This window comes from Cytobacillus spartinae, from assembly GCF_042865285.1.
GTDB lineage: Bacteria > Bacillota > Bacilli > Bacillales > Cytobacillaceae > Robertmurraya_A > Robertmurraya_A spartinae.
In genome coordinates this window covers 288,358-403,700 of the sequence record NZ_JBIACK010000001.1, presented here as the reverse complement: position 1 = coordinate 403,700, position 115,343 = coordinate 288,358, and the positions used below count along the sequence as shown (strand labels likewise).

Below are 115,343 nucleotides of genomic sequence, written 5' to 3'. Positions count from 1 at the left end.
ACATCTAGCGAAAAATAAAACACCGAAAAAGATTGTTTTCCTAGAATCTCTTCCTCGAAATGGGGTTGGAAAAATCTTAAAAACACATCTTCGAAAAACAGTAGCTGACCTTTTCTCCACAACAAGTAAAGAAGAATAAACAAGTGGGTTACAAGTTACCTTTTCAATAAGGTAACTTTTTTAAACTTTATATTTCCTATTAAGCCATTATGGGTGAAATAACAACCGTTATAAGGTAATGTATTTATAACTAACTACATTACGATGAAAAAGGAGTATTTTATATGACACATATTTACTTAGACTATAATGCTAGTACACCGATTGCACCTGAAGTAAAACAAGCAATGATGCCATTCTTGGAAAATCATTATGGGAATCCTTCAGCTCTACACTTTGCATCAACTACTGCAAAAAGAGCAGTCGAAGAGGCTAGACTTCAAGTAGCTAGCTTAATTCATTGCAGTCCCTCAGAAATTATATTTACAAGCGGAGGGAGCGAATCTAATAACCATGTCCTTAAAAGTACTTTCTATCGCTTAAGAGAAAAAGGAAACCATATTATTACGACAGCTGTAGAACATCCTGCCATTTTAAATGTATGCAAATATCTGGAGTCTATTGGAGCAAACATCACTTACGTTGGTGTTGATTCGTTTGGACGGGTCAATCCTAAAGAGATTGAAGAAGCAATCACTTCGAAAACGATATTGATTTCTGTTATGCATGCAAATAACGAGGTAGGAACCTTACAGCCACTTAAAGAGATTGGAAAAATAGCTAAAAAACATGATATTCTTTTTCACACTGATGCGGCTCAATCAGTTGGTAAGCTAGCGCTTGATGTAAAAGATTTAAACGTTGATTTTTTAACCATCGCAGGTCATAAACTATATGCTCCAAAAGGAGTGGGGGCTTTATATATTAGAGATGGTATTAAAATTGAACCTCTCATCCACGGAGCAGGCCACGAAGATGGTAGAAGAGCAGGAACGGAAAATGTATTGTTAGTGGTAGGATTAGGAAAAGCGTGCGAGCTTGCAGCTGAAAATATTACATATAATGAAAAGATTAAGGATTTACGTGATTATTTTTGGACAGAACTCAAACAGTATTTCGGTGAGAACGTTTCGTTAAACGGGCATGAAAGAGAGCGTTTAACGAATACATTAAATATTAATTTTGAAAATAGAATTGGCCAAGACATCCTATCGGCTATCCCACAAATAGCTGCGTCGACTGGTTCTGCATGCCATTCGGGAATTGTCCATTTATCTCCAGTCTTAAAAGCAATGGGGATAACGGAAGACATTGGCAAAGGAGCTGTCAGATTCAGTTTAGGAAAATACACAACTAAGGAAGAGATAGATGAATCAATTCGTCTAATTAAAAAGGTATTAAATAGGAATGGTAGTTTCAAGTCCTAACCATCCCAAAAGTTGAAGATTGGTACTAATAAAATTGAATGGAGGTGGTACCCATACCAACCTTATCAATTCCCACGTCTAGTATAAAAGAAGAGCCTATCCAAGAACGTAAAATCTTGCTTCTCTGGAGCTTTACTGTATGGTTGGTCGTGATGAACACGACAATGTTCAATGTGGCACTGCCAACCATTCTTGCAGAACTTTCTTTAACATCCGTTACAGCATCATGGATTGTTTCAGGATATTCGATTGTTTTTGCCATTTCGACGTTGGCTTTTAGCCGATTGTCTGATTATATCCCTATTGCAAGACTACTTTTAACTGGACTTATGATTCTCGGAATAGCGTCGATTGTTGGTTTTTTTTCTAATTCATTTTATTTGTTGTTATCTGCACGGATTCTTCAGGCTGTAGGAGCTGGAGCTGTTCCAGGGCTAGCGATGGTTTTGGCAGGTCGTTATATTCCTCTTTCAAGAAGAGGAAAAGCTATGGCACTTATCGCTTCTGCTGCTTCACTTGGTTTTGGAATAGGACCAGTGATTGGTGGAGCGATTACTCAGTATTTAGGATGGAACTATTTATTCACGGTTACAGGATTCGTCCTATTTTCAACACCATTTTTCAAAAAACTTTTACCACAAGAAGAAATCAAAAATATTAACTTCGACCTTTTGGGGCTCATCCTCACTGCATGTAGTGTAACGAGTCTCTTGCTTTTTCTTTCAACATTTAGTTTTACCATGTTATTTTCAAGTGTGCTCATCATAGCCGTTACTTGGTTGCATATTCATAAAAGGGAGCAACCTTTTTTACAACCTCAATTACTTAAGAATTCACAATATATAAAGCTCCTTTTTATCGGAATGACAGCGTTCATTACACACTTTTCCGCTTTGTTTTTAATGCCTATTATTCTTACAGATGTTTACCAGAAGGAACCTGCTGAAGTAGGTTTAATCATTTTTCCTGGTGCAATTTTATCCGCAATTACAGCACCTTACATTGGCTCTCAAATTGATCGTCTCGGAAATGGTCGTGTCATCATTACGGCTCAATTATTCCTTTTCATTTCCACACTTGCCTTTGCCTTCTTATCAACTTTGTCTACATACTTTATCTTGTTCACTTATATGTTTATGAGCATAGGTTTTTCTGCACTTACCTCAAGTATATCAAATGAGGTTACAAGGATACTGCCAAAGGACGATATTGGATCTGGAATGGGAATGGCTCAGTTAACCCAATTTTTCGGAGGAGCTTTTGGTGTTACCATTACTGGGCTAGGACTAAACATTCAGGAAGGCCTAACTTTGCCTATAGTCTATAAAAATATTTATTTCGGACTTACATTACTTATCGGTCTAACGATTTTTGTATTTTATTTCTACTATCGCAAAACCGTACGTATAAATAAAAATAGCGATGCTTTCTAAAAAGAAAATGTTTCATTCAATAACAGAAATAACTCTATATCATATTGATATAAAAATGATATCAATTGCTATCATTTTTATATCTTCAAAAGCCCCCCCTAGAATAGTAGGTTAGTAGCTTTGAAGGAGGCTTTGAAGGCGTAAAAAGGAAGAGTTCTCCATTCCAAAGATTACAGCAATGGTAACTGGTACAACATCTTTTATTTTACTTTGAACGTAAAACCATAACAGTAGCTATGATTTATTTATTCATATATGTAGGTTTAATACAATGAGGAGGTATTTACAATGACCAATAAAAGACACTCCGAGGAAACCTTGCTAAGCCAAGATGAGAAGTATGTTTGGCACTCTATGCGTCCATTTAGTCCGAACTCAACGATTGTTGCTTCAAAAGCAAACGGGTCATGGGTAACAGACGCTAATGGCAGTCGGTATTTAGATGCTATGGCAGGATTATGGTGTGTAAATGTTGGTTATGGAAGAAAGGAGTTAGCTGAAGCTGCTTATCACCAGCTACTAGAAATGCCTTATTTCCCTTTAACCCAAACTCATGAACCAGCTATCAAGCTTGCAGAGAAATTAAATGAATGGCTTAATGATGAATACGTTATCTTTTTCTCCAATAGTGGTTCAGAAGCAAATGAAACATCCTTTAAAATTGCTCGTCAGTACCATGAGCAAAAAGGGGAACACCATCGTTTTAAAATTATTTCAAGGTACAGGGGCTACCATGGAAACACGACGGGATCACTAGCTGCTACAGGTCAAGCCCAACGTAAATATAAATATGAACCACTAGCTCACGGATTTATTCACGTTTCACCTCCGGACTCCTACCGTGACGACATCCATGTTTCTGATCCAAGTGAGCTTTCCTCTGTAAAAGAAGTAGACCGCGTCATGACATGGGAGCTAAGTGAAACCATTGCAGCGATGATTATGGAACCTATTATCTCAGGTGGAGGAATTCTAGTTCCTCATGATGGGTATATGCAAGCGGTCAAAGACGTTTGTGAAAAACATGGAGCTCTTCTAATTGTGGACGAAGTGATTTGTGGATTTGGCCGACTAGGAAAACCATTCGGATTCATGAATTATGGGGTTAAGCCAGACATCATCACGATGGCAAAAGGGATAACTAGCGGTTACTTACCACTAGCTGCAACAGCCGTTCGCAAAGAAATCTATGAAGCCTTTAAAGGTGAAGGTGAATACGACTATTTACGACATATTAACACATTTGGCGGAAGTCCAGCAGCCTGTGCTCTAGCATTAAAGAATCTTGAACTAATGGAAAAGGAAAATTTATTTGATCGATCCAGAGATTTAGGGGACCGAGTCCTAAATAAACTAACTACCTTATTGCAAAACCATCCCTATGTAGGAGATGTTAGAGGGAAAGGGTTGTTAATAGGGATTGAACTGGTAAAAGATCAGGCTAGTAAAGAACCATTGGAACCAAGCTTAGTAAATCAAGTGGTTGTACATTGTAAGGATAAAGGAGTACTAATTGGCAAAAATGGAGCTACAGTCGCGGGCTTCAATAATGTTTTAGCCCTGTCTCCACCATTAAATATAGAGGTAGAAGACTTAGACTTTGTTGTTCATACACTTGTTGATTCGTTAAATAATTTAGTGAAGTAAAGTGTTTGATGAGATTCCTTAAGGGGAATCTCTTTTTTGTTATATTTTCATAAAAAATGTGTTTAATTTTAAAACTGATGACACATACTTTCATAGAGTTTTTCAGGACCCTATATGACATTTATCATGTGTCATGTATGACACGTATGTCTACCGCGTTTCTAACCTCTCCTATATGATTAAATTACCAAAAGAAGAAGGGAAGCAACCATTATGAACAAAGAAAAACAAAGAAATTTGCGAAAACAAGTTTCACCTTATGAAAAGTCCAACACAATGGCTAGCATATGGCAACTTATAAATACCCTTGTACCATTTATTGTCTTATGGATTTTAGCTTATCAAAGTCTCTCGGTTTCATATCTACTGTCACTACCGTTTTCAATTTTGGCGGCAGGGTTTTTAGTTCGTACGTTCATTATTTTTCATGATTGCTGCCACTTTTCTTTCTTTAAGAACCGTACGGCAAACAAAATTCTTGGTACGATCACTGGAATTATTACATTGTTCCCATACAACCAATGGCAACATGATCACTCTGTTCATCACGCAACTAGCTCTAACTTAGACAAGCGAGGAACAGGGGATATCTGGATGCTTACAGTAGAAGAGTACTTAGCAGCATCTACCGCTACAAAAATTAAATACCGTTTATATCGAAATCCGTTTGTTATGTTTGTTCTAGGTCCAATCTACATGTTTTTAATTGTTAATCGATTTAACAGAAAAGAAGCTAGGTTAAATGAGCGTTTAAATACGTACTTTACGAATTTCGCTATTGTAGGATTAGTGATTTTATTAGGTACAACTCTTGGATGGCAATCGTTTCTACTAGTACAAGGGACAATCTTCATGATTTCTGGTTCAGCAGGAATCTGGTTATTCTATGTACAACACACATTTGAAGACTCATACTTTGAAGAAGACGAACATTGGGAGTATGTGAAGGCAGCAGTGGAGGGAAGTTCATTCTATAAACTTCCAAAGCTTTTACAATGGTTAACAGGTAATATTGGTTATCACCATGTACACCATTTAAGCCCTAGGGTTCCGAACTATAAATTAGAGGAAGCACATAAAAACACAGAACCATTACAAAATGTTCCGACGATCACGCTGAAGACAAGTATAGAATCCATTAAGTTCAGACTATGGGACGAGGAACAAAAAAACTTTATTGGATTTAAAGATCTTAAACGAATCTCTGCAGAACAGGTAAAAAAGAGAACAACCTTAACAGAAGTATAAAAATAGGGATTGCTTTACTAAACAAACCATTCTTTTCTTTGACAAGAAAGTAAGTCGTTCCATGCAATTGGAGCGGCTTTTTTTGAAGACTTTTAGGAGATATAAATTTTTTAACTTTTACGTACTGTGTTAAGATAACATGGAAGACATTAGAAGAGAGCTATAAAAAAGAGGTTTAATCATGCAGAAAAAAGAAAAGTTACTACAACGTTTTTCCGGTATTTCTCCATATATGTGGAGTGTTTTTAGTATATTGCCATTTTATTTTATATTTCAATCGTCTTCCACAATTGAAATTATAATAGGGATTATCCTTACAATCTTTTTTTTCATAGCTTTTCGATTTGCGTTTATATCAAAGAAATGGCCAGTATATTTGTGGACGTGTGTTCTAATAAGCATTTCAATTACAATGACGATCCTTTTTCAATTTGTCTATTTTGCCTTTTACATTGCTTACTACAATGGGAATATCCAAAATCGAATTGCTTTTTTGACCTTATATATTATCCATTTAGTCGCAACAACCATTTCAATTAATTATAATATCGTCCTACAAAAGGAATTATTTTTAGAGCAATTACCTTTTATCATTATTATCTGGATTAGTGTCATTCTTTTACCATTCAACCTCTATAATAAAAAGAAACAAGGACAACTCGAGGAACAGTTAGAGGATGCCAATAAGAGGATTGCTGATTTGGTCAAACAAGAAGAAAGACAGAGAATTGCCCGAGATTTACACGACACGTTAGGACAAAAGCTATCATTAATCGGACTTAAAAGTGACCTAGCACGTAAATTAGTATATAAAGACCCTGAGCAAGCCAAAAGTGAGTTAGAGGATGTTCAGCAAACGGCTAGAACAGCTTTGAAAGAAGTTCGAAAAATGGTCTCACAGATGCGTGGAATACGACTCAAAGAAGAAATTGTTCTAGTGAACCAGCTTTTAAATGCGGCACAAATTGAATTTATATATGACAAAGATTTAAAAGTTAAAAATGTATCTCTTTTTCTCGAAAATATATTAAGTATGTGCGTTAAGGAAGCTGTAACAAATGTTGTTAAACATAGTAAAGCCACCACTTGTCAATTAGATATAAACCAAACCCAAAATGAGATTTGCATCACCTTACAAGATAATGGTATTGGTATCGTAAAAGAAAAAGATTTTGGAAGAGGAAGCGGCCTTTTAGGGATTAAGGAACGTTTGGAATTTGTGAATGGTAGTCTTGAAATCCTATCAAACCATGGCACTACGATTGAAATAAGAGTTCCAAATGGTGTAAGTCAATCAGAGAAGGAGGAATTGCAGTGATCAAAATCGTGATTGCCGAGGATCAACGAATGATGTTAGGTGCTCTAGGGTCACTCCTTAGCTTAGAAGAAGATATGGAGGTAGTAGGCAAAGCTTCGAATGGAGAAGAAGCTATTTCTCTCGTGCAAAAATTTAACCCAGATATTCTTATCATGGACATTGAAATGCCTCTAAAGACAGGTTTGGAAGCCGCTGAAGAGCTTAGAGGCTTTGGGTGTAAGATTATTATTTTAACGACTTTTGCTCGTACAGGCTACTTCCAAAGAGCATTAAAAGCTGGGGTGAGAGGGTATTTGTTAAAGGATAGTCCAAGCGAAGAATTAGCAAGTTCTATTCGCAGTGTGATGGAAGGGCAACGGATTTTTGCACCAGAGTTGATGGACGATATGTTCGCTGATGAAAATCCTCTTACAGACCGGGAAAAAGAAGTTCTTGAGCTTGTAGCGGATGGTAAAAACACGAAGGAAATTGCTGAAGAGTTAAGTATTAAGACTGGCACTGTTCGAAACTATATATCAACTATTTTGGATAAACTAGAAGTTACAAATCGGATTGAAGCTATCACCCAATCTAAAGAAAAAGGTTGGTTCAAATGAAGGTCATTTCTTCCTAAATATGATGTAGAAAGCTGACAGCATTTGAACCGCTAAGCATAAGAAAATCCCCTTATCAATTCTGATTAAGGGGATTTTCTTAGATTGCTAGGTTTTAAGGCACTATCGTTACTGGACAAGGAGCGTCATGCAAAACACTGTAACTTACACTACCGAGGAATTTTGCTTTAACAGCGCCTAGACCTCTTGAACCCATGATAATACTTAGGGCGTTGATTTCCTTAGCCACTTTACAAATTTCGTCACTAGGAACTCCAATAACAATTTTTTGTTCTACTTGAATATTTTCTTCTTTTACAACTTCTAAAGACTTTTCAACCGCTTCTCTTCCAAGCTGTTGTTGGTAGTCATGAACAGCTTCTTCACTGAAAAAACGTTTAACGTTTGGGGTATTAAAATGAGGTTGTACATTTAATATCATAATAGATCCACTTAGTTCTTTAGCTAAAGTTAATGCGTGGTTTAAAGCTCTTTTAGCTTCCTCTGAACCATCTACTGGTACTAATAGGACTGGTGATTGTGCCATGTTAAATCTTCCTTTCACATTGGTTACCTTCATTATACAAACTATACCCTTGCATGTCTGTATATAACATGGAAAATACCGTACAGTTTTTACATTATGTAACAAAATATCCATAATTAACATAGTAACAGTAGAAACTTAATATCAAGTTTACGTAATTCCTTGGAATAATTTATGTTTATTCAGAGTGAACTTTGAGATAATAATAAAGGCGATTCTTAGAATGAATGTAGCATTGAGAGGGGACTGTATATGGAAAAGATTGAAGTTGGAGAAATATTTACGATTAGCGATGAAAACAATGAAGAACAAGAGGTTGAAGTATTAGCAGCACTTAACCTTGATGGAACAGATTACGTGGCTGTCAGCTTTGTCGATGATTTACAAGAAGACACAGAAGAGGACATTGATATCTTTTTCCTAAAGGTGGACGAGGATGGTGATTTCTCGGCGATTGAAACCGATGAGGAATTTGACAAAGTTTCAGCTGCATTTGATGAAATGATGGACGAAGAAGAATAAGAAAAGCGCAAGCGGCTTGCTCAGCGGCGTATAAACTGGAGGCCCATCTAATCTAGCTGTGGCTCCTTGACCCTCGAGTCATAAGTTGTACTGCTATGTGGCAAACACCGCCACTCCGCAGTCTATCTTATGCTTGTCGGGGCAGAGCAGTCGCCTCACTTTTTATGCATGAGATAAAGGAAACACGGAGAGCGAAAGCGTTCGATGTTGACTTATCGTAAGGAAGGAAAAATCATATGATTTTTCCCAGATGGGGTGAAGTTTACTAGGCGCTAGGTGCTGGAGCTAGACACCAACCTAACTTGAAAAACCAAAATAAAAAAGGAGGGGGTTATGTGAAACTCCTCCTTTTGCATTAGTTATGATGAACGACCATAAGAAGCCTTTTGTTTTAAGAGGCTTTTTTCTTTGTACATGGCTTGGTCGGCTAGATGAATCATTTCATCAATCGAAACTTCTTGGCCAGGTCCAAACTGATATAAACCGTGGCTTATTGTAATAGGATAGTTGTTGCTGCTATTTAAGGACAGGCTTTCAATAATGGTTTCCCAAATGTCATCAACACAAGCCAATGTTTTATTTCTAAATAGAATAATAAATTCGTCTCCGCCATATCGGAAGAAGATGTCTTCTTGGATGTTTTCCTTAACTTTATTACAAACTGTTTTGATTAATTGATCCCCTTCAGCATGTCCATATTGATCATTTACTACTTTAAGATTATTGATATCGATGAAACAGAGGATGAACTCTTCACCTGTATTTCTAGCTTTTTCAATTTCTTCTTCAAGCAAAGAAATACCACTTCGACGGTTAAGGATACCTGTTAACGCATCAATCGATGCATGTTCAGTCAACTCAGCCTCCATCTTCTTGAAGGCAGTAATATCAGTTACTCCAGCTAATAGGCATTTTTCATTCGCGTATTCAATCAACTCATAGTTTATAATTACCCATCTATACTCACCATTTGATATCCTTTGTTCTACAATATGATTCTTTACTTTACCCGTTTCTAGCAACTCGTTGACGATAGTCAGCCGATCATCAGGAGTCCTATAAAAATCCTTTGCTTTTTTATAAGTTAACTCTTTAAGTGAGACATTATAAAATTCCAACGCACTTTTATTTACTTTTATGATTTCACCTGTATTTAATCTTGTTAAAATTAACGGAAAAGGATTTATTTCAAACAACTTTCTGAAATTCTCTTCTTTCTCTTTAACCATTAAGTCGTTATAGAAATCTCTCTTTCTGTACGAATAAAATGCTACCGAAATAAAAAAGGAAATAATGACTGTACTTGTTGAATTGATTTGCTTTGTTACAAGACTAAATTCATCTCTAGAAAAAAAGGATAAACCAATTAAAAACAAACTATGATTAGTTATATAAATAGCAAGTAGATGTAGGGGATTAATGGGAAACAAGACCGCAATAGCTATGATGATGATGATGTAAGCATCTATATTCCCAGTAAGCTGCTGACTATTAAGTGACGCCCCAACTCCCATTAGGGCAAACATCATTATGTATAAGTTAACGAGAATAGTTGGTTTATTGGTCTTAAATAAGTCTCTATTATGCTTAATTCGACGATATAAAAACAAGTAGATCAATGCGACCATTAATGTAGCAAGATGTAAAAATATTAGGATATATCGATAAGATATATTATCCACATTTTTTAACATGATAATGTCAACATATAAATAAAAGATGTATAGAATACTTAAAGTGATGGACACAATATTAAGCCTATTAAGTAAATATCGATTATGTGGCTCTCTAAACTCTCGGATATTCGTTCCTTTATTGGTATCGATAAAACCCTTGAGAGTAGAAAGGAAATGTTTAAGACTCTCTTTAATGAATTTCAAGAACGGTCAACCCTTCTAATGCTGTTTTGAAGTATTTTATCACAAAACCATTAAACTAGTAATAAATTCCCATAACATACATTTAAATCACTAGATTAAAATGTGTCCAAATTGTGAACATTACTATTTCTATATATGAACCATAAACAAAACGATGCGAAAAATAGCATCGTTTTGTTGTTTTATTTTAACTTAGACTTCTTTTTCTCATTCTGATTCGATAAAACACTAAATATAACATCGGAACGATGATGAGCGTTAATATTACTGAAAATAAGATCCCTGATATGATCGTAATCGCTAATGGAGTAAAGAGTGTATCACCACTAAAGGCTACAGGTATGAGCGCTACAATAGAAGTTAAAGCCGTCAACACAATGGGCCTTAATCTAGTTCGACCAGATTCTATCACAGCTTCCGTCAATTCCATCCCGTCTTTTAGCGCTTGTTCAATAAAATCAATTAGTACCACAGAATTTCTTACAACGATTCCTGTCAATGATACCATCCCCATAACAGCTAAGAAGCTAATTGGCGTCTGAGTCACAAATAATCCTAAAATCGCTCCAGCAATCGCTAAGTAAACAGCCACTAGAACTAGGAAAGGTAGGGACAGGGAGTTAAATTGGAAAGCAATTAGTAAATACACTAAGAAAATCACGATGATGAACAAAACGGTAATTTCTGCAAAGAAATCATTTTGCGCTTGGTTCTCTCCGCCAAGGGATATTTGATAATTCGCTATTAAATCCGCTTTTTCTTCATCAACAATTTCTTGAACCTTTTCTTTAAAATTCTCCGTTTCTTGTGGAAAAGCTCTAATTGTAATCGCTCGTTCTCCGTTTATATGTGGGGTACGCTGTATTTCTTCTGATTCCTGAACAGATACTAGCTCATCTAAAGTCACAAGTGTTGGAGGGCCCTGATTACTAGAACTAGTTGCAGGAATAACTAACTTTGTTAAATCCACTTCATTGTTTTTTCCATCTAAAACAAGGCTCATGTCTCGACGAATGACTCCATTGTCAAACGCCTTAAGAGGAATTCCTTCTGTTGCTAGACGAAGTTGTTCACTAATTTGGTTAACGGTAATTCCATATTGTTCAAGATTTTCCCGATTCGGAACATACTTAAGAGTAGGCTCAAGATCACCAACGTTATCAACAACAAGATTCGTACCAACTTCCTTTATTTTTTCTTTTAAACGATCACGGATTTCCAACAATTGATCCATTTCTACACCAGTAATAGTGACCGTTACTGGGGCTCCTGTCGGTGGACCCTGTTGGATCGTTTCCATAAAAATCTCAGCTTGAGGAAATTCATTTCTTAAATTGTCTTGCCATTCATCAATTAACCCTTGCGCAGTTTGATTCTCTCTGTCAACATGAGCAACTAGCTGACCTGTATTTTTACCTGTTACATTTAAAGAACTATTAAACAAGTTTGGTAGACCAGTACCGGCGAACATACTTGTTTTTGTTACATCAGGATCTTCTAAAAGCAACTGCTCCATTCTTTGAAGAGTTTCTACAGTACTATCTAAAGTCGTTCCAATTGGTAATGTGACATCTATGGTCACTTCTTCACGATCAGCTGCTGGAAAAAACTCAAAAGGAGTAAAGACGATAAGTGCAAAAATTCCTGTTGTAATGAGTAAACCCAATGTACTGACAAGGATCGGGCGCTTTGAAGCTTTCTTTAATAACCCATCTGCATAAATGTCTGCTAATTTGTTTAAGGGCTTCCCTAATAAACCTGGCGCATCAGACATTTTTTTACTCGTTTTACTGTAAAGCATATAGCGAATCATCGGGACAAAAAATAATGCAACTAATGTTGAAGCAATGATAGTCGTGATTAACACGGTAGGTAATGCTCGTATAAAAGCTCCATTCCCACCAGATAAGAAGATAAGAGGTAAGAAGGTAAACACAATCGCTAATGATGACGTTACGATAGAAACCCAAATTTCCTTCGTCCCGTTAACTGCTCCGGCTAGAGCATTGTCGCCTAGCTTATATCTTCTTTGAATATTATCATTTACAACAATGGAGTCATCCACAAGAATCCCTAGGGCAATAATAGCACCTATAACTGAAATTTGATTTAAGTCCACTTCAGCAAACGGAAGGGGGATAAGCCCCATCAACATGGATATTGGAACTGCCAACGCCACTACAAATGCTCCTGACAGTGATAGCCCAAGTGCCGTAGTAAAAATAACCGCAATAACGGAAATTGCTAAGGATAAGAATAATCCGTCAAAAATGGTGGTAACTAATTTAGCTTGAGAATAGTAGGACTTCAGTTCGACCGAAGAAGGAAGGGTTTCACTTAACTCTTCGACTTTCTCACTTACTCGATTATCAACAGTTGGAATATCCTGACCGGGCTCAACAAAAGCAGTAAAAGAAATAGAAGGTACTCCCTCATAAGTAATGATATCCGTTACGTCTTTTGGAACAACCTCTACTTTACCAACATCTTTTAACCATACAGATTCCCCTTGAGGCGATTGACCAACATAGAGATTGTTCATTTCCTCCATGGATACGAAATGCTCTACGGTTAATTGAACAACTTTGTTGTTTTGCTGTTGCTTCCCTAAAGGTATTGGATAATACTCATCATTTATGGCTTGTATAACGTCTGGAATAATAATTCCATTGCTTTGCATGGAGTCGGAATCCAAAGTAATCAGAATCTCTTCTTCAGGAAGACCTTTGACCGCAACTCCTGATACTCCTTGCAGAGATTCTACTTCTTCTTTCCAACGAGCCATATCTTCCTGCAATGTAAGAAGGTTTTCACGGTCAGTGCTTACCAAGTGATATGAAACAATCGGAAGCTTAACAGTAGACTCATTAACTTCGGGTTCAAAGGCTCCTTCTGGAAAACCACTCGCAGCGTCAGAGACAGCTTGGCGAATATCACTGAAGACTTTCCCTTTGTCTTCATTTTCTGAAATTTCCACAATAATGGTTGAAAAGCCTGAAGCGGAGGAAGAATTTATCTCTTCAACACCATCAATTGACCTTATTTTTGTCTCAATCGGATTGGTAATCATGCGTTCGACTGTATCGACCGTAGCACCAGGATAAACAGTGTTTATCGTACCAATATTAACAGTTGTTTCAGGTATTTCTCTTTGCGGTAACTGAAAAAATGTAAACACTCCAACAATGACAAAAAGGACAACGAAAATCATAAACAATTTGGCACGTTGCAAAATCCATGTAAGCACAATGGTTCCTCCTCAAATAGACGATCAAGTTTTTCAACATGTATAAATTATATATTTGTGCAATAAACATTATACAAAACATATACATATAATTCTATAAATATGATTTAAATCTTTTTTGTTTACTTACATCATTAAATATTTCCATTTAGAACAGTCCTTGTAAAAGTTAGAATCATTGTCTCCTTTTGCCAACTTACTATAAGGCCCCATTCACAGAAGGAATATAAATTCTCAATATCCTTTTATGTAAGATATGTTAACTTCCATATACGTCTGAAGTCTTAGAACAAATTAAAACCCAGGTTCATTATAACCATTTATATATCTTGTTAGAATTTAAAAAAGTCTATTTTAACGAGATGGTAGGGGTTTGGATGAGAAAAATATATATTCTATTAACAGATACCGGGACACTTTTTACTAAAGCTATTAAGTGTTTTACAAGATGTCCACTAAACCATGCATCAATAGCTTTTGATGAAACTCTAGAAGACTTATACAGCTTTGGGCGTAAGAATGAGAGAAATCCATTTATTGGTGGTTTTGTAAGAGAGAATATACATTCAAACCTATTTAGAAATGCAAAATGTGCCATCTATAGCTGTTCAGTATCAGATTTAGAATACTCTCATATTATGAGGGAGATTCGAACAATTGAACAAAATCAACAAAACTATAAATATAATTTAATTGGACTTTTTGGTGTGATGGTTAATAAGGAAATTAATAGAAAACATGCTTTCTTCTGTACACTGTTTGTCGCATCTATCTTAATTCGCAGTGGTGTTAATATCATTGAGAAGCCGGCATGTTTAGTAAAACCAAATGATATTATACAAGCAAAACAGCTTAAACTAGAGTTTGAAGGGGTATTAGATACCTATCCTAAAGTAAAAATCCGGATGGAAAAGCCCCATACAAGAGTAGGGGAGACAGTAAGAACAGCCTTTCGTAAGGTTCGAGCCTATATATAAAAAAAGCTAAATGAACAGATGTCCGTTTAGCTTTTCTTAATTTTAGATGGGTTATTAATTTTGTAAAGGGGAGGGATTTCTACTAAAAACTCTTCTTCCACATCTTTTCCTTTTGGTAATTTCTTTTTAACAATCTTTCCATCGAATTCAAGATTTTCTCCAATGGCTAGTTCTAATTTCTTCAAAGTTTTAGAATGAGAGCACCAAGCGAGATCAACGTCCACTGGAGTGTCCTCATGAATTTTGACATTCTCTAGGACAACCACTTCGTCATTTTCCTCGTTAAAATTGTTCCAGCTCAAAGCAAACTGTTTAACAGATGCTGTAAAATGCACCTTATCTGTAGGTAGCTCCAGTTTTGGTGGAGTTTCCTTTTTTTCTTTTGCTTTTGTAGGCTTTTTCTCCACTGTTGGAGTTTGAGTTTCTTTAGAAGAAGAAACCTCCTGTTGGTCCTGATCACTAGCTGGAGGAGATTGAACCTCAGTAGAGACAACCTTCCCAAAACTATTCGATTGCATTTCCTTTAAGTAGGCAGGATGGATACAACTTAGATTTCCATCTTCAAACTCAATGACAATTGTATTAAATTCTGTTGAAGTACCATAGACCTCATACCCTTTAATGGTTACTGCATACTTAAATCCTTTTTCTTTATACCAGAATTGATTTTTTGCAGATAAACCCCACTCTTTAATTTTTTCTGTATAATGATTTTCATCAACAAACTTCTCAAAATCTCCCTTAGGATGGAGATAGGTAACTATATGTAAAGTTGCTTCCATACGTAGCACATCCTTTCATGACTATTGTACAACAATATGGATGAGAACTAAAATTTCTTAGCTGCACCATTCAATGTAATACGTATAAATAAAACGGAAAAAGATGGCACTTTTTTATATTCATCGGAATAGTTTTTCAAAAAGTCTATCATCACGGAAGCCTAGTTTTAATTAAATGGATTGGCAGTCGAGACATTGAAACAACACGAGCTTGAGGAAGTAAATATAAAGAGGATACAGAGGGGTAAGCTTTATTTACTAAAAGGGTGCAAGAGGGTCATTCCCAGATTCGTTTTGTGAACGACGTAGGGGAATAACCCATTTATTTTGCATAGTATTTTTGCGTGTAATAGGGATGTGACTCTGTATTAAAGGCTACTCCTACTGCTAAGTATTCAAATTCAGGATGAATGACGTTTTTACGATGACCAAGGGAATTCATTAGGCCTTCATGCGCGAAGATGCTACTAAACTGCCCGTATGCTAGATTTTCTCCAGCTAGCATGTATGATACCCCATCCGCCTTCATACGGTCGAAGGGGGTTTGTCCCTGAAGATTAGTATGGTCAAAATAACCATTCTCAGCCATGTCTAAGCTATGCTTCCTGGCCGTTTCTCGAACACGATTATCCCAAATAAGAATAGGGAGATCATGATTGACCCTTGTTGCATTTACTAAGTCAAACAATTGAAGCTCAAAACCTTCTTTTAACTTGTCATTCCCGTCCGTGTACATAGAGTCCTTTGAATTCTCTATATCATCCGTGATAATTTGAACGGCAGTAACCGTATTATTCTCGTGCTTATCATAAAAAATAGTTACATAGTTGCCGTCTATTTTGTAAATATCATAATCATCTTTTTCATCTAGCAGATAGTAAAAGAACCCCTTTTGCATTTGCTTAAGTGGCTCACCGAGAGCTTCGCGAACAGCTTGCTTCGAGGAATTTAGTTTTATTCCATTTGAAGAAGCAATCAAATCTTGATTCGTATATAAACCAACAACTTGTTGATTTTCATCATAAATGACCTTTACAAAATTATGATAGTTTTCATGATACGTATGCCAGTCTGTACCGTATTCATTTAGCCCAATGCGTTTAGGAGAGCCTAGGAGTAATTCTACATTTTTCTTTTTCTCACCAATTTTCGTATTGTAAATCGTGAACGCTTGATCAGTAGGAGTTTCAAGAACGGGAACGTCTATCGAGTTTTGTTCTGGATAAGTTTGTTCTTTTTTATATTCATCCACTTTTTCATCAAGTTCTTCTACAATGTCCACGATCACGGCTTGGAAAAAATCCAAGCCATTGGATAAACTTTCACTCTCTAGGAAAGAATCCAGATGAACCTTTGCTTTTTCAATAGAAGACTGCATGTCGGTAGGAACTACTTGGTCCCCATAAGAGGTCCATAAAAAGTTCAGAAAAAATAAAAACACTACAAAGAGTAAAAGTCGTCTCAAAACGTTCTCACCACTTTCTAGACATGATTTTTATCCAGTCTTACCTATTTCATACGATTTGAAAAGGAATTGGTTCTAAAAATGAAAATATTTTTGGTTTTTGCCCATTGATATTTGCTATTTGAAAGCTGAACCATCAATATTAGTATAACAGACAAAGATTAAGTACAAGAAAGCAGGGATTTAATTTGCTAGATTTTTTATCACTTGGTATTTCTGAAACCACTTCAAATAAATTAAGACAGCAAGGACTATCAACTCCAACACCCATTCAGAAACAGGCTATTCCTATGATTTTAGATCAAAAAGACGTTATAGCCCAAGCTCAGACAGGAACAGGAAAAACACTAGCCTTTGTATTACCAATTCTAGAAAAAATACGTCTGAATGATTCGAATGTCCAAGCTCTAATTGTCACTCCAACCAGGGAATTAGCACTACAGATTACAGATGAAATTGAAAAACTAATTTTAGAAGTAGAAGGGGTTGACGTTCTAGCTGTTTACGGTGGTCAAGATGTAGAAAAGCAACTAAAAAAGCTTCGCAGGAACGTCCAAATCGTCGTAGGGACTCCAGGACGACTATTAGACCACATTCGTAGGAAAACGATTGATTTGTCACAGTTACGCTTTCTTGTGTTAGATGAAGCTGATCAAATGCTCCATATAGGTTTCTTAGATGAAGTAGAAGACATCATTAGGCAAACTCCAAAAAGTCGCCAAACGATGCTATTTTCAGCAACTATCCCAGCTGAAGTAAAAAAGTTAGCAAGAAAGCATATGAGGAATGCAGAATATATACAAGTGGAAAAAACACAAGGACCCGCTCAAACGGTGGAGCAAATTGGCATACATACTGTAGATCGTGCAAAGCAGTCCACACTTATTCAACTAATTGAAGCACATCGACCGTTTTTAGCGATTATTTTCTGTAGGACAAAGAGAAGAGTGAGCAAACTATACGGAGCTTTAAAAAGTAACGGGTTCAAGTGTGATGAACTACATGGAGATTTGTCTCAGACAAAAAGAGAACAAGTCATGAAACGCTTCAGGGACGCTGACATCCAGTTACTTGTGGCTACAGATGTTGCTGCCCGTGGATTAGATGTAGAAGGGGTTACTCACGTGTACAACTACGATATTCCGGAGGACTCTGAATCTTACGTTCATCGTATAGGAAGAACTGGTAGGGCAGGAACGACAGGAATGGCAGTTACTCTTTATACATCAGAGGACCGGCCAGAGCTTGATAAAATTGAAAAAGAGCTTAATGTACGGATTGATAAACAGAACCTTGGAAATGCTCAAAAAGCTTTAGGAATTACAAAAGAAAAAGAAGGGATGTCTGAGGCTAAACCTAAGAGGACTAACTTCAAAGGTCGAAAGTCCAAAATATCAAGCGGCTCAAACAGCCGTAGTACGAAACGTACGGATGAGTCTAAAACGACAAGAACTGGGAAGTTTAATGAGTCAAAGAATAAGACTTGGACCGGTAGAAAAGACTCTGATGACAAATCAAAATCTCGAAATCGCAGAGAATCTATGACTACAAGGACGAGCAACGCGCTAGAGAAAGGGAAAGTTGCTAGTACTAAAAGCGCTGGGAGAAAAACAAATAAAGGACGCTAAAAAATGAGTCTTTAAACGCTCGTTTTAGTAAGGTTGAAAACTAACCCACCTCAGGAGCTTTGTATGATACAATTTTAGTAAAAGCTTCGGGATGTGAAATAATGCTCATATTTATTTGCGTACTTCTATTAGTCTTTTCTTTTGATCTGACAAAAATCAGGAAACAGAACCAAACGCTGATTGAACAGAATGATAAGATGATTTCACTTTTGGAAGATATAAAAAATAAGTAGGAAGACGAGTACGGAATTGGTTCTTTGCGGGAGTCCTTCAAATTTAATGATTTAACATCTAGCTCCGAACTAGTTCGGAGCTTTTTACATTCAATATTCAGCCTAAGTTACTTTTACATCTACATGTGCAACCGGTTTTGGAACAGAATCGGGATTTTTCACCTTAATGGATAATAACAATCCGATTATGAGAAATACCGTAGAAAAAAGGAAGGCGCTTTTAAAACCACCGAAATCTTCAATTAACCAACCGGCAATAGTAGGGCCGATGAATTGTCCAATCGCAAAATAAAAGGTTACATAGCTGAAAGCAATAGGCATTTCACTTGGTTTGACATGGTCCATACTCGAAGCTTGAATGAGTGTAAATAAACCGGTAATCGTACAGCTTATAAGAATAGTATGTAAAGAGAAACCGAGAAGGGTTGGATAAACAACAGGAACAACCATTGAAAAAGCAGTAATACTAAGTGTTAGCATTAGTGACTTTTTTCGCCCCAATACATCTGAGATTGATCCCCAAATTGGACCACTAAAAATAGACAATATTCCATTTAGAGCCATTAAAATACCAGCTGCCTTTGTATCAAGTCCAGCCTCAACCATGAAGCTCATAATAAAAATAACTTGAATAATATAAGTGATCCCAATTATGCCATATATAGCACCGACAATCATAACTTTTGGATTCTTATAGACCTCACTAGCTGATGTTTTCTGTTTTGTTGAACTAGAAGATACATTCGTTGGAGGATTTTTTGTAAAAAGAAACGTTACGATTCCTGCAATTAAACTTACAATGGCAAACAATCCCCATGAGATTCTCCAGCCACTATCACTGAAAACGCTTTCTAAAGAAGGGACCACCATCCCAGTTAGAAGCATTCCGATCCCCACGCCACTTGTTGTAATTCCGATAACAGTTCCTTTGTGGGCGGGGAACCACGCAACTAGTAATGAAATTAAAGGAGTGTATGAAAAAGACGTTCCTATACCTAACAGAAGCATAAATAGAAAGGTAACCGGATAGGATGGGGTAAAAGCTAGACCAATTAGACCTAAAGTAACGAGTGTTATACCAAGTAGGATTGTTCTTTTCCCACCCCATTTAGCAGCTAGCAACCCGGCAAACATAACCGTGCATAAATAACCTAGAGAAGAAGTTGTTCCTAAATAACCAGCCTGTTTATAGGAAATCTCTAGTCCTTCCATCATGAATGGAAGAATAACCCCATAAGACAGTCTTGCAAAAGCTAAAATTACGATCGTTGTTAACATCCCCACAAGCGAATATAACCACATTTTTTTTCGTAGATTTCGATCCATCACACCACTCCTTTACAAAAGAACCATAATACGGAATAATCGAACTTTTCTAATAATTTACTTTATCTAGATTGAAAAATCAATCCTTACAGCGGAAGAAGCAAGAGTTATTACTCTATAGTTATGAATAGGAGATTGGAAAAATTAATGGTTGGAAGGAGGAAATTAGCGGAGAAGTGAAAAGGACAACTTTTACTAAAGTAAAAATTGCCCTTAAATATTACCATTCCTTTGGCTGGTAGTTTAGATCTTCAAAAAGCTGTTTCTTTTCTTTTTTAGATAAATCTCTCCACTGGCCAGGAGGGAGGTTCCCAAGATGGATATTCATAATCCGTATTCGCTGAAGCCTAACGACACGGTAACCTAACGCTGAACTCATTCGGCGAATTTGCCGATTTAGCCCTTGAGTTAGTATAATTTTAAAGACATATTTTGATAACTGTTCAACCTCACAAGGTAGAGTGACAGTGTCCAAAATTTCTACTCCTGAAGACATTCCCTTGACAAACTCTGACGTGATTGGCTTGTCTACTGTTACTATGTACTCTTTTTCATGCTTATTCTCCGCACGTAGGATCTCATTCACAATATCTCCATCGTTGGTAAGGAGAATTAAACCCTCAGAATCTTTATCAAGTCGCCCAATATTAAATATTCGAAGAGGATGATTCACCAAGTCGATGATATTTCCCTTAATATGTCTCTCGGTTGTGCTAGTAATTCCCACTGGTTTATTCAATGCAATGTATACATAATTGCTAGCCATTCTAATTTGTTCACCATTTACACGGACATCGTCCCCAGGTTGTACTTGACTCCCCATCTCTGCTGGCTTACCGTTAATCGTTACTTTCCCTTCACTTACTAATTTATCTGCACCTCGTCTAGATGTTTTTCCAGACTCACTAATAAACTTATTAATTCGCATATATAACCACACCCTTATAGTGGAAGACTGTTTTAATAGAATACCGAATAAACGGCTTGTTTTCAAGATGATTCATATCGGGATCGTTTTATCCTTAACTTCAAGAGAGATTTTTGAGCTTATTTAAGAGTAATTTTCTATCTTAAAACTGTATTTATTTAATAAAAAAAGGAGAGCTTTTATGAGTATTGCTACTTACTCAAAATACGATACATATAAACAGATGATAAACAGTCTACCTTATCCATTTAAAGATGAGGACTTGATATCTGAGCGCTTTTTACTTGAAAAAGATGTGAAAAAGAAGCTTGAAATCTACTATGCACCATTTGAATATGTAAACAAGGAAGCAAAGGTATTAATTGTCGGGATTACTCCTGGATTGCATCAAATGAAACGATCATACTCTACTGTATTAAGTGTAAGGGAGCAAGGCTTAACGGACGAAGAAACTCTTCATGAGGTGAAGAAGAACTCCAGTTTCGAGGGGTCAATGAGAAAAAACCTGATTCAGATGTTAGATGCACTAGGGTTAAACAGTTACTTAGGTTTGTCGTCAACGATTGAACTGTTTGGGCCTGCAAGCTATCTCGTGCAAACAACTTCTGTATTACCCTATCCAGTCTTTTACAATGGGAAAAATTATAATGGCTCCACTCCAAATATATTAAAAACAGAATTGTTAAAAAAACAGATTGATACTTATACAGCAAAAGAGATTGGCAAATTACCCGATCCGCTTATCATTCCACTCGGGGTCAATGTCTCAACTGTATTCGACTACCTTGTAAGTCAACAAATCGTAAAAAAAGAAAGTATTGTAAAAGGATTTCCACATCCATCAGGCGGTAACGGCCATCGTCATAGACAATTTGCAGAGAATAAAGAATTGATGAAGATGCAGTTAAAGGAGTACTTTTCATGCCAACATGGACTCTAGATGGTAAATCGCGTTGTATAGATAATTTCTTTTTACAAAAAATAAAAAAGGAATTATTTTGGAAAATGGGGTGGATAGATGAAAGCTGTAACATATCAAGGACCAAATAACGTAGCAGTTAAGGAAGTCCCCGATGCGAAGCTAGAGAAGAAAGATGATATTATTGTAAAAATAACTTCTACAGCGATTTGTGGATCAGATTTACATTTATATCAAGGGAACATGCCCCTTCCGGAAGGGTATATTATCGGTCATGAGCCTATGGGAATTGTCGAAGAGGTCGGACCTGAAGTAACGAAAGTGAAAAAAGGGGATCGTGTTGTCATCCCATTCAATGTATCTTGCGGTGATTGTTTTTACTGTCAGCATGATATGGAGAGTCAATGTGATAACTCGAACCCACATTATGATTCAGGGGGCTATTTTGGCTATACAGAAAAGTTTGGGGACCATCCAGGTGGCCAGGCAGAATATCTAAAAGTGCCTTTCGGAAACTTTACTCCTTTTGTTGTACCAGAGTCCAGTGAGTTAGAAGACGAGGCATTACTCTTCCTAAGCGATGTTATCCCTACTGCATACTGGAGCGTAGATTACGCTGGAGTTAAAAAAGGAGATACCGTTATCGTACTTGGGTGCGGTCCTGTTGGATTAATGGCACAAAAATTCGCCTGGATGAAGGGTGCGAAGCGAGTAATTGCGGTTGACCATGTGGAATATCGTATGAATCATGCAAAGAACTCAAACAAAGTTGAAGTATTTGATTTTACAAAATATGACGATATGGGTGAGTATTTGAAAGAAATTACAAATGGCGGTGCTGATGTCGTTATTGATTGTGTAGGGATGGACGGTAAAAAGTCTCCATTAGAATTTATTGAGCAAAAACTAAAGCTTCAAGGTGGAACGCTTGGACCGATTCAGATTGCTACGAAAGCTGTAAGAAAATTTGGAACCGTACAGATTACCGGGGTGTATGGGGCTAATTACAACAACTTCCCGCTAGGGGCCTTTTTTGCGAGAAATATCAACTTAAAAATGGGTCAAGCTCCGGTCATTCACTATATGCCTGATTTGTATAAAAAGATTGAGAACAAGGAATTCGATCCAACTGATATCATCACACACAAGATTCCGCTCGATGAAGCAAGCCATGGGTATGAAATTTTTAATGGTCATAATGATGATTGTATCAAGGTTATTTTAAAACCATAGATCGTTTTGGAATAAGCACCGTAATTTCGGTGCTTATTTTTTGAATGATAGCCGTGCTTTATATTTGACCGTGTCCATTTGGAAAAACTACAATGATAAAATACACTGATCATTGGAGGGAAAATATGATTGTTGTCAAACTATATGATAAAGATGCCCATGTTTTACATATCGGTACGTTTAACGAGATAAAAGTAGCCGAAGAGAAAGCTAAGAAAGGATTAAAGTATAGTCATGTTGCGGTCGTATATGATGGTGACGTCCCGCTTAAGCTTTTTGATAACGGTCAATATACAGAAGGATTCCCGTTAGGAGTCGGAAGCTATTAGAAATCGTTATTCGTATTACGTTGTTTTAAAAACAAGGCTGGTTTCGCATATTTCGTTGTTATTTATATTGTGAATCTATACGGACTATACTTCGCCCGTGGCCACTCTAAAATATAGAGAAAGCAGCGCCAAAATACGTATAACATAAAGCGCCTAATAAAAAATGGAGGAAAGAGGGATTAGGATGGATTTAAGTATTTTAGACCAATCGCCGATTCCTTCGGGGCAAACAGCACAAGCTGCCCTTCAGGCATCCATGAAACTAGCTCAGTCCGGAGAAAAATTTGGCTATACACGCTACTGGATTGCAGAACACCATGATTTAGAGGGATTAGCGTGTTCGGCACCTGAAGTAATGTTAGGTTACATAGGGGCGAATACGAACACCATTCGCTTAGGCTGTGGAGCAGTTCTACTTCCACACTATAAGCCTTATAAAGTAGCAGAAACCTATAATATGCTTGCAACATTATTTCCGAATCGAATTGATATCGGGATTGGGAGAGCACCTGGCGGATCCGCAGAAGCTACTATGGCATTATCCGACAACTTTTTAGATGGGGTACGAAAAATGCCCGAGAAGGTAAACGAACTTATTCAATTTTTACATAGTGATTTCCCTAATGACCACATGTTCTCAAAAGTGAAAGCAAAGCCTTTACCGTCAATTGTACCTGAACCTTGGATTTTAGGTACGAGCAAAAAAAGTGCATTAATGGCTGCCGAACACGGTACTTCCTATGCTTTTGGACTGTTTATGAGTGATCAGGATGGGGTTGAAATCCTTGATTTATATAAAACCCATTTTAGGAAGGGGGTTACTAAGGAACCAAAGACCATATTGACAGTATCTGTCCTTTGTGGAGAGACGACTGAAAAAGCTGACGATCTTGCCTGGAGTAGCTATTTGTGGAGGCTACAAAACGCTAGAGGCGAGGCAAAAGGAATCCCTTCTATAGAAATTGCAAGGACATATCCTTACACCCCTTCTGAAAAAGAGGGTTTTAAGGATATATACAAGAAAATGATTATAGGAACACCTAAAGAAGTAAGCAGTCAATTAATAGATTTAAAGAAAAAATACGGTGTAGACGAAATTATGATAGTTACCATTACACATCAATTCGAGGATCGAGAGAAGTCGTATGAACTAATAGCACGTGAATTTGATTTGATTAGTAAAGGAGGTTTTTAAATGCACTTTCACCGTTCACCCCATGTGTATGTAGAAAAAGTGGTGATAAAAGTACTTGATCTAGAACGCTCTCTATCATTTTATAAAAATGTAATTGGTTTTAAAGTACTCCAACAATCTGCGAATAAAGTTTCACTAACTGCTGATGGAGAAAATGCTTTATTAGTAATTGAGCAACCCGAGGAAATACACGGAAAACAACCAAGAACGACAGGACTTTATCATTTCGCGCTTTTATTACCAAGTAGATCCGATTTAGCAAATATGCTACAGCATTTTATTCAATTACAGTACCCTTTACAAGGGGCTTCTGATCATCTTGTAAGCGAAGCTATCTATTTAGCGGACCCTGATGGCAATGGAATTGAGGTATACGTTGATCGTCCATCTTCAACCTGGAATTGGCAAAACGGGAACGTAGAGATGGCAACTAAGCCAATAGATATTGAAGGTTTACTTGCTGAAGGAAGCGGTTCATGGAGCAAACTTCCGACAGATACATTAATGGGTCACATCCATTTACACGTTTCAAACCTTAAAGAAACAGAGGATTTTTATTGCAAAGGACTCGGATTTGATATTGTCGCTCGTTACGGTAGTCAGGCACTTTTTATTTCGACTGGGGGATACCATCATCATATTGGTTTAAACACTTGGAATGGAATTGGTGCTCCCGCTCCAGATGAAAATAGTGTAGGATTAAAATATTTTACTTTATTATTTTCAAGTGAAGAATCTAGAGAGAAAATAGTCAATCAATTACAAGGAATTGGAGTATCAATTTCTGAAGAAAACAACAGGTATGTAGTGCATGACCCATCAGGAAATAGCATTCATTTGGTTATATAGTATTTTAGAGTGAATAAAAGGAGAGATTAACTATGATGATTATTCATGCGTTTATTTATGTAAATCCTGAACACCGTGAGCTTTTTATTGAAAAATCAAAACATATTATTGAACACTCTCAGGCAGAGGAAGGTAATATTAGCTACGAGCTTTTTGAGCAAAGCTCTGAGCCAAATACGTTTGTGATGTTAGAAGAATGGAAGGATCTAGCAGCAATCGAGTTCCATAATGAAACACCACACTTTAAAAAATTTATACAAGAAACTGGAGGAATGTTCTCACAACCTCCTAAAGTAAAACGATTTGAGGTTATTCAAAATAGTTAGGGCTTTGTTACACCTGCGATTGCCGCAGGTGTTTTTTTGTCAAGTATTTGACAAAAAATAACAACTAATTTTACCCAACACAACTCTATGGTATGAGAAGATAAACCAGAAAAATTTAAAATGAAACAATTGAAATCTTTAGTTAGCACTTTTTTAAATCTCTTATGGTAAAATTATGTATGTATAAATTTATTTTTGGAATACTACTTTTAAAATGATTGAAAAGGAGTATTCCTAATGTCTATTGAACAAGGAATGAAGTATCAAATTTCTAATGATTTTAAAAGCCGTTTTAATTCTGCCGAGTCACTGACCGTCATTCGCCAGGTAGGCAATACGATACAGTTCAATTTAGAGAATGGTAAAGGATATGGTTCAATGCCGGTTGATCACTTAAACTATTTGCTAAAGAAATCGAAATTAACGATTAACCGTGCCAACCGTGTCTTTATTAACCAAGGAGACGAAGAACAGATCGGGTAAAACAAACACTCACGTCCAAAAACTAGTCTGTCGCAGTATGCACGGACTTCTTTTTTTTTATTAATTACAAGGCATGGTGAAATATATACTAATAACTTGTATCCTGGCATAACCATGCGAAAAGCATTGGAAAAACTGTAAACTACCAGTACTAAGTTAATGTCGTATATAAAGGGGGATTAGAGATGTACCATACAACAGAAAAAGGTTTATTCAGAATTGATTGTGGGGATATTTATCTTCAAGAGTTTTCAATTGAGGATGTAGATTCGATTTTTAGAATTTCCAATGAGCCAGAAGTGTTTGAATTTTTACCAGACTGGAAATCCAGCAAGGAACAGAGACTTGAATGGGTAACTAATTATGAAATTCCAGCCAACAAAGCTTTTCTACATGCTGCCGCAGATTCCTCAAACATAGATAATCATACTCTGAAGCTAGGAGTATTTATTAAAGAATCGGACGAATTTATTGGTTGGTGCTGTACCGGTATCAAGGACGAGCTACCAGCTCCTAATAGAGAATTGATGTACGCTATTTCAAGTCGTCATCAAAAGAAAGGTTACGCTACGAAAGCATCTAAAGGGTTAATCGATTACTTGTTTACCTATACAAATTTAGATACTATAAACGCAATCGCACTAACGAACAATATTTCGTCGAACAAAGTGATTAAGAAATGTGGATTTCAACTTGAAGGTCAAGTAACAATTGATCAAAAGCACTTTAATCACTATCTTTTGAGAAAGATAGAATGGTTGAAAAGTAATCCAGTTTAATAGACATGCTTAGCATACGAATACCCGTAGAAATTCGTATGCTATTTTTTATTAATAAACACTTTCGTACTCCGCTTTAAATCTATTGTTTATTAACACTTCATCAAAATACCTTCTCAAATTTATACACCAGGGTGAATTTATTTTGCAACTGTATCAGAAACGGTACCAATTGTGTTAATCATCGAAACGAATCGTACTTTTTCATACTCCTCCGATACCCAAATATGTTTAGTGATTTTAAAGATTTCACCTTCGATTTCTAGAAAATATACAGACTTAGTTGTTTCATCATCCTTTACGGTTGCTTGTTGAAGTAGCTTGCCAGTAAATAAGTCGTCTTCTAATTGTTCAACAACTTCCTGATTAGGATATTCAGCAGCAAGCTCCTCTTTTGTACGATTAAACGTCTCCTCTAAATCACTTTTATTAATGCCTTCAATAGTCATTGTACTTGTAGGAATTTCAACAGTAGTGATGACATCCTTACCATCGTTTGCTTGGTCACCCTCAACTGTATTTGGAAGGTATATATAATAATCACTCTGACCAAACCAAAGCTCCGCATTGGCCTTTTCCACACTGTGTCCAAAATTATACTCAAGCTCAATGGCGGAAGCCAATTTAGGTGCTGAACCACCTTGTACCTGTTCACCTTCTTCACCAACACTCATCCCGCCATTAGTTTGTTCTCCGTTTTTCGGATTATTGTCAATAGTGGTACCACATCCTACTAGCATGCTACTTAAAGCCCCTAAAATTAAAAACTGCTTTAAAAAACTCATCATGGAAATGCCTCCAGTATTTTCAAAATTCACTTCTAACTTGTTAGTCGAGGGTTGGTATAAAAAGGTTTCATAGACATTTAAAAATAGTTAAAGATTGTATTTAAAGCTGAGAATTTTATGGTTTATTTCTCGATTTACGGATCGTCATAAACCTGACAAGACATTCTTGAATACATAATAATTAAAACGCCTAACCTGTTTTAATCCTATCTAGGCTAGTTTTAAAAATATAAACAGGAGCTGAACCTTAATGAGCTATGGATACATTCCTAACGACATGATTCAAAAAGAACTTCGTTGGGAATACGTGAACTATGCCCTTTACAAGCATTTAAGAGAGCTAAACGTACAAAGTCGATTAGACCATAGAATAGGCGAATTAGAAAACGAACAAGAAGAACAGTTAAATCTAATCCAATATGTATGTACCCTGCATAGGTCCTTACCGAGAAATACACCAAGCCACTATTACCCTCCAAAGCACATTCCGGACATTATCAACGAACTACTTAAACGCGAAAATGAGTTATTACAGGAATATAAAAGTTACAGAAACTACTTTTTATCAAATAACCCTTATTACAGTGCTTTCTTTGATAGATTAGCTGCTAATAAGAGTAAGCAAATTGAGCAACTAGTTGAATTAGAACCTTGTTTTCCAAATAGCCATGATGTAAGGCAAGATTTTTTCCTTCAAGAAGGCTATCGCATGGAGAAGGTAATCAGTGAATTAACATTTCCAACGGTGATCACATTTGATGATGAAAAAAATATGTATGTAGTTGAAGCAGGGTATGCCTATGGTGCGGAACCTGGAGAGGGACGGATATTTAAAGTGAGTAGGAACGGAGACATAAATGAGGTAGCTGGTGGGTTTGCAGGACCCGTTACAGGTTTAACATGGTATAAGGGCGATTTATACGTTGCAGAAGGGGGATTTGATAGAAAAGCTGAACCTGGCTGTGGAAGAATTATAAAGGTTTCTCCTAGTGGGGAAAAACAAGTTATTATATCTAACCTTCGAACGTGTGGGGACCATTTTACTGGGGATGTAAAAGTAGGACCTGATGAGAAACTTTACTTCACAGTAGGTACTGCTACAAATTCTGGAGTGGTAGGAAAAGACAATATGTCTTGGGTCAAGCGAAACCCACAATTTCATGACCAACCAGCAAGAGACTATATCCTAGTTGGGAAAAACTTTGTAACGGAAAACCCTCTTACAGAAAAAGATGATGTTGTCGAAACAGGTGCATTTAAACCTTTCGGAGTCCCTAGTAGAGAAGGAGAAACGATAAAAGGGGACCTTTATGCTAATGGAGTAATCTATCGAAGTAACCTAGATGGAAGTAATCTAGAAATCTATGCTGACGGGTTTAGAAATCCATTTGGACTTGTTTTCTCTCCTTTTACTAACAAAATGTATGTAACGGATAATGGAGCCGATGTAAGGGGGAGTCGCCCCATTAACAAAGATTGGGACAATTTCTGGGAGGTCCAACAGGGAGGCTGGTACGGATGGCCAGATTTCTTTAGTGGTCTTCCAGCAACAAATCCCCGTTTTCATAAAGAAGGGGAGCCTAAACCTAGCTTTTTAATAAAAAATCACCCAAAGCTTGCTAGTCAGCCTATCGTCCGTTTCGAACCTCATTCCTCATCAAACAAGTTCTCCTTTTCAACAAATGATAGATTTGGTTATTTTGGGGAAGCTTTTGTTGCTCAACTTGGAGGAATGGACGGAAAAAGCGGATTAAAAGTGGTACGGGTAAACTTAGATACTGGCCAAATTAGAGAATTCTATGCTAATAAGAAGGGGTTGGATATTGAAGGAGCGCCTAAAAGGCCAGTTGCTGCAATGTTTAATCCGGAAGGTGATGAGCTATACATTGTAGACTTTGGATTAATGGGACCTAGAGAAAAAAGCGAAGGTACTGGGTCTGTGTGGAGAATTGTTAGAGAAAGACAAGATTAAAAACGAAATCCCTTGTTAGACAAGGGATTTTTTCATAGCTTGGTATTCTTGTAATTCTTTTTCAATGATTAGAAGGCGAGCTTCCTGTTTTTCAATGGAACGACCAAAAGATTCTAGCTTCTCCATGTCATCCTGCAGTCGTCTATATTCTAATTGTAGTTCCATGATTTGAAACTCTATTTCTTTTCGATTCATTCTATCTACCACTTCCTTAAGAAATACGTATAGTTTTAGTGTAACGCTGAATCCTAACATTTACAAAGAAAAATTAGCGTTTAAGGGAGTAACAATATGGTATTTCTTTTCTTATGCTTACTGACAGCTGGATTGCTTATTAATTTTGTCCAAAAATACATTCTTCGAATAAAAGAACCTAACATTGATGAACTTTGGAGAGAGTTAGAAAGTGAAGAGTGGTTTATTGAATTTATAAAGAATCCAAAGATAAAGGATTATGTAGAACAATCTAAAGACAGTGGTTTGTTGAGCGATCCTTATTATGTTAGAAAGATTCTTGATCATGAGGGACATCGAGAAGGATTTCTGAATCATGTGGTTGCAAAGTTAAAATAAGTTTTAAGTAAAGGGTGTATTGATTTATAATGGTAAAAAACTTAAAGGAGCGTTGTTATATGGAAAGGTTGAGTGAACAGTTAATTCAAGACTATTTAAAGAAAATAGATGGCTGGAAGATCTCTGATGTAAAGTGGTTAGAAAAGAAGTATCGTTTTCAGGATTATTTGAATGGAATTGAATTTGTGCAAGCCGTAGCAAACCTTTCAGAAGAAGTGAATCACCACCCTTTTATTAGTATCGATTATAAGGTTGTAACATTAAGATTGTCTTCCTGGCAAGCTAAAGGTTTAACAAAATTAGACTTTGATTTAACCGGGAAATATGATGAAATGTACGAACATATAAAAAAATAATTTACTCAGTCATCGAGTGAGATTTATTCACACTCTATGTGAACCACTTGTAAATAATACTTTCCCAAAAAACTCCACTCATGCCCATTCCGCATTTAGGATATTGACATATACTATATCGAAATCAACATTAGGAGGCTTGATATAATGTCACATGCAGGCGGATATGGCGGAGGTTTCGCGTTAATCGTTGTACTATTTATCTTGTTGATCATTGTAGGAGCATCTTGGGGCTACGGCTTCGGATACTAAACGTAATTTCAGATTTTTAAAGGGCCATTCCAGCTATGCTGGAATGGTTTTACTTTCCTTCTTATAGGTATAATAAAGGCTATTGCCCATACAAGTTTTGATTACTTGAATAGCATATAGCGATGATAAAGAACCTAGAGGGAGGTAACGATGAATGTCTAAAAAAGGCAATGACAAAGTGATTCATGTTGATAAATTAATTATTAATGCAAATGAAGTTGAAATCATTAGAGAGCGTAAAGAAGATGATTATCCTAGGAGAGATCCCTGGGGATTTTTCTGGGGTAGAAGAGATAGAGAGTTATTTGAGGATGAGTCACCTGACAGAAAGCGTTAACCCGCTTTTTCTAGAAAAAGAAGAACTATCGATGTACTTTAAGGAGCGACTGAACCGCTTCTTTTTTATTTTCTTTTGCTTGATAAAGAAAACAGCGAATCTTTTAAGGGCTTAATGATTCTAGTTTTACATAAAAATAAAGGGAAGTCTCCCTAGCCAGACTTCCCTTTAAACTCATATCAAGATTACTTAGAATCCGAATCCACCAAATCCAAATCCTGGACGGCCGAAACCAAATCCAAATCCTGGGCGACCGAAACCATAACCAAAGCCCGGGCGACCAAAGCCATAACCGAATCCTGGACGACCGAAACCATAGCCAAAGCCCGGACGACCAAAACCATAACCAAAGCCCGGACGGCCAAACCCATAGCCAAATCCTGGTGTTGCAGCTGCACCTGCACCAGCTAGAAGTAGAAACGGAAGAACTCTCTCATCTTGTTGTCGATAATCAAATGTAGGAACTCCATAAGGATGCACTCGACAAACCTCCTTGTTTTCTTTTTCTCTATACTGTATGACTCCACATTTGTCCTTGCTTTTAAAACAGTAGCAATTGTTAAAAATGGACGATTACCCATAAATAACTTCGCTAGAAGTTTTTTTAAAAAAAAACTAATACAGGAATATACGTTCGCAAAAATATGTCATAACCCTGCTTGTTCCACCATATGATTTAATATCTTATGGTAAATGAGGCGATCACGATGATAACAAAAGAGATGTTGGTTCAGTACGATGAGTTAAACCGAAAGAAAAAAGAGATTGAGAACCAACTAGATGATTTAAAGAAGGTATTTAATGCTTTTTTTGACATCTCTGTTGGGAAGGATGAAAAAGGGGAGATAGAAGTAGATGAATACAAGCTACAGAGACAAATTAGAACAACTGAAAAATTTGAAGTTGAACTAACAGTTCAAAGGCTAGAAGAGTTAAAGATGATGGACCTCATCTTGAAAAAACCAGATGAGGTGAAGATTAAGTCGGCTCTAAATCTAGGGTTATTAAAGGAACAGGATTTAGAGGGTTGCATTAAAGTGAGCTCATCTAAAGCGTTTTATGTGAGGAAATTGGCAGAAAACGCAAAATAATATGCTATGATTGAGCCTGTGAGAGGCTCTTTTTCTGTTAGACTGGCAATTAATTGACACCCGAAACATTTGTTCGTATAATATAAATAAATAGAAAAAATTTATATAAGATATAGCTCTCAAAAGGTAGGGGGATTGGTTTATGCCTCGAAATCCGGGAATAACAGACGAAGACATTATAAAAATGTATAAAAGTGGGATTCCTTTTAAAGAGATGGTTCCAATCATTGGTCTCTCTGATCGCGCTATCCGTAATGTCATGTATAAAAACGGTATAGATATGAACCGTGAGCAATTCTCCGGACAACCACGAAAGCATAAGGTTAATGAAAATTTCTTCAAAACCTGGACACACGAAATGGCCTGGGTTTTAGGACTCTTTGTTACAGATGGTACTGTAAACAGTAAGATTCATAGTATTTCCTTCACTCAAAAAGATGAAAGTATTTTACGTTTAATCGCTGAATATATGGACGCTGATTACATACTAGCTCCAATTACCCCAACAAGATTAACCCCCACACTTATAATTAATTCAAAAGAAATAAAGAAAGATCTAGAACAGTTAGGAATCACAGCAAATAAATCCTTAAACATACCGTTTCCGGATGTACCAGAAGAGTTTTTACCTTCATTTGTAAGAGGTGTTATTGATGGAGATGGCTGGGTTCAGAAAAATGGATATGTTATGAATGTGACTACAGGAAGTTTATTTTTTGCTGAAGGGCTATTATCTGTATTCCAATCTTGGAACCTACAATCTGAAATTACCAAAGATATAGAAAACGGTAGAAATACTATATACAGAGTAAAAGTTAAAGGCAAGGTCGACCTACCTAAACTTGCTAAAATTATTTATAATGGTGTTACAGATAAAAGTTTTATTCCGTATAAGAAAAACCGTATGATTAAGCATTTAAAATAGGAGTGGCTTATATGTGGAAACTAGTAAATGGAAAATTAATTCAAACAACAGATACCTCCAGAGTCAAATTTAGAACAAACATAAGTAAATCTTTATTAGATCAACTAGAAAATTTGGCATACGAAAATGATACTCATGTAAATTATTTATTAGAAAGTGGTTTACAAGAGGTTTTGTCTCAGGGTGTTATTACTTTTAACAAGAAAACACGACCTAAAGATCGAGTTCAATACAAAACTACTTATGATAAGGAACTGCTGGAACAAGTTAAAGAGTTTGCAAATAATCATCAATTATTTATTAACGATGTCATTGAGTATAGTGCTAACTATATAAATATGGACTCTATAAAAAATAGTGACTATAAACACAGGGTAGAGTAATCTATCTTTATAATAAAACAACGCCCCGAACATAATATATATTATAGGAAGTTGTAAATTCAAATATTAATTCAGTCTCAATAACTAAGTATACCTAAGATATTGAGACAAAATATGAATATCTCTAATTAACAAGTTTAAAAAACGTCCACAAATTTTATTACGAACTATGTTTTGACTACCACATTGATCAGCGATCAGTTTTTTAAAGCTCAGTGGATTACGACGTCACTAGGCGATTAATAATGAAAACCTCCATAATACCTGTTGCTAATCATCCTGACTTCCAGATAACTTGCAATCTGTAAGCCGCTATGTGAAACTACACGTTTCACCCTCTTCTATTCTGCAAACAATTTTTAGTTTACATAATATCTTTATGGTTAATATCCTGCTTCTACTAAATAAATCGACACCCCATTACCAACATCCAAATATTAACTAGACATTTCTTTTCCTCTTATCTTTCTTAATAGCCATATTACCACTCCCACCCTATAAACATCCCTGTGTCACAAGGCAGTTTCAAGTAGCACTTGTTCGGCAGTAAAATTCGGCAGTAAAATACGGAGCAACCTTTTAAACGATTCTACTATCGCTTCCCCTTGGTCATAAGTTTGATCTGTTGACATCTAGAAGTGCACCAGCATCATTGGATCTTTTAAAAGATATAATTTCCTTGGTGTAAAGTTACTGGGTTAGACTAAGATTGCAAAAGAGTTCGGAAATCATGCTCCGAACTCCCCTTAATCTTTGTTATGCTATTTAGTTTACATAATAATTTTATAGTAAATTGTTTGTATGAACCTAAGTTTCTAATTCCTTTATCCTTTGAAAATTGGATTATCTCTTACATCCAACCAAGAATCCGTCTTCTCTAATGTTCCTGCCATTTGAAACAATAGATCCTCTCGTCCCCTAGCAGCAATAAATTGAACTCCGACAGGCAATCCATCCTTTGTTTTATGAAGTGGAACACTCATTGCAGGCTGCCCCGTCAAATTAGCTAATTGTGTAAAAGGAGTTCTTTTTAAACTATTCTCAATCAGCTGATCAACCATTCCACTTTTCTTTAGCACATTGGTTAATTTTAATTTACTCACCGTACTAATCAATATTTTCTCAGCAGAGCTAATATCAAGCTCTCCAATTCTCGAAGGAGGATAGGCTGTTGTTGGGGTCACATAAAAATCATAGTCTAGGTGGAATTCTTCCATGGCAAATGCCGCTTTATCCCATTCTCTTAAACTCAACACAAATTCTGCTGCATTTGTTACTTTTCCTAATAAACCTAACAACCAAGTGGTTGGCTCCACATCGCTAGGTTTTAATTTTCGACCAATACATTCTTCTGCTGAAGTTAAAGCAGCAGCTACTTCTCCAAAATACAAGTTCATATAACTAGAAGCAATTTTTCTTCCGTCTACTGGTGCTTCTTTTTCTTCGACTTCATGTCCCATAGATTCAAGTAATTTTACAGTCTTCATAACGGCATCTCTACACTCTTTGTGAACTTCAGTACCGATAGGAGAAGCTACAGAATAGGCAATTTTCAATGGTTTCCGGAAAGGTCTTTGAGCACATTCTAAATAGTCCTCATCAATGGGTGGCGCGCGGAATGCAGCCCCGCTCTCATGTCCTTTTAGAAGGTTCAACATAAAAGCACTGTCTCGTACACTTCTTGTTAAAACATGGTCAGCTGACGCTCCCTGCCAATGCCTTCCTAGCGTTTTACCGACAGGATTTCTACCTCTAGAAGGTTTCATCCCAAATAATCCGCAAAATGCTGCTGGTATCCGGATGGATCCGCCACCGTCGTTTGCTCCCGCAATTGGGACCATGCCAGACGCAACAGCTGCGGCTGCACCTCCACTAGAACCTCCAGGAGTATAATCTAAGTTCCAAGGATTTCTTGTAGGCCCATAATAAACGGGTTCTGTGATCCCCATTAATGCAAACTCTGGAACATTGGTTTGTCCTAAAATAACGGTCCCTGTTTTACGGATTCTCTTAACTAGTTCTGAATCTTCCTTTGCTTTGAATTGAGACAAAACTTTAGATCCCGAAGTTAGTGGCTCATCCTTGATTTCCTGTGTAATATTCTTTAATAGGATAGGAACACCTGCAAATCCACCTATTGGACTTTTTTCTATCGATGTCTTTGCTTGATCATACATCTTGTGAATTACTGCATTTAAAGCAGGATTACACTCTTCAATTTTTACGATTGCTGCATCTACAATTTCCTTCGGAGATATCTCTTTCTTTCTAACTAGCTCTGCTAACCCCATCCCATCGTAATCGGTATAATTAAAACCTGACAAATGCCCCACCTCACCCATTTTTTTCTATATTATACCTATGCAAACCCTTCTAGTAGAAGAATCTTTTCCTAGAATGACATGAATAAAAGACAACACAAAAACACAGGTAGTGAACCTGTGCTTAAGTAACCGATTCCTGAAGGGCTTCATTTAAAAACTGTCGTGGTGTACCATAATATAAAAGTTGGTTATATTGAGGGAAATTTGACTCAAACTGAATGTAGATTGGAGAGTCTAAAAGCCATGGGTAATTTTGATAAAAAGCTCGATCGCCATATATCATAGCAGTTAAAGCTAGCTTTAACTCACGCTGGAAAATCATAAACCGAATTTTAGAATATTGCTCATCAAATTCTCCTCCGCTAACGTAGACCTTCCCCTTTAAAATATATTGGCCCATACGTGGAATCCATTCAGCGAGAACTTCATCTCGAAATTTTGGTTTAATTGCACTCATATCAAAACAATAACCAACCGTTAAAAAGAGTTCCCCAGTTTCATCTGAATGCGTTAACGTATATTTCCGTTCATCCACCGGTTTAAAAGGAGTAACTGGTGGTAAGAACGTCACACTTAGTTTAGATGGATTGAACTTACTCATTGTAAGCATCTCCCCCCAAATGAAGAAATAATTTGCTTACGTTATTTTATGTTTTCCATCCCAAAGTGTGACAAATGCCTAGTCTTCCTTTTCCTTCTTAGGAGAGTCTATTTTCTTTACCTTTGTCTCTAACAATTCCCACTTTCCATTTTCCATTATCCACTTAGATTCCACAAAAGCTATTGAATCTGCATTATAAGCACCAGATATTCTCTGAACCCCTTCTAAGCCAAGTCTTTGATTTTGAACACGTACGGGAGTTAAAGTCCCATAAGGAAGAACCATGAGCTCAGAAGGCTCACTTAGACTTCCATTTATATATAATCCTAATCGTTCATAATCTTTCGCTCGATCCTTAAGGTCAAAAGTATAAGATTTATTAATCTCCGTAATCGTAATTTTTCCTTTATAGTCATTGAGAAACTCACTCTGAATTATGAGTGGTTCAGGTACTGTCAAATCGGTCAATGTATAATCCTTTAACGTATAAAGGTAAAAATTAGAAAGTCCCCCGCTTCCACCTGTAGGAACAGAAATAAACATATCATTTATTCCGTCATTGTTTAAATCCTTATATTGAATAGAAGGTTCGTACCCACCATCTAAATTAATTTTATATTCCTTTCCGTTTGAAGCAACGATACTAATATAAATTTCCTTAAGAAATTCTGCTTTATCTTCAACAGGAATTCCTTTTATGTAGATGGTTTCCTTCTTGTCATCTCCTGTAAGGTCTACCAAATCTTTCGAGATAATTTCCGTTTTATTGGCCTCTTCAACAGCATAAACTCCTGTAATGGCTGACAATGACATGAAAAAGAAAGCCGAAAAGGCAAAAATCAATTCTTTTTTCATAAAAATCCTCCCTATGTCTAGGTCGTTATGATTTCTATTCTGTCCAATTTTGGAAAAATCATGTAGAGGAGAATACAATTTCTATAAGATATTTTGCTAGATAAAAACACTCAACCTGGTAAGTTGAGTGTTTTGTCATTCATTATTTCGGCATCTTTAATTGTTGTCCAATCCATAACGCCTTTGTAACATCTAACTGGTTTAAATCAACAATTGCTTGAATCGTTGTACGGTTATTTTGTGCAATTTTCCATAGTGTGTCACCTGATTGTACGGTATAGATTACATACGACTCAACAGGTTGTTTCGTAGGAATCGTTAACTTTTGCCCAATATAGAGAAAATCAGTTGTATTCAATTGGTTTGCCTGTAAAAGATCTTGTACGGTAACACCATATTTTTGGGCAATCTTCCAAAGTGTATCACCTGATTGAACCGTATGAATGGTTTCAGTTGTAACCGGTGGCTGGATCACGACTGTAGAAGAAGGAATCTTTATAGTTTGTCCAATATATAATGGCTTCGTTACGTCAAGATTGTTTTCTTTTACGATAGAATCAATCCTCACATTGTACTTTTGAGCAATTTTCCAAAGTGTATCACCTGCTTGTACTGTATGCACGTTGCTTTCAGCATCTTGTGGTGCTTCAACCTTTTCGGACACTTTAATGACTTGACCAATGAATAATGGTTGATTAATATCTAATGAATTTAGTTTAACTAAACCACTAACCGTTACCCCATACTTTTGAGCAATCTTCCACAACGTGTCACCACTTGCCACTGTATGGTTCACATAATTAGTAAGTACATCTTGCGGGGGAAGAACTTCTTCCACTAGCTCAACATCTCCAACTTTTACTTTCGCAGGTACAGTATTTTTTACTAGCACTTGATAATACCCATTTTCTGGTTTATCAGAGACTAATTGAAACACTTCACCTTTTGTTGCTTTATAGCCCTGATCCATTGGATATACAGACATTTGAGTTTGCTCTGCAATTACTCGTACCTCTTTGATTGGCTGTAGAGGTTTTACTGAGTGACTATCTGTAACCATTACTGGATTTTCTATTAAAAGGTAGCCGGTTGCTCCGTTCGCTTCAGTTGCCATCACTTTGATGTAATAGTTCCCATTTAAAGCTTTACCACCCATCCAATCAGTTGCATTCCAACTAAAAGTGTGAGTGCCGGGTTGTACATTCTGGAAGCTGATGACATGATTCATATGGCTTCCTGCTTCTGTAGCTATATAAACTGTTAAATTGATAGGTTCCGCTACTACTACTTTCCCTGAAACTTGGTCTTGTGTACCATCATGATTTGGTGAAACCGTGTTAGAGTCGAATGAAGCGGACGTAATCATCTCCTTCATTCTCCATTCAGGAATGGAACTTTCTCCATTCTTGACGGTAATTTTACCTAGTCTATGAATCTCTTGAGAAGTAGGCGGATAGTTATAACTTAATTCTATTGTTTTAAAAGCAATATTATATTCACCATCTGGAACGATAACACCTTTATCATTTCTACCATTCCACTCAAACGTGTGAATTCCAGGTGCAAGTTTTACTTTCCCTGTTTGAAAAATATCATGATCATCTTTTTGAATAGATATTTGAACTTCTGCATGACGGCTTAACTCATAACTCACAGTTGTCAAAGGTTCATTCACACTATATTTAGGTGAGATTTCAGCACCTGATGTATTTGTAATTGAAACAAGCTGCTTTGGATTTGTCTCATTTACAACTGTGATTTGACCAATTGGATACCCTTGAGCCGAATTGTAAGCTTGATCGGTTAAATACGATTTTATCCTGTAAGTTCCAGCAGGAAGTGGTACTCTCTTCGTATCATTCCAGGGGACCCAATGCACTACGTGTGTTGTCTTGTAATCCATCGTAGAAAGATTAATCTTAACTGACAGGCCATTACCTTCAGCTATTAAATAACCTCTAGTAGGCTCATTTGTTTCAATCGTAAATGTTGTATAACCAGGTACAGCATTTCCCTGATACGCTATAGTATTAGAAGAAATCGCTTGCTTTATAACTTCAGGTGGCAGTTCGTCAGCCGCTAGAACGTCTTGGTTATATGATAATCCAATAAAAATTATAGCAATCAATACTAACAACTTTTTTGTCATGTATGCACCCGCTCTCAAAATATAATAAACACAAGACTTATCATAAGTTTTAAGCAGGTTTCCGGCAATCTGTAAATACTGGGAGAATTATTTGCATTAACGTATACAAAAAACCCTGCAGTTTATGCAGGGTTTTGAAACAAATTAACGTTCAGTAGGCTTTTCGACAGACGCTTCGACTACCCAAATTGCTTGCGCTTTTCCACTTTCTGTTTCATCAATTAGGAAGGAACCATTTGAATAACGATCATTATGTCGTAAATCAGAAGAAAGGATGCTTTCCGTCTGACCCTTTTCAGAGATTACAAACACTTGGTCACCATCTTTTACTAATACAGATCCGATAACACGGTGAGGATTTGATTTTAACTCTCTTAGCATCACAACTCCACGCTTCGCACGAGAGGTTAGTTCAAATTCATCCATTTTCATCTTCTTAATCGCACCACGTTGCGTCACAATGACAAGATCCTGTTTTTTCGGGTTCTCTACCACATTCCCACTTGATACATAGTCTTGATCTTTAAGATTTATTCCTTTTACCCCAGCAGCTCTTGCACCTACGATACTAACCTCTTCCTCATGGAATCTCAGTCCATACCCTAAATAGGTCGTTAAAATGATCTCTTGCTGGCCCGTTGTTAGATGAACATTCACAACGGTATCGTCATCTTTTAGATTAATACCTACGAGCGGCTTAGAATACCTTTGAGCTTTATATTGTTTCAACTCGGTTTTCTTAACCATACCGTTTCTGGTAACAAACAACAGGAATGCATCTTGTTCAAAATCTTTAACTGGAATTACTTTTACAATGGATTCATCTCGCTCAATCGGTACAATGTTCGCAATATGCTGACCTAGATCTTTCCAACGGATGTCCGGAAGTTCGTGGACAGGACAATATAAGTAATTCCCTTTATTAGTAAATAAGAGCAGCACATCCGTCGTATTCATATCAAGTTGGGCTAGCAGTCGATCAGAATCCTTCATACCGAAGTCTTGACCACTTGATGCAGCATAGGATCTTGGGCTTGTTCTCTTCACATAGCCTTCCTTCGTAACAGTTACAATAACATCCTCACTAGCGATTAAAACCTCTAAATTAATCTTGATTTCTTCAATTTCAGCTTCTATCACCGTTCGACGGCTATCTGCAAAGCGCTTCTTAACATCTCTTAGCTCTTTTTTAATAACGGAATATAACTTACTCTCACTCTCTAAAATAGAAGTCAGTTCTTCTACTTTCTTAGCAAGTTCTTCTGCTTCTGCTTGTAAAGCAGTAATGTCTGTATTCGTTAAGCGGTATAGCTGTAATGACACAATTGCTTCAGCTTGTGGTTCAGTGAACTGAAATATTGCAATCAAATTGTCTTTTGCATCACGTTTATCTTTCGAAGCACGAATCGTTGCAATGACCTCATCGAGAATGGATAAAGCCTTCATCAAACCTTCTACGATGTGTTGACGATCCTTCGCTTTTTGTAGATCAAATTGAGATCTTCTCGTTACAACCTCTTTTTGATGCTCAATATAGGCATCTAATAGTTCTCTAATTCCTAATAACATAGGACGTCTATTGCGAATAGCTACCATATTAAAATTGTAAGGAATTTGTAGGTCACTATTTTTATAAAGGTAGTTAAGGACACCTTCCGCATCTGCATCTTTTTTAAGTTCAATGACAATACGAAGTCCGGTACGGTCTGTCTCATCACGCACCTCAGATATTCCCTCTACCTTACGATCAAGCCTAAACTCATCCATTTTTTTAACAAGATTCGCTTTATTCACTTCAAATGGAATCTCAGTAATGACAATTTGTTGCTTGCCTCCACGAACGGTTTCAATCTCTGTTTTTCCACGGATAATAATCTTCCCTTTACCCGTTTCATAAGCTTTTTTAATCCCTTCTACACCTTGGATCGTACCACCAGTTGGGAAATCAGGACCTTTAATTATCGTCATAATATCATCAACAGTACAATCTGGCTTATCCATTCGATAGATGACTCCATCAATGACTTCACTAAGGTGATGTGGAGGAATATCCGTTGCATATCCCGCAGATATCCCGGTTGAACCATTGACAAGTAGATTAGGGAACATGGCTGGTAAAACAGTTGGTTCATTGGACGTATCGTCGAAGTTAGGAACAAACTCAACAGTGCGTTTTTCAATGTCACGAAGCAATTCCATCGAGATTGCTGAAAGCCTTGCTTCAGTATAACGCATAGCAGCAGGGGGATCACCGTCAATACTTCCGTTGTTACCATGCATTTCAACGAGCATGTTTCGAACCTTCCAGTCTTGACTCATACGGACCATCGCATCATACACAGATGTATCGCCATGTGGATGGTAGTTACCGATTACATTTCCGACTGTTTTAGCTGACTTCCTAAATCCTTTATCCTGCGTATTTCCTTCTACATGCATCGCATATAAAATACGTCTTTGAACAGGCTTTAGCCCATCACGTGCATCAGGTAATGCACGGTCTTGAATAATATATTTACTATATCTTCCAAAGCGATCGCCAAGAACATCCTCTAGCGGCAAATCGCGAAATTTTTCCACAGAACTCATTACTCAGCTACCTCCTCAGCAACAGAAATATTTTCATTTTCCAAAATACTTCCGTCCTCTTCCAAGCCGAAGGCAACATTAGTTTCAATCCACTTACGTCGTGGTTCAACCTTATCACCCATTAACGTGGTAACACGTCGCTCAGCTCGAGCAGCATCATCAATTTTTACGCGGATGAGCGTCCTTGTTTCAGGATTCATCGTTGTGTCCCATAATTGATCAGCATTCATCTCTCCAAGTCCTTTATAGCGCTGAATCATATAACCCTTACCAATCTTTTTAATGGCCCCTTGCAGTTCATCATCGCTCCATGCATACTCAATGACTTCCTTCTTACCAGTCCCTTTACTCACTTTGTAAAGTGGAGGAAGAGCAATGTATACTTTTCCTGCTTCTATTAACGGCTTCATATATCGGTAAAAGAATGTTAAAAGTAGCACCTGAATATGAGCGCCATCAGTATCCGCATCGGTCATGATTACAACTTTATCATAATTAATATCATCCACATTAAAATCGGCACCTATACCAGCTCCGATTGCATGGATGATCGTATTGATTTCCTCATTTTTAAAAATATCAGCAAGCTTAGCTTTTTCCGTATTGATTACTTTCCCACGAAGCGGCAAAATCGCTTGGAATCGACGGTCTCTTCCCTGTTTAGCCGAACCACCTGCAGAGTCACCCTCAACGAGATACAGTTCATTTTTTTCAGGATTTCGCGATTGAGCAGGCGTTAACTTTCCAGAAAGAACGGCTTCAGAACGTTTACGCTTCTTCCCACTTCTTGCCTCTTCACGTGCTTTTCTCGCAGCTTCTCTAGCTTGATAGGCTTTAATCGCCTTTTTAATGAGCAAAGTACTGATATCTGGATTTTCCTCAAAAAAGTAAGATAAGTGCTCAGAAACAACAGAATCAACAGCAGAGCGGGCTTCACTTGTACCCAATTTCCCTTTTGTTTGTCCTTCAAATTGAAGTAGTTCTTCTGGAACTCTTACAGAGATGATGGCGGAGAAGCCTTCACGAATATCGGCACCATCTAGATTTTTGTCTTTTTCTTTCAAGAGGCTAATTTTTCGAGCATATTCGTTAAAAGCACGAGTCATAGCCGTTTTGGCACCGGCTTCGTGTGTTCCACCATCTTTGGTTCGAACGTTATTAACGAATGAGAGTACATTTTCTGAATACCCATCGTTAAATTGGAACGCAAAATCAACTTCAATTTCACTGTTTGTGCCTTCAAAGCTAACGACTGGGTGAAGTACGTCTTTTTCCTCATTTAAATATTCTACAAAAGCTTGAATCCCATTCTCATAATGAAAAACTTCATGAAAATCATTACGGTCATCGATAATTTCAATCTTCATTCCTTTTAAAAGGAAGGCAGATTCCCTTAAACGTTCACACAATGTTTCATAATTGTATGTTGTTGTCGAAAAAATGGTCTTATCAGGCTTAAAGTGAATGGTTGTTCCAGATTGATTTGTTTTTCCAACCTTCTCTAGCGATGTAACAGGCGTCCCACCATTTTCAAAGCGCTGCTCATATACAAACCCATCTCTTTTAATTTTAACGACGAGCCACTCAGACAAGGCATTAACAACGGAAGCACCAACCCCGTGCAATCCACCACTAGTTTTATACCCACCTTGGCCAAACTTCCCACCAGCATGAAGTACCGTTAAGATAACTTCTGGTGTCGGCTTGCCCATTTTATGCATACCAGTAGGCATACCACGGCCTTTATCTTGAACACTAATCGAATTGTCTTTATGTATTTTTACGATAATATGATCTCCGTAACCAGCTAACGCTTCATCAACGGAGTTATCGACGATTTCATAAACAAGGTGATGAAGACCTCTTGAATCTGTACTCCCTATGTACATTCCCGGGCGTTTTCTAACAGCTTCTAAGCCCTCTAGTACTTGTATGGCATCATCATTGTAATCAAATGCTTGTTGATTTTTTGCCACGAACATACCCCTTTCATTTGTTGCAAAAACTGTCTGTCTTTTGTATGTATCTTGTCGAACATCCGTATATGTATTCGTCAAACGATAGAATAATCCTTTAAAAAGCTAGGAAATTATCACTTTCAGAACAAATGTTCTTTGTAGACATTTTACCATAAAATATTTATAATCGGACCCTATTAGCCAAATAATCTTTAAGCTTCTTTGCTGTATCCGTCAGTGACATATTATCATATATCAGCGACCCGAGCCTTTAAATATTAAAACATGTCTATCCCTAATTGTATATATTTACTTAGATTTGGCAAATAGGTATTTTTATAAATGACTTGTTATAACCGGGTTGAAATTCCTCCCTTAAAAGAACGTTGCTGTTTTACAGTTATATAAAGAAACACACTTATCGTACCAATAAGTGTGTTGTCATCCTTTATTTTGTTAGTGCATGTTCGACCTTTATACAACGGTCCATGATTACTGTGTATCCTTTTTCCTTGAGGAAATCGTATGCTTCTTCATTGACAAGGCCTAATTGAGCCCAGTAAATATCTGCGTCGATTTCATCAAATTCCTTCGCTACATCGAATAAGTACTCTGAGCGGCGGAATACATTTACAATATCAACATGGCCTTCGATTTCCTTTAAACTTTTTACTGATTTTACCCCTAAAATTTCTCCATCATAGGTTGGATTAACAGGGATGATTTCATATCCTGCATCCTGCATTGCTTTTGAAACCATATGAGACGTACGCTCTGGATTATCACTTAAACCTACAACAGCAATTCTTTTAGCCTTTTTTAGAATAACGCCAATTTCATCACGGCTCGGAATTTCAACAGCCATTTCCAACACTCCCTATTCTTGTTAAATTTATCCTTACTACAATTGTACCGTTATGTATCAGAACTTCCTACTATCTTGCTCTATTATTATTTTTCTAATAAATTTTATGGATCAATTTAATGTTTTAAAAGCTTATCAGCTATTTGGTTGAAATTTGAATTTGGGTATATAGTAGGATAAACTATTCGTAATAGACATAGGGAGGTGGACCTATTTTTGAAGAGACTACAAGCTAGCAATTATATCGATCATGTAATGAGAATAAATAATATTCAAAAAGAAGATTTAAATGTTGCTCCCATTGTCTTTATTACGTGGTATGAGCAAATTACTGCAGCTCTTGTCAAAAAACTTAACGCCAAGCAACCTCGATACTCGCTTTTAGGGAAGAATTTTTATACAGGTTCCTTTAATGGGGTGGCATGTTCGGTCGCAAAAGTCCCAATCGGGGCACCAGGAACAGTCATGGCCATGGAGGAACTAATTGCTTCAGGAGCAAGGACCTTTATTGGAATTGGATTTGCTGGCAGCCTTCAAAAAGATGTGACCATCGGGAGTTTATTTCTTCCTACATCTTGTTTGTCTGAAGATGGGACATCCAAACACTTTATTAAAAGTGGTCAATTAAATCGTCCTAATCAAGTTATTTTTGAGCAATTATTAAAAGAAGCAAAGGATATGAAGATAGGGATTTATTCTGGACAGCATTGGTCTACAGATATTTTCTATCATCATAACCCTAAGACAATTGATACATATATGAGGGATGGGATTATAGGGATGGACTTAGAAACAGCCGCCATGTTTGCCTTAGGATCCTATCATGATGTTCATGTAGCAAACCTATTGATTATTAGTGACGAGCTTATTGATAAACTAAGACCCGTATTAAATGAAGGGGCATTCCAAAAATCCATGAGTGATGCAGTGAGTATTGCTTTAAGAGCTGTTAGTTCAATTAAGAAATTCCAGTCCGTATAAAAGAAAAAAGAGCCTGCCGGCTCTTTTTATTTTTTAGTAACCTGTTTCTTATTAAGATTTAAAGCTGTCCAAGCTGTTTCATCCGCAAAAAACCTTGACCAACTAGCAACTCCAGCTAATTCATACTTAGATGCTAAGTCCGCCCTTTTTGCTAGTGATAGCTCATCCTCGAGCCACACTTTATAGGTCGTTTTCTCGCTTTCTACGTAAAGTTCAGCATAATTTTGACCAGTTGTAGCATCATAAACAGGTGTAAGCTTGTTCTCTGTTAACCATTGTTTGATTTTATCCATCGAAAGAGCTTTAGAAGATACCTCCCCAGTATCTTTTTGTTCCCACAATCTTGTATACAAAGGGACACCTAATATAAGCTTTTCTTTCGGAACAATTTCAAGCATTTTCTGTAGATTCTCTTCTACCCACGGTAGACTCGCCACACTTCCTGCAACCGGAGAGGATCCCCAATGCTCGTCATAAGCCATAACAGCTAAATAATCAACAATCTTAGCTAATTTTTCTCTTTCATAGAAAACTGACCAGTTTCCACTACCTGATATAAACGTAATATCCATAGAAACAATAAGTCCTGCTTCATGAAAATACGGGGTTGCTTCCCGAACAAATTGCGTGACCAATGGTCCGTCTTCTGGGTTCACATTTTCGATATCTATGTTGATTCCATCCAACTTATACATTTGGCTGTAATGTAAAAGCTGTCGAATCATATTTTGCCTTGTTTCAAAATCTTTGAATGCTTCATGTGTTAGAGCTGGATCAAAAGCGTTCGAAAATAATCCCCAAACCTGATAACCATGTTGTTTGGCCCAATTTGAATAGTCTAGCGAACCTAAGTTGCTAATCGTACCTTGTCCGTCAGCTAACTCAAACCAGGTTGGTGATACCACATTTACCCCATCCATAACTGGTATTTTGGATGTATCAGGGTTTTTCGAATAAACCGCTTCCCATGTTAATTGGATAGGGCCATCAATTTTAGGTAAAGTAACCTCTTTTGTCTCTCGCTTTACAACAATCGTTTCTGATTTATCTTTAGTAACGAAATCTTTATTTACATAACCAGCGGTCCCGTCATTCTTTCTTACATAAACGTACTCCCCTGATTCAGACTCAATATAGACCTGCTCATTATTTGTTAACTGAGCGGTATATGGTGCCTTTAAATCTCCATCCGTTCTTAATCTAAGTTTCTCTTCATGAACATCCTCAGAAGTAACTTTTCCACTTACGACTTCTTCCCCGTCTTTCTGAATCCAAACAGATCCTGTGTCAGGTAGAATCTGATATTGAACTGGATACATCGGTAATACCGAATTAAGATCGATATAAAACTCACCGTTTTCATCCTTTAATGGTGTTAATTGCAGTTGCACGGGCTTTTCATTTATATAATAGGTTAGTGATTCACTTGGCATTTGGACCACTTTATCTTTCGTTGTAATAATAATAGATTTTGATTTTTCATCAAATGCAATGTTTTCATCTATATATTGCTGCATGAAGGACAATGGCACATAGATACTTTCCCCTTCGACAATCGCATTGCCTTCTTGCTTCCCGTTAAATAATATTGGATTTTCACCTTCGAAATACGTTTCTTTCTCCTTTGATGCAAAGGGATATAAGAGTAATAGAATACTAGAAACAATTAGTAAAATGGCAAATAAAAGCCCACTTATAATCCAATATTTCGACAAGGTTTTCTTTTGGTGATATTCTACTCTAGCCACAATCTTCTCCTCCTTAAAACCCATCGTACCGAAAACTCCTGTAAAACAAAAGAGCTTTTATTCATTTGGAAATGATTTTTTACAGTAAAAACCCCCCTAAAGTAATAAACGAATTCTGTCGAAAAAAAGTTTCATACATCATTAAATTCACAGCTATTCACAAATATGGATAGATTTAAATAAATAACTACTGACTATGCTTTAAAGGCTACGCATTTTATACTTGTTACAAGGAACCCTTTTCTCAGCCATTGTATTTCCTTTTAACAGATCATGGGATTTTTACAATTAGGCGAAACAACGTAGCAGCAAAATCCATACTAGAGTAACATACATCTATGAAAAAACTGCTTGTTAAAAAATGTTTTTTTGCGAAGTATAATAGATAAGAAACGTTTTGAAACAACTCTATTCCCATACCGTTAAAAATAGACTTAACTCGGGTTTAATTAATTTTTTACCTCATATTAGGACCAGATGGTAATTTCTACATGGTATTTTTAAAAATCCATGTTACAATAAAAAGACGTAATACAAGTGTGAAGGAGATCATTCATGTTTGAAATTGGAATTATTATCATACTAGCTTATTTGCTTGGGTCTATCCCTTCAGGTTTAATTATTGGCAAAACGTTCTATGGAGTGGATATCCGTGAACATGGGAGTGGAAATCTTGGTGGTACTAACACTTTTAGAACTTTAGGAGTCAAGGCCGGTTTAATTGTTAGCATAGCTGATATCCTAAAAGGCACACTAGCAACTGCACTTCCATTAGGATTTTTATTTGACTCTGAATTACACCCTTTGATTGCTGGTGTTTTCGCAGTTATTGGCCATATGTATCCGATCTTTGCTTCTTTTAGAGGTGGAAAAGCTGTTGCAACTTCTGGTGGTGTGTTGTTGATGTATGAACCACTTATGTTCCTAGTCATGTTAATTATTTTCTTTATTTGCTTATACATAACGAAATATGTCTCCTTATCGTCCATTTTGGGAGGGATAGCAGCTTTTATCTACGCCCTTATTGATGGAGATGTCCCACTCATTATCGTTGTTTCTATTCTAGTTATATTTGTAATATATCGACATCGAGCAAATATTAAGCGTATTCTAAATAAGACTGAGCCAAAAATTAAATGGCTGTAATAACCTATCCATTGCGATAGGTTTATTTTTTTGTCCTTATCACATTGTCACATAATTTTCCCATTACGACAATGCTTCCCTAAAGATTGTGTAGGATAAGTAACACCCCCCTCGTTCTTCAAAAAGAAATTTAATGTTCTTTATTGAAAACTTTTGTAGCTTTTTGTATGATTAAGATACATAGATTCTACATAACGAACAATCCTTAAAAATTTTGCTAATAATTGAACATAGATATACATAATCCGATATGATTCGCCATAGAATGAACTATCAAAAGCCAACTAAAAAAACGATAAGGTGGTAAAAGATGAGTATTCATATATATAAAAAGCTTCCATTCCCGTATTTCTGCCTCAACCAAGATCTTCACATTGATCATTCTTCTGTGGAAGAAGCCCATAGCTTTTCATTTACTAGATTCCTAAGCTCTAGTTCATTCGATGAATTTAAGTCCTTTCTCTTAAATCTGGAATGTGAGTCTTCTAGATTATTTGAGTTAAAACTAAACGGGATAAACAGTATTCCTTATGAGATTTACAAAGTAATTGAAAAAGACCAAATTCACCTTTTTTGTATACCGGTTAATATTAAGCCGATTAAAGATCCGACAAATCAGCCTGAAAAATTCAATAAAATTAAAAATTATTGTTCATCAGAAGAGGTCATGAACCTTGCAACAAACATTGCACATGAGGTTAAGAATTCTCTAACTTCTGTAAAAGGTTTTATTCAACTCTCAAAGCCCTATCTTTCTGAAATTCACAAAGATCAATATACAGATGTCGCATTAGAGGAAATTGACCGGGCAAATGAAATTCTATATCAACTACTAGACCTATCAAAGCCATACAAAACCAGAAAGAAAAAAACCTCCCTAAATAAAATGGTTAAGGATGTTTCTCTTCTTTATGAGAGTGAAGCTACTTTAAAAATGGTGTCATTGAAAACACAGTTAACGAATAAGAATCCATATATAATGGTAGACGAGAAACAATTAAAGCAGGTCTTAATTAATCTAGTAAAAAACGCGGTGGAGTCAATTACTGGGGGTCATGGAGAAGTTACCCTCAGTACAGAGGTCACAAATGATTGTGCCACTATCTTTGTTAGAGATAATGGTTGTGGAATCAGGACGGAAAACATTCATCAATTATTTAATCCATATTTTACGACGAAACCTACAGGGACGGGGGTCGGATTGGCTATATGCAAAAAATTAATTGATGCAAATGGTGGTGTAATAAGCGTTGAAAGCTTTGATTGTAATGGGACGACCTTTAAAATACAAATACCCATTTTAAATAATCAAATCTTATATGCTTAAACGCTACCTATAAGATGACAATCTTCAATGAATTGTCAAAAAATAAACATAATTCAAATAGGTTTTAGGATAAACTATAAGTGAGAATATAAAAAGCTACTGGGGAGCTGGTACAAATGAAAGTTCAACCAAATGATAACTACATCTTTACAACAACCGTGTCTGACCATGGCAATCATGATGAATTTGTCATTCAACTCTATAAGTACTTATCTGATTCCGAATTAGAAAACTCCCCATCTAGGACCATCAGTAATTTTGATGAATTAATTTCTTTTTTTGAAGAACTTGATGTTGACAAATTAGAAGCATAATTAGTAATTTACAAGACGGGCCTTATCATAAAGGGACCGTTTTTCTTTTTCCTAACATGCTATATTCTTAATAGCACATACTTCCCCTTCCCAAATGGATCGATGATATAATCAAGCTTCGTATGGTCAAAGTAAACCTGGTCCTTTTTATGAATCAACACTTGAATTTCTTCGAATTCATAAACTTCATCATCTTCTAATGGCTTCTCTTCCAGAGAAAGCTTTAATTGCGGACCACCTCAGCCAATTCCCATTGTTAATCGTATGTATAGCTCTTCATCTTCTACCCGAAGCTCCCTTTGCTTTATATCCAATAGCGTTTCATAAGCTTTGCCTGTTACTTTAAACAAATTCATACCTCCTTGCCGTAGCAGAATCAGACAAATTATAACAAATTTATCATTATTCATAAAAATTTCCGCTCATAACCATCTAAATATATTATAGTTATCTTATATCGTTATTGTTAAGGAGATACATATGCAAAAGAAAAGATTATTCTTTTTCGGCGTTTTACTTAGTGTTGTATTACTAGCTTTATCTATTTCGTTACTGTTGCAAATGTACAAAGAAGCGGAAGCTAGCAAAGAACCTGTTGAGCAAACACCACATTCCGAAAGAACTTTTTCCTTACAAATAAAAACCTTTGAATCGACCATTACATTAGGAGCCATTGGAGACATCCTAATCCATGACTGGGTCTATAATGATGCTAAAACGAATCATGGATATGATTTTAAACCGATGTTTAAACATGTAAAAGACATGCTGGAACAGCCAGATATTCTTCTTGCAAACCAAGAGACCATTTTAGGAGGAGACGAAATCGGGATCTCAAGCTATCCTATGTTTAACAGTCCCCAAGAAGTAGGAGATGCACTCGTTGATGCCGGAGTAGATATTGTGTCAACCGCTAATAACCACTCCCTAGATAAAGGTGAAAAAGGATTACTCACATCTCTAAGTTATATGGATAAGATTGGACTCCCTTATGTAGGGACTTACACTAGTCCTGAAGAACAACAGACATTAACCATTCTTAGCAATAATGGGATTAATATCGCTTATTTGTCCTACACTTACGGGACTAACGGAATTCCTGTCCCTCAAGGGAAAGATCACCTAGTGAATTTAATTAATCAAGAAAAGATGAAAGATGAAATACATAGAGCAAAAGAAAAAGCGGATGTCATAGTAATGAGCCTACATTGGGGGAATGAGTATCAACTATTCCCTACAGATGGACAGAAAGAACTTGGACACTTTCTTATTAATGAGGGTGTAGATATTCTTTTCGGTCATCACCCCCATGTTCTACAACCAATGGAATGGGTAAAAACAGCAGATGGGAGAGAAAGCTTAATTGTCTATTCTTTAGGTAATTTCCTATCCGGACAAATGTGGGATTATAAAGATATTGGCGGTATGGCAACGATCGAAGTCACGAAAACCATTAATGAAGATGGTCGAAAGGTCAAATTAGCTAATCCTGAGTTCTATCCTACATATGTCTCTAACCAAAATCTTCAAAACTATCGCGTAGTACCGTTACAAGACGCGGAACCATACGGATTAAAAAATGCTGTCGCAAAATATGACGAGATCATGTCTCACATGACGAAGGAGCTTCAATAATGGGGCTTCTTTTCTTTTTAATCTTGTTTGTCTGTGAACCGATTGACTCATCTCACTGAAAATCTCTTTCTTAGAAATAGGTAAATTGTAATATAAAATTCAAATTTGGCAAATTTTACGGCCTCTCCCTTCCTTTATAATATTTGTAAGATACATAAGGTTTTTTATTGGGGTCAAGGGGGAATGGTTTTCATGTCTTTAAAAGCAAAGTTAATCGCAGGTGTATTATCAACCATGATACTCATCATTGGTGTATGTTCATTTTTCACCCTATATTCTGTTAACATCTTTTCAGACAATGCAGAAAAGCTAACGTCAGGTCTTTCAGCCGATGTTTCAAGAGATGTAAGTGGGTTTTCTGAGCATTACGCAGGGACCTTAACGTTTCACGAAACAGAAAATGTTAAAGACGCCATAACCAATATTATTAATCGAGCAAAAAGTGACCTAATCACAATCTCAACTTTCGAAGAAATTTACTCAGCAGATGAGCAAGCACTTCATACACTTTTTCAGAAGTTTTCAGAACAAAACGACATCATTCAGTACATATACTTAGGTACTGAGAATAAAACATTCTCCATTTATCCTGAGGTTGAAGGGTTGCCATCTGACTATGATCCGACATCCCGTCCATGGTATGGACCTGCTAAAACACTACAAAAAGGTGAAATTTTTGTAACGGATGCTTACTTAGATGGTACTGGTAAAGAGTATATGGTCACGGTAAGTGCACCTATTTTTCTGAATAACAAGTTTTATGGTGTACTAGGCCTGGATATTTCTTTAGAGAAGTTAACCACTCAAATTGCTAACTCAAAGGTAGGAAATACTGGATACGTCATTTTAACAGATAAAGAAGGAGCTCTACTGGCTTACAAAGACAAAAAATTAGTGACCGACCATGCTAATATCTCTTCCCTTCCCATCTTTAAAGAAAAGAAAGGCGATACCATCTACTTAGATATTGACCAAGTTACCTATATAAGTGGAAAAGATGAAGTAACGGGCTGGCAAATTTTTTCAGTCATTTCGCAAGAAGAGGTAAAATCCTTTTCTTCAACGATTTCACAAAATATGAGTAAGAGAATTTCTGAAGCAGAATCCAGTCTAGAAAGTATACTTACAAAAACGTTTACTACACAATTTGTTGTTATTTTATTATTATTAGCTATTTCCATTGTCATAAGTATCCTATTTGCTAGATACTTTATTAACCCGATCAAAAAGCTATCGACATTTTTGCAAAGTGTTGCTAGCGGAGATTTACGGAAAAAAATGGAGACTAAATCAAAGGATGAAATTGGACTTTTATTCTCATCTGTTAATCATATGGTAGATAGTTTAAAAGATATGGCTCAAAAAATGGCTCACTTGATTCAAGAGGTCGAAAAAGACTCAAACATTTTAAATGAGCAAGCTCATGTTTCATCTAATGTTACAGAAACTGTTGTTACTGCGATGACAGAAGTATCAAGAGGGTCAGAACAATTAGCTGCCGATATGGTAAACATCTCATCAAATGTTGAAGCAAATAACCAAGCAGTTTCCTCAATGGCTAACAATATTGTAAAAATTGTCGAGCATGCTAAGAACACGAAAACAGCTACTTCAGATGGAAAAATAGCTATGGAAAATATGAATAAAAAGATTCATACCATTGTAAGTCAGTCTGAAGAATCAACTCTTATCATGAAAGAGTTAGATCGAAAACTTCAAGCAATAACGGATATTACAACCTTAATTCATGATATAGCTGAACAGACTAATCTTTTGTCATTAAATGCATCCATTGAAGCAGCACGCGCTGGGGAACAAGGCAGAGGTTTTGCTGTTGTAGCACAAGAGGTCAAAAAATTGGCCGAACAGAGTAGTCATTCAGTTAGTGAAATTGCCATTCTGATATCAGAAATCCAAAATGATTCGGAGAAAGCTCTAATAAACATTGATCAAGGTAGAAAATCCGCTGTGGAAGGCGCAAACATGACAAAAAATACAGAAGCTAGCTTCAATAATATCATTAGCTTTATTGATGATTTAACAAAAGACATTGACGCTATCGCTAATGCTAGTGAACGATTATCCTCTAGTAGCCAATCTATTTCTAGTTCGGTTGATAGTGTCGTATCTATTTCAGAGCAAACCTCCGCTGGTGTGCAAGAAGTAACAAGTACAACTGAAGAACAACGTCAGGCCGTAAATGAAGTTCAAGCTATATCAGAAAACCTGAAAGCTCAAACGATAGAACTAAGAAAATCTATTAACCATTTTAAAATCTAAATCCCTCCCCCTTCCAACTTCGGAAGGGGGAATTTCTCTCTTATATCTAAAAATACTGTATGAGTTACCGTTTAATAGATTGTTTGTAAATGTTAGTGATAAACTAGGTATGTAGGGAGGTGTTTTAACGTTGTGAGCTCAAATGAACTTACAGGGACTGGAGTATTACTAGCCTTTCTCTTTATTGTTATCCAGTTCTTATTTCAAGTTAAACTTTTCTCATATGGCTTTATCATTCTATTGCTATTAATCATTCCCATTCCTTTTTTTAAAGAAGAAAAACGCCTATTTATTTGGACGATGTTTGCGTTTTTTGTTGGCGAGTTATTCTATTTTTACGGTGATCGGTTGCTATTAGAACTTCCCTATAGCAAAGCAACCATTTTAATTCTTAGTAGGTTTCTCTTACTGATTCCAATCATCCTAATAAGCTATGTTGTATATAAATTTCATCAGCGTGTTTTTAGTTTTTGGGCTAAACCAAATTGGGGTGCTTTGATTGAAGTTCCTTTTCGTGCTACCCTAAGAACTATTTTTATCATAGGGCTAATCGTAGTCCTCTTTACTTTAGCCCCTTTTATGATAAATCATTTAATTGAGATTCAACTAACGGTTCTTGTAAGGATTTTTATTTTTGCAATCATTAGCGCAAGTTTGGAAGAAGTATTATGGAGAGGGACTCTACTAACGAGGGTGTCTAAATTAGTTGGAAATGTTCCAGGATTAGTTTTTACAAGTATAGCCTATGGATTATCCTATATTAAGTTTGGGATTTCGCCTGTAGCTTGTGGAGGGATCGTCCTTATAGGACTTATTTTCGGGGCCATTACCGTAAAGTCGGGTAGCCTTCTACCTGCCATTCTATGGCATTTTGTACTATTAACGTTACTCCTGTTATCTGGAATGATCCCCTTATTGACCATATAAAAAGCATACTAATGTAACATGGGAATTCACATGATGGAAAAAGACTCCCTTATCTGATGGAAAGGGAGTCTAATGATGTCCGCCAAATAATAAGCTTTGTAGAAAAATCATTCCTACAGCAAGAAAGGCTAGAACGGCTAAAAAAGGTACAAATATTCCTTTATTTTTGTTGTAAATTAACACAGCCAAGAAATAGATAATGCCCATAATACCTATAAAGAGTCCTGCATCTACCTGTTTATAAGTCTCTTCAAGCTGAAGTGGTACTAAAAGTGCCATACCTCCAAATAAAAAAGCTCCAATGATATTAAATAACTTTGCCTCAGACATTTTATCATCCTCCTACTTTTATACTAAAACGCAATTTTCTATCACTTTCGTTTCATATTCAATAATATCTCCAACTTGATTATATGTAAAAGCATGCTCGACAGGTTGGTCTTTTGAAAAAATAGCATCTAGAAAATATGAGATATTAGATACAACCTCTTTTGAACTTTTAACCCATTCAATATCTTTCCAATTTAATACACCTTCATCACAATCAACCATTTCACCTTCGTCATATTCAGCAGAAAAAACGTACATTCCACCTTCATTATTCCAACTTACAATTCCCCGATAGTTCATGTTCTTAACCTTTAGGCCGGTCTCTTCATCTACTTCCCTCAAGCAAGATTCGAGTGGGGTCTCAGCTTTTTCTAGTTTACCACCAACTCCGTTCCATTTATAAATATTTGGCTCTTTATACCGATAGAGCATTAATATTTCATCAGCGGAAGGTGTTTTCTTTCGAATAAAGCAGATCGTATATTTTATGTTCATTTCTTTACCCCCTATTTAAAAAGTGCAAGCGGCTATAATTTAAAGATTTTTACAAAGAAGCACTATCCCCTAGTACTGATAACTCTACGGGACTAGTTTCAGGAAGTAATAATCAGAACGTTCGCCTTATCCATTTAATTCTATTATAATAACAGTACGCCACATACAGGAAGGGGATTAAACATGAATATCCAAATTAGCACCGAGGCTGTTAATTGGTATAAGAGCGAGATGTCATTAAAAAGGGGTGACTATGTTCGTTTTTTTGCCCGTTATGGTGGATGTAGTACTGTTCAACAAGGGTTTTCATTAGGCGTGTCCAATGAGGAACCTCATGATGTAGGAGTGCAAACGACAGTAGATGATATCCATTTTTTTATTGAAGAAAAAGACCTATGGTACTTCGACAACCACAATCTTAAAATTGACTATAATTCAGATTTGGGTGAGCCCCAGTTTTTTTACCAGTAGGAAAGCAGACATAAGCAAGTCTGCTTTTTTAATTTCTCCTATGATCATTTTAATCTGTACGGAATACCTTCTGTTTCAAGGATCTCCCTTTCTCTTTCTCCAATAAGGTCAAAGTGAGGGTATCCGTCTTTACGAGAGTGAATCCACTCAGCCTTAAGACCGTACTGTTCTCCCCATCTCTTTAACTTTTCAAGGTCATTACAACCGACTTTGGTGACCGTTTTATAGGAAGGAAATCGATCATCTAACCAATAATGAGTCAAAAAAGCAATCTCTCCCCCGTCTATTTTTTCTTTCCATTCTTTCAGCTGCATACGATTGATTCCAAAGGCCAAGGGACTCCCTCCTTTATTGTAGGCTGTTTTCGTATAGATTGTCGATATTCGTATATGGTCTCCAACACGGGATCAATACTGTTTCGTGGAATCTTTTCTGCCAAAAATAAAGAAAAACAGACCATAAAAACCGTCTAAAAAGTATATTTTAGTAGCAACAAAGTTCACGAAAAGACCTTATTTTATGTTTAAACACGTTTCTTATGGGTCTCATAAGCCTCATGCCACTCAGGATATTTCCGCTTAATCGATATCGGTCGGAACGAATCCTTTTTTACACACACATGCCTTGACTCAGCTAAAACAGAAACTTCACCATCCTGAGTCAGAATTTCATAGCCGTATGTTACTTTTAAGCCATCATACTCCTCAATCCAAGTATTCACTATTGCTATCTCCCCATAACGGACTGGTTTTTTATAAGAAGCTTGAATATCAATAACGGGAGAAATAATGCCTTCTTTTTCTAATTCAGCGTAATTAAAACCTAATTCAGATATTAGATGTGTTCTCCCAAGCTCCATCCAAACAAGGTAGTTCGCGTGATAGACCACTCCCATTTGATCCGTTTCAGCATAGCGAACCTCAATTTCTTTCGTAGCAATTAGCATCTTTATTCCCCTTTTCTCATCTTCGTTATTGCTTTTCCTACATCCAATTCAGTAATATAACTAACTTGGTTGATTAGGTCTTCTTTATCTAGTTCCAACAACCTTAAAGATTGTGACTGAATAGCCTCATCCATCAAATTCGTAGCAAATCTCCCATTGCCTTTTCTATCTATTTGGCTCAATACGCCTTTTAAAAATACCCTTGCTTCATTCGTTAATGTGTACTTATATGTCGAAGCATAAGACTGCATGATTTCTATAAGTTCGTCTACCGAATAATCCTGAAACTGAAAAAACTTTTTGAATCGAGATTTTAACCCAGGATTGCTTTCAAGTAAAGTTTCCATTTCATTTGGATAACCGGCTAAAATAACAACCAAATTCTCATTCCGTTTGGTCATTTCGTCTACCAACGTATCAATAACTTCTTTTCCGAAATCACCGGATGTTTGACTCAACAATGAATAGGCTTCGTCTATAAATAGAACCCCACCTAAAGCTTCTTGAATTTTCTTCTTCGTTTTGATGGCAGTTTGACCAACATAACCTGCTACGAAATCAGCTCGACTCGTTACAATTAAGTGACCTCTTTTTAAAATCCCACACTCTTTCAGAAGCTCGGCATAGATTTTCGCAACAGTCGTTTTTCCAGTCCCTGGGTTACCTGTAAAAACTGAGTGAAGCTGTAGTGGTAAAACTGGGAGGCCTTGTTCTCTACGTATTTGTTGCATTTTTACAAAGGACACCAGTGTCTTTACTTCCGTTTTAACTGAGTCTAACCCAATTAGGCTTTCTAGTCGTTCACTAGGCGGTACTTTAACCTTCTTTTCTTTTTGTAAAAAGTCAGTTTCATCTAGTATGGTGTATTCTAGAATGTTTTCGGTTTCTTTCTTACTTGCTCCTTTTTTAAAAATAGCATCTAGAACAATATTCCGAACGCTTCTTGCATTTCCGAAGGTTTCGTCTACTCTTTCTTTTTCTAAACGCTTCTCTAACTCTGTCTTGGCACCATCTGTCAAGATATAATCATTGTCCTTTGCCAGCCTTTCGCCGATAAGAACAAGCTCTCTATTAGAGTAATCGTCGAGATGGATATAATTAGAGGTTGGAAATCGACTTCTTAATCCTGGATTAACATCTAAAAATTGTCTCATTTCTTCAGGATATCCTGCCAGAATTACGGCGAACTTTCCGCCGTATTCACTTCCTGTCATAAGTGAAACTAATGTATCTACAGCAGCTTGTCCGTAATCGTTTCCTGTTTGACCCTCACGTCTTAAGCTATAGGCCTCATCTATAAACAAAACTCCACCTAAAGCTTTCTCAACTACTGCTCTAACGTTTTCCTCGGTTTGACCAACAAAAGCTCCTACCAACTGGGATCGGTCTGCCTCGATTACTTCTTCACGAGGCAGTACTCCTAACTCGTAATAAACCTTTGCAAGAAGTCTAGCTAGCGTCGTCTTCCCAGTCCCAGGATTGCCGGTTAATATCATATGTAGACTTAACGCATCTTTTGTTTGCAGTCCTAGTTCTTTACGTTCCTTCTGATATTTTAAAAATTGATAAAAATCATTCACTCTTTCTTTTACCTTTTCAAGCCCGATCATCTCATCCAAAACCTCTAATGAAGTCTTAGAATCTTTTTGTCCTTCTTCTTCTCTAAAATACTGTTCCCACTCTTTCTTTAAATGTTCAATACTCTCGATATGCTTCCTCATATCATGGTAATGAGTAGACGTATAGAAAACGCCAGAAATGGACTGTTCATACTCTTTAGCAGATTTAAGTACTCCGCCTGTTTCCTCCATGACTTTTACTAATAGAGAAATTAATCCATCGTAAACAGAAAGAAGGGCTTCATTCTTAAATGTCTTTGCTGTCCTATAACCATTCTCTAATTCCTCGAGCCCTACTTCACTATCCGATAAGAACTTGTTACAGTTTTCAATGATTTGATCAGCAATTTTCTTTTTAGCAGGTCGATTATCGGTTTCACGAATGGTTGGGAAAATCAATATATCTAAGAGACCTTGTTGTCTTTTCCATTCATACTGAGCAAGAAATTCAAATGCTTTGTTATTAGAAGGGTCCAACCTTTTAGCTTTTTCAAGCCAAGCAATAACGAGAGCATCCTTATCCCCTGTTTTTCGAATTCTCGATAACGCAGCAATCGTTAATAATCGTGATAGAGTCACTCCATGTTGTTTTTCATCCATTAACTTAATTTGTTTCAGAAGCTCTGTATCATCTTTAATGAAACCAACCTCGGTTAACTCGTCACTCCATTGTTTGAGCCGCTGATCGATATTTTTTATATGTACATTCTTTTGCTGCAATTTTCATCACTTCTTCTATGTAAAGTTTTTTCCATTATTATATTAACATATTTCTGAAAACCAATAAAAAAGAGTGCTTACGATGAGGCTTTTAGAATGGTTTATTGCCCGCTTATCCATTAAGCTGTTATTAAAAATGACCTGATCATGATGACCAGGTCTTAATGATTATTGGTTACGCTGATTGCGATATTCATCCTTGATTTCAGAACGGAATGCATCAATACTATCTCGTCGACGCTCGTTTTTTGCTTTAATGTTTGCACGTTCATCCTCACTAGCAAATTCCATTGTTGCTTCAGCCTCTTCCATATTTTCAATGGTATTTACCACCATTTCCTGAAGCTTTTCTACATTATCACTTCTATCATCAGGTTTAGGTTTATTGTTCATCGTCTTTTCCTCCTTAATGTAAATGATACAAAGTTAGTTTGTCAGTTTATTGATAAATTATAAAAGGTAAATTTAATCGATTTTTGATTTTGTTTATCATAACTTTATTATGTAAATTAATATCTTTCTATTCACCCAAGAGTCCGTCCAACTAATCATTAAATGATTTCCATTTCTCAATTACTCTTTATTAGATGATAAAAAAAAGAGACTCAAGATATCGATTTATAAACGGTTTCAATTTTATCAATCTATAACAATCTTTCTTTTAATTATAATTATTATAAAAAAGTATTGATTTTATATTAATAAGTGTTATTCTATAAATAATAAAGATGTTAAACGGTAAAAAGAAAACAACTGACTCTGTTCGGGTTAAATTTTTGAAATAAAGTGAGGTTGAATAAAAATGCTTACACAAAAACATGTTTGTCCAAAATGTCAGAGTGTAATTAAAACACTTAAACACAGTGTATTATGCGATTGTGGTGTCAAAATAAAAACAGTTAAAATCTAACTTATCAAGCGGTTCCTCTAACATAAAAAGACCCACCTAAAAAATTAGGCAAGTCTCATCTATAATATTATTCACCTTTAGTTTGAATCACTTGGGGATGCTGACCAGATTGGTCCTGCATTTTCTTTCCTTTGTTTCCTCCAAACCCACGTGATTGAGTTCCGAGGTGATTAGGAACAAAATGCTCACTGTTTCTTTTCGGTTTGCTTTTACTCATAGTAGTATCCCTCCTCTTATATAAGTATCACCTAAGAGTAAGAGAACCATGAGTGGCAAAGATTACTTAATTACTCAGCCTTACCTAATCGTTTTTCCTCGATTCGCTCTTCGATCTTTTCTAGAGCAGCTTGATCCTTTAATAGTTGACGTTTATTTTCTGAAACTAACTCAGCAAATGAACGTTTTCTTGGTTTTCTCATGGTACCTCACCTGCCTTATCACTATTGTAACAGTCATTATGTCCATAAACTGACTTAATTATTACAACTTTTTGAAAATTTAAGATTGTCATAACATATAAAATGTTTTTTACCCATTTTGTGTGAACATGAAACAACACTTTTTTGAATAAAAGGCTGTAAGAGTGGTTGTGAATTCCGCTCTAATCAATTCAAATGACAACAAAAAAAACCTTAGAATTATCTCTAAGGTTTCTTACATATCCTCTGTGTATTCACGCATTTTTTCAATTGGCATAGCACCTAAGTACTTGCTTCTAATAATGCCCTTTTCATCTATAAAGTAGGTAGTAGGTATGGTTAAGATTTGATAGGCTCCACCGACTTTGTCTTCTTTATCTAACAAGATCGGAAAATTAATTTTCATTTCTTCTGCAAAACCAGCGACATCATATTGTGGATCGATGTTAACAGCAAGAATTACTACCTCATCTCCTACTTCTGTATAGAACTTTTGCATATCCGGCATTTCTGCTTTACAAGGTGGACACCAAGTTGCCCAGAAATTTAACATCACTTTTTTTCCTTCATAATCTGAAAGCTTCACGGTCTCACCAGACAAATTTTCTAATTCAAAGTCTGGAGCCTTTAGGCCAACAGCTAACCCTGGGAGGTTATCTGGCTTTTGCTCTTTTTCCATGGCTTGGACCATAGCAACTGTCATCAAGGCGATTAATGTAACTGCTGCAATTACTTTCTTAATCATGTTGTACCTCCTAGAGCTTCTATATAATACAAGTATTTTACCCTAAAGAATTAGAATAAATAAAGTTCTTATAGCTAAAAATGCAATTAGAAATGTGACAATACTGTAGCCAAGTGCATGAACTACTTTTTTAGAAAGCCAATTTCTTTTTTTATATGTCCATCCTAAATACAGGACACATGCTATACCTGCTATTATATACCCTTTCATACCACCCGTAAAATAAAGAATTCCAAGTGGATTTTCAATGATAATACTCGGTCTTATAAGGATAATACTAAATTTATAAACGATAAAATAAAGAAATGCACTATTGATTAAAGTATCGAGGAACGATTTTTGAAATTCACCTTCATGTTTTAACTGCTTTTTAATCACAAGATAAGAAATAATTCCCGCAGCTACTAAAATAATCCATTCATACTTTATCATTAAAGATCCTATTTGAAATATACCCATTAAAATAAATTCTCCTTGGTATGAGTCTTTACATCCCAATCATACCCTACCTAGTATAAATGTACAAATAAAAAAGCAAGCTAATAAGCCTGCCAAATTTTTAGATAAATAATTTAGGTAATTCTTCTTGGTAATTCCCCTTAATAATTCCCTTTTCAGTGATGATTGCTGTAATTAACTCATGTGGTGTCACATCAAAAGCAGGATTAAACACTTTAACACCCTCTGGTGCAGTTTGTTTACCTAGTCCCTCTGTAATTTCCTCCATACCTCTTTCTTCAATAGGAATGTCATGCCCTGTTTTAGTATCTAGATCAACCGTTGGTGTTGGCGCGGCCACATAGAATGGAATATTATGAGCTTTAGCAAGCAGCGCTACCCCATATGTTCCAATTTTATTAGCAACATCTCCATTTGCAGCTACACGATCACATCCGACGATCACCGCTTGGATCAATCCCTTATGCATCACCATCGCAGCCATACTATCTGTAATTAACGTGACATCAATTCCCGCTTGCATTAATTCCCAAGTAGTCAATCTGGCACCTTGAAGCAATGGTCTTGTTTCGTCAGCGTATACTTTGATATCCCAACCTTTTTCCTTTGCCAAATAAATTGGTGCTAAAGCTGTTCCGTATTTCGCCGTTGCGATTCCCCCAGCGTTACAGTGAGTTAACACGGTCATCCCATCATGGAATAAAGTTAACGCATGCTCTCCAATGGAACGACATACTTCTTCATCTTCTTGCCTAATTAAGTGTGCCTCTTCTTCTAGTGCTGCTTTTATTTCAGCTACAGGCTTCTCACGCTCTAATTTCGCTCTCTCATCCATTCGTTTTAACGCCCAAAACAAGTTAACAGCTGTTGGACGTGACGTTTCTAAATAAGTTAAATTTTCTTTAAGTACGCCATAGAAAGAATCAAAGTTTTCCTCTGGTGCATTTTTTAATCCAAGTAATAAGCCATATGCTGCAGCAATCCCAATTGCCGGAGCTCCTCTAACCTTCAGTTGTTTAATCGCATCCCAAGCATCTTCAATTTCTGTTATCTCTAAAAACTCTGTAATGGTCGGCAGCTTTGTCTGATCTAATATATATAAAGTTCCTTCTTTAAACGTGACAGATTGCAAAAATGTATGTTCCAAATTAATATTCTCCTCTCAAGTCCATCCTGTTGTTTGTCCAATTTTCAAAAAACTCTATTCCTATTTTAACAATATTTTTCTTTGTCGCAACAAATAAATATTTTATCACGTATCTTTTTTGATGGAAAATACGTTGATTGATTAAATACAATGAAAATATACGTTAATTGGAGGGGCTAGATTATGAAGGTTTTAATCATTGGGGGAAGTAGATTCCTAGGTAAAACATTTGTTGATGAGGCACTAAAACAAAATCATGAAGTGACAGTTTTTAATCGGGGGAACCATAACAGTTCCCTAAGTAAGGATGTTGAAATCATTGTCGGAGATCGAAACAACGATCTTCATCTGTTAGAAAATAGAAATTGGGATGCTGTTCTAGACACTTGTGGCCAGACCCCTATTTCAGTAAGAAAATCAACCCAACTTTTAAAGAATCACATTGAACAATATACATTTATATCGAGCATATCCGTTTATGAAGATTGGGTGCCCCTTGATATTAAGGAAGATTACAAAGTGCAAACCATGTCAGTTCAAGAAGCTGATAAAATCACCCAAGATCCAGATGCAGATATTCGCCCATATTACGGTGCTTTTAAAAGGCTTTGTGAGATGGAAGCAGAAAAGAATCTAGATGGTAAAGTCCTTAATATCCGAGCAGGTCTACTAGTTGGCGCACATGATTACACAGATCGACTGCCCTACTGGGTTCATCGGGTTGCTAAAGGTGGAAAGATACTAGCTCCGGGAAATCCTAACCGCAGAGTACAATTCATTGATAATAGAGATATGTCACGGTGGATATTAAAAATGATGAATGAACGTGGAACAGGTACTTACAATACAACTGGGCCAGACTATCCTTTAACAATGGAACAGTTTCTTTTAACCTGCAAAAAAGTTACTGGAAGCAATGCGGAATTTGAATGGGTGGATGAAAAGTTTTTATTAGACAACCATGTAGCGCCTTGGACCGAGATGACATTATGGATTCCAGAAGAGTATCCATTAAGCGAAGGGGAAAAACCTTGGAAAGGGGCTACTTCAATCAACATAGACAAGGCTTTAAGTGAAGGTCTTACATTTAGACCTTTGGAGGAAACGATCCAAGAAATTCATGATTGGCTTCAAACCAGAAATGATAATAGCTTGCAGGCAGGAATGAAAGAGGATCGTGAAACTGAAATTTTATCAAAGTGGAACCTTACAAGGAATAAGTAAATGCAAAAACACCATGCAGAAATCCGCATGGTGTTTTACTATTTAATATTAAGCTTTTAACTTTTCACGAAGTACCATTGGCAAGATACCGCCGTGACGATAGTAATCGATTTCGATTTCAGAATCAAAACGGATTACTGCTTTGAATTCTTTCTTGTTACCAGCTTCATCAGTAGCTGTAACTTTAATTAAATCACGTGGTCTTACGTTTTCATCCACTTGAACGTCGATTGTTTCCTTACCAGTTAAACCTAGAGTTTCTGCGCTTTCTCCATCTTTAAATTGAAGAGGAAGAACACCCATTAATGCTAAGTTGGAACGGTGGATACGCTCGAAGCTTTCAGCGATAACCATTTTAATACCTAAAAGGTTCGTACCTTTTGCAGCCCAGTCACGTGAAGATCCCATTCCGTAATCTTTACCAGCTAATACAACTAAGCCAGTACCTTCTTCTTTATACTTCATGCAAGCATCATAGATAGAAGTTACTTCACCAGTTGGCCAGTGAGTAGTATAACCACCCTCTGTACCTGGTGCGATTTGGTTACGGATACGGATGTTAGCGAATGTTCCACGCATCATAACTTCGTGGTTACCACGGCGAGATCCGTAAGAGTTGAAGTCGCGAACTTCTACACCGTTTTCGCGTAGGTATTTACCAGCAGGTGTATCTTTACCAATTGCTCCAGCAGGAGAAATGTGGTCAGTTGTTACTGAATCACCAAACTTACCTACTACACGTAGACCAGAAAGAGGTTTAACTTCTTCTGGGTCAGGCTTTAAGCCTTCGAAGAACGGTGGGTTTTGGATATAAGTAGATGTATCATCAAAAGTATAAAGTGCATCATTGCTAGTTTTGATTTCGTTCCAACGAGCATTATCACTAAATACATTCTCATACTCTTTACGGAAAAGTTCAGGTGTAACAGTTCTGTGTACTACTTCATTAACTTCTTCAGTTGTTGGCCAGATGTCTTTGAAGAATACATCGTTACCATCTTTATCTTTTCCAATTGCATCTTTTTGAAGATCGATATCAACTGTTCCAGCTAAAGAATATGCAACTACTAGTGGTGGTGAAGCTAGGTAGTTTGCTTTTACTAGCGGATGGATACGTCCTTCAAAGTTACGGTTACCAGAAAGAACAGAAGTCACTAAAAGATCGCTGTCAGCGATTGCTTTTTCGATTTCGTCCTTTAATGGACCTGAGTTACCGATACATGTAGTACATCCGTAACCTACTAGGTTATAACCAATTTGCTCTAGGTAAGGAAGTAATCCAGAATCACGTAAGTACCCTGTAACTACCTTTGAACCAGGAGCTAATGAAGTTTTTACATACTTAGGAACTTCCATACCAAGTTCAACTGCTTTTTTAGCAACTAAACCTGCACCCACTAGAACGTAAGGGTTAGAAGTATTTGTACAGCTTGTAATTGCAGCAATAGCAATTGCACCTGTTTTCATAGTAGTTGAATCACCATTATGGAAATTCACAGTTACTTCTTTTTCAATTTCAGAAGCTTCCAGACCGAAACCTTGGTTACCTTGTGGTGCAGTAAGAGCTTGATTGAATTCTTTCTTCATTTGAGAAAGTGGGATCAAGTCTTGAGGACGCTTAGGACCAGAAAGGTTTGCTTCAATTTCACCTAGATTAATCTCAACTACATTTGTATATACTGGATTTAATTCAGGATCGAAGAATAATCCATTTTCCTTACAATATGTTTCAACAATTTTGATTTGTTCTTCAGTACGACCAGTTAGACGCATGTAGTTTAATGCTTCATCATCTACTGGGAAGAAACCACAAGTAGCACCGTATTCAGGAGCCATGTTCGCAATTGTAGCACGGTCTGCTAATGGTAGTTCAACCACTCCAGGTCCGAAGAACTCAACGAATTTACCAACAACCCCTTGGCTACGAAGAACTTGCGTTACTTTTAAAGCTAAGTCAGTTGCTGTAGTACCGTTTGGAAGTTCACCTGTAAGTTTAACCCCTACTACCTCTGGAACTGGGAAGTATGAAGGCTGTCCAAGCATACCAGCTTCTGCTTCAATACCACCAACACCCCATCCAAGTACACCGATACCGTTAATCATGGTTGTATGAGAGTCAGTACCAACAAGTGTATCAGGGAATGTTTCGAATTCACCTTCACTATTCTCAAGTGCGTGAACAACATTTGCTAAGAACTCAAGGTTAACTTGGTGAACGATACCTGTTGCAGGTGGTACTGCACGGTAGTTATCAAACGCTTTTTGAGCCCAGCTTAAGAACTGGTAACGCTCTTGGTTACGTTCAAATTCAAGTTCCATGTTCGCTTCTAAAGCGTTTGGAGTTCCGTATTGGTCAACCTGAACAGAGTGGTCAATTACAAGATCCACTGGCTTTTCAGGATTGATTTTATCAGGGTCTCCACCCATGTCAGCCATTGCTTTACGTAAAGAAGCAAGGTCTACAACAGCAGGTACACCTGTAAAGTCTTGAAGGATAACACGTGAAGGTTTGAATGGTACGTCTACATCTTTAACCTCATTAGTTCCCCATTTTGCTAAGTTTTCAACATGCTCTTTTGTAATTACACGTCCATCATATTGACGAAGGACAGATTCTAGTAGAACCTTGATTGAGTATGGAAGATTAGAAACATTTCCAATTCCAGCGCTCTCAAGAGCTCCTAGATGATAATAGTTGTACTTTTTCCCGTCTAATTCAAATGATTTACGGGAATTAAAAACGTCATGATTTGACATATGTATTACCCCCCTATTCGTAATAATCATATACCATAGTTAGTTTTTTTGTCGAAAAGTTTGAATTTTTCCCTCATCCCAACTTTTCTTACATTTCCTATATTAATACAACCTTGTATATAAGTAAATAACAAGAAAGTTATTGTTCTTGATAAGTTTTTCTTATTGTTTTAACTGTATTTATTATAAAAAAGCTTGAAACGTTGATTTAAGCAGCCTTTGCTAAAAGGATGCAAAATTGATAGCACCAATAAATATTATGTTAAAAAAGCAATACAAATATTTTGTATTAGTTTTACGGCTGAGGAAAAAATAACAACCGGAGGTGATAAAGTGGCAAAACGCAAAGCGAACCACATCATTGAAGGTATGAATGCAGCAAGCGCACAGGGAAAAGGTGCTGGATATAATGAAGAATTTTCTAACGAGCCATTAACAGAGGCCCAAAAACAGAATAATAAAAAGCGCAAGAAGAATCAATAGTTATGATTAAAACAGGGAGCTTATCTTAGTTCCCTTTTTAGTGTTGTTTTGAGTAAAGGTTTCATTAATGTTAAGTGTTAATGCAAAAATTCCTCTTAAGATTTATGAAATTGGTACTAAAACAGGAGATTAACACAAAAATTTTTGAAAATCGAGAAAATTAGGTACTAATCTACGTGCTTAGGACAAAAAATTCCCTGATATAGTAAATTCTAGGCACTAATCTAGGTGCTTTAGACAATATTTTTTAAGATATCGAAAAAAAGTAGCTAATAGGGGTGGGTTCCACCCTAAATCAGCACGCAACGTAAAACACTAAAAGGCTGACTCAAAAGTTTTATCGAGTCAGCCTTCGTGTTATTCTGTTTGATTTACTTCCGCCACTATGGAACTGAGATCTGCTTGAAATTGCTCTAATTGTCCTCTTTGATGTTCAGAAGCAACTTCCAACGCTTTTTCAATTTGCTGATATGCCTCATTTACTTCATTTTTTAAATGCTTTAATTGATGGCCATAGCTTGCGCTGTCTCTCACAATATCATGGTACAATTCTTGGGCTTCCGTATAACCTTGCTGAGCAGCTTGAAACGCTTGCTGCTTATCTTTAGAATAAGGCATTGTCCTACACTCCTTTAATAGTATTTACGTTAAATTGTGCAGTCCTTAAAGAAAATATTCGGTATAAAAACATGATGAGACTGCATCCTATTGGTAGGAGGGATGCACAATGACAAATAAAAATGATGGAAAAGATATGCGTAAAAATGCACCAAAGGGCGATAATCCTGGTCAACCTGCTCCTTTAAGCGGTTCAAAAAAGGTTAAAAATCGTAATCATACGAGACAAAAACACAACCAAGGGCATGATCTATAAAATAAACAAGCTGTTGATCTTAATCCAGATCAACAGCTTGTTGTTTAAATCCTACTAAGTGCTTCCAATACCAATTTCTCTTCATTCCGGGTTACGCATCTCAAATCAAGTAAAATTTCCTCTTTACGGATTCGTACAATAATCCCCGGTTCGTTTTCTGTTCGCAAAATTCCAGCTACTTTTTCAGTTGGAAAATCCTTGTGTTTCAGAACGACCACATAAGTTGGAAGTTCGACATCAGGCATCGTCCCTCCACCGACTTGACTAATATCCTCTTGGACGGAAGTGGAATATCGATCAGAAACTTGTAGAAGTTCCCGTACAAAAACTTCACTTCGCTCTTTAATCTCTTCTTTAGAGGAAAGTAGATCCCTTACCGTTGGAATATTTTTAATGCTTTCCTCACCCTTCACATAATCCAGCAATGTTCCTTCTAAGGCTGCTAATGTCATCTTATCTACCCGAACAACTCGAGCAAGCTGATTTTTTTTCAATAGATCAATAAGCTCTTTTTTACCCGCAATAATACCAGCTTGTGGTCCACCTAGTAATTTGTCCCCGCTAAAGGAAACAATATCTACACCCATGTTTAAAACTTGACCGACAACAGGTTCATCGCCTATGCCATGTCGACTAAAATCATATAAAGCTCCACTTCCTAAGTCCTCATAAACAATCACATGTTCATGGCGCTTGGCTAGTCCAACCAATTCTTCTGTCTCAACCGATTTGGTAAAACCAATCACCTTGAAATTACTTGTATGAACTTTCATGAGCATAGCCGTTTCTTCTGAAATCGCACGCTCATAATCGTATAGATGTGTTTTATTCGTTGTTCCCACTTCTTTTAACGTGGCCCCGCTTTCCTCCATAATCGAAGAAATTCTAAAAGAACCACCAATCTCAACGAGCTGGCCTCGGGAAACAATCACTTCTTTATCGTGAGCTAAGGCTCTTAGAATCAGGTAAACAGCAGCCGCATTATTATTAACGACCATCGCTGCTTCTGCACCTGTAATGTGTTTAATTAGCGATTCCACATGTGTATGTCTAGAGCCTCTTTCACCTTCCTCAAGCTTGTACTCAAGGTTGGAGTAGTATTGGGCAATTTCCATTACATGTTTCATAGCATTGTCGCTTATTCGGGCTCGTCCTAGGTTGGTATGCAAAATGGTGCCTGTTGCATTAATAACAGGTTTTAACGTGTAATTGTAACGCTTTTTCAGTTCACTTTTTACCTTATCAAAAAAAGCAACTAAGAAATCCCCGTCACCAGGTTTGGGCCCGTCCCATTTTTCATTTAAGATAAGTTCTCTTATCCCATCAAGAGAGTCTTTAACCGTTTTCGTCAATTCAATATGATCAATCCCGTACTGTTCCAGCAATTCTGCGAATTTTGGGGCCTTTTGAATTTCGTGTACGGGAGGAAGAAATCTTACTAAATGTTTCATATAAACCCTCCATGGTTCATTCTGCCCGTTTATTATAACATTCTCACCATTAAATTCCGAATGAATAGAATGAATAAAAAAGGCAGGAAGTCTGTTTTAGCCACCTGTCTTTCACCATGACAAAGGAGGAAGTGAATTTGTCTGGTAATCAAGAGAAGCCTTCTTTTAATATGAAAGATATGGAGAAGTGGCTGGAAAACTATTTTCTGGATCCTTTGACCAATTACTTAGATGAAACCACTTTTCGTGTTGATATTTTCGAGACAGAAAAAGAGTATATTTTAGAGGCACTGTTGACGGATTTTAAGCCCGAAGATGTTACTGTTTTCTTAAAAGATTGTGAGATACAAATCAAAGCGAAGCCATCCATAAATGCTCATTCGGAAACTGCTTATCTTGCAAGGTCTATACAACTTCCATTTATAGTAACGGATAAACATGTACATGCCACGTTTATAGAAGGCATTTTAGAGGTATTTATATCGAAGGAAAAACCAGGGTTCGGGAACAATCAGTTCGTTACGATTTCATAGTTGATAAACAGGTACCCATAAAGGTGGCTACCTGTTTTTTTGTCTAAGTGAGGGGTTTTCTACTATAGTTCCACCTATAAATTAGCTATATTTCCCCTCTGTAAGATCTATTTGCGTTCCTCCGAAATATTTGCAAAATCAAGCTAAACATTTGCGCTTCTGAAGATATATTTGCCGCAAACCCCACATTATTCGCAATACAAATCTGCAATTAAGAGAAATCCATACAAAATTTAAACCCCCATTCACAATAAGGAAAAGGGGGTTGCAAAAGGGCGATTACGCCTGCATTTTTTCAATTACTTCTTGACCTTTAGGAAACACGCCTGTGTCAAGCTTCGAGTAAAGCTTTTCACCGTTTACAGTCACTTCAAAAGCTCCACCTGATGATGGGACAAGCTCCATTTTAGTGATGTCTGAACGGAAATGATTAAATAGTTCTTCCGCGAAACTCGCGGCTTTTGGTGCGTAGTTTCACATCATGCAGAATTCGACTTTTACCTCAAACTTCATTAAACTTCCTCCTAGATGAAATATTTCCGATTTTTCACAAAAAATTCACATTTTGTGATTACTGTCATTTTAGTACAATCTTTATTCTTCCGCAAATCTTCTGCTTTAAAACTCTACCAGTAAAACTTATACAGAAAACAAAAATGACCGAGCTCGCTGCACAGTCATTTTAAAGGGTATTAAATTTTCACACTCAATTTTTCTAACATATCTACAGTCATCTTCTCTAAGTCATATTCTGCTTTAAAGCCCCACTCTTCTTTTGCCGCGGATGCATCAATAGAGTCTGGCCAGCTATCTGCAATTCCTTGTCGTACTGGGTCCACATCATAAGACATTTCGAATGATGGAATATGCTTGCGAATCTCAGCAGCAATTTGCTCTGGTTCAAAGCTCATCGCTGTTACGTTGAATGAGTTCCGATGTTTTAACTTAGATGCATCTGCTTCCATTAAATCAACAATAGCATCTAACGCATCAGGCATATACATCATGTCCATATACGTGCCTTTATTAATATATGAAGTATATCTTTTGTTTTTAATTGCCTCATAGTATATTTCTACTGCATAGTCAGTTGTTCCGCCACCAGGAGGAGTTACATACGAGATTAAACCAGGGAAACGAAGCCCTCTCGTGTCAACACCGAATTTGTGATAATAGTAGTCAGAAAGCAACTCCCCTGCTACTTTGTTTACACCATACATCGTCGTAGGGCGATGAATCGTGTCCTGTGGTGTATTTGCCTTAGGAGTTGATGGACCAAATGCGCCAATGGAGCTTGGTGTGAAGAACTGACTATTAAGCTCTCTAGCTACTTCTAATGCATTCATAAGTCCACCCATATTCAAGTTCCAAGCGAATACCGGATTTGCTTCTGCAGTGGCTGATAAAAGTGCAGCCATATGAATAATGGTATCAGCATTATATTTTTTAGCCGTTTCTAACATGGCTTTCCCATCCGTTACATCGACGATTTCAAATGGGCCTGAATTTGCTGCTTCAGAGTCGTTTTTTCTAATATCCGTTGCAACTACATGATCGCTTCCATATATATTTCTTAACTTGACGGTTAACTCTGATCCGATTTGTCCTAATGCACCGGTAATTAATATACGTTTCATCATAATCCCCCAAAATGATTTATCAAACGAAAGAACCGGCAGTGCCGATTCATTCAAAAATTACTGAATGATCCCCATCTCTTTGCCTACTTTTTCGTAGATCCTAATTGCATTGTCTAACATCTCTTGCGTATGTGCTGCGGAAGGCATATTACGTACTCGTCCTGTTCCACGCGGTACTGTCGGGAAGACAATCGATTTTGCATAGACGCCCTCTTCGTTCAAGCGCTTACTGAACTCTTGAGTTTTCTTTTCATCCCCAATTATACAAGGAGTAATTGGTGTCTCACTATCACCAATATCAAACCCTAGATTGGATAAGCCCTTTTTCAAGTAGTTAGCATTCTCCCATAGACGCTCGTTTAGTTCTGTGCTCTCCATTAAGATTTCAATAGCTCTTATACTAGCCGCTACATCAGCCGGAGTTAGGGAAGTTGAGAATAGGAACGGGCGGCTTCTAACCTTTAACCAGTCTATCAACTGTTGTTTCCCTGCAACATATCCTCCAACAACACCAATCGCTTTTGAAAGAGTCCCAATTTGGAAATCCACTTTGTCTGATAACCCGAAATGTTTTACCGTACCTGCTCCCTTACCAAGAACACCAGATCCATGCGCATCATCCACATATGTAATCAGGTCAAATTCTTCGGCAATTTCAACAATCTCAGGAAGCTTTGCAACATCGCCATCCATTGAGAACACACCATCAGTGATCACCATGATTTTATTGTATAAACCAGATTCTTTCGCTTCTTTCGCTTTTGCACGTAAATCTTCCATATCAGAATGGTTAAAACGGATGATTTTAGCTCTTGATAATCTACATCCATCAATAATTGATGCATGGTTCAATTCATCCGAAAGAATGGCATCATTTTTATCCATAACAGCTGAAATTGCTGCCATATTACAGTTGAAACCTGATTGGTAAGCAATTGCTGCTTCAGTATGCTTAAATTCTGCAAGTTTTTCTTCTAATTTAACGTGTAATTCAAGCGTTCCATTAATGGTACGCACAGCTCCAGCACCAACACCAAAACGATTAAGTGCTTCTGTAGCAGCATCCTTTAAACGTTGGTCAGTCGCTAACCCAAGGTAGTTGTTTGAAGAAAGGTTGACCAACTCTCTTCCATTTATCGTTATCATTGGACCATTAGGGCTTTCAAGAGGATCAATAACGTTATATAATCCTTTCCCCTTTAAGTCCTCTAAATTTTCTTGTAAAAATGAATCTAATACTTTACTTGACATCGTAAAATTCCCCCTATTAATCGGAATATTGTCATTAATACATACACATATGTACTTTTCAAAAGGACATATAAAACTAATATAAACACTTATTAAATAAGACTTTACCTTCTATTACTTTATCACATTTTTATCTATTGTACATATCTAGAGGACAGACTTTACAAAAAAAATTATCCACTTACATAATATTCCCTTAATATAAGAATGTTATTTGTTTTCAGTTAAATAGGTTGATTCTAATATACACAATGCTTTTAGATCGATAAAAAAAGAGTCCAGTAAGTTGTATCAACTGAACCCCAATCTATCCAAACCACGCCTCACTCAATTCTCTAATGCCATCACCAATCTCTTCAACACTCAATCCACCAAATCCGAGCATGATGAATGACGCGGGGTTCCTTCCTTCATCCAACCAAAACTTCCTTGTGGGATACACTTTAATCCCTTTTTCTCGTGCTTTCTGGATAAAATCTTCGTCCTTAGAGTCCTTTACATCTAGTAAAATATGAAGCCCTGCTCTCTGTCCAATAATCTCGACTCTGCCTCCCATCCACTTTTCCAATTCTGACAACAGAGCTTTGTGCTTGTCGTGATATATTTTTCTCATTCTCCTAATATGGCGGTCAAAGTCACCATTTTTCATGAATAAGTAGACAGCTTTTTGAATGATCGGCGAAACAGATTGACTATAGGATTGGAATCTATCTCGATAAAGAGAAACGAGAGCTGGTGGTAAAACCATATAGCTCAACCTAGCTGCTGGTAAAAACGATTTCGAAAACGTACCTAAATAAATGACCTTTTCTCCTGTATCTAGTGATTTGAGGGAAGTGATCGGTTGACCAATGTAACGGAACTCCCCATCATAGTCATCTTCTATTATGTAACTATCCGTCTCGTAAGCCCAATTTAAAAGCCTCATTCTCTTTTGTATGCTCATGACCATTCCTAATGGAAATTGATGGGAAGGAGTTACATAAGCAAGTTCGGCACCACTTTTTGAAAGCTCGTCCACGTCTAGTCCATCTTTTTCAATAGAAATAGGCTTAACGATACAGTTTTCAAGACTAAAAATGGATCGAACCCCATCATAGCCTGGATTCTCCATTGCAACACTTTTTCCTTGTAGCTGAAGCAATTGAGAGATTAGTATAATCGCTTGCTGTGTACCTGCCGTTAATACTATTTGTTCTGGGCTACACGCAACTCCTCTCCCGTGGTATAAATACTGACTAATTTCAGACCTTAACTCGTATTCCCCTTCTTTTTCACCATATAAAAATAAACTCTTGTTACTTTCATCCATTGCCTCATTCATATATCGTTTCCAAACTTTATACGGAAACTTCTCTAATTCAATATCTCCGTATTGAAAATCGTATTTTATGTGCTCCTTTTCTATTATCATAGGATGAATTATGGGCGGAATTTTTACCGATTCCACTTCTTCAAGCTCCAACACAATCATCCCGCTTTTCGGGACACTTTCAATATATCCTTCAGCTAATAGTTGTTGATAGGCCGTTTCAACTGTATTTTTACTAACCTTCAGATGAAGGGATAGCTGCCGGATCGAAGGTAACTTCTTTCCAGCAGAAATTCTTCCATTCTCAATCTCTGTCTTTATATAAAAATAAAGCTGAGCATATAACGGATCCCTAAGCTCACTATTTAAAATAGGCGTTAACTCCATATTGATCTCCATCTGACCCCAAAAAACTTTTAGTTTCTGTCACTTTCTATAAGGTCACTTTATTTTTAAAATAATCTTACCATAGTGATTTGAGGAGATGTGAGAAAATGTATACAATGAGACAGCAAAAATTAGAATGTACGAACGAGGAGAAAATAAATGAATTCTTAACAACAGCGAAAACAGGCTTTCTTGGTCTTGTTGATGGAAAACACCCATATGTGGTTCCGTTAAATTTTGTTTACTACCAAGGTTCAATCTATGTACACGGAGCGTCGGAAGGTCGAAAAATCGATATTCTGCAAGATAATAGAAATGCGTGTTTTACCGTTAGTGAAGACTTTGGAACAATGGTTCACCCTGTACCTGCACATACAGATACTGCTTTTATGAGTGTTATGGTGTTTGGAAGTGTTGAATTCGTTGAAGATTTAGAAGAAGCAACTGGTGCCATGCAAGCGATGCTCAACAAATACGTTCCGGGCTATTATAACAATCCACTGGCAGCTTCCCATGTTGAAAAGTACCGTTCTTCTTTAGGAAGTAAGACAGCCGTTATTAAAATCACCCCAGATAAACTGACTGCGAAGGAAAATGCATTAAACGATAAGATGAATTTCAAACCAGGTAGAAATGTTATAGAAGACCTTTAATGAGAAAGGGAGTCCAAACCTAACTGGACTCCTCTCTATGATTATTTACTCTTTCCAAAACTCACCCTATAATCTACATACCTATACAATCTATAAGCAATCGGCCTAAAACCTTGCTTCGGCCAAAACGTCGAAGATAACAAGTTGGTCATACGATAGTCTGTTATACAGTAGTCATATCCCTCTGATTTCGCTTCCTTTAGTCCATGTTTCACCAGGATAGATCCTATACCGTGACCTCTTGCCTCCTCTACAGTTGCCCCAACTCCCAGTTCGATCGTTTTTTCAGGAGTAATCATATTAGTATCTGAAGGCTTAGAAGGCCAAAATGCTTGAAATCCCAGGATTTTCGCATTATCTTCAGCCACCCACACTTTTACCATTTCTTCTGTAAGGAGTTCTGCATACCCGTCCTTAAGCTGTCGAATTTCTTCAGGCATATACGGAGCCCATACGGGTGAACCCGCTTGATATGTCATAATTGTTGGCGCTAATTCTCTAATAGCCATTTCGTCGCTTTCCTCAGCTAAACGAATTGTTATATTCTTATCAGCGTGTACTTCTGTCAGCTCTGGAATTTCCAAGAGGGCATGTACTTGTTGGTGTCCGAACCCTAGGCGGAACCACGCATCGATGACATCTAAGTCCCCTGCTGGAACAAGACTATAATGGTGAAAATATCCTTCTCTTACCCAATCGTCACCTAGTCTAGCATACATGTTCCGAGCTACTTCTGAACGTACTCCTTCTCTCAACGCATGCCCGCCATACTCAATCCAAGTATGACGCCCTCTAGTGTGATCCATTTTTCTAAGCCCCATTAAAAACCCTTGAAGTTTCCCATTCTCAAAAGCACCAATCCCAGTAGCACGCTCGTTCTTGCACATTTCTTCTATTATTTTTACGCAAGCCTCCTTATGTTCAAACCGTTCAGGCAACAATTCTAATGCTAACCTATTTTTTTGTGTCTCCCCGATAAAAGTTCTGACATTTCTTCTATATGACTTGATGTAACTTCTATGTATTCCATGGCCAAAAGCCTCCTAATTTATCTGAAGCAATATATTCAACCTATCTAGGACTTTTCCTTCTCGTATCGTGGAATTTACCTTCAAAAATATCTAGTCTAACGGAAAAGAATCAATTACTAGACTTAGAACATGGAAGAGTGGTCTCAAAAAGTAAACCATTAGATACAAAAAATCCCTACTTTTTAACGTAGGGAAATTCTTTGTGCTAAAACCTTTTCGACCTCTTCTATCACTGTCTTGTTCAACGTTTTCCTAACTGCCTTCAAGTTCAATTCTAGCTGTCTGACACTTGAAATCCCCATAATCGCACTAGCAACATTCTTTTTCCTTAATACCCAAAGAATAGCCAACTCACTTAAGGAAAAATCATATTGATTAGCAATTTCATCTAAATTTTTCACCACGTCCATATTTTCCTTTGTATATAATTGATGAAAAAACTTATTTACTCCCTGCTGGTTTGCACGACTATTTTCTGAGGTACCGTTGTTGTATTTCCCTGTTAAAATCCCTTGAGCAAGCGGGCTGAACACTACTTGAGATACACCAAGCTTTTCTGAGGCAGGGATCATTTCTTTTTCAATACCTCTTTTTAACAAGCTATATTCACACTGACTGACAATAATTCGATCCAATAGTTTTTGGTCAGCAATCCGAATCGCTTCATTTATCTGTTCAGCGCTCCAGTTACTAACCCCAGCGTACAAAACCGTTCCTTGCCTAATTAAATCATCTATTGCTCTAAGCGTTTCTTCAATAGGTGTATTCTTATCAAAGCTATGGCAATAAAAAACATCTATATAATCTGTATCTAATCTCTTTAGGCTCTTATGTGCTTGCTCAATAATGTGCTTACGAGAAAGCCCTTTATCATTTGGTCCATCTCCAACCCGAAAATACGCCTTTGTTCCGATAACCGTCGATAATCTCGGGATAGACTTCAAAGCCCTACCTAAGATTTCTTCTGCTAATCCACCTTGATATACATTGGCAGTATCAAAGAAGTTAATGCCATTTTCAAAGGCTTTTTGGATAATCGAGATAGACTCTTTTTCGGTTAATTTTTCGCCAAAGGTAAGATACGTACCAAGTCCGAGTTCACTCACCTTTAGCCCTGACCTTCCTAATCCCCTGTAATTCATTTCATACACCCTCTCTTATACTGTTTTTCGATAGTAAAGTATTGGATAACATTTTTGCATCTAAATAAAAATACTGCGACTGTGTGTTACAGAGGATTGACGGTGCACCGATGTAGCTATTAATCCACCAATGACAAATCATATTAAAAAACCACCTCTAGGAGGCGGCTTCTTAGGCAACTTTTTTAAGCATTTTCTTTATATAGTTCGGTCTAATTTTATTCGTATTCTTCTTATTAAAGTGAATCAAGTATACAAGTTGTAATAACAAAACCGGTAAAAAGGTGCGTTTGTAAACTAAATATCTCGGTTCCCAAAGAGGAGAAAATTTATTTTTGTATTCAAACAAACCTTTAAAATTATAGAACGTATTTCCATAGTGGAATGTGAAGCGTGCTATTTTCTCCAATTTAGTTGATGACTGCTCTGAGCCCATATGAGACAACGGAGCCATCCCCATACTACACCAATCATACCCATGTTCTTTACACCAACTAAAAATCGAGATAAAGAGCATGTCCATTGTTCCGTTAGGACTATCCTGCATATATCTCATTAAGTCTATGGTAATGGTCTTATCTTCCTTTTGATCATCACAAGCTAAAGTTGCAAACGCTATAGGCTGATCCGTTTCATTCACCAAAATTGCCAACGGAAATCTTGAAATGTATTGCTCACAAAAATAACCAACGGAGAAACCCTTTTCTTTTCGTTCTCCTAACCATGAATCAGATATCGTTCTAATTTGATTTATAAACTCGTCTGTATATGGAGGTTCAACAATTTTGAATTTATATCCACTTTTTTCAAATTTATTTTTGCTCGTACGAAGCTTCCCAACCTTTTTTCCAACTAATGTAAAATCGTGCAGGTTAATCCTCGCTTCTTCCCCGAGTTTAAACAGCTCGTAACCTGCTTCTTTATAGGCTGATAAAAACTTTTTTGAGGCCTGATAGAAAACTGGTTGCAGAAAATTCAGATTTGCATATTCCACAAATTCCAAAATCGCTTTTTTTACATGATTTTCTTTGCCGACCGGATCACCTAATACAATCAATTTATTGCCAACTTTTTGATAGATAATTAATGAGTCCTTATCCTTGGTCCAGAACACTCTTTTATCATTAATAAAAGTTAAATGAGAAACATGATTTCCACCATTTATTTTCAAAAACGCATTTACTTCGTCCAAATCTACTTGCTGGGACTCCACATTATTTTTATTTTTCAAGAAGAAGAAATATATAAATGCTATCAATAAAATAACAGTACTAATAATTAGTATCATGAAGCCCTCCTTGCTTAGGATTTGTCCTCCAAATCAATACGATAGCACAAAAGTTTAGATAGTGCGAGGGGGTTTTAATAAAAAATTTTTACACTTTTTAGCTAATCATTTACCTTAAAATCTACATTCATAAAAACTTCCAATTCATTGTATTTTTTTCAACCTTTAACAAACAATACCACTGAACATGGCTATTATTTCGAAGTATTTTCTTGGAAGTGAATTTTTTATTATTCCAATTTCAAGAAGATTTGTATCTAGGTTTTCATCTAAAGAAACTTGGAACAATTCTACGAAAAGCCGGGTCAAAAAAAGGAATTGGAGGAAGAATTAAATGAGGAAGATAGCAGTTATATTTATAAGTTTTTTACTTTTGTCTAACCTATTTGTTTCTAACGTGTTAGCAGCCATTACGGAGGCGGAAGTTTATACCGTTCTTACCGAAAAAGGAATGGATCGTGAAACTTTACAGGATATGCTTGACTACTATGAATATTCACTAGAAGATTTCGAATCAACAGAAGACTTAAGTATGTTTATCGGAACTCCTATTACGCCAGAAAGTATACAACAACTTTTAACTGATTACGGGATGACAAGAGAAGAGTTAGACGCACTTCTAGCAGAGTACGGATCATCTGTTGAAGAGGAATGGTCCATCGAAGATATTGAAATTGCACTTGATTTTTACCAAGGTCACGAAAGTGAAATGGCTAGTCTAGAGGAATTTCTAGATGCTGTCGGACTAACGGAAGATGAAATCCATACACTTTTTGCCCATTTCGAAGCACTAGATCAGTTATCCCTTGAACAACAAATGGAGAATATCGGGACAAGATTAGAAGCACTAATGATGTTAGATCCTGAAGCTGAACTAACAGATGAGCAAAAACAGGAGATTATTTCAGTTTGGGAAGACATGATTGCAATTTTAAACGTAAGTCCGACTTTTTATCTTGTAGATGCTGGTGGTACAAGAAACCCAATTACATTTGGGGAATTAGCTATGATGGAAGAATTCGATGGGAATGGTCTATTGATTGAACTTTACACATTAAGTGGTGACTTGCTTTTAGATATGCAAGTTTCTGCAGAAATGTTATCTGGAGACTTTGCCATCAATGCTGGAGAAAAGTTAACTGACGTTGGAGACATTGCTGGAGAATTAACCATTTTGAAACATGAACGCATGCCCGATACTGCATCAACCTATGGTCTAAACATATTACTTGGATTATTTATTGTATTTGTTGGAATCTCCTTATTAGTTATTAGAAACAAATCCGTGAAACAGGTGGAATAATGAAAGCGGATTTTTCAAGAGTTATATCCCTTACTTTAATCACATTTGGGCTTTTAATAGTCGGATGGAACTCGATTTCATTTCTACAAGGGTATTTATCTGTAGAAAATATAGAGTATACGAAAGCGGACGTTGAAAGAGTTAGCCAGCCACAGATGAAGGGTAAAGAGCTAAAGAAGAAAGAATTGACACTATATCCTAACAAACCTTTGGAAGGGGAAAAACTTGGAGAGCTTACCATACCTAAATTGAATCGAGTCTTCCCTATTTATGAAGGTACCTCTGCTGAAGTATTAAAAAAGGGGGTAGGACATTTTTCAAAAAGTGTCCTACCTGGTGAAAGTAATAATTCGATTTTATCAGGACATCGAGATACTGTTTTTCGAGGGTTAGGAGAACTAAAGATTCATGACCCTCTTGTTGTTACAACGGATTTCGGGGAATTTCTTTACAAAATAAGAAGAATTAAAATCGTTGATGCAGAAGATCGTACCGTAATGACCCCAAAACCAAAGGGGACGCTTACCGTTACGACTTGCTACCCTTTTTATTTTATTGGGGATGCTCCGCAAAGATATGTAATCACAGCTGACTTGATCTCATCAAAACGGAACTAGCTTTGTGTTAGGCACTTTCCTGAATGGAAGGTGCTTTTTTTGGTTTTAAAGGCCAAACAACAAGCTGGGAGGTATCTGAATATCGTTGGAATCGACCCATATTTTCATGCTTTTATATTAATTTTGATCTTTCTTGTATTCCGAATGGGTTCCTCTTCTAATTTATTTACAACGGGCTCTGGTTTCTTTTTATCAGTAGGTTTTGTTTCTTCAATATCAGATGTACATAAAGGACATCTGATTGCTCGAACTGGGATATTTGAAAAACACACGGGGCATTCCTTTGAAGACATGGAAACAGCTGGTGCCTTTTTGATCCTATTGACTTGTAGAATCGCAAAATACGTCGCGAACGCCACGATGGCAAAATGAATAATCGAATCGATAAATAAACCATAATTAATGGTTACAGCACCAGCCTCTTTTGCATCAGCGAGGGTTTTATAATGACCTCCAGATAAATTTATATATAAATTAGAGAAATTCACATGCCCTAATACTAATCCAATTGGTGGCATAATAATGTCTGATACAAATGAATCTACTATTTTTACGAAGGCTGTCCCTACAATAACCCCAATGGCCATATCTACAACCGTGCCACGCACAGCAAACTCTTTGAAATTCTTAAAAAACTGGATACTCCATCACCTCTTTACAACTCTATCTCTATGAACCATTCTATGAATTAGAGTGATAGAAAATGATAGTTTTTTGCAATGAGGCTTAGGGTGACGCCTTTCTAGGCAGCTTTACTAAAAATTACAAGCACGGGGATTTAAATTTTGAGAAAGAGGATTTATAGACCAATAAAAGTGCAGGATCGTTATTTATATTTTGGAAAGAGGAAATTATAAAACACTCGAAGTGCATTTCGTTATTTATATTCCGGGGAAGAGAAATTATAGAGCATCCAATGCAGGATACTGTTATTTATATTTTAGAAAAAAGAAATTATAGAGCACTCAAAGTGCAATATTTCCAGATTACTGGTACTTATAGCCCCAAAAAATCAAAAGAAGCCCACAAAAAGTGAGCTTCTCCTAAATCTTACTCTTCAATTACACGTACTTCTTTCATTTTGTCGCCTTGTTGAATGTCATCTACATATTCCATTCCTTCGACAACTTTACCGAAGACAGTGTGAACACCATTTAAATGTGGTTGTGGCTCATATACGATGAAGAATTGAGATCCACCAGTATCTTTACCAGCATGTGCCATAGACAGTGATCCACGCTCGTGCTTGTGTGGGTTTCCTGCAGTTTCACATTTGATTGAGTATCCTGGGCCACCAGTTCCTGTACCGTGTGGGCAACCACCTTGTGCTACGAAACCAGGAATGACACGGTGGAAGTTTAATCCGTTATAGAAACCTTCTTTGATTAGTTTTTCAAAGTTTTCTACTGTTCCAGGTGCTTCATTTTGGAATAATTCAACTTTAACTTGTCCGCCTTTTTCTAAATCAATAACAGCGTATTTGCTCATATGTATGAACCCCTTTCAAAATCAATATGAAGAACTTACCACTAGATTATACAGAACGCTCACCTCATACACAAGCCAACAGCAATCTACATATAAAAAATCCTGTTTTCCTGAAAAAAAGAGGCCAACTCCAAAGAAGTTAACCCCTAATTCCATTGTTTCAAAGTGTGCAACACTTTTTCTTTTAAACGTACAAAAACAGTCTTTTCTCCCTTCGCATTCTTCTGCTTATGCCATTCATACAAGCTTGCTACCGTAATTAATATGGAACCAGCAATAACAAGATACCCCCACCAAGGAAGATTTCCCCAGTACGGTCTTGTTTGTAACATAACATTTAATAAAAGTACCCCTGTTCCAACAAAGAAGTACGCTTTTATCCGTAAGAAGACACCAACAAGTAACGAGATTAATGATAAAGACCCCAGAATAACAGCATCATAGATTGTGGAACTTTCCAATCCATCTTGAACCAACAATAGTGCCACAACCACTAGCACACCCCACTGTAGTCGACTCGTTATAAAGGAGTATTTTTTCCTTAAACAAATTTGCAAATAGATTACTAACCCGATCAATGGCAATACATATAATTCCCTTTCAAATAATACCGGGATTTGAATATCTTCTAACAGCGTATAGTATGGTTGTAATAAGTATCCCCCTGATAAAAATGCTGGAATCCAACTCCATTCAGAAGGTATTCTTCTTCTTTGCATGATCAATCCGAAAGAAATCATCACCCCCGGGAGGACTTTTGTTACCAAATCGTCACCAGTGAATAAATAGGATATGGCAAAGAAAAAGAAGGACATCACGGTATATGCATCAACATACTTAAAGGCGAGTTTCTCATTTGAAACGATAAATGTTTTATATAGTATTTTTCCGATGATAAGTAGAAGTACACCAATAAACGACAGTATTAAAACTTTATAGATATCCGTAAATGTTTGCTCACTCACATACTGGTAGGTTCCGTTAAATACAAACACTAGTGGAATGATGCTTAAAAAATCCCACTTAATACGATGTACGAAAACCAGTAATCCAACTGCATAAAAGACCGTGGTTATAAAAACAAACGTAGTAAACGGATAGATTGACACAACAGAAAACAGTCCTATGATCGTAAAGGGTACTAAGTAATACGCCGTTCTCTTTTTATATGCACCATCTACTATGAACCAATATACAACAATAAGAATACTTGTAATGAAGTAAGCAAATTCTCCTCTAAATAAATCTTGTCTTTCAACAAACGTTACTATCGTGAGAAAAAGTGACGTAAATGAGCTATATAAAAATACTTTTAGCTTCCACTCCGCACTTGAAGATAGAGTGCTAATTGTATAAAGCACAAATGCCATCATAAAACTCCAAATTGCCTCTTCACCGTAAAATAATGAAGTTATAGCCAAGCTAATAGGCAAATAAACATGACCTAAATAAGCATATGCTTGCAATAAATTTTCGTCTTTTTTTCGGAATACTAGCGATACGATTAACAAAAGTATAGCGGCCCCGACAAATTGTATATATTTATAGAAACCAAATTCGCCTATCAATTTATATAGCGAATATAAGGCCGTCATATAAGCAATAAGAGTCATCCCGCTCATCAAATAGGCAAAAAAACTGAACTTAACGGAACGATAGAGTACATAATACATTCCGACAGCTCCTACAACAATCAGTGTTCGAAATAAATCACTGATTGGGAAGAAGAACGCAAAAATAATACTAAATGTATAGAGAATATGCGAAAGATAAAAGCTGTTCTTTTTCAAATTGACTGACTTAAACAAGAAATGACTTACTAAAACGACAATGCTTCCTAAAACAAAGTTTGTCGCTATCCCCAGCTCTTCTCGGTAAAAAGTAGAATTCACCCTCACTTCTTCCCCTAACGCCACTAGCGCAAGTCCAAGTGAAATTGGGATCAACCAAGGTGTAGCTTCTTTGAATAACACTCGTTTTTCTACCTTAGAGGTTACAAATAACCCTACGCATACTAACAGAAACATAATAGTTAGGCTCCACCATTCCTCGCTAATAACTCCTGTTGAAATCATTAGGTACATAATGATTAACCCAACATCTCTAGAACTTTGTTGAACGACCTTTATATATGGCCACTTTATAATCGCTCCTAGCAGAACAAACAACACGAACCCGATTAGGTATACCGGTAGAATCATTGACTCAAAGCCAACTCTACTATCTAACAATCGAACCACTTCAAATAGAGCTGAAGCTATGAAAATGGGTGATAAATATTGAAAAAGATAATTCTTAGTTGCCTTGCTCAGGTACAGAAAATTCCCTGCAATCACAAAGTAAGCAACTAGCAATAAAAACGATGGCTCACTCATCCTTATGATGAAGCTTTCCACCGTAATAAAAAGAAATGCAAAGCCTGATATGATGGCACTCGTCCATCTAAAGATGCTTTCCCATGGATATCGGTTATCAAGTGCTTTAGGAAATGCTAAAAACATGATTCCTACAAGGGCATAAACAACCTCACTATACTGCTCCAATATTGAGAATTCCACCAATTGATAGATTCCATAGACAATCATGGCGCTAAAAACGAAATGAAACTCTTTACGCCCCGTTACATACACCATGGAAATATAGATTATCCCTGTTAATACAAGGTTAAATCCGTAGAAAAGATTCTCTTCATAAAAGAAAAGCATAAGTAGCGTAGACAGAACTAGATTACATTGTGCGAACACAAGTAGCTCTTTACAAAAAAGTTTTAAATTTTCTTTTTGCTTGTTCAAATGATATCCACCTATTAACAATGCGTTGAATATCATTATTCCGAGATAAAAACCGTCCACACTAACATTTAAAGCCAATAATAGGAAACCTGTTCCTACCGTTAAACTAATATAAGTAAACCATACGAATAACCGTGATGTTAATTTATGAGAAATATAAATATATACAGGCAAAAGTAAGTAACTGCTTAAACTAGAAAATATATGTCGTCCATCGCCTTCAAAAGATAAATACTCCCCTACCAATTGAAACCATCCAACCGATAGTAGAAAAATAGGTAAAAATAAACTCCCTAATACCGTAAAAGCAAAAGCAGTTTTATCAATTTTCACAACTTTTCTAGAGATAGCTGCTATCCCGTAAAATAATAGAGCAACTAACCCAATGGAACCCGCTTTCATCCAATTGCTCATATTCTCCCAATTACTGGTCGCAACAAATAATCCACCTATTAAAAGCAGAATAACACCCAAATTTAAAAGCCAAGTAATATTTCTTTCTCTAATCTGCTCTGGTGATCGTTTTTTCTTCTCTTTTACTTTTCTTACTTGTTTAGGCTGTATGACTACCTTCTCTACTTCTACAGATTGAGAAATCTTTTCTTCTCTTCGCGCTAAATTTTCATAAAATCGCTCATGTGCATTGAGGACATTTTCATGCATATAAGGAGAAATATACTCCCCCTCTTTAAGTAAGCTTAGTTCCTCTTTAAAAATCTTCTTTCTCTGCTCTCTTGAAAAAGGCTGCATCATGATCCCTCCTCTATGTATATGTATATGATCCATTTATTCTTTTAGTGTAATTTTACACCATTATTTTAAAATTTCAACATCTGTAACAAATTTTTTCTCAAAAGTTGTTTTTAGTATTAGGCTGTTTTCGATTAAATTGTTATTATTCGTATATAATCTCCAGCACGGATTCTACGCTACCTCGTGGCATCTTTTCTTCCTAAAATAAAGAAAAAAGCACCATGATCAGTTTAAAAGCAGTTTAAAGTACAAAGTTTACGAAAAGAGCCTAGTATTTAGAAGGAAAATGTTGATTATTAGGGAATATTATCAATTAGTATGATAAGGAGGTAAAAGATGATGGACCAAAAAATAGTAAATTACTTAAATGAACATAAAGATTTACACTTAGAGGAATTGTTTGAATTTCTCGCGATTCCTAGTATTAGCGCGATACCAGACCATAAAGAAGATGTAAAAAAGGCTGCTAATTGGACTGCTGAAGCACTACATAAGATCGGCTTAGAAAATGTGAATGTATACTCAACTAAAGGTCACCCTGTTGTCTATGGTGAATGGATGAAGGCTGAAGGAAAGCCTACGGTCTTAATCTATGGACATTATGATGTACAACCTGTAGATCCCCTTGAACTTTGGGATTCCCCTCCCTTTGAAGCAGAAATTCGGGACGAGAAAATTTTTGCTAGAGGAGCAAGTGACGATAAAGGTCAAACATTTATGCACATAAAAGCCATTGAAGCAATCCTTAAAACCACTGGCACACTCCCATTAAATGTGAAATTCTGCATTGAAGGAGAAGAAGAAATCGGAAGCCCTAATCTTCCATCATTTGTTGAGGAAAACAAAGAGCTTTTATCCTCTGATGTGATTGTAATCTCAGACACCAGTATGCTAGAAAGAGGAAAGCCTGCTATTTGTTACGGACTCAGAGGTTTATGCGGCTTACAAATTGATGTAAAGGGGCCGAATAGTGATCTTCATTCTGGTCTATATGGCGGTGCTGTTCAAAACCCTATTCATGCTCTCGTTGAGATTGTTAACTCATTCCATAATAGCCAAGGAGAAATAACAGTAGAAGGTTTTTACGATCGTGTCGAGGAAATAACCAACAATGAAAGAGAAGCTTTTAAAGCAGTACTAGATGATGAAAACCTATTGAAACAGTTAGGTTTAAATGAACTTTATGGAGAAAAAGATTTTAACACGATCGAAAGATTATTTGTTAGACCGACATTAGAAGTAAACGGTATTTATGGTGGTTTTCAAGGAGATGGCATAAAAACAGTTATTCCTTCAAAGGCTTCTGCTAAAATCACTTGCCGACTCGTACCAAACCAAGATCCAAATGAAATTGTAGAACTGATTCAGAAACATATCGAAGAAAGAATACCTAAAGGAGTAGAAGTAAGCATATCACTTTTCGATAAGGGCTATCCTTTTGTAACACCTTTTGATCATCCAGCCATCCAAGCGGCCGGTCGTGCTTATGAGGAAGTGTACAAGGTTCCGACAGCTTATATTAGAGGTGGGGGCTCCATTCCAATTGTTGCGACATTCGATCAAATTTTAAAGACACCAGTTGTACTAATGGGATTCGGATTGCCAACAGAAAACTTCCACGCTCCGAACGAACATTTCCACGTAGAAAACTACGAAAAAGGGATGGAGACAATTTGTCACTATTGGTATGAGTTAGAAAAATCACTATAAGAATCTGAAAAGCACCTCGGGTAGTGACCTCTAGAAGTTAAATTTCTACTCTAACTTCTGGAGGTCACTAACTGGATGGTGTCTCTTTTAGTATTGAAAGGTAAAAAAAGCCCCCTAATTAGAGGACTTTACTGGAAATCTCTAGATAATCTTTACTGTCTGAAAGAAGAGGACTAATTTCTTCTGTTGTATAGAGATGTAATTCATGCATAGCTCTCGTGCATGCCGTGTAAAACAAACGCCGCTCGCTTTCCCTATGATAACTTTTACTGGAAGCATCATAGATTAGCACCGCATCGAATTCAATTCCCTTTGCCAAATAAGAAGGAATGACTAATACCCCTTGCTCAAAAGAAATCGTTCCTTTCTCAATAAGCTTAAGTGGGAGCTCATCTTTTAACGAATGAAACGCTTCTTGGCTTTCTTTTGCTGTCTTACAGATGATTGCGATTGTCTTGTGACCCTGTTCCTTAAGATTATTAACCTTTCTAACTAAGGAAGTATGTAAATCATCTTGATCTTTTACGATAGTTAGTGTCGGTTTATTTCCTTCTCGGTTGAAAGGTTCAATCAATGATCCATCCTTTAAGAGCGATTTCGTAAACTCTCCAATCGGTCGAGTAGATCGATAGCTTCGCGTCAGGATAATGGATTCTTTATCTTCCTCAATAAAATTTAGAGGCAAAATGGAGGTTGCTTCACTAGAATGAGCAAAAATCCCTTGATTGATGTCACCAAGTAAGGTCATTTTGCTATAAGGGAATAGTTCACGAATATAGGCAAATTGCAAGGGCGAATAATCCTGTGCCTCATCAATAAATACATGCTTTACAGAAGAGGATCCTTTTCGACCTTCTATATGGTCCTTTAAATAGACGAAAGGTGTTGCGTCTTCATATGTTAACTCTGAAGAGGATAGCTTCACTTGACTGATTCGGCATATGTCTTTCCAATCATCATTCACTAGAAGCGCTGCCTTCTCGACCGTCTCCTGAGTAAACAATTGATTATAAATATGGATATAGTCGATAAATCTGAACTTTTTCACTTGCCTTATTATAGGTTTAAAATAACGACTAACCAATACTTCTGACAGAACCTTCTCTTCTCTTTCCTGATCATCAAATGTATCTTCGTTGAACTTTTTATCCTTTTGAAGCTTCTTAAAAGCATCTAAGTAATCTTCCTTCTCCAGAAATTGAATTTCTTCTTTTACCCAATCCTGTTCTCTTTCTCTTTTCTTAAACTTTCTAATCTCCTTTAAAAGCCATTCTTGTAAAAGGGCCATCCGATTTGGAATCGAATAACTTTTATCATAGGTGTAGAACTTATCTTTAATTTGTTCCGCAGAGATTAGAAGCTTATTTTTCACCATGATATCTTTAAAAAGAAGACCTTCATTAGAAAGATACTTCAAATACTGATCCATGATCTCTTTAAACTGCAGATTGGATTTAAAGCTGATACTTTTAATCCGAGTGACATATTCTTCTGTTTCTTCCCCGTTTAGGATATATTCAACTTGCATAAAAGCATCCTCAAGATGGATTGATTTTTCAATGCGACTTGTTAAATACTCTAAGAATGTAGCTTGTTGCATATTTTCTTCTCCAAGCTCAGGAAGAACAGTGGCAACATAGCTATTAAATAGTGGATTGGGTGAAAACAACATAATATTTTGTGAAGTTAGAATCCCTCTATAACGATAAAGTAAATACGCCACACGTTGAAGGGCCGCAGACGTTTTTCCACTACCTGCCACACCTTGTACTAGGAGGACCTTACTTTTTTCATTTCGAATGATTTGATTTTGTTCTTTTTGAATCGTCGCTACTATGCTCTTCATTTGTGTATTAGCGTTATTCCCTAACACTTCTTGCAGTATTTCATCCCCAATGGTTATCCCTGTATCAAACATTCCTTCAATTTTACTGTTACGGATAATAAATTGTCGTTTTAATTCCATTTCTCCTTTAATGTTTCCTTCTAGAGTGTTGTACTCTGCTTTTCCAGGAGAATAATCATAATAAATGCTCGAAATCGGAGCACGCCAATCGTATATTAAGAAATTTTCTTCATTCTGATCCATCAGGGATGTGATCCCTAAATAAATCGATTCGCTTTTCTGTTCACCATCTTCTTTAAAATCAACACGACCAAAGTAAGGAGAATATTTTAACCTTCCTAAGGTCTTAAGTTCTTTCCCTAGATGACTTTGACTTCTCTCTCTTTCTGATAAAAGTTGCGCCTGCTGCTTAATACTGAAATACGTTTCAATCATGTCATCTGGTTCATCAACATTTACAGTCACGTCATTCCAAAAAGTTTTGCGAATTTCAAGAGCATCAGAACTTATTTTCTGCACTTGTTGTGATAAGTGGTTTACTTTTTGATTAATTTCTTTTACCACTGAATCTACACGGTTTTGCTCAAAATGCTTATCCATTTGTTCTTTACCCATGAAACCACTCCTAAATATTTTTTCAGTCTAATGCTTGACAATTAGAATATTATTGTGTTAATGTTATTATAGGATATTTATTAACAAAATTAATTTTTATGTCAAAAAACATTAGACCGCCTCTCATTCTAGCATGCAAAAGCTGGAAATGCAAGGCGGTTTTTATTTTTATGTATGTAATAAAAATAACAACATCCGAAGATGCTGTTATGGTGTAGATGGTCCGCCAATCTTTAGCACTTTTTGTTGATTTCTTAAGTAGAGATACAAGCCAAAGAATAGAAAGGCACTTGCCCCCCTCAAGACAGATGAGATGGTCATTGCAAAATCCATACTTACTGTTTCTAACAAGAAAACACCAAACTGAGGTGCAATAAAAGCCACCAATGCTAACAAGATATTATAATTAGAAATACAAGTACTTCTATTGTCCTCTTTTGTTACCTCTAACAATTGGTTAAATAAAATTAAAACCGTCCCCGATACAAATAATCCTGAGAACGCATTTACAGCTACTAAGTATACCAAATCCGTCGAAAGGATGGTCAGAAACGGAGCACTAGCCATCCCTACCGCTACTAAAATAAGCATTTTCGCATTTGAATGCTTATCAGCCATTCTTCCCCACCATTTGTAACTAACTATTTGTGCAATTTGGTTAGCAACCGCAAATAAACTAACCCATAATCCAGTTGCTAATGCATATTTGATTTGATAAATACTAAATAACGACCAAGCCATCTGCCAGCCGAAATTAAAAAATAGTCCACAGATTAAAAAATATACATAAGGCTTGTGTTTAAACACTTCCCAGCCAAATGAAAGTCCTTTTTTGATCTGCTTCCTAACTTTTTTCTCTTCTTTATGCTTAAGCAAATAGTAGACTTCTACAATTCCAAAAAGAAATCCTACCAAAAAAAGTAACTGGTATGGAAATGGATTACTAGAATTGAATTGTTGTAGCATGATTCCTATAATGAAGGTGGAAATCATCCCAACTATGGTCAAAACTCTATTACGATCACTAAAAAAACCGCTTCTTCGATTATCTGGAATCAAATCACCAATTAAAGATTGCCAGCTTAAGTTAGCAAACGAACCTGGTAGATTCATAAATCCCACTAGAAGTACAAACACCCAGCCCCTATACTCGACTGGCAGATAAATGACAAAGAACATGAACAATAAAAATAATCTAGTAAATAAAAATGAAATAGCAGTGAATTTCTTCTTTTCTTCCATTCTATTCAACAACAGCGAGCCAATAAACATCGCGAACATCCCGATAAATTGCGGCAATGAACTAATGAGCCCCACTTGATAGTTACTTACGCCTAGTACACTTATTGCGAACAATGCAAAATAATTGTTACTTATATTTAGTACAATGGTAGTAGCAATTCCATTCTTAATGCTTAACTTCTCATTTAACGCGTTAATTCTTTCACTATGCGCCATCTTTCCTCAGCTTCTTCCTGTATTCCTTATTCTGTTATCATCGTAATCATACTCCCACTTAATCCATCTGGCAATAGTTTTCTTTCGATTCCCGAAGAATTATTTTTACAAATATCGACCTGTTATTACTAGGACAAAAAAAATAAAGCAGAATTAAATCCTGCTTTACTCTCCTAATAATTGCTCTAATACTTTTTGTACTGCATATCCTTCATGGAAACTTGCAATTTGTGCTTGTTGACCCTCAATGGCTTTAATTAATTCCATAATAATATCTAATTGTTCAGTTCTCTCAATAGGAAGAACAGTAGTTGGTTTATCGCCGATACTTTGCGAAAGAACGCTCCAATTTGTTAGATCTAGCGTACCTTTATCTCCAAAAACTTTAAACGATATATGCTCTTTCTCACCAATTCCACTCAAACCATTGAAGAGAATGGGTGTGCCATTCTTAAGCTCCATTCTAGCAATAAACCCTGTCTCACATAGATTTGGATCTTCTGGATAATCAACAAATGACTTCACATTACCTATTTCTCCAAAAACATCATAAATCATATGAATGTAATGAGGAGCTACTTCACGAATAAAGCCTCCCTGCTCACGACTAGATATCCACATATTCTTTTGCCAAGGACGAGGCCATTCTGTAAAATGCATTTGCACTTCAATTCTCTTAACCTCACCGATTTCTCCACTAAGGATCTTCGTTTTAAACGTTTGAAAAACATTGCTATAAATCATTGGAAAATTCATCGCATGTATGACATTTGCGTCTAATGCCGCCTCTAACATTTCCTTTGCTTCACCTTCAGTGTTAGCTAAAGGTTTTTCGCAAAATAGATGTTTTCCGCTCTTTAGAATGTCTAAAGCAATTTTATGATGAAACTCCGGCGGTACAGCTAAGTATACTAGATCAATATTTTCTTGCTTAAGTAACTCCTTATAATCGATGTACACCGACACTTCCTCAAGTTCACTTTTCAATTCGTTTAAGCGACTTTCATTTTGATCACAAACGGCAACTAATTCAGTTCCTGAATGATATAAAAACTTACGTAAAACTCTTTCTCCTATAGCACCTATGCCGATGATTGCAACATTTAAATTTCTTTTCATTTTTAGCACCTCTCATCATGTTGAACAATAAATGTATTATAACGATAATTAAGACAATTGTGAAATATTTTAAAACCATGCTTGATGTAAGCGCTCAATGCCTTCCATAATTTCTGTTTCAGACAATCCACCGAAACCAAGGAGGATTTGCGGAAACTCTGTTGGATTGTCACCGAAATAATACACGGAAGAAGGATATACTTTGACGCAATGATTTTCTGCCTTTTGTATTAAAGAGTCTTCTGTCTCAGCTAAATGAACTTGAAGTAAAATATGGAGACCTGAATCAATCCCAATCACTTTAACCCTATCTTCAAATTTTTCTAGAATGGTCTTTTGTAACACTTTTTGCTTTTTACGATATAGGGTCCTCATCTTATTCAGGTGTCTTCCCCAATGTCCTTCTTTCATAAATAACTCCAACGCCTTCTGGTTAACTCTAGAGACGGTTTGTTTTTGAAAAATAATATGATCATAGTGTTTTACAATAAAATGTTTTGGTAGGACAATGTAGCTAATCCGTAAAGAAGGAATAAACGATTTTGAAAAAGTACCTAGATAAATGACTCGATCATATGTATCAAGACCTTGTAAGGCCGGAATTGGCTTTCCGCGATATCGAAACTCCCCATCATAATCGTCCTCTAAAATATAGGCATTATTTTCATTTGCCCATTCTAAGAGCTTATACCTTTTTTGAATATTTAGGATACCTCCTGTGGGAAACTGATGTGATGGAGTTACATATACTAAATTTGCATTTGTATTTGTCAAATCATCTACTTTTAGACCATCTACTTCAACATCAATCGGTATAATCTTCATTCCATGTGATCGTATAGTCTCTCTAGACCTATGAAAACAAGGCTCTTCTAATGCACAAACCGCTTCTCTCCCCATCAATCTGCATATGAGGCCTAGTAAATATTGAGTTCCTGCTCCAACTACAATTTGTTCAGCTGTACATTTTACACCTCTAGATTGATACAAATAGTGAGCTATCTCCTCCCTAAGCTCTACCTCACCTTGGGAATGACCTCCAAGAAGCAATTCCTTCTCTTCTATTTGCAGGCATTGAATCATAAGTTTTTTCCATGTTTTATAGGGAAAATAATTTAAATCAACATGACCTTGGCTAAAGTCATATTTGAATGAAGGACTCTCTTCTATAGGGTCTTTTAGTATATTTATTTGTTTGTGTTGATGATGCAAAATGGAATCACTTATATCCGCTACAAATAGACCTACTCTAGGAACGCTCTCCACATATCCTTCAGCGATTAGTTGTGCTAAGGCATTTTCTACTGTGTTTCTACTTGTTGATAAATACTCTGCAAGTTTTCTTTTGGACGGAAGTTGAGTCCCTTTTTCTATGTTATTTTTTTCAATTTGTTGCTTTATAAATTCGTATAACTGAATGTACAAGGGTGTTTCTAGTTTTTCATCTAGTATAGGGGTTAACTCAAACATAATGACACTCCTCTGGCCCCATCAAAAATTTTATTTCTGGTTCTTTTGGTGATACCAATAACCACTTATGATTATTTTGTAGAAATCTAAGTTATTTGTAAAGAAGGAGTTGTTTGCTTTGTTTGAAACTAAGCAATTAATCACAATGGAAGAAGTATTAGAAGGTTATAAGTTAATGCGGGAATTAAGACCGGAATTAAAAGAGGAACAATTTCTGAATCTATTAGAAGAAATGCAACCTCAAGGCTATAAGATGTTTGCATTATATGACAAAAACGACCTTGTTGCCCTCGCAGGAGTCGGAATCATTACTAACTTTTATTATGGAAGACATGTCTGGGTTTATGACCTAGTAACAACTAGTAAAAAGAGATCAAAAGGATACGGAGAGTATCTTCTGAGTTCCATTGAAAATTGGGGTGTTGAACATGGATGCATTACCATCGCCCTATCCTCTGCCCTTCATCGAAAAGACGCTCACCGCTTTTATGAAGAGAAAATGAGCTATACCATACCAAGCTATGTGTTTAAAAAAACATTATAAATGACTAAGGGGTCTTCCTCAGTGGAAGGCCCCTCATAAACGATTCATGTAGTAAACCTTTGGAATAAATCTTGATAGGTGGATCATTTTTCATCATTTCTACCTACTTCATCAGGATTACGCAATTGGATTGTTACCTCGGTTCCCGATCCCTCTTCGCTCCTATAAGAGATTTTTCCATTCATAGACTCAATAATTCGAATAGAAACCATAGTCCCTAATCCTGTCCCTTTGTCTTTGGTAGTATAGAACAGTGTTCCTAATCTAGAAAGTTGGTCTTTTGTCATTCCTTTTCCGCTATCTTTAATCCGTATCCGAACCATATCATTCTTTTCTTCTAATGTTATGATTACTTCTCCACCATTGTTCGTCGCCTCAATTGCATTCTTAATGATGTTGACGATAGCTTGTTTAAATTGATCTCGATCTGCGAGTAAAAGTTGATCAGAGTCTAGAATGCTTCTTAACTCGACGCCTTGTTTTAAAGCTAGTGGTTCTAATAACTGTTGTACATCAAGTAAGAGTCCTTTAATAAGGAATTTCTCTTTCTTTTCATATTGTGGTTTCGCGAAGCTTAAGTAATCATTTATAATCGCTTCTGCACGCCCGAGCTCCCCCAGCACTAATGTAAGATACTGATAATTTTCTCCCTTTTCCTTCTGTTGCATGAGTTGAAGGAATCCTTTGACTACCGTTAGTGGATTTCGTACTTCATGAGCAATGGAGGCAGCAAGCTCACCGAGTGTATTAAACTTTTCTGCTCGTCGAATCTCCTGTTTCATCATGATTCTTTCGATTATCATTTCATTTAATTTTGCAGCAAAACCGATTGCAAGAATGTTGATAAAACCAAATATCAAAATATAGCTGATCAGTTCAGAAAAGTTTACAGCTGATGGATTAAAAACAAACCAAAAGATTAGAATTCCCAATTGCATAACAGCCGGCCAAAACCCGATTGTAATTGCAGTGAGAATCCTCTTCCTTGGACTCTTTTTCCAGAATCTATTCAAAATAGAATATGCAAATGGAACAATGACCGAAATAATAGCACTTATATATCCGAAGAGCAATGCTTCTCCACCAATGAAGGTTCTCGTTCCAAGGATAAACAGAAAGACTATTCCGCCTGCTATAGGACCACTATATAGAAATGCTAGTACTAGAGGAACGTACCGCAAGTCCCAATATAATTCGAAATTGTAAACAGGAAATGTCATACAAAGGAGAGCTGTTCCTCCCTGCAACAAACCACAAATGTATGAATTGATTTGTTTCCCTTTGTTTTCAATAAAGAAACTATAAATGAGGATGGGGGCAAAAATAATTAATACGTGTAATAATAACTTCTCCGCGAGCATAGTATCTTCCTCACTATAAGAAAATTTCTTAGTAGTAAGATACGACAAAGTGTGACGGATTCCTTTATATTTACCGAAAATTCTTAATACTTTATAAAAAAATGGTGTAGACAAATACTCATCTACACCATTTTTCTTACTTTACATTTTGCAGTACCATATATAATCTTCTATTTCTTGTTTCCCTCTCCTCGTTCGACGATAAATCATACTTTTTCAATAAGTGAAAGACATCATTTAGAAGCTCCTGAGTATGTTCTTTCGTGAAAAAGCTCTCAAATAATGGCTTCATTTCACTTGGCAAGTATTCAGACTGTGATTCATATTTACTTTTGACATCTTCAAGTGAATGATCAAGATTACATTCTCCCATTATAAAACCTCCCATTATCAAAGTAATAACTAAAAATATCATACCCTTTAAAATAGGTTATATGTTAATACACCTTTTATTTATAAAAATTACACATTAACACATCAGAAAGAGTTTGCTTGTAATTTTTCCCCTCATAGTTGGAATTATTAATTTTAACTTTTTTTATCCCTAGTGAATCATAAATTTCTTCTTCTAATAATCTCCTTGCTTCAAGCACTTTAATGGTACCTTCTATACCTTTATATCCTTTGGCTTTTCCATAGCCCTGATTTGTATAGTAATTCACAAATCCTTCTGACCATTCCTGCGGTCTTTCTTGAATGGCCTTCTTAAAAGAAAACTCAAGATCATCTTGTTCTACATAGATTAAAAGTGGGTCTAGTCCTTTAATGACCTCTTGTAATCTATGAACATAATCTCTTACCACTTCTTTCGACGCATTATATTTAATCATCCCTACCGTAACAGGGTTCTGAATAAAGCAACATTCGAAAATATAAGTTTTATTTTCGTTGAGTGCATGTTGTGCAAACTCCGTCCATTTGTCTACAATAAGATTTATATTTTGATCCAAAGCAAGTTCATATATATCTTTTTTAAAAATCTCATTAAATAATTCAGTAGAAAGCTTAGACCCATATTCATTTTTCATCTTTTGATATGGTAGAAAGTACTTATCCCCTTTTTCTACCACATTATTTTGTAAAATATCCTTAACCTCTAAATGGTTGGATAATAGGTGTTGTAATTCAGCCTCTGTATGGCAAGAGACACCATCATAATCAGCAGGATGATCCAAATTACCTTCTAAAAATAGTTGATTTTTAATCCCTTTTTCCTCTAAAAGATCTCGAATAAAGTTAGCAGTGGTCGATTTTCCGAACCCTGGTAACCCTTCAACGATAATTAATTTTGTATTCAAAAAAAGAACCTCCTTTAAAACCTTCATAAAGGTTATTCGCTCTCTTAAACAGATAATCCTTTTACATAGCATCAAAAACAACACGCATTAGGACGTGTTGTTCTTTAAATTAGCTATTAATTAGTGTCCCTTTTTCAAGTTTCTTTAGCTCAGACCCAAGAAATTTTGCTACCTCAAGCATTCCGAATTTCCCCGATACCCTCTCTGCATCTGAGTTATAATTTGTATTGGTATTTACATCATACGTATAGATTTCTCCATCAGCATTTCGAATAAATTCAATCCCTGCAACTGCAATCTTATTCTCCTGAAGGAACTTTTCATATAATTCAATGATCGGATCATGTAGATCCACTACTTGAAACTTAGGTTTTTCTTGTGGAGCTTCCTCTCCTACTGGGCAAAATAAATCTCCAATTTGGCAGGCATCTGCGGGGCAAAGTTCAAACCCTTCAGATGTATCCACTTGAACAGCATAGACGAACTTACCACCAACAAACTCACATCTTGTTATGAATGGCTCAGGTGATTGAATATATTCTTGTACAAGCGTAATTCCATCCACCGGTTCTTCAAATGTTGGTCCGTCCACGTATTCTCTTAAGCTATCAATAGAATGAAATAATTGAACTCCTAGGCCCTTTCCAGCTCTATTGTGCTTCGTAATAAAGGATCCTGCCTCCAGCTTTACAGCCGCTTCTAAGATTTGCCCTCTCCCTACTGCAGCAATGGTTTTTGGTGTTCTTATTCCAACTGCGTTTAAAGCCATATATTGATTAACCTTACTGACTTCAAGTCGTAATGCACGACTACCGTTGAAAACCTTTCGATTATTTCTCTCTAACCAAGCCAAAACAGATTCGGTTAACTCTGGTGCGTAGCGATGATTTCTCGTATGTGATGAAGCGCTCATTCGGCTATAAAAAACACCCTGAGGTGGCTCTGATGATAAATCGACAACTCCTTGATCCAAATGCCACTCTTCATATGGAAGACCTAACTCTTCTAATCTATTTGTTAAATGAATGGTCCATTCACTATTTTCATGTAAGACATATATTTTATTCAACGTATTCCCTCATTTCCTACTGTAATTGTTTATTTTTTTGTTTTTGCGTAACTAGTGGCATTACTTTTTTTGAAAAGAGTTCCATTTCCTCCAACTGAGGTGAAAATTGAAGTAATAGTAAATCGACTCCCGCTTCTTCATATGCAATGATTTGTTCGGCAATCTGGTCTGGTGTCCCTATTAAGTTTGGACGTAACCCTCGATTAGAAACAGAATAATCATATAACTTAACTTGCTGTTCTAACTGAGATTTCCCAACAAAATCTTTGTATCCTGCGTAAGCACTCGTCTCTTTTACATCCGTTATTCTAGCAAGCTCTTCTTGTGCTTCCTCTTCCGTGTCTCTACAAATCACGTATGCTGCCATACCAAATGAACGGAAAGGTTTATTTCCTGCTAGCTCCCTTTGTTTTTTCATATCATCAATTTTAACAGCAACTTCCTCGACTGTCCCACCATGCATCACATACGCATCACATTGTTTTGCAATTGCCTTCTTGCCTCGAGGACTCTCTCCTCCCGCGTATAGAATCGGATTAGGACGTTGTACAGGTTTTGGAGATAAATGGGCGTTTTTAATAGAATAATATTTTCCTTCATATGAGAAAGTATCTTCTGTCCAAAGTCCTTTTAGCACGTCGATAAATTCTTCTGTACGATTATATCGCTCGTCATGCTCTGTAAAAATTCCACCATATTGCTTTGCTTCTTCTTCCCACCAAGCAGAGACAACATTTAAAGTGAAGCGACCGTTACTAATATGATCAATATTGGCTGCCATTTTTGCGGTAACAGCAGGGTTATGGAATCCTGGACGAACAGCCGTCATAATTTCAATTTTTTCCGTAACAGCTGCTAGAGCTGCTGCTGTCGACCACGCTTCTAATGAATCTTGCTTAGGCCCTTTAATATCATTTAAGTAAAGCTCAGCAATGAGAGTTGTGTCAAACCCCCAATTTTCAGCAGATTGAATTACGTTCTTCGCATAATCAAATGTAGGTGGCATGTTTTCGTTATCAACATTTCTAAGCCATCCCCCAAAAATCGGTAACCAAAAACCGTATTTCATGTGTATTTCCCCCTTGTGTATTCTAAAACAGTTTCATAAACACAAAAAAACCTCTTCGATAAGAAGAAGTTTTCGCTTCACCTTATCTGTCAGAACGTAATAGCTCTGCTGGAATTAGCACCTTTCTGAAAATCAGTGGTTGCCGGGCATCGTAGGGCCAGTCCCTCCGCCTCTCTTGATAAGAGTTAATATTCAAATAATTAATTCTTAGTAATCCTACTATATAACTCAGGTTTAAGTCAAATATTTATTTCTATGTTACTAACCTATTCATTCTAAACATTCTACATACACAAAAATTTTAACTAACAAGATGGGTATTTGTCCTTTCGAAAACTTAATTTTCTCATACATTATATTAGAGGGAGGTGTTAGTCGAATGTATCATAAAGCGCTTATATTCCTAGCATGTATTCTTGCTGGATTTGCATTGATTTATATTCCAACCAATGCAGTGATTACAGGTGCAGTTGCCTTGCTCTTTGATGTTATAGGAGTCATTGCTATTATAGTTTTTTCCTTCGCTTTACTTTATTACGGTGGGAAGGTCCTTTTTAAAAAGGGATAGTTAAAGTAACTTTGAGTATTCGGGGATTCCTGGATACTCTTTTTACGATGGTTCTATTTATGAAACTATTAGATTTATCAAGAATGAAGCGTATAATAGTAATTATGAATACATATTAGGAGGATAATAAAAAATGAATTTTCCAAATACGAATGACACATTTTCCTTGTTAAAAGAGCTAGTATCTATTCCTAGCCCGTCTGGTAATACAAACGAAGTGATTACATATGTTGAGAACTTTTTATCTGAGTATGGTGTTGAGACTAGACGCAATCGAAAAGGTGGTCTAATTGCAACCTTACCGGGAAAAAATACAGACAAACACCGCATGTTAACTGCACATGTTGATACACTTGGTGCAATGGTTAAAGAGATTAAGTCGAATGGACGACTGAAGTTAGATTTAATTGGTGGATTTAAATACAACTCCATTGAAGGTGAATATTGTCAAATCGAAACAAGTTCTGGAAAGATTTACACAGGGACAATTTTGATGCACCAGACTTCTGTTCACGTATATAAAGATGCTGGCAAAGCAGAAAGAAACCAAGACAACATGGAAGTCAGAATTGATGAGGTAGTGAAAAACGCTGAGGATGTTCGTAATCTTGGAATTGAAGTGGGCGATTTCGTGTCGTTTGATCCAAGAGTCGAAATTACACCAAGTGGTTTTATTAAATCGCGTCACCTAGACGATAAGGCAAGTGTCGCTATACTCCTTCAATTAATCAAAGAGATTAAAACAAATAATGTTGTGCTTCCTTACACAACACACTTTTTAATTTCTAATAACGAAGAGATTGGCTATGGTGGAAACTCAAACATAACACCAGAAACAGTTGAATATTTAGCTGTTGATATGGGCGCTATGGGTGATGGCCAGTCGACTGATGAGTATACTGTTTCCATTTGTGTGAAAGATGCAAGTGGACCTTATCATTATGAGTTAAGGAAAAGATTAGTGAATCTAGCTGAAGAAAACTGCATCGTTTATAAGCTAGATATTTATCCATACTACGGATCAGATGCATCAGCAGCCATTCGCTCGGGACACGATATTGTTCACGGCTTAATTGGACCGGGTATTGATTCCTCTCACGCATTCGAGCGTACGCACCAGTCTTCAATTGATAATACTGGTAAGCTTTTGTATCACTATGTAATGTCAGATATGGTTCTATAAATTTTTATCCTCCTCTTTTTGAGGGGGATTTTTTTAACACTTGAATAATTGTATAATATAGGAAAAAGAAGAGGTGGAAGGTATGATCAAATATCCTGCTGCATTAAAACCTGGTGATACTATTGCTGTCTCAGCCCCTTCCAATGGAGTTGAAGAAGGCGGTCATTTTCTAGTACATAAAGCAAAGAAGCAACTTGAGGAAAAAGGGTTTAACATCATTATTGGTGATACAGTCTGGACACAAGAAAATAGTAGAAGTTGCTCTCCTGAAAAAAGAAGGAATGAACTAATGGATTTTTTTGAGGATCCAAATGTAAAAGCAATCATTCCTATTTGGGGTGGAGAGTTCTTAATGGAAATTCTACCTTATCTAGATTGGGAAAGACTTCAATCACTCCCTTCAAAATGGATTCTCGGATACTCAGACATTAGTACCCTTCTCTTTTCATACACGGTTCTAACTGGTCATGCTTCTGCTCATGGGCCAGCACTTCTAGATATTGCGGCAAAAGACCTTGATCCCCTTACAAATAAGTGGAGCGAGGTACTTGGTTCAGAAGTAGGTTCTACAATCATTCAAACATCAAGTGAACAATATCAATCCTCTTGGGAGCAAGCATTTGCTAACCCTGTTACAGGATTTTATGTAGATACGCCAACAGAATGGAAGGCATTAAAAGAGGAAGCCGCAACTTTCTCAGGCCGTTTTATCGGGGGTTGCATTGACTGCATTATGAATTTAACAGGAACTAAATTTGGAGATTTAGAATCTTTTAATCTGGAGAATGCTAATGATGAAGGATTAATTTTCTACTTTGAAAATGTAGAACTATCCGTTACACAACTCTATCGTGCGCTTTGGCAGCTAAGACAAAACGGGTGGTTTGAAAATGTAAATGGAATTCTAATTGGAAGGCCGGTAACAAAGGAAACCGAAAACACTTACACATACGAGGATGCACTAAGAGATGCATTCGGCGATTTAAATATCCCCGTTATTTATGACACAGACATTGGCCACCTTCCACCTCAGAACATTATTGTTAATGGAGCTTATGGAACGGTAAAGTATGAGGGTGGAAAAGGGGTTATTGAAACTGTGTTTAAATAGAAAGAGAGCTTAGTAGGGTCGTGGATGACGACTCTACTAAGCTTTTTCAAATAATTAAGAGGAAGAATCTTCAGACTTCTCTTGGTTGTTCAACAGGTCAAAATTTCTTAAAGGCTTTGTGAATTTTTTCCCAAATGAAGGATCTGCTACTGCAGAAGGATTTAAAATATCGTCCCCTTCTGGCTTAACACCTTTTTCTACCCACTGCACAAGATCTTCAAAGGCCTGAACCTCTTCTTCTGGCGTAAAATCGCAATGCCCAACAGCCCTAATTGCTCTAGTTACCAATAAATCTTCATTACTATTTTCTTGTGCTCTTTTTGCATGGATTTGTTGCATATGGAAAGGTACAAATAAATCGCCTACGTTATGAAGAGAAATCATCGGAATTTTATGCTTTCCTTCTACCTTAGGTACACCGGTTAAGCCTTTTTGTTTTGTATTAGGGTCAGAAGTAATTCTCAGTACAGCATTGTTTAAAAGTCTCTCATCAGGAGATAAGTTCAAATCATTATCTAATTGGTATACGGAGTCAGTATTGTCTATAACATTACCAGATGCTACTAAGTAGGTTGGGTCAACTGGCATTTGTTGAAACAAGAAGTCTTTATATGAATTAAAAGCAACATCAAATAACGGTCTTTCTCCACCAGTTAAGTTCATTATAACCGTTTTAAAATTTTCACCTGCTACTGTTAATTTTTGACCAATTCCAAGTGAAGAATAAACTTGAGGTAGTATTTTTAATTTATACTCTTCATCATTAAGTATCTTTTGATTCTCTTTCTTTACACCACTTAATGCCTGTGCTACCAACCCATAATCAGTAAAGAAATCGAATAACTCCGTATCCCCTGTCACCCCGCACATTGGTAAAGCACCATCGTAAGCGCTTACATATTGTTCCGATAAAACAGCGGTTATGTGCCCACCCATGGAATGTCCCATTACATAAGTCTTTTTAGGCTTTTTAACTTTACCATTAAAGTAAGATCCTAAGGCGTGGGTGTCTTTGACAGCTTGTGCCACATCATATCCATTTGTACTATAACTTGATGCTGCCCATGCATAACCTTTTTCAAGCAAGTGTTCACGAATGGAAGGGTTACTAACTGTTAATTCTAGACCAGTGCCTCGATATCCATGTGCATACAAAACGAGCTCGCCATTCCAATCCTTAGGTACTTCAATCCGGTATCCGGCACCATTATGTACGCCCCAATACCTATCAGTTTTATAGCCGTCTAGTGCGTCAAATGGAAGTGTAGACTCATCAACATAATAAGCTATCTGTGAGTTTTTACTCGGTGCCTTTTCTGTTGATTTAGCCCCAACACTCGTAGAAGAAATGACTAAAGCAGCACCAAGCGTAATAGCCATAAACGTTTTTCTTATCATCCAATCTCCCCTTTCGATTCTTGTACATTTAAATCATCTAATATTCTGAATGTTTAAACAAAAGTAAAAAGTAATAAATATAAACAACAAATTTAGACAAAACCTAAAACTTAATACCCTTTAGATTCGACTAAGACTATGCCAACTTTCCTATCAATCTTCTACTATTAATACAAACTAAAGGCTTAACTCTGTTAAACCCTTTATTAAAAAAATTGATCCTTTTTATGCACTAAAAACCTCTTTTAGTTACAACTTTTAGTGATTTTTTCACATTTCGAGCTTTAAAGAGGTCATTTAGTACCTATTTTTCCTAATATAAGGGATTTCAGGTATTAAGAGCCCTTATTAGTACACAATCTCTCAAATTTCCGTTATTTTTTACACTAATACAATAAACAAAAAAAAAGACCCGCCCTCCGAAAGAGCAAGCCTCAAAACCTCATGATTCAAATGGATACTGATATACAACATTTCCCCCACGACCCTTAGTTGTCACTGCTTGAGATAGAGAATTAAGGATAGCCTCCTCAGTTGCCTCTGCAGCAGCTGTAAAAAGCTCATTCATGATCGGATGGTCTTCTCTTAGGAATTGTCGGTTTTCAAACTCTTCATCATGAACATGAGTAATGCGGTGAGAGGTTGAAAACGCGATGACAATATCCCCGCTACCATGGCTGTAGTGACTTCCTGTTCTTCCTAGACCAATCCCGCACCTTTTTGCCACTCTAAGTAACTGACGATCACTTAACGGCGCGTCCGTTGCTAGAACAATCATGATAGAGCCATCAGAAGTCTCATTCAACCCGTCTTCATTTTGGCCTGATACACAATATTTCGCAAATTGGAATTCCTCTTTCTTCCCAAAATTGCTAAGAACTAAGCAGCCAACCTTGTACTCTTTTTTACTTTTTTTATGAATGACAACGCGGGAGGATGAGCCAATTCCACCCTTATATCCGAAACAGACCATTCCCTTTCCTGCACCAACTGCCCCTTCTGATGCAACATCAGTCGATGCGTTGTGAATGGCCTCAAGAGCATGTTCTGGCCTTACTGGAAACTTCCGTATCGAGTTCAAGTGACTGTCATTACATTCCCCTACTACAACATTAATGGTTCCTGTCGTGTCACCGATTTCTGGGTTTTGTTCAAGCATGTGCTCTAGTGTCCCTTGAGTTACTGCTGGTACACCAAAAGTGTTCGTTAACATGATAGGAGATTCAATCACACCAAGTTCATTAATCTGAACCAACCCTGTAGTTTTCCCAAACCCATTTAACACATAACTTGCTGCAGTCACTTTATTTCTAAAAAGATTTCCTCCATGAGGCAGAATGGCTGTTACCCCAGTACAAGCATAATCTGTCTCATCCAGTGGAAAATCTAAAGTCACATGCCCTACCTTTACTCCCTCAACATCAGTTATACAATTCTTCGTTCCAGGGGAAAGTCTACCAACCTTTACACCTCGATTTCGAATCTTCATTGATTCAAACCTGATAGAAAGTTTAAGAAGTTCTGATGAGCAAACCCTTTTACTTCCTCTTCTTTAAAATGTTTCAGCAGCTCATTAATCATATTTTGGTAGTAGGAAGCATCTTCTAGATCGACAACGAATTTAGATATCCCATCAAAATCTGAACCTAAGCCGATTTGCTTTACACCACCTAGTGAACAGAAATGGTCAATATGTTTAATCACATCCGATATTTTTGGCCTTCCCTCTTTAATAATAAATTCCGTACAATACACAACATGGATAACTCCTCCTTTATTAAAGAGAGCCTTTGTTTGATCATCGTATAGGTTACGCGGGTGATCGCATAATGCACGTGAATTAGAATGACTTGCAAAAGGAAATTCCGCTATCTCCATAACATCCCAGAATGCTTTTTCGGATAGGTGTGAAACATCTGTTAAGATTTTATTCTCATTATGGAATTGGACAATTTCTTTACCAAATAAAGTTAATCCAGCACCACGAGGTTCGCCTGCTCCATCAGCTGCCAAATTAGCATTATTCCAAGTCAAACCTACAGATATAACTCCTAATTGGTGTAGAATGTTCAACCTCTTTAGGTCGTTTCCAATTGCGTCCACACCTTCTAGCGTTAGTACCGCACCAATTTGGCCATCTTCTAAGTTATAAAAGTCAGACCAATTTTTAATATGTTTCATCTCAGGGTTCTTCCCTAACACTTCTTTATAGAAGTAATCAACTTGCTCAAGAGCAACCTGAAATTTTTGCTCCGAGTGAATAATAGGATCCACAAAGATTGCAAAAAATTGGACTTTGACCTTCCCAGCCTGTAATCTACTTTTATTTGCATCTAGTTTTTCTGAATCTGAGAAGCGAAGAGTGCCCTTCCCTTCCCAAAGCTTCAGTAGTACATCGCAATGTGTATCAATAATATGCATGAAATTAACTCCTTCTTTTTAAACCTTTACACCACTGAAGCTAATTAAAGAGTTTCTACTTTTCTCTTAAATTGTTCGTACAATTTCTTGGTCACTTCCCCAGGAACTCCATGTCCAATCGGTTTGTCGTTCACCCTAACTATCGGCAGAACTTCCGCAGTCGTGCTTGTCATAAAAATTTCTTCAGCACTCATTAATTGGTCTTCAGTAAAATGTTCCTCGTAGAAATTAATCTGTAAAGGGTTAGCAATTTCTTTGACAGCAATACGTGTAATTCCAGGTAAAATATGCTTCGAAAGGGGAGTTGTATAAACGGCTCCATTTTTAACAATAAACATATTAGAACTGGTTCCTTCCGTAACATAACCATCCCTCACCAATATGGCTTCGAAACAACCCGCCTCGTGTGCAACTTGTTTTGCAAGTATATTGGGTAATAGATTTAGCGATTTTATGTAACAATTTGCCCATCGCTCATCCTCATGTGTAATAGCCGTTACTCCTGTGTTTCTCATTTCATCTGAAAGAGGATTCGCTTCTCTTACGGTCATCGAAATAGAAGCAGGAACATTTGGGAAAAGATGCTGTCTAGTCGCAATCCCTCTTGTAATCTGTAAATATACGTTACAGTTATGTAATTCAGATTTCTCAACAGCCTTCATAATTAAACTCTTAAAGTCATCAACGCTCTCTGTAATAGGCAATCTAATGGCCTTAGCGCTATTAATCAATCGCTCTAGATGTTCTTCCATCATAAAAGGCTTTCCATCGTATATACGAATAACTTCATATACTCCATCCCCGAACTGATGGCCCCTTTCATCAATAGGGATCACTTTTTCATTCAATGAAACAAATTCTCCATTAATGTATCCAATCTCCATATTATAACCATCCATTCTCTAATTGATTTTTTTAAAAAGTCTTACTAATAACATAATTTATTTTTCAAAAATAAGCTAATGAAAATTTAACTCTGAAGGAATTCCATACAATAAAATTATCTATGTATAACTCAACAAAAGCACTCACCATGTTGGTAAGTGCTCTCTGTTAGATTCTATCTAATTTGACCGTTTCCGCTCATTAAGAATTTAACCGTAGTCAATGCTGGTAACCCCATTGGACCACGAGCATGAAGCTTCTGTGTTGAGATTCCTATTTCAGCTCCAAATCCTAATGCCCCTCCATCCGTAAATCGCGTTGAAGCATTATGATATAAAGAGGATGCATCTACTAGTTTCATAAACTTAGCCGCAGTATCTCGATTTTCCGTAATAATCGCTTCTGAATGCTTCGTACCATAACGATCAATATGGTCAATCGCCTCGTCAACATTTCCAACAACCTTTACCGCTATATCTAAACTTAAGTATTCATTTTCCCAGTCCTCTTCCCCGGCAGGAAGAGCGTTTGGAATACGAGATGTAACGAATTGGTCTCCATGAACGACAATGTTATTTTGATTAAAAGTTTCTACTAACCTATCAATATGTTGTTCAAACCATTCCTGATGAACAATTAGCGTCTCAGCCGCGTTACAAACAGCTGGGCGATCTGTTTTTGCATTAACTAGAATACTAAGTGCCTTTTCAACATCCGCTTCTTTATCGATATAAAGATGGCAGTTTCCAACACCTGTCTCTAATACAGGAACCGTGGCGTTGTTAACAACTGCATTTATTAATGAGCCACCACCACGCGGGATTAGAACATCAATATGTTCTTTCATCGTAAATAACTGCTCCGTAGCCTCTCTATTCGTACTCGAAATAAATTGCACTGCTTCTTTTGGAATTTTCGTATTCTCGAGTGCTAAGTGCATAACCTCTACAATTTTACGATTGGAATTTATTGCAGACGAACCACCTTTTAAAACAATGGAGTTTCCAGATTTTAAAGCAAGACCTGTTGCATCAACAGTTACATTGGGTCTCGCTTCATAGATCATTCCGATGACTCCTAGTGGTACACGGACCTTTTCTACTTTTAACCCATTTTCTAACGTCCATTCCGATAAAATATCACCTGTAGGATCCTCAAGTTTTGCAACTTGACGCAGACCATCTGCAAAATCAAATACTCTATCTTTTGTTAAGGCTAATCGATCCATGTAAGCAGCTTCGTACCCTTTTTCTCTTCCAACCTCTAAGTCTTTTTCATTTGCTTGTAAAATGCCCTTATATTCTTCTTCTAACTTGTTAGCGATTATTAATAAAGCCTCATTTTTCTCTTCAGTAGTCAATAAACTTAATTTCTTAGCAGCTTTTTTTGCTTCAATTGCTTGTAATTCAACATTCGTATTTTCAATTACTGTAGCCACCAAATTCCTCCCTTTTTCAATGCGTTTTCATTAATCTCAATTTATATTCCAACTGGAAGTGATACCTCTAAATGGCATACAAAATCTTCTATATGAACGGCTATCTGGTCAACAGAAATATCCTTTGTCTCTTTCATCTCTAAGAGATCTTTTTTAGCATACTTCACCATACCAAGGCCAATTTCTTCCCCGTAAACGTCAGTAATTCTAATAACTGCACCTTTCTTAAAATCACCTTTAACTTTCTCAATACCCTTTACTTGAAGGCTTTGCTTTTTGTTCATAATTAAATCTTTAGCGTGATTTCCTATCACTACTTCACCCTCTGGACCTGAGTTGAAGGCAATCCATTTTTTCTTTTGATTTAAGTTAATCGTATTCGTTTCAGTCTTAAAATAAGTCCCTTTTGCCTGTTCATATACAGCATCTATTAAAACGTTATCAACACCAGATCTACCTAAAAACGTTGTAATACCTGAGGCCATAGCGATTTTGGCTGCGTCTATTTTTGATTTCATTCCACCTGTTCCAACCGCACTTCCAGAGCCACCTGCAGCGGCTTCAATTTCAGGAGTAATTTCATGGACTTGTTCTAATAATTTTGCATCCTTTTCTTTTCTTGGATCTGCATTATATAGACCATCTATGTCTGACAATATGATGAGCTGATCAGCATCAATTAGACCAGCAACCTTCGCTGACAAGGTATCATTATCTCCAAATTTTAACCGATCAATCGTCACGGTATCATTCTCATTTACAATGGGTATAATACCTCTTTGCAATAAAACATTTAATGTATTCCGAACATTTTTGTATCTATTCTCGTCTGAAAAATCGCTTCTTGTAATCAAGATTTGGGAAGCAACATAGCCGTGAGATAAAAATAGCTTTGAGTATGTTTCCATTAATAATCCTTGGCCAATGGAAGCTGCTGCTTGCTTTTCTGGTAGGGTATCAGGGCGATTTAAGCAACCTAATTTTCGATAACCTGCAGCAACAGCACCCGATGAAACGACTACCACCTCATGACCAGAATCCTTTAAGACCACGACTTCATCTGCCAATTTTTCAAGCTTTCTTCTGCTAATCTCTCCATGCCTACTTGTTAATGAGCTGCTTCCAATCTTTATTACAACCCGCTTTTTTTTCAAGTCCGGGGTCATCCAATCACTCCTGTATCGATGTTATGTTAATTAGTTTGTGTAAGGGCATTTTGCTTCATTTTTTCCATGCAAAAGCCGAAGGTTTAACTATAGAGAACAAAGCTATCTAGCCCTGCTCTCCTAGCGAATAGTCAAATTCTTGTTAAATTGCTTTTAACTTTTTTGAATCTATCGTTTCTGCTAGTTTCGAGCTAATCTCTTTAGATCGATTGGCTGCATGGAAAACTGCTTCGGCAATGGCTTTGCCACCACCATTTTTTCTTAGCGCATCAAGTCCTGCAGCAGTAGTTCCATTTGGGGAAGTAACATTTTCACGGAGAACGGTTGGGTCTTCATCTTGCTCTTGAATCATCCTTGCTGCTCCAACAATGGTCTGAGCAATAATTTTTCTTGTCGTTTCAACATCCAAACCGCCTTTTAATCCTGCTTTTTCCATATGTTCCATCAAGTAATAAAAATAAGCTGGACCGCTTCCTGCTAATCCTGTAAAAATATCCATCTTCTCCTCGTTAATAATGAATACTTCACCAATACTCTCCAGTAATTCTTTAGCTATTGATAAATTAGTTTGTGTAGTATGTGCTCCTGGGGATAATGCTGTGGCTGATTCACCAATCATACTTGAAGTATTCGGCATAACACGAATCACTTGCTGTCCTGCTTGAAGGTTCTGCTCCATGAAGGAAGTGGAAATTCCCGCTAAAACAGATAGGACAAGTTGATTGGGGGTTAGAAGGCTCTTTATAGAATTCAAAGCACGATCTGCATCTTTTGGTTTCATAGCAAGTATAAAGATATCGATTTGATTAAAATGCAAGTTTTCTCTCTTTACCCCGTTAATCCCATATTTAATCGTTAATTCTTCTAATCTTTTTTCATTGCTGTTATTCGTTACAAATATTTGATCTGTAGGTACCTTTCCCGCATTAACAATACCTGCTATCATTGCCTCTGCCATGGATCCTGCACCTAAAAAAGCTATTGATTTATTTTTTAACATGCTATCTCTCCCATGCTGTTCGTATTGTGTTCTTGTTTTCGCGAACATTTTTTATACTACCATGCTCAAATTTGATTTCAAGGGAAAATAAGCAAGTCATAAGCAATATGTCCAAATAGTGAGTGTAAGCGTTACCATTAACATCTGAATCCACGAAATGCCATCTCAGAACGGTAGAAAGCCTCTCAGCAAGGAATATGGAGAAATTTGGACAAGATAAAATGGTTAACTTTATCTTAATTGCTTTTAAAAAGTACCGAGTTTTTCTAAGTTTAATATTCTAAGATTTATCAAGAAAAAAACGCCAACATCCAGCTGTCGACGCATTTCTTCATTAATATACATTTTTAGACACGATACAAATGTCTTAACTTAATTTACGATTGTTCACTATGTTTTTCCAAAGATTTATATCTACTCCATGAAAGGATCCGATTCCTGGTGTTGTGTTTACTTCAAACACTACTGGTTTATCACTTGCATCAACACCCATATCGATTCCATATTCCCTACAAGGGTATTTAGCATAAATTACTTCAGCAGTAGCAAGGGAAACTTCCTGTATTTTCTGTCTCACGTTCTCTATTCTACCACTATTCATTCCTAACCATTTTACAAATAATTCATCTACTGGTATTGGCTTTGTACCTCGATATCTATTGATTACACCATTTTTCTGATGATTTGCCGTTCCAATATTCCCGTACATCCCTCCTACTACCCACTGACCTTTTACTCTTTGAACATGAACTCGGATTGCAAAAGGATTTCCATCGGGAGTTACACTACTAATTCCTTCTTGAATGATATAAGGATCAATTCTCCCAAGTCGTTCGAACGGATTAAGAATTTTGTGAAATTCTTCTAGACTTTTTTCTCCACTAACCGCTTTACTAAATAGGGTGTAACCGTCAACCAATACTTGATTATTCTTTGATTGAGTTACCCTAAAGACTCCCCTACCCTGCCCGGACGTATCATGTTTAACGTAGATAGTATTATATTTTTCTAAAAATGCTCCAATATTTTCTTTCCTATATTCAATTGTTTCTGGGAAATGCTTTTTCGTTAAAGAATCAGACTGTAGTAATAGGCTTTGCTCCAATTTACCTACTTTATAAACCATCTTCTCACCACTTTTTTTAATAAGTCTTAAAATACTGTATTCTCCTAAATATTCGCTGTGTAGGACAAAAAGGAAATTTTGTAGGAGGAGATACTTGAACTCCTATGTTGTTAGGTACCTATACAAACAGTAATGTCTTTCCAATCATATAATAGCTTCATGAAAGGAGATGAGTCTGTGGAACCGATATTAGTAAGCAAAATTGTTCATTTTCTTGAGGGGAATATTCTAAGTGGTTCAGAAAATTGGTATGTTAGACACGCTGCGGTCTATGGTCGTCAAGATATTAAAGGAGCAAACACACTAGTCTTCTTATATAAAAGAGATGAGCCTGACTGGGATTTCCTAAAAAAAGTAAGCCCTTGTGCAGTTATCACGGATAAGTCTGAAAAGAAGCTAAAGGATATAAATGACCAAATAACGGTCATACATGTAAAAAGTGTCGTTCAGGCTTATTGGAAATTTATTGAATACTATCGAAATCTATTTAACATCCCGGTTGTGGCCATCACAGGCACCTGTGGGAAATCGACTACTAAAGAGATGATCAAACAGATTTTAAATCAAGATCGACTGGTACAGGCAACGGAAAGTAGTAAAAATGAACCTAGGAGATCTTTTCCCTACTTATTAGGAATCAATCGTAAGACCAAGGCGGCTGTATTTGAGACTGGCTTAGGAAACCCGGGAAATATTAAGCACCAATGTCTAATCTATAGTCCGACTATTGGGATTCTTACAACCATTGGTGCACACCATTTAGATGGATGTAAAACGCTAGAAGGCTATATTCAGGCTAAAGGCGAGATTATTGAAGGAGTTCGGGAAGGTGGAACATTAATCCTTAATAGTGATGACGAGAACATAAAAAAACTTTCTCTCAAACAGTTTAATGGAAAGGTTGTATATTTTGGTGTCCACCCTTCGGCAGATTATCAAGCTACTAATATAAAGTTTTCTAACAATGGAATGACATTCGATCTACAACATAATAAAAAAAGTTATCCCGTATTCGTTCCAGGTTATGGTGAACATCAGGTATATAATGCTTTAGCAGCAATTGCAGCAGTCCATGCCATGGGACTAGATATTAAGGATGCTTCCCGAAGACTAAAAACGTTTAAAAACATGGAAAGACACTTAGAAGTATCGAGTGGTATTAACGGATCAACAATTATCGATGATACATGGACAATTAATCCCACTTCAATAGAAGCAGCCCTTAATGTAATGGATGAGATCAGTAAAAATAAGAAAAAAATCGTTCTGTTAGGGAATATTAATCGATTAGGTGACTACGAAATAGAGTTCCATCAAAAGGTTGGTTCAATGGTTGCTTCGCGTGATATTCACACCCTTATTACCATTGGTGAGAAAGCTACAGAGATAGCAAAACAAGCTCATTTAGAAAACTTCAAAGGAAATATTTTTATGTTTAATAAGGTAGAAAAAAACGTAAAAGAAATCCTATTAGAAGAACTAGATTCAGACACACATTTGTTAATAAAGGGACCAATGAGCAGCAGATCCATGATTGATTTAGCAAGGAGTTTAAAGCTGTAACAGAAATGTAATGTAGAGTCAAACAGCAAGGTATACCTATGTTTTAGGCTGTAATATTTGTTTTAAAAGGGACTTGGGATATTTTTCCGCAAAGTCCCTTTTGTTTTGTGTGATACAATCAGTCTCGAGCAACAAACAAAAACTAAAAAACAAAATACTAGGAGGTACCCATAAAGATGAAGAAACGTATTGTAACAACTACATTAGCTTTAGCACTCACTTTCAGCAGTGTGGGAATGCCTTCACCTATCAATGAAGTGTCAGCAGCGACCACAAACGTATACAACAATCAAGCAGCTGTAGAAGCAAAAGCAGATGAGTTAATTCAGTTAGGAAAAAGCTTAATCGGAAAAGCAACATACAGTAATACTGAATATAAGGCAACATATCCTTATAAATTCTCGTGTGCAACGTTCCTTATGTACATTTTTGAAAAAAGTGGTGTGGACATTGCCACTTATAATGAAAACTACATGATGCAACAAGGTACGTACGTTGCAAAAAGTCAGCTTCAAAAAGGTGACTTAGTATTCTTTGATGCAAATAAAACAGACAATGAGCCATCAGACCATGTAGCAATGTATATCGGTGATAATAAAGTCCTTCACATGGCAGATCCAAAGCAACATATTGTTATTACAGATATGGCGAGCAAACCTTATTACACAGACAATTATGTTACTGCTCGTAGAGTACTACCAAGCTTAATGTCTGCAAACCCTGCTACAAAGGGAGACAAAATTGTTGAAACGTCTTATAGCCTTATTAATAAAGTAACGATGGGTTCTGTTAATGATGAAACAGCTTTAAGATTTACTGCACCAGGTTTTGTTAATTATGTTTACAAAACAAATGGTGTAAATCTTGGGTCTTCTACTAGCGTAAAAGAGCAAATGAAGGCTGGTACAACTGTATCACGTTCTAACTTAAAAAAAGGTGATTTAGTTTACTTAAGTAGTTCAATTGGATCAACAACTCCTTCACTAGTTGGTATT

Annotated in this window: 106 protein-coding genes, 1 pseudogene and 1 riboswitch (2 of these 108 only partly in view); of the genes and pseudogenes, 48 read left to right on the top strand and 59 right to left on the bottom strand. The window is 36.7% G+C overall.

The features are described 5' to 3' along the window. From ACFYKX_RS01880 to ACFYKX_RS01850, 7 genes are all read left to right on the top strand, one after another. Nucleotides 1-139 carry the 3' portion of a class I adenylate-forming enzyme family protein gene (locus ACFYKX_RS01880; protein ID WP_389357506.1) on the top strand. Its footprint begins 1,403 nt before the window's first position, so 139 of the gene's 1,542 nt are visible here — the last part of the coding sequence; its start codon lies beyond the left edge, outside the window; the stop codon is at nt 137-139. A gap of 145 nt (nt 140-284) precedes the next feature. Beyond that, complete coding sequence (locus ACFYKX_RS01875) at nt 285-1,427, top strand: cysteine desulfurase family protein (RefSeq protein WP_389357504.1); 1,143 nt, start codon at nt 285-287, stop codon at nt 1,425-1,427. A gap of 38 nt (nt 1,428-1,465) precedes the next feature. Then, on the top strand, nt 1,466-2,860 hold the full coding sequence (locus tag ACFYKX_RS01870; protein WP_389357502.1) for an MFS transporter: 1,395 nt from the start codon (nt 1,466-1,468) through the stop codon (nt 2,858-2,860). A gap of 288 nt (nt 2,861-3,148) precedes the next feature. Next, nucleotides 3,149-4,507 (top strand): aspartate aminotransferase family protein, encoded by a 1,359-nt coding sequence (locus ACFYKX_RS01865; protein ID WP_389357500.1) that lies wholly within the window; start codon nt 3,149-3,151, stop codon nt 4,505-4,507. Between the two features lie 213 nt (nt 4,508-4,720). After that, nucleotides 4,721-5,755: a fatty acid desaturase gene (locus ACFYKX_RS01860; protein ID WP_389357498.1), complete on the top strand. Its 1,035-nt coding sequence runs from the start codon at nt 4,721-4,723 to the stop codon at nt 5,753-5,755. A gap of 181 nt (nt 5,756-5,936) precedes the next feature. After that, nucleotides 5,937-7,073, top strand: coding sequence for a sensor histidine kinase (locus ACFYKX_RS01855; protein WP_389357496.1), 1,137 nt, complete (start codon nt 5,937-5,939; stop codon nt 7,071-7,073). After that, nucleotides 7,070-7,669, top strand: a complete 600-nt coding sequence (locus ACFYKX_RS01850; RefSeq protein WP_389357494.1) for a response regulator — start codon at nt 7,070-7,072, stop codon at nt 7,667-7,669. The genes ACFYKX_RS01855 and ACFYKX_RS01850 overlap by 4 nt, the downstream gene beginning before the upstream one ends. A gap of 112 nt (nt 7,670-7,781) precedes the next feature. Here ACFYKX_RS01850 and ACFYKX_RS01845 read toward each other — a convergent pair whose 3' ends face one another. Beyond that, nucleotides 7,782-8,213, bottom strand: a complete 432-nt coding sequence (locus ACFYKX_RS01845) for a universal stress protein (protein ID WP_389357492.1) — start codon at nt 8,211-8,213, stop codon at nt 7,782-7,784. 252 nt (nt 8,214-8,465) lie between these two features. Here ACFYKX_RS01845 and ACFYKX_RS01840 point away from each other — a divergent pair, with 252 nt between their 5' ends. Beyond that, nucleotides 8,466-8,735 (top strand): DUF1292 domain-containing protein, encoded by a 270-nt coding sequence (locus ACFYKX_RS01840; protein ID WP_389357490.1) that lies wholly within the window; start codon nt 8,466-8,468, stop codon nt 8,733-8,735. Between the two features lie 359 nt (nt 8,736-9,094). On the opposite strand, the gene ACFYKX_RS01835 is transcribed toward ACFYKX_RS01840, so the two are convergent. Both ACFYKX_RS01835 and ACFYKX_RS01830 read right to left on the bottom strand, forming a co-directional pair. Next, the gene (locus ACFYKX_RS01835) at nt 9,095-10,615 is read right to left on the bottom strand and encodes a sensor domain-containing diguanylate cyclase (RefSeq protein ID WP_389357488.1); all 1,521 of its coding nucleotides are present in this window, start codon (nt 10,613-10,615) and stop codon (nt 9,095-9,097) included. A gap of 187 nt (nt 10,616-10,802) precedes the next feature. Further along, nucleotides 10,803-13,862 carry an efflux RND transporter permease subunit gene (locus tag ACFYKX_RS01830; protein ID WP_389357486.1) on the bottom strand — a complete coding sequence of 1,020 codons (3,060 nt, stop codon included), beginning with the start codon at nt 13,860-13,862 and terminating at the stop codon, nt 10,803-10,805. Between the two features lie 377 nt (nt 13,863-14,239). Here ACFYKX_RS01830 and ACFYKX_RS01825 point away from each other — a divergent pair, with 377 nt between their 5' ends. After that, nucleotides 14,240-14,839, top strand: coding sequence for a hypothetical protein (locus tag ACFYKX_RS01825; RefSeq protein WP_389357484.1), 600 nt, complete (start codon nt 14,240-14,242; stop codon nt 14,837-14,839). A gap of 26 nt (nt 14,840-14,865) precedes the next feature. Here the strand turns inward: ACFYKX_RS01825 and ACFYKX_RS01820 are convergent, their stop codons facing one another. Both ACFYKX_RS01820 and ACFYKX_RS01815 read right to left on the bottom strand, forming a co-directional pair. Continuing rightward, nucleotides 14,866-15,621, bottom strand: a complete 756-nt coding sequence (locus ACFYKX_RS01820) for a hypothetical protein (protein WP_389357482.1) — start codon at nt 15,619-15,621, stop codon at nt 14,866-14,868. Nucleotides 15,622-15,943: 322 nt separating this feature from the next. Continuing rightward, entirely contained in the window at nt 15,944-17,086 is a 1,143-nt protein-coding gene (locus ACFYKX_RS01815) for a CAP domain-containing protein (protein WP_389357480.1), read from the bottom strand. Nucleotides 17,087-17,274: 188 nt separating this feature from the next. Here ACFYKX_RS01815 and ACFYKX_RS01810 point away from each other — a divergent pair, with 188 nt between their 5' ends. Continuing rightward, entirely contained in the window at nt 17,275-18,714 is a 1,440-nt protein-coding gene (locus ACFYKX_RS01810; protein WP_389357478.1) for a DEAD/DEAH box helicase, read from the top strand. Between the two features lie 335 nt (nt 18,715-19,049). Here the strand turns inward: ACFYKX_RS01810 and ACFYKX_RS01805 are convergent, their stop codons facing one another. Beyond that, nucleotides 19,050-20,273 (bottom strand): MFS transporter, encoded by a 1,224-nt coding sequence (locus ACFYKX_RS01805; protein WP_389357476.1) that lies wholly within the window; start codon nt 20,271-20,273, stop codon nt 19,050-19,052. 220 nt (nt 20,274-20,493) lie between these two features. Next, nucleotides 20,494-21,201 (bottom strand): 23S rRNA pseudouridine(2604) synthase RluF, encoded by a 708-nt coding sequence (gene rluF / locus ACFYKX_RS01800; RefSeq protein WP_389357474.1) that lies wholly within the window; start codon nt 21,199-21,201, stop codon nt 20,494-20,496. A gap of 181 nt (nt 21,202-21,382) precedes the next feature. Here rluF and ACFYKX_RS01795 point away from each other — a divergent pair, with 181 nt between their 5' ends. The 8 genes from ACFYKX_RS01795 to ACFYKX_RS01760 all read left to right on the top strand — a co-directional run bounded on the left by ACFYKX_RS01795 (nt 21,383) and on the right by ACFYKX_RS01760 (nt 27,314). Then, a complete protein-coding gene (locus ACFYKX_RS01795) occupies nt 21,383-22,141 on the top strand; it encodes a hypothetical protein (protein ID WP_389357473.1) in 759 nt (252 codons plus the stop codon). 78 nt (nt 22,142-22,219) lie between these two features. Then, on the top strand, nt 22,220-23,353 hold the full coding sequence (locus ACFYKX_RS01790; protein ID WP_389357471.1) for a zinc-dependent alcohol dehydrogenase: 1,134 nt from the start codon (nt 22,220-22,222) through the stop codon (nt 23,351-23,353). A gap of 125 nt (nt 23,354-23,478) precedes the next feature. Then, entirely contained in the window at nt 23,479-23,682 is a 204-nt protein-coding gene (locus ACFYKX_RS01785; protein WP_389357469.1) for a hypothetical protein, read from the top strand. Nucleotides 23,683-23,866: 184 nt separating this feature from the next. Then, complete coding sequence (locus ACFYKX_RS01780) at nt 23,867-24,877, top strand: LLM class flavin-dependent oxidoreductase (RefSeq protein ID WP_389357468.1); 1,011 nt, start codon at nt 23,867-23,869, stop codon at nt 24,875-24,877. Then, the gene (locus ACFYKX_RS01775; protein ID WP_389357466.1) at nt 24,878-25,726 is read left to right on the top strand and encodes a VOC family protein; all 849 of its coding nucleotides are present in this window, start codon (nt 24,878-24,880) and stop codon (nt 25,724-25,726) included. It begins immediately after the preceding gene. A gap of 32 nt (nt 25,727-25,758) precedes the next feature. Further along, a complete protein-coding gene (locus tag ACFYKX_RS01770) occupies nt 25,759-26,052 on the top strand; it encodes a putative quinol monooxygenase (RefSeq protein ID WP_389357464.1) in 294 nt (97 codons plus the stop codon). Nucleotides 26,053-26,289: 237 nt separating this feature from the next. Then, the gene (locus ACFYKX_RS01765) at nt 26,290-26,535 is read left to right on the top strand and encodes a hypothetical protein (RefSeq protein WP_389357462.1); all 246 of its coding nucleotides are present in this window, start codon (nt 26,290-26,292) and stop codon (nt 26,533-26,535) included. Nucleotides 26,536-26,720: 185 nt separating this feature from the next. Beyond that, a complete protein-coding gene (locus ACFYKX_RS01760) occupies nt 26,721-27,314 on the top strand; it encodes a GNAT family N-acetyltransferase (protein WP_389357461.1) in 594 nt (197 codons plus the stop codon). A 140-nt stretch (nt 27,315-27,454) separates the two neighbouring features. On the opposite strand, the gene ACFYKX_RS01755 is transcribed toward ACFYKX_RS01760, so the two are convergent. Further along, complete coding sequence (locus ACFYKX_RS01755) at nt 27,455-28,102, bottom strand: hypothetical protein (protein ID WP_389357459.1); 648 nt, start codon at nt 28,100-28,102, stop codon at nt 27,455-27,457. Nucleotides 28,103-28,352: 250 nt separating this feature from the next. Between ACFYKX_RS01755 and ACFYKX_RS01750 the strand changes: the two genes are divergently transcribed. After that, on the top strand, nt 28,353-30,074 hold the full coding sequence (locus ACFYKX_RS01750; RefSeq protein WP_389357457.1) for a PQQ-dependent sugar dehydrogenase: 1,722 nt from the start codon (nt 28,353-28,355) through the stop codon (nt 30,072-30,074). A 15-nt stretch (nt 30,075-30,089) separates the two neighbouring features. On the opposite strand, the gene ACFYKX_RS01745 is transcribed toward ACFYKX_RS01750, so the two are convergent. Continuing rightward, nucleotides 30,090-30,269, bottom strand: a complete 180-nt coding sequence (locus tag ACFYKX_RS01745) for an SE1832 family protein (protein WP_389357455.1) — start codon at nt 30,267-30,269, stop codon at nt 30,090-30,092. Between the two features lie 96 nt (nt 30,270-30,365). Between ACFYKX_RS01745 and ACFYKX_RS01740 the strand changes: the two genes are divergently transcribed. From ACFYKX_RS01740 to ACFYKX_RS01725, 4 genes are all read left to right on the top strand, one after another. Further along, on the top strand, nt 30,366-30,647 hold the full coding sequence (locus ACFYKX_RS01740; protein ID WP_389357454.1) for a hypothetical protein: 282 nt from the start codon (nt 30,366-30,368) through the stop codon (nt 30,645-30,647). 59 nt (nt 30,648-30,706) lie between these two features. Continuing rightward, the gene (locus ACFYKX_RS01735) at nt 30,707-31,003 is read left to right on the top strand and encodes a 4a-hydroxytetrahydrobiopterin dehydratase (protein WP_389357453.1); all 297 of its coding nucleotides are present in this window, start codon (nt 30,707-30,709) and stop codon (nt 31,001-31,003) included. Nucleotides 31,004-31,150: 147 nt separating this feature from the next. Beyond that, nucleotides 31,151-31,255, top strand: a complete 105-nt coding sequence (locus tag ACFYKX_RS01730) for a YjcZ family sporulation protein (RefSeq protein WP_389357452.1) — start codon at nt 31,151-31,153, stop codon at nt 31,253-31,255. Between the two features lie 154 nt (nt 31,256-31,409). Then, nucleotides 31,410-31,592, top strand: a complete 183-nt coding sequence (locus tag ACFYKX_RS01725) for a hypothetical protein (protein ID WP_389357450.1) — start codon at nt 31,410-31,412, stop codon at nt 31,590-31,592. 189 nt (nt 31,593-31,781) lie between these two features. Here the strand turns inward: ACFYKX_RS01725 and ACFYKX_RS01720 are convergent, their stop codons facing one another. Continuing rightward, a complete protein-coding gene (locus ACFYKX_RS01720; protein ID WP_389357448.1) occupies nt 31,782-32,072 on the bottom strand; it encodes a hypothetical protein in 291 nt (96 codons plus the stop codon). A 227-nt stretch (nt 32,073-32,299) separates the two neighbouring features. Here ACFYKX_RS01720 and ACFYKX_RS01715 point away from each other — a divergent pair, with 227 nt between their 5' ends. The 3 genes from ACFYKX_RS01715 (at nt 32,300) to ACFYKX_RS01705 (ending at nt 33,991) form a co-directional block, all read left to right on the top strand. Then, entirely contained in the window at nt 32,300-32,683 is a 384-nt protein-coding gene (locus ACFYKX_RS01715; RefSeq protein ID WP_389357446.1) for a hypothetical protein, read from the top strand. Nucleotides 32,684-32,825: 142 nt separating this feature from the next. Beyond that, a complete protein-coding gene (locus tag ACFYKX_RS01710; protein WP_389357444.1) occupies nt 32,826-33,608 on the top strand; it encodes an LAGLIDADG family homing endonuclease in 783 nt (260 codons plus the stop codon). A gap of 11 nt (nt 33,609-33,619) precedes the next feature. Next, nucleotides 33,620-33,991 carry an rRNA methyltransferase gene (locus ACFYKX_RS01705; protein WP_389357442.1) on the top strand — a complete coding sequence of 124 codons (372 nt, stop codon included), beginning with the start codon at nt 33,620-33,622 and terminating at the stop codon, nt 33,989-33,991. 824 nt (nt 33,992-34,815) lie between these two features. Here the strand turns inward: ACFYKX_RS01705 and ACFYKX_RS01700 are convergent. The 7 genes from ACFYKX_RS01700 to ACFYKX_RS01670 form a co-directional block, all read right to left on the bottom strand. Beyond that, complete coding sequence (locus ACFYKX_RS01700) at nt 34,816-36,282, bottom strand: amidase (RefSeq protein WP_389358993.1); 1,467 nt, start codon at nt 36,280-36,282, stop codon at nt 34,816-34,818. A gap of 154 nt (nt 36,283-36,436) precedes the next feature. Next, on the bottom strand, nt 36,437-36,916 hold the full coding sequence (locus tag ACFYKX_RS01695) for a staygreen family protein (protein ID WP_389357441.1): 480 nt from the start codon (nt 36,914-36,916) through the stop codon (nt 36,437-36,439). A 78-nt stretch (nt 36,917-36,994) separates the two neighbouring features. Next, complete coding sequence (locus ACFYKX_RS01690; RefSeq protein WP_389357439.1) at nt 36,995-37,771, bottom strand: hypothetical protein; 777 nt, start codon at nt 37,769-37,771, stop codon at nt 36,995-36,997. Between the two features lie 142 nt (nt 37,772-37,913). After that, nucleotides 37,914-39,920 carry a LysM peptidoglycan-binding domain-containing protein gene (locus tag ACFYKX_RS01685; protein ID WP_389357437.1) on the bottom strand — a complete coding sequence of 669 codons (2,007 nt, stop codon included), beginning with the start codon at nt 39,918-39,920 and terminating at the stop codon, nt 37,914-37,916. A 144-nt stretch (nt 39,921-40,064) separates the two neighbouring features. Continuing rightward, nucleotides 40,065-42,509 (bottom strand): DNA topoisomerase IV subunit A, encoded by a 2,445-nt coding sequence (gene parC, locus ACFYKX_RS01680; protein ID WP_389357435.1) that lies wholly within the window; start codon nt 42,507-42,509, stop codon nt 40,065-40,067. Continuing rightward, a complete protein-coding gene (gene parE, locus ACFYKX_RS01675) occupies nt 42,509-44,485 on the bottom strand; it encodes a DNA topoisomerase IV subunit B (RefSeq protein ID WP_389357433.1) in 1,977 nt (658 codons plus the stop codon). The genes parC and parE overlap by 1 nt, the downstream gene beginning before the upstream one ends. A gap of 430 nt (nt 44,486-44,915) precedes the next feature. Beyond that, complete coding sequence (locus ACFYKX_RS01670) at nt 44,916-45,332, bottom strand: CoA-binding protein (protein WP_389357431.1); 417 nt, start codon at nt 45,330-45,332, stop codon at nt 44,916-44,918. A 216-nt stretch (nt 45,333-45,548) separates the two neighbouring features. Here ACFYKX_RS01670 and ACFYKX_RS01665 point away from each other — a divergent pair, with 216 nt between their 5' ends. Next, the gene (locus ACFYKX_RS01665; RefSeq protein WP_389357429.1) at nt 45,549-46,313 is read left to right on the top strand and encodes a phosphorylase family protein; all 765 of its coding nucleotides are present in this window, start codon (nt 45,549-45,551) and stop codon (nt 46,311-46,313) included. A 26-nt stretch (nt 46,314-46,339) separates the two neighbouring features. On the opposite strand, the gene ACFYKX_RS01660 is transcribed toward ACFYKX_RS01665, so the two are convergent. Then, a complete protein-coding gene (locus ACFYKX_RS01660; protein WP_389357427.1) occupies nt 46,340-48,061 on the bottom strand; it encodes a glycosyl hydrolase family 18 protein in 1,722 nt (573 codons plus the stop codon). A 555-nt stretch (nt 48,062-48,616) separates the two neighbouring features. Between ACFYKX_RS01660 and plsY the strand changes: the two genes are divergently transcribed. The 6 genes from plsY to ACFYKX_RS01630 all read left to right on the top strand — a co-directional run bounded on the left by plsY (nt 48,617) and on the right by ACFYKX_RS01630 (nt 55,690). Continuing rightward, the gene (gene plsY, locus ACFYKX_RS01655) at nt 48,617-49,207 is read left to right on the top strand and encodes a glycerol-3-phosphate 1-O-acyltransferase PlsY (RefSeq protein ID WP_389357426.1); all 591 of its coding nucleotides are present in this window, start codon (nt 48,617-48,619) and stop codon (nt 49,205-49,207) included. Between the two features lie 310 nt (nt 49,208-49,517). Next, the gene (locus tag ACFYKX_RS01650; RefSeq protein WP_389357424.1) at nt 49,518-50,534 is read left to right on the top strand and encodes a sensor histidine kinase; all 1,017 of its coding nucleotides are present in this window, start codon (nt 49,518-49,520) and stop codon (nt 50,532-50,534) included. A gap of 116 nt (nt 50,535-50,650) precedes the next feature. After that, nucleotides 50,651-50,848 carry a hypothetical protein gene (locus ACFYKX_RS01645; protein ID WP_389357422.1) on the top strand — a complete coding sequence of 66 codons (198 nt, stop codon included), beginning with the start codon at nt 50,651-50,653 and terminating at the stop codon, nt 50,846-50,848. A 480-nt stretch (nt 50,849-51,328) separates the two neighbouring features. Beyond that, a complete protein-coding gene (locus ACFYKX_RS01640; protein ID WP_389357420.1) occupies nt 51,329-52,483 on the top strand; it encodes a CapA family protein in 1,155 nt (384 codons plus the stop codon). A gap of 192 nt (nt 52,484-52,675) precedes the next feature. Then, complete coding sequence (locus ACFYKX_RS01635) at nt 52,676-54,763, top strand: methyl-accepting chemotaxis protein (RefSeq protein ID WP_389357418.1); 2,088 nt, start codon at nt 52,676-52,678, stop codon at nt 54,761-54,763. Between the two features lie 132 nt (nt 54,764-54,895). After that, on the top strand, nt 54,896-55,690 hold the full coding sequence (locus ACFYKX_RS01630) for a CPBP family intramembrane glutamic endopeptidase (RefSeq protein ID WP_389357416.1): 795 nt from the start codon (nt 54,896-54,898) through the stop codon (nt 55,688-55,690). Nucleotides 55,691-55,759: 69 nt separating this feature from the next. On the opposite strand, the gene ACFYKX_RS01625 is transcribed toward ACFYKX_RS01630, so the two are convergent. Both ACFYKX_RS01625 and ACFYKX_RS01620 read right to left on the bottom strand, forming a co-directional pair. Continuing rightward, the gene (locus tag ACFYKX_RS01625) at nt 55,760-56,020 is read right to left on the bottom strand and encodes a hypothetical protein (RefSeq protein ID WP_389357414.1); all 261 of its coding nucleotides are present in this window, start codon (nt 56,018-56,020) and stop codon (nt 55,760-55,762) included. Between the two features lie 18 nt (nt 56,021-56,038). Then, nucleotides 56,039-56,515, bottom strand: a complete 477-nt coding sequence (locus tag ACFYKX_RS01620; RefSeq protein WP_389357412.1) for an NUDIX hydrolase — start codon at nt 56,513-56,515, stop codon at nt 56,039-56,041. Between the two features lie 183 nt (nt 56,516-56,698). Between ACFYKX_RS01620 and ACFYKX_RS01615 the strand changes: the two genes are divergently transcribed. After that, nucleotides 56,699-56,986, top strand: coding sequence for a HesB/YadR/YfhF family protein (locus ACFYKX_RS01615; protein ID WP_389357410.1), 288 nt, complete (start codon nt 56,699-56,701; stop codon nt 56,984-56,986). A gap of 44 nt (nt 56,987-57,030) precedes the next feature. Here the strand turns inward: ACFYKX_RS01615 and ACFYKX_RS01610 are convergent, their stop codons facing one another. The 9 genes from ACFYKX_RS01610 to mtnA all read right to left on the bottom strand — a co-directional run bounded on the left by ACFYKX_RS01610 (nt 57,031) and on the right by mtnA (nt 63,951). Beyond that, nucleotides 57,031-57,321, bottom strand: a complete 291-nt coding sequence (locus ACFYKX_RS01610; protein ID WP_389357408.1) for a hypothetical protein — start codon at nt 57,319-57,321, stop codon at nt 57,031-57,033. A 188-nt stretch (nt 57,322-57,509) separates the two neighbouring features. Then, nucleotides 57,510-57,932, bottom strand: a complete 423-nt coding sequence (locus ACFYKX_RS01605; protein WP_389357406.1) for an acyl-CoA thioesterase — start codon at nt 57,930-57,932, stop codon at nt 57,510-57,512. Between the two features lie 2 nt (nt 57,933-57,934). Further along, nucleotides 57,935-60,271, bottom strand: a complete 2,337-nt coding sequence (locus ACFYKX_RS01600) for an AAA family ATPase (protein ID WP_389357404.1) — start codon at nt 60,269-60,271, stop codon at nt 57,935-57,937. Nucleotides 60,272-60,439: 168 nt separating this feature from the next. Next, entirely contained in the window at nt 60,440-60,682 is a 243-nt protein-coding gene (gene tlp, locus ACFYKX_RS01595; protein WP_389358991.1) for a small acid-soluble spore protein Tlp, read from the bottom strand. A 566-nt stretch (nt 60,683-61,248) separates the two neighbouring features. Beyond that, nucleotides 61,249-61,398, bottom strand: coding sequence for an acid-soluble spore protein N (locus ACFYKX_RS01590; RefSeq protein ID WP_389357402.1), 150 nt, complete (start codon nt 61,396-61,398; stop codon nt 61,249-61,251). Between the two features lie 70 nt (nt 61,399-61,468). Next, complete coding sequence (locus tag ACFYKX_RS01585) at nt 61,469-61,600, bottom strand: FbpB family small basic protein (protein WP_389357400.1); 132 nt, start codon at nt 61,598-61,600, stop codon at nt 61,469-61,471. A gap of 235 nt (nt 61,601-61,835) precedes the next feature. Continuing rightward, nucleotides 61,836-62,345 (bottom strand): peroxiredoxin family protein, encoded by a 510-nt coding sequence (locus tag ACFYKX_RS01580; RefSeq protein WP_389357398.1) that lies wholly within the window; start codon nt 62,343-62,345, stop codon nt 61,836-61,838. Nucleotides 62,346-62,387: 42 nt separating this feature from the next. Then, the gene (locus ACFYKX_RS01575) at nt 62,388-62,804 is read right to left on the bottom strand and encodes a hypothetical protein (RefSeq protein WP_389357396.1); all 417 of its coding nucleotides are present in this window, start codon (nt 62,802-62,804) and stop codon (nt 62,388-62,390) included. Between the two features lie 100 nt (nt 62,805-62,904). Continuing rightward, nucleotides 62,905-63,951, bottom strand: coding sequence for an S-methyl-5-thioribose-1-phosphate isomerase (mtnA, locus tag ACFYKX_RS01570; RefSeq protein ID WP_389357394.1), 1,047 nt, complete (start codon nt 63,949-63,951; stop codon nt 62,905-62,907). Nucleotides 63,952-64,134: 183 nt separating this feature from the next. Between mtnA and ACFYKX_RS01565 the strand changes: the two genes are divergently transcribed. After that, nucleotides 64,135-65,175, top strand: coding sequence for an NAD-dependent epimerase/dehydratase family protein (locus ACFYKX_RS01565; RefSeq protein ID WP_389357392.1), 1,041 nt, complete (start codon nt 64,135-64,137; stop codon nt 65,173-65,175). A 48-nt stretch (nt 65,176-65,223) separates the two neighbouring features. On the opposite strand, the gene acnA is transcribed toward ACFYKX_RS01565, so the two are convergent. Continuing rightward, nucleotides 65,224-67,932, bottom strand: a complete 2,709-nt coding sequence (acnA, locus tag ACFYKX_RS01560; protein WP_389357390.1) for an aconitate hydratase AcnA — start codon at nt 67,930-67,932, stop codon at nt 65,224-65,226. 333 nt (nt 67,933-68,265) lie between these two features. Between acnA and sspO the strand changes: the two genes are divergently transcribed. Then, on the top strand, nt 68,266-68,415 hold the full coding sequence (sspO, locus tag ACFYKX_RS01555) for a small acid-soluble spore protein O (RefSeq protein WP_389357388.1): 150 nt from the start codon (nt 68,266-68,268) through the stop codon (nt 68,413-68,415). A 357-nt stretch (nt 68,416-68,772) separates the two neighbouring features. On the opposite strand, the gene ACFYKX_RS01550 is transcribed toward sspO, so the two are convergent. Continuing rightward, the gene (locus ACFYKX_RS01550) at nt 68,773-69,033 is read right to left on the bottom strand and encodes a hypothetical protein (RefSeq protein ID WP_389357386.1); all 261 of its coding nucleotides are present in this window, start codon (nt 69,031-69,033) and stop codon (nt 68,773-68,775) included. Between the two features lie 109 nt (nt 69,034-69,142). Between ACFYKX_RS01550 and ACFYKX_RS01545 the strand changes: the two genes are divergently transcribed. Next, complete coding sequence (locus tag ACFYKX_RS01545) at nt 69,143-69,289, top strand: small acid-soluble spore protein P (RefSeq protein ID WP_389357384.1); 147 nt, start codon at nt 69,143-69,145, stop codon at nt 69,287-69,289. Between the two features lie 44 nt (nt 69,290-69,333). Here the strand turns inward: ACFYKX_RS01545 and selA are convergent, their stop codons facing one another. Then, a complete protein-coding gene (gene selA / locus ACFYKX_RS01540; RefSeq protein ID WP_389357382.1) occupies nt 69,334-70,740 on the bottom strand; it encodes an L-seryl-tRNA(Sec) selenium transferase in 1,407 nt (468 codons plus the stop codon). A 137-nt stretch (nt 70,741-70,877) separates the two neighbouring features. Here selA and ACFYKX_RS01535 point away from each other — a divergent pair, with 137 nt between their 5' ends. Next, nucleotides 70,878-71,273, top strand: coding sequence for an Hsp20/alpha crystallin family protein (locus ACFYKX_RS01535; RefSeq protein WP_389357380.1), 396 nt, complete (start codon nt 70,878-70,880; stop codon nt 71,271-71,273). Nucleotides 71,274-71,552: 279 nt separating this feature from the next. On the opposite strand, the pseudogene ACFYKX_RS01530 reads toward ACFYKX_RS01535, so the two are convergent. The 4 genes and pseudogenes from ACFYKX_RS01530 to pdxR (ACFYKX_RS01515) all read right to left on the bottom strand — a co-directional run. After that, nucleotides 71,553-71,735, bottom strand: a pseudogene (locus tag ACFYKX_RS01530) (Rdx family protein); the annotation flags it as partial. Nucleotides 71,736-71,965: 230 nt separating this feature from the next. After that, on the bottom strand, nt 71,966-72,910 hold the full coding sequence (locus ACFYKX_RS01525; protein ID WP_389357378.1) for an L-threonine 3-dehydrogenase: 945 nt from the start codon (nt 72,908-72,910) through the stop codon (nt 71,966-71,968). A 60-nt stretch (nt 72,911-72,970) separates the two neighbouring features. Continuing rightward, nucleotides 72,971-74,164: a glycine C-acetyltransferase gene (locus ACFYKX_RS01520; RefSeq protein WP_389357376.1), complete on the bottom strand. Its 1,194-nt coding sequence runs from the start codon at nt 74,162-74,164 to the stop codon at nt 72,971-72,973. A gap of 307 nt (nt 74,165-74,471) precedes the next feature. Then, a complete protein-coding gene (gene pdxR / locus ACFYKX_RS01515; protein WP_389357374.1) occupies nt 74,472-75,875 on the bottom strand; it encodes a MocR-like pyridoxine biosynthesis transcription factor PdxR in 1,404 nt (467 codons plus the stop codon). A 104-nt stretch (nt 75,876-75,979) separates the two neighbouring features. Between pdxR (ACFYKX_RS01515) and ACFYKX_RS01510 the strand changes: the two genes are divergently transcribed. Next, nucleotides 75,980-76,516 (top strand): pyridoxamine 5'-phosphate oxidase family protein, encoded by a 537-nt coding sequence (locus tag ACFYKX_RS01510; RefSeq protein WP_389358989.1) that lies wholly within the window; start codon nt 75,980-75,982, stop codon nt 76,514-76,516. A 41-nt stretch (nt 76,517-76,557) separates the two neighbouring features. Here the strand turns inward: ACFYKX_RS01510 and ACFYKX_RS01505 are convergent, their stop codons facing one another. The 3 genes from ACFYKX_RS01505 to ACFYKX_RS01495 all read right to left on the bottom strand — a co-directional run bounded on the left by ACFYKX_RS01505 (nt 76,558) and on the right by ACFYKX_RS01495 (nt 79,977). Then, on the bottom strand, nt 76,558-77,403 hold the full coding sequence (locus tag ACFYKX_RS01505; RefSeq protein WP_389357372.1) for a GNAT family N-acetyltransferase: 846 nt from the start codon (nt 77,401-77,403) through the stop codon (nt 76,558-76,560). Nucleotides 77,404-77,729: 326 nt separating this feature from the next. Next, entirely contained in the window at nt 77,730-78,689 is a 960-nt protein-coding gene (locus ACFYKX_RS01500; RefSeq protein WP_389357370.1) for an aldo/keto reductase family protein, read from the bottom strand. Nucleotides 78,690-78,861: 172 nt separating this feature from the next. After that, nucleotides 78,862-79,977, bottom strand: a complete 1,116-nt coding sequence (locus ACFYKX_RS01495; protein ID WP_389357368.1) for a phosphatidylglycerol lysyltransferase domain-containing protein — start codon at nt 79,975-79,977, stop codon at nt 78,862-78,864. A gap of 334 nt (nt 79,978-80,311) precedes the next feature. Here ACFYKX_RS01495 and ACFYKX_RS01490 point away from each other — a divergent pair, with 334 nt between their 5' ends. After that, nucleotides 80,312-81,280: a processed acidic surface protein gene (locus ACFYKX_RS01490; protein WP_389357366.1), complete on the top strand. Its 969-nt coding sequence runs from the start codon at nt 80,312-80,314 to the stop codon at nt 81,278-81,280. Next, complete coding sequence (locus tag ACFYKX_RS01485; RefSeq protein ID WP_389357364.1) at nt 81,280-81,897, top strand: class D sortase; 618 nt, start codon at nt 81,280-81,282, stop codon at nt 81,895-81,897. Before ACFYKX_RS01490 ends, ACFYKX_RS01485 begins: the two co-directional genes overlap by 1 nt. 104 nt (nt 81,898-82,001) lie before the next feature. Here ACFYKX_RS01485 and mscL read toward each other — a convergent pair whose 3' ends face one another. The 3 genes from mscL to ACFYKX_RS01470 all read right to left on the bottom strand — a co-directional run bounded on the left by mscL (nt 82,002) and on the right by ACFYKX_RS01470 (nt 86,930). Then, nucleotides 82,002-82,538: a large conductance mechanosensitive channel protein MscL gene (gene mscL, locus ACFYKX_RS01480; RefSeq protein ID WP_389358987.1), complete on the bottom strand. Its 537-nt coding sequence runs from the start codon at nt 82,536-82,538 to the stop codon at nt 82,002-82,004. A gap of 409 nt (nt 82,539-82,947) precedes the next feature. Further along, a complete protein-coding gene (locus ACFYKX_RS01475) occupies nt 82,948-83,385 on the bottom strand; it encodes a peptidylprolyl isomerase (RefSeq protein WP_389357362.1) in 438 nt (145 codons plus the stop codon). Between the two features lie 146 nt (nt 83,386-83,531). After that, nucleotides 83,532-86,930: a DUF2157 domain-containing protein gene (locus ACFYKX_RS01470; protein WP_389357360.1), complete on the bottom strand. Its 3,399-nt coding sequence runs from the start codon at nt 86,928-86,930 to the stop codon at nt 83,532-83,534. A gap of 339 nt (nt 86,931-87,269) precedes the next feature. Here ACFYKX_RS01470 and ACFYKX_RS01465 point away from each other — a divergent pair, with 339 nt between their 5' ends. Then, nucleotides 87,270-88,640: a dipeptidase gene (locus ACFYKX_RS01465; RefSeq protein ID WP_389358985.1), complete on the top strand. Its 1,371-nt coding sequence runs from the start codon at nt 87,270-87,272 to the stop codon at nt 88,638-88,640. Between the two features lie 118 nt (nt 88,641-88,758). Here ACFYKX_RS01465 and helD read toward each other — a convergent pair whose 3' ends face one another. The 4 genes from helD to pdxR (ACFYKX_RS01445) all read right to left on the bottom strand — a co-directional run bounded on the left by helD (nt 88,759) and on the right by pdxR (ACFYKX_RS01445) (nt 95,148). Then, nucleotides 88,759-91,101: an RNA polymerase recycling motor HelD gene (helD, locus tag ACFYKX_RS01460; protein ID WP_389357358.1), complete on the bottom strand. Its 2,343-nt coding sequence runs from the start codon at nt 91,099-91,101 to the stop codon at nt 88,759-88,761. Between the two features lie 207 nt (nt 91,102-91,308). Then, nucleotides 91,309-92,559, bottom strand: coding sequence for an MFS transporter (locus tag ACFYKX_RS01455; RefSeq protein ID WP_389357356.1), 1,251 nt, complete (start codon nt 92,557-92,559; stop codon nt 91,309-91,311). Between the two features lie 165 nt (nt 92,560-92,724). Continuing rightward, a complete protein-coding gene (locus tag ACFYKX_RS01450) occupies nt 92,725-93,678 on the bottom strand; it encodes a Gfo/Idh/MocA family protein (protein WP_389357354.1) in 954 nt (317 codons plus the stop codon). Between the two features lie 69 nt (nt 93,679-93,747). Continuing rightward, nucleotides 93,748-95,148, bottom strand: a complete 1,401-nt coding sequence (gene pdxR / locus ACFYKX_RS01445; RefSeq protein ID WP_389357352.1) for a MocR-like pyridoxine biosynthesis transcription factor PdxR — start codon at nt 95,146-95,148, stop codon at nt 93,748-93,750. 118 nt (nt 95,149-95,266) lie between these two features. Between pdxR (ACFYKX_RS01445) and ACFYKX_RS01440 the strand changes: the two genes are divergently transcribed. Beyond that, nucleotides 95,267-95,692 carry a GNAT family N-acetyltransferase gene (locus tag ACFYKX_RS01440; RefSeq protein WP_389357350.1) on the top strand — a complete coding sequence of 142 codons (426 nt, stop codon included), beginning with the start codon at nt 95,267-95,269 and terminating at the stop codon, nt 95,690-95,692. Between the two features lie 83 nt (nt 95,693-95,775). Here ACFYKX_RS01440 and ACFYKX_RS01435 read toward each other — a convergent pair whose 3' ends face one another. The 5 genes from ACFYKX_RS01435 to ACFYKX_RS01415 form a co-directional block, all read right to left on the bottom strand. Further along, nucleotides 95,776-97,053: an ATP-binding protein gene (locus tag ACFYKX_RS01435; RefSeq protein WP_389357348.1), complete on the bottom strand. Its 1,278-nt coding sequence runs from the start codon at nt 97,051-97,053 to the stop codon at nt 95,776-95,778. A gap of 136 nt (nt 97,054-97,189) precedes the next feature. Then, a complete protein-coding gene (locus tag ACFYKX_RS01430; RefSeq protein WP_389357346.1) occupies nt 97,190-97,426 on the bottom strand; it encodes a hypothetical protein in 237 nt (78 codons plus the stop codon). Nucleotides 97,427-97,502: 76 nt separating this feature from the next. Then, nucleotides 97,503-98,351: a hypothetical protein gene (locus ACFYKX_RS01425; protein ID WP_389357344.1), complete on the bottom strand. Its 849-nt coding sequence runs from the start codon at nt 98,349-98,351 to the stop codon at nt 97,503-97,505. Nucleotides 98,352-98,460: 109 nt separating this feature from the next. Then, a complete protein-coding gene (locus ACFYKX_RS01420) occupies nt 98,461-99,420 on the bottom strand; it encodes an ATP-grasp domain-containing protein (protein ID WP_389357342.1) in 960 nt (319 codons plus the stop codon). Nucleotides 99,421-99,436: 16 nt separating this feature from the next. Next, nucleotides 99,437-100,489, bottom strand: a complete 1,053-nt coding sequence (locus ACFYKX_RS01415; RefSeq protein WP_389357340.1) for an LLM class flavin-dependent oxidoreductase — start codon at nt 100,487-100,489, stop codon at nt 99,437-99,439. Between the two features lie 79 nt (nt 100,490-100,568). After that, nucleotides 100,569-100,674, bottom strand: a riboswitch (SAM riboswitch). Nucleotides 100,675-100,868: 194 nt separating this feature from the next. Here ACFYKX_RS01415 and ACFYKX_RS01410 point away from each other — a divergent pair. From ACFYKX_RS01410 to ACFYKX_RS01400, 3 genes are all read left to right on the top strand, one after another. Then, nucleotides 100,869-101,057 carry a hypothetical protein gene (locus tag ACFYKX_RS01410; protein WP_389357338.1) on the top strand — a complete coding sequence of 63 codons (189 nt, stop codon included), beginning with the start codon at nt 100,869-100,871 and terminating at the stop codon, nt 101,055-101,057. Nucleotides 101,058-101,190: 133 nt separating this feature from the next. Further along, nucleotides 101,191-102,240 (top strand): M42 family metallopeptidase, encoded by a 1,050-nt coding sequence (locus ACFYKX_RS01405; RefSeq protein WP_389357336.1) that lies wholly within the window; start codon nt 101,191-101,193, stop codon nt 102,238-102,240. Between the two features lie 82 nt (nt 102,241-102,322). After that, entirely contained in the window at nt 102,323-103,351 is a 1,029-nt protein-coding gene (locus tag ACFYKX_RS01400; protein ID WP_389357335.1) for a S66 family peptidase, read from the top strand. A gap of 54 nt (nt 103,352-103,405) precedes the next feature. Here ACFYKX_RS01400 and ACFYKX_RS01395 read toward each other — a convergent pair whose 3' ends face one another. From ACFYKX_RS01395 to ACFYKX_RS01360, 8 genes are all read right to left on the bottom strand, one after another. Further along, nucleotides 103,406-104,749: a hypothetical protein gene (locus tag ACFYKX_RS01395; RefSeq protein ID WP_389357333.1), complete on the bottom strand. Its 1,344-nt coding sequence runs from the start codon at nt 104,747-104,749 to the stop codon at nt 103,406-103,408. Nucleotides 104,750-105,191: 442 nt separating this feature from the next. Further along, nucleotides 105,192-106,238 carry a DmpA family aminopeptidase gene (locus tag ACFYKX_RS01390; protein ID WP_389357331.1) on the bottom strand — a complete coding sequence of 349 codons (1,047 nt, stop codon included), beginning with the start codon at nt 106,236-106,238 and terminating at the stop codon, nt 105,192-105,194. Then, nucleotides 106,235-107,170: a dipeptidase gene (locus ACFYKX_RS01385; protein ID WP_389357329.1), complete on the bottom strand. Its 936-nt coding sequence runs from the start codon at nt 107,168-107,170 to the stop codon at nt 106,235-106,237. The genes ACFYKX_RS01390 and ACFYKX_RS01385 overlap by 4 nt, the downstream gene beginning before the upstream one ends. Before the next feature lie 44 nt (nt 107,171-107,214). After that, nucleotides 107,215-108,054 carry a D-amino-acid transaminase gene (dat, locus tag ACFYKX_RS01380; RefSeq protein WP_389357327.1) on the bottom strand — a complete coding sequence of 280 codons (840 nt, stop codon included), beginning with the start codon at nt 108,052-108,054 and terminating at the stop codon, nt 107,215-107,217. 176 nt (nt 108,055-108,230) lie between these two features. Then, nucleotides 108,231-109,493 carry a glutamate-5-semialdehyde dehydrogenase gene (locus ACFYKX_RS01375; protein ID WP_389357325.1) on the bottom strand — a complete coding sequence of 421 codons (1,263 nt, stop codon included), beginning with the start codon at nt 109,491-109,493 and terminating at the stop codon, nt 108,231-108,233. 41 nt (nt 109,494-109,534) lie between these two features. Then, nucleotides 109,535-110,659 (bottom strand): glutamate 5-kinase, encoded by a 1,125-nt coding sequence (gene proB, locus ACFYKX_RS01370; RefSeq protein WP_389357323.1) that lies wholly within the window; start codon nt 110,657-110,659, stop codon nt 109,535-109,537. 142 nt (nt 110,660-110,801) lie between these two features. Continuing rightward, entirely contained in the window at nt 110,802-111,659 is an 858-nt protein-coding gene (gene proC, locus ACFYKX_RS01365) for a pyrroline-5-carboxylate reductase (RefSeq protein ID WP_389357321.1), read from the bottom strand. Between the two features lie 367 nt (nt 111,660-112,026). Then, nucleotides 112,027-112,785, bottom strand: coding sequence for a YheC/YheD family protein (locus tag ACFYKX_RS01360; RefSeq protein ID WP_389357319.1), 759 nt, complete (start codon nt 112,783-112,785; stop codon nt 112,027-112,029). A 177-nt stretch (nt 112,786-112,962) separates the two neighbouring features. Between ACFYKX_RS01360 and ACFYKX_RS01355 the strand changes: the two genes are divergently transcribed. Together ACFYKX_RS01355 and ACFYKX_RS01350 are read left to right on the top strand one after the other, a co-directional pair. Continuing rightward, nucleotides 112,963-114,348: a UDP-N-acetylmuramoyl-tripeptide--D-alanyl-D-alanine ligase gene (locus ACFYKX_RS01355; RefSeq protein ID WP_389357317.1), complete on the top strand. Its 1,386-nt coding sequence runs from the start codon at nt 112,963-112,965 to the stop codon at nt 114,346-114,348. 176 nt (nt 114,349-114,524) lie between these two features. Continuing rightward, nucleotides 114,525-115,343, top strand: partial view of a C40 family peptidase gene (locus tag ACFYKX_RS01350; protein WP_389357315.1) — the 5' portion only. 525 nt of this gene lie beyond the right edge of the window; only the first 819 of its 1,344 coding nucleotides appear in the window; the start codon lies at nt 114,525-114,527; the stop codon falls past the right edge of the window.

Excerpts from the sequence above, each read along its gene's own strand:
- ACFYKX_RS01710 (WP_389357444.1), top strand. The coding sequence starts at position 32,826 with ATGCCTCGAAATCCGGGAATAACAGACGAAGACATTATAAAAATGTAT.
- ACFYKX_RS01620 (WP_389357412.1), bottom strand. The coding sequence starts at position 56,515 with ATGAACATAAAATATACGATCTGCTTTATTCGAAAGAAAACACCTTCC.
- ACFYKX_RS01765 (WP_389357462.1), top strand. The coding sequence starts at position 26,290 with ATGTCTATTGAACAAGGAATGAAGTATCAAATTTCTAATGATTTTAAA.
- ACFYKX_RS01465 (WP_389358985.1), top strand. The coding sequence starts at position 87,270 with ATGGACCAAAAAATAGTAAATTACTTAAATGAACATAAAGATTTACAC.
- ACFYKX_RS01575 (WP_389357396.1), bottom strand. The coding sequence starts at position 62,804 with ATGGGTATATTTCAAATAGGATCTTTAATGATAAAGTATGAATGGATT.
- proB (WP_389357323.1), bottom strand. The coding sequence starts at position 110,659 with ATGACCCCGGACTTGAAAAAAAAGCGGGTTGTAATAAAGATTGGAAGC.
- ACFYKX_RS01750 (WP_389357457.1), top strand. The coding sequence starts at position 28,353 with ATGAGCTATGGATACATTCCTAACGACATGATTCAAAAAGAACTTCGT.
- ACFYKX_RS01415 (WP_389357340.1), bottom strand. The coding sequence starts at position 100,489 with ATGAAATACGGTTTTTGGTTACCGATTTTTGGGGGATGGCTTAGAAAT.
- ACFYKX_RS01525 (WP_389357378.1), bottom strand. The coding sequence starts at position 72,910 with ATGAAACGTATATTAATTACCGGTGCATTAGGACAAATCGGATCAGAG.
- rluF (WP_389357474.1), bottom strand. The coding sequence starts at position 21,201 with ATGCGAATTAATAAGTTTATTAGTGAGTCTGGAAAAACATCTAGACGA.
- ACFYKX_RS01730 (WP_389357452.1), top strand. The coding sequence starts at position 31,151 with ATGTCACATGCAGGCGGATATGGCGGAGGTTTCGCGTTAATCGTTGTA.
- helD (WP_389357358.1), bottom strand. The coding sequence starts at position 91,101 with ATGGGTAAAGAACAAATGGATAAGCATTTTGAGCAAAACCGTGTAGAT.
- ACFYKX_RS01485 (WP_389357364.1), top strand. The coding sequence starts at position 81,280 with ATGAAAGCGGATTTTTCAAGAGTTATATCCCTTACTTTAATCACATTT.
- ACFYKX_RS01395 (WP_389357333.1), bottom strand. The coding sequence starts at position 104,749 with ATGATAAGAAAAACGTTTATGGCTATTACGCTTGGTGCTGCTTTAGTC.
- ACFYKX_RS01785 (WP_389357469.1), top strand. The coding sequence starts at position 23,479 with ATGATTGTTGTCAAACTATATGATAAAGATGCCCATGTTTTACATATC.
- ACFYKX_RS01735 (WP_389357453.1), top strand. The coding sequence starts at position 30,707 with ATGGAAAGGTTGAGTGAACAGTTAATTCAAGACTATTTAAAGAAAATA.
- ACFYKX_RS01805 (WP_389357476.1), bottom strand. The coding sequence starts at position 20,273 with ATGGATCGAAATCTACGAAAAAAAATGTGGTTATATTCGCTTGTGGGG.
- ACFYKX_RS01400 (WP_389357335.1), top strand. The coding sequence starts at position 102,323 with ATGATCAAATATCCTGCTGCATTAAAACCTGGTGATACTATTGCTGTC.
- ACFYKX_RS01770 (WP_389357464.1), top strand. The coding sequence starts at position 25,759 with ATGATGATTATTCATGCGTTTATTTATGTAAATCCTGAACACCGTGAG.
- ACFYKX_RS01875 (WP_389357504.1), top strand. The coding sequence starts at position 285 with ATGACACATATTTACTTAGACTATAATGCTAGTACACCGATTGCACCT.
- ACFYKX_RS01390 (WP_389357331.1), bottom strand. The coding sequence starts at position 106,238 with ATGAAGATTCGAAATCGAGGTGTAAAGGTTGGTAGACTTTCCCCTGGA.
- ACFYKX_RS01585 (WP_389357400.1), bottom strand. The coding sequence starts at position 61,600 with ATGAGAAAACCAAGAAAACGTTCATTTGCTGAGTTAGTTTCAGAAAAT.
- ACFYKX_RS01385 (WP_389357329.1), bottom strand. The coding sequence starts at position 107,170 with ATGCATATTATTGATACACATTGCGATGTACTACTGAAGCTTTGGGAA.
- selA (WP_389357382.1), bottom strand. The coding sequence starts at position 70,740 with ATGAAACATTTAGTAAGATTTCTTCCTCCCGTACACGAAATTCAAAAG.
- ACFYKX_RS01695 (WP_389357441.1), bottom strand. The coding sequence starts at position 36,916 with ATGAGTAAGTTCAATCCATCTAAACTAAGTGTGACGTTCTTACCACCA.
- ACFYKX_RS01615 (WP_389357410.1), top strand. The coding sequence starts at position 56,699 with ATGAATATCCAAATTAGCACCGAGGCTGTTAATTGGTATAAGAGCGAG.
- ACFYKX_RS01470 (WP_389357360.1), bottom strand. The coding sequence starts at position 86,930 with ATGATGCAGCCTTTTTCAAGAGAGCAGAGAAAGAAGATTTTTAAAGAG.
- ACFYKX_RS01755 (WP_389357459.1), bottom strand. The coding sequence starts at position 28,102 with ATGATGAGTTTTTTAAAGCAGTTTTTAATTTTAGGGGCTTTAAGTAGC.
- ACFYKX_RS01605 (WP_389357406.1), bottom strand. The coding sequence starts at position 57,932 with ATGCTAATTGCTACGAAAGAAATTGAGGTTCGCTATGCTGAAACGGAT.
- ACFYKX_RS01430 (WP_389357346.1), bottom strand. The coding sequence starts at position 97,426 with ATGGGAGAATGTAATCTTGATCATTCACTTGAAGATGTCAAAAGTAAA.
- ACFYKX_RS01795 (WP_389357473.1), top strand. The coding sequence starts at position 21,383 with ATGAGTATTGCTACTTACTCAAAATACGATACATATAAACAGATGATA.
- ACFYKX_RS01860 (WP_389357498.1), top strand. The coding sequence starts at position 4,721 with ATGAACAAAGAAAAACAAAGAAATTTGCGAAAACAAGTTTCACCTTAT.
- ACFYKX_RS01520 (WP_389357376.1), bottom strand. The coding sequence starts at position 74,164 with ATGTCAAGTAAAGTATTAGATTCATTTTTACAAGAAAATTTAGAGGAC.
- ACFYKX_RS01580 (WP_389357398.1), bottom strand. The coding sequence starts at position 62,345 with ATGATTAAGAAAGTAATTGCAGCAGTTACATTAATCGCCTTGATGACA.
- ACFYKX_RS01505 (WP_389357372.1), bottom strand. The coding sequence starts at position 77,403 with ATGTGCAAGAACGAGCGTGCTACTGGGATTGGTGCTTTTGAGAATGGG.
- plsY (WP_389357426.1), top strand. The coding sequence starts at position 48,617 with ATGTTTGAAATTGGAATTATTATCATACTAGCTTATTTGCTTGGGTCT.
- pdxR (WP_389357352.1), bottom strand. The coding sequence starts at position 95,148 with ATGTTTGAGTTAACCCCTATACTAGATGAAAAACTAGAAACACCCTTG.
- proC (WP_389357321.1), bottom strand. The coding sequence starts at position 111,659 with ATGTTAAAAAATAAATCAATAGCTTTTTTAGGTGCAGGATCCATGGCA.
- ACFYKX_RS01670 (WP_389357431.1), bottom strand. The coding sequence starts at position 45,332 with ATGGCTGTTGAAATTCCGAGCCGTGATGAAATTGGCGTTATTCTAAAA.
- ACFYKX_RS01645 (WP_389357422.1), top strand. The coding sequence starts at position 50,651 with ATGAAAGTTCAACCAAATGATAACTACATCTTTACAACAACCGTGTCT.
- ACFYKX_RS01360 (WP_389357319.1), bottom strand. The coding sequence starts at position 112,785 with ATGGTTTATAAAGTAGGTAAATTGGAGCAAAGCCTATTACTACAGTCT.
- ACFYKX_RS01455 (WP_389357356.1), bottom strand. The coding sequence starts at position 92,559 with ATGGCGCATAGTGAAAGAATTAACGCGTTAAATGAGAAGTTAAGCATT.
- ACFYKX_RS01495 (WP_389357368.1), bottom strand. The coding sequence starts at position 79,977 with ATGATACTAATTATTAGTACTGTTATTTTATTGATAGCATTTATATAT.
- dat (WP_389357327.1), bottom strand. The coding sequence starts at position 108,054 with ATGGAGATTGGATACATTAATGGAGAATTTGTTTCATTGAATGAAAAA.
- ACFYKX_RS01450 (WP_389357354.1), bottom strand. The coding sequence starts at position 93,678 with ATGAAAAGAAATTTAAATGTTGCAATCATCGGCATAGGTGCTATAGGA.
- ACFYKX_RS01640 (WP_389357420.1), top strand. The coding sequence starts at position 51,329 with ATGCAAAAGAAAAGATTATTCTTTTTCGGCGTTTTACTTAGTGTTGTA.
- ACFYKX_RS01790 (WP_389357471.1), top strand. The coding sequence starts at position 22,220 with ATGAAAGCTGTAACATATCAAGGACCAAATAACGTAGCAGTTAAGGAA.
- ACFYKX_RS01550 (WP_389357386.1), bottom strand. The coding sequence starts at position 69,033 with ATGCCTTATTCTAAAGATAAGCAGCAAGCGTTTCAAGCTGCTCAGCAA.
- ACFYKX_RS01565 (WP_389357392.1), top strand. The coding sequence starts at position 64,135 with ATGAAGGTTTTAATCATTGGGGGAAGTAGATTCCTAGGTAAAACATTT.
- ACFYKX_RS01760 (WP_389357461.1), top strand. The coding sequence starts at position 26,721 with ATGTACCATACAACAGAAAAAGGTTTATTCAGAATTGATTGTGGGGAT.
- acnA (WP_389357390.1), bottom strand. The coding sequence starts at position 67,932 with ATGTCAAATCATGACGTTTTTAATTCCCGTAAATCATTTGAATTAGAC.
- ACFYKX_RS01780 (WP_389357468.1), top strand. The coding sequence starts at position 23,867 with ATGGATTTAAGTATTTTAGACCAATCGCCGATTCCTTCGGGGCAAACA.
- ACFYKX_RS01490 (WP_389357366.1), top strand. The coding sequence starts at position 80,312 with ATGAGGAAGATAGCAGTTATATTTATAAGTTTTTTACTTTTGTCTAAC.
- ACFYKX_RS01745 (WP_389357455.1), bottom strand. The coding sequence starts at position 30,269 with ATGAATCGAAAAGAAATAGAGTTTCAAATCATGGAACTACAATTAGAA.
- ACFYKX_RS01410 (WP_389357338.1), top strand. The coding sequence starts at position 100,869 with ATGTATCATAAAGCGCTTATATTCCTAGCATGTATTCTTGCTGGATTT.
- ACFYKX_RS01510 (WP_389358989.1), top strand. The coding sequence starts at position 75,980 with ATGAGACAGCAAAAATTAGAATGTACGAACGAGGAGAAAATAAATGAA.
- ACFYKX_RS01845 (WP_389357492.1), bottom strand. The coding sequence starts at position 8,213 with ATGGCACAATCACCAGTCCTATTAGTACCAGTAGATGGTTCAGAGGAA.
- ACFYKX_RS01545 (WP_389357384.1), top strand. The coding sequence starts at position 69,143 with ATGACAAATAAAAATGATGGAAAAGATATGCGTAAAAATGCACCAAAG.
- ACFYKX_RS01705 (WP_389357442.1), top strand. The coding sequence starts at position 33,620 with ATGTGGAAACTAGTAAATGGAAAATTAATTCAAACAACAGATACCTCC.
- ACFYKX_RS01625 (WP_389357414.1), bottom strand. The coding sequence starts at position 56,020 with ATGTCTGAGGCAAAGTTATTTAATATCATTGGAGCTTTTTTATTTGGA.
- pdxR (WP_389357374.1), bottom strand. The coding sequence starts at position 75,875 with ATGGAGATCAATATGGAGTTAACGCCTATTTTAAATAGTGAGCTTAGG.
- ACFYKX_RS01700 (WP_389358993.1), bottom strand. The coding sequence starts at position 36,282 with ATGGGGTTAGCAGAGCTAGTTAGAAAGAAAGAGATATCTCCGAAGGAA.
- ACFYKX_RS01865 (WP_389357500.1), top strand. The coding sequence starts at position 3,149 with ATGACCAATAAAAGACACTCCGAGGAAACCTTGCTAAGCCAAGATGAG.
- parC (WP_389357435.1), bottom strand. The coding sequence starts at position 42,509 with ATGAGTTCTGTGGAAAAATTTCGCGATTTGCCGCTAGAGGATGTTCTT.
- ACFYKX_RS01775 (WP_389357466.1), top strand. The coding sequence starts at position 24,878 with ATGCACTTTCACCGTTCACCCCATGTGTATGTAGAAAAAGTGGTGATA.
- ACFYKX_RS01820 (WP_389357482.1), bottom strand. The coding sequence starts at position 15,621 with ATGGAAGCAACTTTACATATAGTTACCTATCTCCATCCTAAGGGAGAT.
- ACFYKX_RS01405 (WP_389357336.1), top strand. The coding sequence starts at position 101,191 with ATGAATTTTCCAAATACGAATGACACATTTTCCTTGTTAAAAGAGCTA.
- ACFYKX_RS01855 (WP_389357496.1), top strand. The coding sequence starts at position 5,937 with ATGCAGAAAAAAGAAAAGTTACTACAACGTTTTTCCGGTATTTCTCCA.
- ACFYKX_RS01690 (WP_389357439.1), bottom strand. The coding sequence starts at position 37,771 with ATGAAAAAAGAATTGATTTTTGCCTTTTCGGCTTTCTTTTTCATGTCA.
- ACFYKX_RS01725 (WP_389357450.1), top strand. The coding sequence starts at position 31,410 with ATGTCTAAAAAAGGCAATGACAAAGTGATTCATGTTGATAAATTAATT.
- ACFYKX_RS01715 (WP_389357446.1), top strand. The coding sequence starts at position 32,300 with ATGATAACAAAAGAGATGTTGGTTCAGTACGATGAGTTAAACCGAAAG.
- ACFYKX_RS01435 (WP_389357348.1), bottom strand. The coding sequence starts at position 97,053 with ATGCTCGCGGAGAAGTTATTATTACACGTATTAATTATTTTTGCCCCC.
- ACFYKX_RS01635 (WP_389357418.1), top strand. The coding sequence starts at position 52,676 with ATGTCTTTAAAAGCAAAGTTAATCGCAGGTGTATTATCAACCATGATA.
- ACFYKX_RS01740 (WP_389357454.1), top strand. The coding sequence starts at position 30,366 with ATGGTATTTCTTTTCTTATGCTTACTGACAGCTGGATTGCTTATTAAT.
- ACFYKX_RS01500 (WP_389357370.1), bottom strand. The coding sequence starts at position 78,689 with ATGAATTACAGGGGATTAGGAAGGTCAGGGCTAAAGGTGAGTGAACTC.
- ACFYKX_RS01840 (WP_389357490.1), top strand. The coding sequence starts at position 8,466 with ATGGAAAAGATTGAAGTTGGAGAAATATTTACGATTAGCGATGAAAAC.
- ACFYKX_RS01870 (WP_389357502.1), top strand. The coding sequence starts at position 1,466 with ATGGAGGTGGTACCCATACCAACCTTATCAATTCCCACGTCTAGTATA.
- ACFYKX_RS01685 (WP_389357437.1), bottom strand. The coding sequence starts at position 39,920 with ATGACAAAAAAGTTGTTAGTATTGATTGCTATAATTTTTATTGGATTA.
- ACFYKX_RS01650 (WP_389357424.1), top strand. The coding sequence starts at position 49,518 with ATGAGTATTCATATATATAAAAAGCTTCCATTCCCGTATTTCTGCCTC.
- ACFYKX_RS01825 (WP_389357484.1), top strand. The coding sequence starts at position 14,240 with ATGAGAAAAATATATATTCTATTAACAGATACCGGGACACTTTTTACT.
- ACFYKX_RS01590 (WP_389357402.1), bottom strand. The coding sequence starts at position 61,398 with ATGAGTAAAAGCAAACCGAAAAGAAACAGTGAGCATTTTGTTCCTAAT.
- ACFYKX_RS01475 (WP_389357362.1), bottom strand. The coding sequence starts at position 83,385 with ATGAGCAAATACGCTGTTATTGATTTAGAAAAAGGCGGACAAGTTAAA.